Source organism: Lentzea sp. CC55 (genome assembly GCF_021056325.1).
In the GTDB taxonomy this organism is placed as follows: Bacteria; Actinomycetota; Actinomycetes; order Mycobacteriales; family Pseudonocardiaceae; genus Lentzea; species Lentzea jiangxiensis.
The window spans coordinates 55572-168620 of record NZ_JAJCXE010000002.1; the positions used below are offsets into that span (position 1 = coordinate 55572).

Here is a 113049-nt window from a genome sequence, read left to right on the forward strand (position 1 = left end):
CGTGCTGCTCGCCCAGCCGTTCAGCCACCTCACCGCGAAGATCCCCTGGGAGGGCGGCACCTGGTACCCCGGGGACTTCGTGCCGGATCCGTTCGTGATCACGGCGGTGGCCGTGCTCGCCCCGGTCCTCGTCGTCGGCGCGGCGGTCATGGGACTGCGCCGCGTGGTGCGGCAACCCCTTGCGGCGGAGGAGAAGCGCGGGGTGCGGTCGTGGCGGGTGCTGACGATCGCGGGCGCGATCGGCGTGTTCTTCCTCGGCATCGCGTACGCGCAGCAGGCCGGCGGCGACAACCGGTTCACCGTCGTGCTCACCGGGCTCGGGGCGGTGGCGCTCGCGCTGGTGCTGACCGGTCCGGTCGTCACGGCGTGGGTCGGCAGGTTCTTCGTCGGGCGGTGGAGCAGGCCGTCGACGCTGCTCGCGGGGCGCAGGCTCTCCGGCGACCCGGTGGCGGCGTTCCGCGGCTCGGCCGGCGTGGTGATCGCGGTGTTCACCGGCTCGATGGCGCTGACCATGCTGCCGGGCCTCGAAACCACGGTGCCGAGCCGCGACGGCACGTGGCGGGCGGACGCGATCGTCGCCGAGCAGGTGGGTCTCGACGTCACGCCGCTGCGGCTCGCGACCTCGGCGCCGATCGTCACGATGCTCGCCGGCAACGTCGGCAACGGCGACCGCGAGCACCACGGCTACTCCGTGCTGGTCGGCCGGTGCACCGAGGTCGCCAGGGTGCTCGAGGACCTGCGCTGCCAGGACGGCCCGGCCGTCTACGCGCCGGAGGAGCTGAGGTACGACCACTTCCGCGCCGGCTCGCAGGACGACGAGATCACCGCGCAGCTGCCCGCGGAGCACGTGACGCGGTCGTTCCCGGGAACCGGCAGGGTCCAGGCGGTGATCGACCCCGAGCTGCTGCCCGCCGTGCGCGGCAGGGTGTCCCTGGTCGGGGTGCCGACCACGCCCGAGAACCGCGAGGCCGTGCACACCGCGTTCGTCCGCGCACTGCCCGGGGCACCGCTGACCGACGGCGAGGTCACCGGCCTGTGGGGCGACACGCTCAGCGAAGACCTGCGGCGGGCCACGGTCATCGGCCTCTCCATCGCGGCGGTGCTCGGCGGCATCGGCGCGGCGGTCGCGGCGGCGGGATCGGTGATCGACCGGCGGCGCACTTTCGGCGCGTTGATCGCGGCCGGAACTCCCGTTCGCGTGCTGGCTCACGCAATGCGCCGCGAAGTGGTGCTGCCCGTGCTCGCCGTCACAATTGCGGCGTGCGGCGCGGGAATCGCCGTGGGCCTCGGATTGCTCACTTTGGCGCGCGGCATGGTGGGCGGTGAGGATCTGCCGCTCACGCCGTGGGTGGTCGCCCCGGTGGCCGTCGGAGTGCTGGTCGCGCTGGTGGCGGCCCTGGCCTGCGGCCCGGTATTACGAGGCATCAGCCCACGGGATTACGCGGCGGAGTAGTGCTCGGCCGGAAGTACGAGGCAGGAATTGGCCCTCGGCGCGATGTGCGCGGAGGGCCGTTTTCCTACCTTGGATTCATGACGAATACACAGCTCGCGAGCATCCAATGGGGCGTTTTCCTCTCCGTCGTCTTCCTGCTCCCGCAGCTGTTGTTCCGCCGGCTGACGTTGCGCGGCACCGCGATCACCGTTTACGCGAGCATGCTCTTCTCGGCGACGTTCCTGCCGGTGCAGACCGTTCCGCCGCGCCAGTCCGTGCAGCCGGTCCCGTTCCAGTGGATCGCCGACACCTTCCGCGACGGGCAGATCGCGTTCGACCAGATGACGCTGAACCTGCTGCTGTTCGTGCCCCTCGGCGCGATGCTGGCGTTCTGGGGCAAGCGCGCCATCGGGCAGGCCGCGCTGATCGGCTGCGGCGTCTCGCTGCTCGTCGAGGGCTCGCAGCTGCTGTGGGCGAACCGGATCTTCGACGTCGACGACCTGATCACCAACACCACCGGCACCGCGCTCGGCTGGCTCGGCGCGCTGGCCGCCGTGAAGGTCCACGCCCGCGTGAAGGCCGCCTCGGTGCCGCGGCGCGAGCTCGCCGGCGTGCGCTGAGGCGAGCGAGGTTCCTAGTTCGTGCGCCAGCCCAGCTCGCCCGCGGTGTTGACCTCCGGGAAGCAGTGCCCGACCGTGCTGCGGGTCTCCAGGGCCGTCGCCACCTGGTCGAACATCTCCACGATCGACATCCACTCCGGCTTGAGCATCTCGTTGCGCTCCTGGTCCCACTCGACCACGCAGCCGCGCAGCACGCCGGGCCTCAGGTCGACCGCGAGCACGTCACCCGTGCCGTCGAACGCGATGGGCAACCAGCCCGGGTGGAAGCCCGAGGTCGGCGCGCCCGCCTCGGTCGAGTCCACCGGCTTGCTCGCGTGGGTGTCCCTCAGCACGAACGCGCGGTCGGCGCACAGCGGCGTGTAGAAGGGCGGCAGGATCTCGGCGTACAGGCCGTCCTCGGTGCCGCCGAAGACGCTCCACCACAGCTGCAGGTCGATCGGAACCCGAAGATCCGGCAGTGCGTCATACCTCGGACGCAGCACGGCGCGGGTGGCGGGAGCGTGCTCCGCCAGCCATGCCAGGATCCGGTTCCAGTGCTCGATCACACCCACCGCCCCATGATCTTGGCGGAACGACGGGCGAGGTACCGCTCATCGGGGCAGGATCGGGTCGAACAGGTCACGACTGGGGGAAGAGCTTCAGATGGCGGAACAAGGTCTCGAGGTCGACCTCGACGCCCTGACGGGATACGCCTCGGCGGTGAGCGGTCTGGCGAGCGAGGTCGGCGCGGTCGGCACCGGCACGTTGAGCGGCACCACCGCACTGCCGGGCGACTGCTTCGGCAAGATCGGCAACGAGGTGGGCCTCAACGCCGCGTTCCAGGCGGCGGCCCAGGTCCAGCTCGACGCGCTCAAGGCGGCGTCGACGGGCCTCGCCGGTCTCGGCACGGCGGTCGCGAAGGCCCGCGAGGCCTACATCGCTCAAGAGGACGCGAACAGGGCCGCGCTCGGCAAGGCGGCGCGGGCATGAGCGTCGAGGGACTCCTGAGCCAGTTCATCGCCCCCATGAAGGAGGACCTGGCCAAGCTCGACGGCGACACCGGCGGCGCCACGCGGGCCGGTGACGCGTTCGGCCGCGCCCAGACCGCGCTGACGGACCTGGGCTCGCGGCACGGCTCGGCCTCGACGGCGGTGCTGAACACGTGGTCGGGCGCCAAGGCGAACGCCTTCACCTCCCGCGTCTCCACCTTCGCCTCGGCCGCGACCCTGCTGGCCTCGAACGCCTCCACCGTGAAGACCGTCGCCTCGACCGGCGTCGCCGCGGTGACCGGCGGCCGCACCGCCATCCAGGGCCTGATCGACGAGTTCACGGCCAAGGCGACGCCGAAGCTCGCGGCCGCGCTGGCCCTCTCGGTCGTGGCGGGTCCGGGCGTCGTGCTGGCGGCCGTGGCGGACCTGGCCGGGATGGCCTCGGCCTACCAGGGCAGGACCTCCGCCGAGCTGCAGAAGGTGCGCGACCAGCTCACGCAGCTCGTCGGGCAGCTGGGCGGCCTGCGCAAGCCGGACGCCGGCGCGCTGGAGAGGCTCGGCGAACCGCTCGGCGGTGACGAGGGCTCCACGGTCGCGGCAGGCGTCACCGACACACCCCGGCAGGAGTCCGGTCCCGGCTCGAACTCGGGCAACGGCGGCGGCTCCGGTGGTGGCGGCGGTGGCGGTTCGGGCGGTGGCGGTGGCGGAGGAGGCGGCGGCGGTGGAGGCGGGGGCGGTGGCTCCGGCCCGCGCCTGCCCGTCGCGATCCCGCCGCAGCCCGGTGACGGCGTCGGCGTGAACCTGCCCGACGGCAGCAGCGCCGAGGCGCCGAACGAGATCGCCGCCATGGCCGTGCGCAACGCGCTGTCCGCCCTCGGCACCCCGTACGTGTGGGGCGGCGCGAACCCGCCCCAGGGCACCGACTGCTCCGGCCTCACGCAGTGGGCTTACGCCGGTGCGGGCTTCGACGTCCCGCGCCCGGCCTCGTCGCAGGCGATGGGCGCCTCGGTGCCGCCGGACCAGCTGCTGCCCGGCGACCTCGTGGTGTGGGACGGGCACGTGGCGATGGTGATCGGCAACGGCCAGATGGTCGAGGCCGGTGACCCGGTGCAGGTGCAGCCGATCCGCACGACGAACAGCGGGATGTCGTTCTACGGCTTCTACCGGCCGACGGGCTGAGCCCGGTTCGGGCACACTGTCGGCAGCAGGGGGTGATCGAGGTGGACGACGACGTCGAGCGCGCCGCGCGGAAGGTGCGCGAGGTCGAGCAAGCCGTGTCGGAGCGCGTCACGCACACAGGACCCATCACGGGTCGTGCGTCCTCTCCGGACGGCGCGGTGACGGTGGTCGCCACACCGGGAGGCCCGCCGCAGCAGGTCGTGGTGAGCCCGGCGGCGTTGCGGATGGGCCCGCAGGGTCTCGCCGCCGAGATCATGCGCATCGCGGACAGGGCGCGGCGCACCGCGAACACCCGGCTGCACCAGGCGCTGGACCGGGTCGTCGACCCGCGCGAGCTGGCGGCGATGGGGATCGAACGCGGGCAGGACGAGGACGACTTCGGGTGGCACCGGTGAACGAGGAGCGCATGCGGGCCACCGAGCAGCTCCGGCGCGATCTCGCCGTCCTGACCGCCACGGTCGAGCACCCGAACGGGCTGTGCACGGTCACGGCGTCGCCGGCGGGCGAGATCAGGGCCCTGCACCTGCACCCGGCGCTGCTGCGGCAGGGCGCGCAGGCCGTCGGCCAGGTCGTCACCGAGACCGTCCGGCTCGCGACGAACGCGGCCGTGCAGACGAGCTTCAACAAGACGGCGCTGGCCCTCGGCGACGGGATGGCGATCGACGTCGAATCGATCGCGGGCGACTCACCCTTCCGGTCGACGTGGAACCCCGTCGCAACACCGAAAGCCCCTGCTGAGCAGGCACCACCGGAGCGCAGGCCGCGGTCCCCGCGCGTCGAGGACACCGACGACGACGCTTTCTTCGACAACCCCTCGTGGCTTCGGTGATCAGCACCGTTAGGCTCGTCGACGGCATCAGGCAGGCGTGACCGGGAGGTCAGGATGGCGCAGGACATCGTCCCCATCGAGCTGGGGCTGACGCAGGGTGACGTGGTCACGCTGTGGGCACCCCGCTGGCGCGAGAAGGGCGAAGAGTGGGAGGCGTTCCTCGGCGACGAGGAAGACCTGTTCGTCTTCCCCGACGCCGCGCACCTCGCCGCCTTCGTGCGCACCGCCGAGGAGCACGACCTGACCGATCACCCCGCGTGGCCGGTCGTGCCGTCGCTGGGTGTCGCGGACCTGTCCCCGGACGACAACCACCAGTTCGACCTCGTCGGCGTGCCCGAGCTCGTCGCGGAGGACCCGGACACCTGGACCATCGGCGAGCTCGCCGACGTGATCGCGATCGTGCGCTCGCTCGCGGAGGTCTGCGACCTGGAGAAGGTCCACGAGGTGCTCGACAGCGCCGAGGGCTTCTCGCTGCTGCCGCAGGGCACGCTGCCGTTCAGCGGCCGTGACGGCGCGAAGCTGTGGGCCGAGCTCTCCGAGGTCGTCTCCGAGAAGTGGGACGAGGTCCTCGACGCGATCGACGGCGTGGTGAACACGCCGGACGTCCCGGACAAGGAGCTCGCCGTCGCGCAGGAGGAGCTGGCCGCGCTCGAGGCCGAGACGGCCGCAGCCGCCGCCGTCGACTCCCCCGCGGAGGACTCCGACGACGAGACCGAGGAGCCCACCGGCTTCTGGGCCGAGGTCGGCGTCGACCCCATCAAGATCATCACGTCCGCCGGCGAGTTCTACACGCTGCGCTGCTACCTCGGCGACGACCCGGTGTTCCTGGGCCGCCGGGGCAAGATCGAGGTCTTCGGCTCGCCGCGCGCGCTGAGCCGCTTCGTCGCCGAGAACGACGAGCACGACCTGGCCGAGGTCGAGACCTGGAACGACATCAAGGTCAAGGCCACCGCGGGCGAGCTCGACGTCGAGGTGGACGACGACAACGTCTACGTGCTGACCGGCATCGCCGAGGACATGGAGGAGGGCCCCGACTCCCTCGACCCGCAGCAGCTCGACCTCGCCGTCGAACTGTTCGAGGACGCGGCGGAGTGGGCCGAGGACGAGTCCGTGAAGGACGCGCTCGCCTCGTCCGAGTCGCTGGGCTGGCTCGTGTCGTTCGTCGTGTCCCCGGACCCGACGCGCCTCGCGCCGTCCGCTCCCTACGACGCCGAGGTGGCCGCGTTCCGCGAGCTGCAGGCGAAGTTCGAGGACCGGCTCAACGTCAACTGATCCCCGTCCGACGCGAAGGGCCGCTCACGCACGTGAGCGGCCCTTCGCCGTTCAGGACCGCGCCGACAGCGCCGCGTACCCCGGCTTGACCAGCTCGTTGATGATCGCGAGCCGCTCGTCGAACCCGATGAACGCCGACTTCATGGCGTTGATCGTGAACCACTGCAGGTCCGCCCACCCGTAGCCGAACGTCTCGGCCAGCGCGGCGAACTCGCTCGACAGCGTGCAGTCGCTCATCAGGCGGTTGTCGGTGTTGACGGTGACGCGGAACCGCAGCTTGGCGAGCAGGCCGATCGGGTGGTCGGCGAGCGTCCGGGCGGCGCCGGTCTGCAGGTTCGAGGTCGGGCACATCTCCAGCGGGATGCGGCGGTCGCGGACGTACGCGGCCAGGCGGCCCAGTTGGACGGTGCCGTCGTCGTCGGAAACCTTGATGTCGTCGACGATCCGCACGCCGTGGCCGAGGCGTTCGGCGCCGCAGTGCTGGATCGCCTCCCAGATCGACGGCAGGCCGAACGCCTCGCCGGCGTGGATGGTGAAGTGCGCGTTCTGCTGACGCAGGTACTCGAACGTGTCGAGGCCCCTGGTGGGAGGGAAGCCCGCCTCGGGACCCGCGATGTCGAAGCCGACGACGCCGAGGTCGCGGTAGCGGACGGCCAGCTCGGCGATGCGCAGCCAGCCCTCGTTCTGGCGCATGGCGCAGAGCAGCGTGCCGACGCGGATCGTGCGGCCGGTCTCGGCGACGCGGGCGGTGCCGACGCGGAAGCCCTCCTGGACGGCTTCGACGACCTGCTCCGGGGAGAGGCCCTTCTCGGTGTTCAGCTCGGGGGCGTAGCGGATCTCGGCGTAGACGATTCCGTCGGCCGCCAGGTCCTCGACCGCCTCGGCGGCGACGCGGACCAGGGACGCCTCGTCCTGCATGACGCCACACGTGTGGGCGAAGCCTTCGAGGTAGCGCACGAGCGAACCCGAGTTCGCGTTGTCGCGGAACCAGCCGCCGAGGACGCCCGCGTCGGTGGTGGGCAGGCCCCGGTAGCCGGAGGCATCGGCGAGTTCGATCACCGTCTGCGGGCGGAGGCCACCGTCGAGGTGGTCGTGCAGCAGGACCTTCGGCGCGCTGCGGATGGTCTCCAAGGTAAGCGGCGTGGACATCACTACACGTTACTCCAGGCGACACGCCGCTTCAGCGTCGACCGAAACGATCTTCGTGGCGGTATGGTCATGTGCTCGTTCACCGTTGTTGCAGATCCGTGATCAGCAACTTTCTGCAACGAAGGCGGCGCTCAAGTCACCCCAAGGTAGGAACATCATCCGTGGCTACTGTGCGCTTTCGACCGGTGACTTGGCGTTCAGCGTAGTCAGGTAGCCTGATCGGGTTAGCTCGCCGTCCGCGCCCAGCCTTTTTCGGTCGGGGGTGGTACAGAGTCGCGCCGCGACGCGGATAGGCTCCCGTGGTCTCCCCTCCCCTTGGACGAAGGCACTCAGCCGTGACAGAGAACAACAACTCCACGATGAGCTTCGATCGGATGCGCAACATGCTCACGCGCGCCGCGGAGATCCGTGAGAGCGAGCAGCAGCAGATCTTCGACGCGCTGGACGAGATCCACGCCCGGATGTCGCCTCTGGAGTCGCTGGGTTCGGTCCGCAAGCGCCTGTCGGAGCTCCCGGACCGCACTGAGGTCAGCGTTCTCGCGGAGCGCCTGGACGAGGCCCTCGCCAAGCTGGAGGCCCAGGACAACGCCGTCGCCGGCATCGGTCGCGCGGTCGACGCCCTGGTGGACAAGCTCGCCAAGCCGTTCGCGCAGCTGGACGGGCGCCTCGACGGCGTCGCCGGCCGCTTCGAGGGCGTCGCGGGCCGCATGGACGGGCTGGAGGACAAGCTCGCCAGCATCCACAAGCGCATCGACGACCTCGACGGCCACCTGGACAAGCAGGACGGCAAGGTCGACGCGATCCCCGGTGCGGTCACCACCCCGCTGCGCGAGCGCGTCGAGGCCCTCGAAGCCGCGCTGCGCGGCCGTCTCGACGAGGTCGACGAGGGCGTGCACGAGCACCTCGACGGCACCCGCGAGGCGCTGCAGAAGATCCTCGCCGAGTCGTTCTCGGGCATCCACGGCCGCGCCGACGAGCAGCGCGACGCCCTCGCCGCCGCGCGCGCCGAGCTGGCCGCCGCCGTCGCCGAGAGCCGCGCCGAGCTGGTGACCGCGGTGACCGACCGCCACGACCAGCTGGCGGGCGCGCTCGCCGAGACCCGCACCGAGCTGTCCGGCGCCGTGGCGGAGACCCGCGGCGAGCTGGCCGGCACGGTCGCCGAGACCCGCGACGCCCTGGCGTCGTCGCTGGCCGAGACCCGCACCGAGCTCGCCTCCGCCGTCGCCGACACGCGCGACGTCGTCAACGGCAAGCTGGACGAGGCCCGCACCGCCCTGTACGCGGCGATCGAGCAGTCCCGCGACCAGGTCGACGCCGCCGACCGCCTCGAGTCCCTGGCCCGCCGCCTGGAGCTCGTCACCTCGCAGCTCGACACCATGACCAACCGCCTGGACAAGGTCGAGGACGGCTTCGCGGCCCGGATCTCCGAGCTCGGCGGCAGCGTCGACGCGGGCCTCTCGAAGGTCGCCGAGACCGTCGGCGCCCGCCCGGACACCGACGCGCTGCAGTCCCTGGTCCGCAAGTCGAACCAGGAGTCGGAACTGCGCATCGGCGGCCAGCTGGACGAGGCCATGGCCACGTTCGCCGAGCTCATCCTCGGCGGCGGCTCGCCCACGCCTCCCCCGCCGCCCACCGCCCTGCCCCGCCCGCAGCGCCGCACCCGCAAGAACGGCGGCCCGAAGCCGGCGGGTGGCAAGGACATGGACGACGACGACCTGGCGGCCGAGGGCGCCTGATCGCCTGAGCCCTCCACCAGGAACGGCCCCGGAGCAACGTCGCTCCGGGGCCGTTCCGTTTTCCGGCGCCCCACAAGCCAAATGAGACGTGCGCTCCGATCGAACCAACGGCGCGCGGCACGTGACTGCTGGGGGAGCGCTCACCCGACCGGAGCTATGCTCGCCGGAGCTGGGGGGCGTCCAGAAGGGGTGGTCCGTGCAGCAGCAACACCGAGTCGTCGCCAACCGCTACACCCTGCTCGCCGAGCTCGGCAGAGGTGCGATGGGTGTCGTGTGGCGCGCCCAGGACCAGCTGCTGGACCGCGCGGTCGCGCTCAAGGAGCTGCACCCGCCGCAGGGCATCGCCGCCGAGGAGCGCACCGTGCTGGAGGAGCGCATGCTCCGCGAGGCGCGCACCGCGGGCAGGCTGAACCACCCGGCGGTCGTCACCGTCTACGACGTCGTCCGCGAGGACGGGCGCACCTACCTCGCGATGGAACTGGTCGACGCGCTCGATCTGGCGAGCCTCGTGCAGCGGCACGGGCCGCGCGACTCCACCTGGATGGCCGGGGTCGCGTTGCAGGTGCTGGGGGCGCTGGAGGCGGCGCACCAGGCCGGGATCGTGCACCGGGACGTCAAGCCCAGCAACGTCATGGTGCGGCCGGACGGGGCCGTGAAGCTCACCGACTTCGGCATCGCGCAGGCGATGGACGACCCGCGGCTCACCCACAACGGCGGGATCGTCGGGTCACCCGCGTACATGTCGCCGGACCGGCTGAGCGGCTGGGAGGCCTCGCCCGCGTCCGACCTGTGGGCGCTCGGCGTCACGATCGCCAACGCCGTCGAGGGCATCAGCCCGTTCGAGCGGACGTCCACGGCGTCGACGCTGCACGCCGTCATGAACGAGCCGCCGGTGCTGCGGCTGGCCTCGCCCGCGCTGGCGCAGGTCATCCGCGGGCTGCTCGCGGTCGACCCCGCGCAACGCCTGACCGCGCCCCAGGCACGTCAGATGCTGGTCGCGATCGCGCAGGGCACGGCGCCGGTTCCGCCGCCGCAGCAGCAGAAGAACGGCGGTCGCAAGAAGAACAAGCTCGTCGTGGCCGGTGCGATCGCGATCGGCGCCGTGGTGCTGGCGGGCGCGGCGTTCGCCGGGTACCAGGCCTTCAAACCGGAGGACACCACCAACGCGGGTCCGAGCACCACGAACCCCGCCTCCGGCGAGCAGAACTCCACCGAGTGGACCGAGGCCTCGCAGCTCCCGGTCGGCGCGCCGCTGCCGTCCCGCCGCATCGCCACGTTCGGCCGCGGCGGGGACGTGCCCGAGTGGAACCTCTCCGGCACGCAGTGCGCCAAGGACTTCCTCATCCAGGGTTCGCCGGTGAGGTCGGACGTGCCGTGCGACGGCCCGCACGGCATCCAGCTCTTCTCGGCCGCGACTCCGATGTGGGACAAGCCGATGGACTCGCCGTACCCCGGGGTGGAGTGGCTGGCGGACTTCACGAAGAACTACTGCACCGAGCAGTTCAAGGTGATCGAGCCGAAGAGCAAGGAGCCGCTGGGCTTCACCGGCCTCATCCCCACGCAGAAGGAGTGGGATGCCTACCAGGACGTCGCCGCGCCGGGCCGCCAGGAGGTCCTGTGCGTGGTGTGGAAGCAGGACAGGACGCCCCTGGCGGGCTCGCTCGTGGATTAGCCCCGGATGGTGTCGATCACCAGCGGCGACCGCTCCGCCGCGGAGTCCGTGACGGACCAGGCACCCTCCAGCGCCTGCAGGGCGCCGGCGACGGAGTCCGGGGTGTCGGTGCGCAGCTCCAGCAACGGCTGCCCGGCCGCGACGACGTCGCCGGGCTTGGCGAGGCAGAGCACACCGGCACCGGCCTGCACCGGGTCCTCCTTGCGCGCCCGGCCGGCGCCGAGCCGCCACGCCGCCACGCCGACGCGGTAGGCGTCCAAAGTGGACAGCACACCGGCGGCCGGTGCCTCCACGACGTGGCGGTGCGCGGCGACCGGCAGCGGAGCTTCCGGATCGCCGCCCTGGGCCCGGATCATCCGCGCCCACACCTCGTAGGCCTCGCCGGAGGCCAGCACAGCGGCCGGGTCGGCGGAGATCCCGGCCAGCGACAGCATCTCCGACGCGAGCGCCACGGTCAGCTCGACGACGTCGGCGGGACCACCGCCGCGCAGCACGTCGACGGACTCGGCCACCTCGACCGCGTTGCCGACGGCACGGCCCAGCGGCACGGACATGTCCGTCAGCAGGGCCGAGATCCGCACGCCGTGCTCGACACCGATGGCCACCAGGGCCTCGGCGAGGGCACGGGCGGAGGGCAGGTCCTTCATGAACGCGCCGGAGCCGACCTTCACGTCCAGCACCAGCGACTCGGCACCTTCGGCGATCTTCTTCGACATGATCGAGGAGGCGATCAGCGGAATGGCCTCGACGGTCCCGGTGACGTCCCGCAACGCGTAGAGCTTGCGGTCCGCCGGAGCGAGTCCCTCGGTGGCGGCGCACACGACCGCACCGACCGAGGACAGCTGGTCGAGGATCTCGGCGGTGGACAGCGCGGCCCGCCACCCCGGGATCGACTCCAGCTTGTCCAGGGTGCCGCCGGTGTGGCCGAGGCCGCGGCCGGACAGCTGCGGCACGGCGGCGCCGCAGGCGGCGACGAGCGGTGCCAGCGGCAGCGTGATCTTGTCGCCGACGCCGCCCGTCGAGTGCTTGTCCACGGTCGGGCGGTCGACGTGCAACGACAGCCGCTCACCCGACGAGATCATCGCCTGCGTCCAGCGCGCGGTCTCGGCGGCGGTCATCCCGTTGAAGAAGATCGCCATCGCCAGCGCGGACATCTGCTCGTCCGCGACGGCACCGCGCGTGTAGGCGTCGACGACCCAGTCGATCTCCGCGTCCGACAGCGCACGGCCGTCGCGCTTGGCGCGGATGACGTCCACGGCGGAAAGGCTCACGGCAGGTCCTCCGGTCCGAACGCGTCCGGCAGCACCGACGACATCGGCAGGATCCCGGACGGGGTGTCCACCAGGCAGTCGCGACCGCCCAGCTCGTACAGCACCTGACGGCACCGCCCGCACGGCATCAGCAGCTCACCGGCACCGGACCGGCAGGCGACGGCGACGAACCGGCCGCCGCCCGTGAGCTGCAGCTGGCCCGCCATCGCGCACTCGGCGCAGAGCCCGACCCCGTAGGAGGCGTTCTCGACGTTGCAGCCGGTCACGATGCGGCCGTCGTCGCACAGGGCCGCGGAGCCGACCTGCAGTCCGGAGTACGGGCAGTGGGCGAACGACGCCGCCTCCACCGCCCGTGCCCGGAGCAGGTCCCAGTCGACCTCAGCCACGGCGGTACACCAGGCCGTCGGCCGCGGGCATCCGCAGCCGTTGCGACGCCACGGCCAGCACGGCCAGCGTCACCATGTGCGGCGCGTACGAGACGAACTCGCTCGGGATCTCGTCGAGGCTGATGTACAGCAGGTACAGCAGCACGGCGACGACGATCGCGGCCGCGGCGGAGAACCACTTCCGGCGGACCAGCTGCCACACCACGATCACGCCGAGCAGGATCACCACGCCGTAGACGAGGCCGAGCACGGTCTCGCCGCCCGAGCGCAGCTGCAGGCCGTCGGCGTAGCCGAACAGCGCCGCACCGCCGAGCAGGCCACCGGGCCGCCAGTTGCCGAAGATCATCGCGGCGAGGCCGATGTAGCCGCGGCCACCGGTCTGACCCTCCAGGTAGGACAGCTGGCCGGGGTTCAGCACCAGCGCGGCGCCGCCCAGACCGGCGAGACCACCGGAGACGATCACGGCCACGTACTTGTGGAAGTACACCTTGACGCCCAGCGAGTCCGCCGCGTGCGGGTTCTCGCCGACCGAGCGCAGGCGCAGGCCGAAGCGGGTGCGCCAGAGCAGGTAGTACGACAGCGGCAGCAGCAGGATCGCGAGCATCGTCAGCGGCGAGACACCCGTGACGAGGCCGCGCAGGATGCCGGCGACGTCCGAGATGAACACGCGCTGGCCCGCCTCGAGCTCGCCCAGCCAGTCGGCGAAGCCCGCCGCCGAGTACGTGTCGAACGGCGTGACCGGCGGCGACTGCCGCGGGTTGTTCGACAGCGGCAGGAAGATCAGCGTCGACAGGTACTTCGTCAGGCCGGCGCCGAGCAGGTTGATCGCCACACCGGAGACGATGTGGTTGACGCCGAACGTGACCGTCGCGATCGCGTGCAGCAGCCCGCCCAGCGCGCCGAACACGACGGCGGCGACGACCGCGGCCCACGGACCCCACTGGTAGCCGGCCCACGCCGCGCCCCAGGTGCCCATGATCATCATGCCCTCGAGGCCGATGTTGACCACGCCGGCGCGCTCCGCCCACAGACCGCCGAGACCGGCGAGCAGGATCGGCAGCGCGAGGCGGACCGCGGTCTGCGTCGTGCCGGACGACGTGAGCTGCGGGAAGTTCGTCAGGTACGACGTCGTCGACAGCAGCACGATCGCGCCCGCGACGCCGAGCATGCCGACCGCCCAGCCGGGGATCTTGCGCTTGCGAGGCGCCGCCGGGACGTGGGGCTTCTCCTCCATCGTCGTGATCACGCGGCACCTCCGACAGTTCCGAGCTCGCGGCCGACGCGGCGCTGTTCGGCAGCGAGCTCGAAGCGGCGCACCACCTCGTAGGCGACGACGACCGACAGGACGATCGAGCCCTGCATGATGGTGACGATCTCCCTGGGAACGCCGACGTTGTCGAGCGCGAGGCCCGACTTGTCGAGGAACGCCCAGAGCAGCGCGCCGAAAGCGATGCCACCGGGGTGGTTGCGGCCGAGCAGCGCGATCGCGATGCCCGAGAAGCCGATGCCCGCGGTGAAGTTCAGGCTGAACGTGTGGTCGCGGCCGAGCAGCTCCGGCAGCGAGATGAGGCCCGCGATGGCCCCGGAGAGCAGCATCGAGACGAGCACCATCTTCTTGGCGTTGACGCCACCGGCCGAGGCGGCGGTGGACGACTCGCCCGAGGCCCGCAGCTCGAAGCCGAACCGGGTCTTGTTCATCATCACCCAGTAGCCGACGCCTAGGGCGATGGCCACGAAGATGAAGCCGAACATCGTGCCGCCGCCACCGAAGCTGATGCCGGGCATCCAGCCGCTCTCCGGGATCTCGGCGGTGCGGATGTTGTTGCCCCGCAGCTCACCGAAGACGTCCCGGCGGATCAGGTAGGCGGACAGGCCGATCGCCAGCCCGTTCATCATGATCGTCGAGATGACCTCGTTGACGCCCCGCGTCACCTTGAGGATCGCGGGGATCGCGGCCCAGGCGGCACCGGCGAGCGCCGCCACGACGATGATCACCAGCGTGTGGATGCCGGGGGGCAGCGCGATCGAGCCGCCGACGACGGCCGCGATGACCGCCGCGACGCGGTACTGGCCCTCGACACCGATGTTGAACAGGTTCATCTGGAACCCGATCGCCACCGCGAGCGCCGCGATGTAGTAGATGCCCGTCGAGTTGACGATGTCGACGAGCGTCGAGCCCTTGCCGACCTGCGTCACCATCGCACCGAACGCGCTGAGCGGGTTCGCGCCGGAGATGACGAGCGCCACGCCGCACAGCAGCATCGAGAAGACGATCGCCAACGCGGGCGGCAGGAGTTTGCCGCGCAGGTGTCCCATCAGTTCGCGCCTTCCTCAACTACCGCGGTTCCGTGCGCAGTGCCGGTCTCCTGCACGGAAGCACTCGTCGCACCCGCACCCGTCATCGCGCTGCCGAGGTCCTCGGGCGTGACGGTGTTCGGGTCGGCGTCGGCCACCAGGCGGCCGCGCAGCATGACCTTGATCGTGTCCGAGAGGCCGATCAGCTCGTCCAGGTCGGCGGAGATCAGCAGCACCGCGAGACCGGCGGCGCGGGCGCGCTTGATCTCGTCCCAGATCAGCGCCTGCGCGCCGACGTCCACACCGCGGGTCGGGTGGGAGGCGATCAGGAGCTTCGGGTCGCCGGACAGCTCGCGGCCGACCACCAGCTTCTGCTGGTTGCCACCGGACAGGGCGGCGGCGGGCACGTCGATGCCGGGCGTGCGGACGTCGAAGTCCGCGACGATCCGCTCGGTGTCCCTCTTCGCGCCGTCGGTGTCGAGCCAGATGCCCTTGGACGTGGGCTTGCGGGTCTGGTAGCCGAGGATCCGGTTGTACCAGAGCGGCTGCGTGAGCAGCAGGCCGTGGCGGTGGCGGTCCTCCGGCACGTAGCCGATGCCCGCCTCGCGCCGGGCGAGCGTGCCCAGCTTCGTGAGGTCGGCGTCGAGCAGCGTGATCGTGCCGCTGCCGGCCTTGCGCATGCCCATGATCGTCTCGACGAGCTCGGTCTGGCCGTTGCCCTCGACACCGGCGATGCCGACGACCTCGCCGGAGCGGACCACCAGGTCGACGTCGTCGAGGATCGGCCGCGAGCCGTCGGGGGTCATCAGCTTGAGGCCCCGGACGTCCAGCACGACCCTGTCGGTCACGGTGGACTCGCGGGTCTCCGGGCTGGGCAGCTCGCTGCCGACCATCATCTCGGCCAGCTGCCGCGACGAGACGGTCTTCGGGTCCGCGCTGCCCACGGTCGTGCCGCGGCGGATCACCGTGACCGAGTCCGCGATCGCGCGGACCTCGTCGAGCTTGTGGGAGATGAACAGGAACGTGTAGCCCTGCTCCTGCATGCCGCGGACGGTGTCGAAGAGCTCGTTGACCTCCTGCGGCACGAGCACGGCGGTCGGCTCGTCCAGGATGATCACCTTGGCGCCGCGGTAGAGCACCTTGAGGATCTCGACGCGCTGGCGGTCGGCGACACCGAGCTGCTCGACGAGCACGCCGGGGTCGACGTTCAGCCCGGTCTTGCCGGAGAGCTCGATGATGCGCTTGCGGGCCTTCTGGCCGATGCCGTGCAACGCCTCCGCGCCCAGGACGACGTTCTCCTGGACGGTGAGGTTGTCGGCGAGCATGAAGTGCTGGTGCACCATGCCGATCCCGGCCTTGATGGCGTCCGACGGCGTGCGGAACCGCACCTGCTCGCCGTTCACCTCGATGGTGCCCTCGTCCGGCGGCTGCATGCCGTAGAGGATCTTCATCAAGGTGGACTTGCCGGCGCCGTTCTCACCGCAGAGCGCGTGCACCTCGCCACGGCGGACGGTCAGGTGGACGTCGCTGTTGGCGACCACACCGGGGAACCGCTTGGTGATGCCGGTGAGCACCACGGCGGGGGGATCGTCCGTCGGTGCGGACGTGGAACTGCTCATCGTCGAGTGCTCCTCCTACCACGCACCAGGCCCTGTGAGGGGCAAATCCTCACAGGGCCCGGTGGTGTGTGGCTTTCGGACTACGGCTTGTCCTTGACCTGAATCTTGCCCTCGATGATCTGGGCCTTGTAGCCCTCGAGGATTCCCTGCAGCTTCGCGTCGATCTTGCCACCCGACGTGGAGTAGCCGACACCGTTGACCTTCAGGTCGAAGACCTTCGGCAGCGACGCGAGGTCGTTCTTCGCGACGGCCTTGATGAAGTCGAAGACCGCGACGTCGACGCGCTTGAGCATCGACGAGACGATGACGTCCTTGGTGTCGGCGACGGTCGCCTGGTTGTACTGGTCGGAGTCGACGCCGATCGCCAGCGCGCCCGCCTGCTTGGCGGCCGAGAAGATGCCCTTGCCCGACGCACCGGCGGCCTGGTAGATCACGTCGGCGCCCTTGTCGATCTGGCCCTTCGCGGCCTCCTGGCCCTTCGGCGCGTCCTGGAAGCCCGTGAAGTCACCGGCCGGGGTGATGTACTTCTTCTCGACCTTGACCTTCGGGGCGGCGGTCGTCGCACCCTGGACGTAGCCGGCCTCGAACTTCTGGATCAGCGGGATCTCGACGCCGCCGACGAAGCCCACGTGGCACTTCTTGCTCTGGTACGCGGCGATGACACCGGCCAGGAAGGAGCCCTCCTGCTCGGCGAAGAGCAGCGGCGTGACGTTGGTCGCGCCCTCGACGGCCGAGTCGACCAGGCCGAACTTGACGTTCGGGAACTCCGGCGCGACGACCTTCAGCGACTCGGCGTAGGCGAAGCCGACACCGATGATCGGGTTGAAGCCCTCGGACGCCAGCTGGCGCAGACGGGTCTGCTTGGCGGACTCGTCCTCGTTCGGGGCGGCGGAGAGCTCGCGGGTGTTCTCCTTCTTCACGCCCAGGTCCGCGATGGCCTTGTCGAGACCGGCGGCGGCGGAGTCGTTGAACGACGCGTCGCCACGGCCACCGATGTCGTAGGCCAGACCGATCTTCAGCGCGCTCGCGTCCACCTTGTCACCGTTGGCGGCGCTGGTGTTCGAGGTGGCGGGCGCGGACGGAGCCTCGGCGAACTCGCAGGCGGCGCCGGTACCGGCACTCCCGTTGTTGCTGCCGCCACCCGAGTCCTTCGCGCAGGCGGCCATAGTCATCACGCTGGTCAACGCGATCGCGGCGACCGCGACACCACGCATACGACGACGCACGGCTCGTCTCCTCCCTGAGGTTCCTCCCCAACGACGTTGTTGGGTCCTAGACGCGGCACCGTACCTCTTAGTAACCAACCCCGTTGCCGCCAGCACCTACAAAGACCCCTATCGGTTACGCATTCGACGCTTTGGCCGCACGAGTGGTGATCACTCGTGTTCACCCCGTGGCGAAAAGTCCACTTCCACCGCTTCTCGGCTCCAATCGTCGTCCAAACGGCCCAACGGCGCCCGCCGATCTGCTTCGATGATCGACAAAACGCTGCGGCGCCGTTGAACCAATGCCCGGCTTCCCGTCGCGTGACAGGCGGCAAGTGCCCTTGCCGAGGACGACGTGCCTGGTCCGCGGCGGAGACCGGGCCGCCGTCCGCTGTGGCGTGCACCGCATTTCCGGATCGATAAAGACCGCTTGGTGGATCGACAGCGTGTCTCATCGATCACAGAGCGGGTGCGCCTGCTGGGAGTGTTCCAACGTGCGGGACTAGGATTTTCCGGTCATGGTCGGACGAGAACGGACTTGTTCGCCGACCACACCACCACTGACGTTGGAGGCCGCGGCGCATGACCAGCGCAGGCGCACCCGAGCGGTCGGGCACCACCCGAGGGGGTGGGACGCTCTACCGCGGTGATCTGGGCATGTGGTCCTGGGTCGCCCACCGGATCACCGGTGTCCTCACGTTCTTCTTCCTCTTCACCCACGTGCTCGACACCGCCCTGGTGCGGGTGTCCCCCAACGCGTACGACGCGGTGATCGAGACCTACAAGAACCCGGTCGTCAACCTCTTCGAGGTCGGCCTGGTCGGCGCGGTGCTCTACCACGCCCTCAACGGCATCCGCGTCATGCTGGTGGACTTCTGGGAGAAGGGCGCCAAGTACCAGCGGGCCATGCTCTGGACCGTGCTGGGCGTCTGGGTGCTCGTGATGATCCCCGGCTTCTACTTCATGATGGAGCGCACGATCTCCGACCTGCTTGGGGGTCACTGAGCCATGTCCCTCGCACTCGACAAGCCCCGCTCGCCCCGGCGCCCCTCGGCGCGCCGCAGCAACGGCGAGCTCTACAGCTGGCTGTTCATGCGCCTCTCCGGCCTGCTGCTCGTGGTCCTGGTCCTGGGCCACCTGTTCATCATGAACATCCTGGACGGCGGCGTCCACAAGATCAACTTCGGCTTCGTCGCCGGCCGCTGGGCGTCTCCGTTCTGGCAGTTCTGGGACCTCGCGATGCTCTGGCTCGCGCAGATCCACGGCGGCAACGGCGTGCGCACGGTCATCAACGACTACGCCCGCAAGGACTCCACCCGGTTCTGGTTGAAGATGCTGCTCTACGTGTCGATGGTCCTGATCATCTCGCTCGGCACGTTCGTGATCTTCACCTTCGACCCGAACATCTCGAACTGACCCGCGCGGGGAGCCCACCACAATGCAGTTCCACAAGTACGACGTAGTCATCATCGGCGCTGGTGGTGCCGGAATGCGCGCGGCGATCGAGTCCGGCCAGCGCGCCCGCACCGCGGTGCTCACCAAGCTCTACCCCACGCGTTCGCACACCGGCGCGGCCCAGGGCGGCATGTGCGCCGCCCTCGCCAACGTCGAGGAGGACAACTGGGAGTGGCACACCTTCGACACGATCAAGGGCGGCGACTACCTGGTCGACCAGGACGCCGCCGAGATCATGGCGAAGGAGGCCATCGACGCGGTCCTCGACCTCGAGAAGATGGGCCTGCCGTTCAACCGCACGCCCGAGGGCAAGATCGACCAGCGCCGGTTCGGCGGCCACACGCGCAACCACGGTGAAGCCGCCGTGCGCCGCGCCTGCTACGCCGCGGACCGCACCGGTCACATGATCCTGCAGACGCTCTACCAGAACTGCGTCAAGCACGGCATCGAGTTCTTCAACGAGTTCTACGTGCTCGACATCTGCCTGACCGAGACGGAGAACGGCCCGGTCTGCACCGGTGCCGTCGCCTACGAGCTCGCGACCGGCGAGATCCACGTCTTCCAGGCCAAGTCCGTCGTGTTCGCCACGGGTGGTTTCGGCAAGGTCTTCAAGACCACGTCGAACGCCCACACGCTGACCGGCGACGGCATGGGCATCGTCTTCCGCAAGGGCCTGCCCCTGGAGGACATGGAGTTCTACCAGTTCCACCCGACCGGCCTCGCCGGTCTGGGCATCCTGCTGACCGAGGGCGCGCGAGGCGAGGGCGCGATCCTGCGCAACGCCTCGGGTGAGCGGTTCATGGAGCGCTACGCCCCGACCATCAAGGACCTGGCGCCGCGCGACATCGTGGCCCGCTCGATGGCCCTCGAGGTGCTCGAGGGCCGTGGCGCCGGCCCGAACAAGGACTACGTGCTCCTGGACTGCACGCACCTCGGTGCCGAGGTCCTCGAGACGAAGCTGCCGGACATCACCGAGTTCGCGCGCACGTACCTGGCCGTCGACCCGGTGCACGAGCCCGTGCCGGTCTACCCGACCGCGCACTACGCGATGGGCGGCATCCCGACGAACATCCACGGCGAGGTGCTGCGGGACAACGACAACGTCGTTCCCGGCCTCTACGCCGCGGGCGAGTGCGCCTGCGTCTCCGTGCACGGCGCGAACCGCCTGGGCACGAACTCGCTGCTGGACATCAACGTCTTCGGCCGCCGCGCCGGCATCGCCGCCGCGGAGTACGCGCTGTCCCGCGAGTCCCACGTGGACCTGCCGGAGAACCCGGCCGCGGCCGTCGAGGCCCAGGTCGCGCTGGCGCTGTCGGAGCACGGCCAGGAGCGCGTGGCGGACATCCGCACCGAGCTGCAGGCCACCATGGACGCCAACGCGTCCGTGTACCGCACCGAGGACACGCTCAAGCAGGCCCTGCACGACGTGCAGGCGCTCAAGGAGCGCTACGCCCACATCTCCGTGCAGGACAAGGGCAAGCGCTTCAACACGGACCTGCTGGAGGCCGTCGAGCTCGGCTTCCTGCTGGAGCTCGCCGAGGTCCTGGTCGTCGGCGCCCTGGCGCGCAAGGAGTCCCGCGGCGGCCACGCCCGCGAGGACTACCCGAACCGCGACGACACGAACTTCATGCGCCACAGCATGTTCTACAAGCAGGGCGAGGGTCTCTCGGCGGACATCCGCCTCGACTACAAGCCCGTGACCTTTACCCGGTACAAGCCGATGGAGCGCAAGTACTGATGACCGCCACCGCTGAAACCACTGCTGGCTCGCGCGGCTCCCAGCCGCCGGTTCCGGACGGCGCTGTCACGGTCACCGTCAAGATCCGCCGGTTCAACCCGGAGGTCGACGACGAGCCGCGCTGGGACTCGTTCGACATCCCCGCGCTCCCCTCGGACCGCGTGCTGAACCTCCTCCACCACATCAAGTGGTACGTGGACGGCACGCTGACGTTCCGCCGCTCCTGCGCCCACGGCATCTGCGGTTCCGACGCCATGCGCATCAACGGCGTCAACCGCCTGGCCTGCAAGGTCCTGCTGAAGGACCTGCTGCTCAAGGGCGACAAGCAGACCACGATCACCATCGAGCCCATCAAGGGCCTGCCGGTGAACAAGGACCTGCTCGTCGACATGGAGCCGTTCTTCGAGGCCTTCCGCGCCGTCAAGCCGTACCTCGTGACCTACGGCAACGAGCCGACGCGCGAGCGCATCCAGTCCGTCGCCGACCGCGAGCGGTTCGACGACACGACGAAGTGCATCCTGTGCGCCTGCTGCACCACGTCGTGCCCGGTGTACTGGACCGAGGGCTCGTACTTCGGGCCCGCCGCGATCGTGAACGCGCACCGGTTCATCTTCGACTCGCGCGACGAGGGCGCTGAGGAGCGGCTCGACATCCTCAACGACATCGACGGCGTGTGGCGGTGCCGCACCACGTTCAACTGCACCGACGCCTGCCCTCGTGGCATCCAGGTGACGAAGGCGATCCAGGAAGTGAAGCGGGCGCTGCTGTTCAAGCGCGTCTGAGGTTCTTCTCGGGTGCTTCGAGGCGCCGCGCTCCCGGTGGGGGCGCGGCGCCTCGCCTTTGTGCGGGGTGGCGGGCTCGGCGCTGCGTGGCGCGGGGGTGAGTGGGCCTGGATCGCGCGTCTGCAGGGACGTGGATCGGCCGGCAGCGGTAGCCGGCAGCGGTAGCCGCCAACCCGCGCGCCTCGACTCACGCCCTGACACGAGGTGACCGCGCCAGCGGCCCGGCGTCCGGGAGCGGACGACGGCACCAGGGCTGCGGCATCCGCCACTCCGCACACCGAGGTGACCGCGCCAGCAGCCCGGCGTCCGGGAGCGGACGACGGCACCAGGGCTGCGGCATCCGCCACCTCCGCACACCGCGCCGCCCGGCGTCCACGCCCACCAGCCCGGCACCCGCCAGCGCCTCCAGCGCGCACCCCGGCGCACGGGCCCGCACCGACTCGACCCCGGTCAGCTCACCTCCACGATCCGCACCGGAGGCCGAGGCCGAGCGGCCGCCGCCCGATGCGCCTTCCTCAACTCCGCGGCCACCGCCTCCGGGTTGTCCCGCAACCGGGTGGGCAACGTCTGCACCACCAGGATCCCGGCAGCGGCGTACCGGCTGTTGCGCGCCAAGGTGCGTTCGTAGTCACGCGGCCCGTAGTGGAACGCCCGCGAGTCGATCTTCCAGGCGAGCCCCACGTCGTCGTACCAGGCGTCCGGCCGGCCGATGATGACGCCGTCGGCGCCGGCGAGCGTGACGTTCCAGTGCGCGGTGGTGAGCCGGATGCGGCGCGACAACCGGCGGGCGTCCCGCTCCGCCACCGATTCCGCGCGCCCCAGCTCCTCCAGGACGGCGCGGACCAGCGCGGTGCCGTAGCGGTTGACGCGGGCCTCGGCGGCCAGGTCCGAGGGCGAGCAGCGACCCTTCTGGATGGCGGCGGCCACGAGCGCGGTCGCCTCGTCCGCGGAACGCAGCCGGCGGCAGGCGTCGACCACGGCTCGGGCGCAGGACACGACGGGGAAGCCGCCCACGTCCACGGCCGGGGGCACCGGGTACACGCGTTCGGCGATCAGGCGGCCGCTGCCGCGCACGGAGCCCGGCACCAGGAGGTGGATCTCCTGGCCGCGGGCGGGGAGACCGTGGCGGCGGCAGGCTTCGGCGCCGGTCACCACGGCTCCCGGGCCCGCGCGCAGCAGGGCCGCGGTCAGGTGCTGGTCCGGGGTGGGCGGGCCGTTGTGCAGCAGCACGACACCGGGGTACATGCGCTGCCACGGCCCGCCCGCGGCGCATCGCCGCCAGGGGTTCGAGACGCCCAGGGACTTCAGGGCGCCGGCACTGATGACGCCGAGATCGCTGCGTTCACGCAGGTGTTCGATTCGCACGTCACCAGTGTGACGAGGAACACCGACAGTCAGCGGCGGGTGAGCCGCCTGGCGCGCTCGATCGTCAGCAGTGCCGCGCCGCCCACGAGGAGCAGCACGCCGAGCAGGAGCATCCACGTGGTCGAGGCGCCGGTGTCGGCCAGGCGGTTGTCCTGGTGGTGCACCGGAGGCGACGCGACGTTCTTGGTCGTCGACGTGTGCGGGGTGGTGTGCGACGTGGTGGTCGTCGTCACCGGTGACGTCTTCGTGCCGGACGTGGTGGTGGTCACCGGCGTGGTCGTGGACGAGGTCGTCGACCCGGACGTCGTCGTGGACGTCGAGGTCGGCGGACTGGTCGTCGAAGAGGTCTTGGTCGACGACGTGGTCGTGGTAGTGGTGGACGTGGTCGTGGACGGCTTCGTGTGCTTGGTCTTCGAAGTCGTCGTCGTGGGCGTGGTCGTCGACGACGTCGGAGGCTCCTCACCTCGCGGCGACGGCGCGCGCCATCCCGGGCGTTCCTGCGGGCACCACGCAGCGGCGCACACCCGGCCGTCCCCGGAGGCCGAGGCTTCCGGGGTGGCACCGTGCAGTGCGACGACCGTCAACACCGCGCCGGCGGCGAGCACACCGATATAGGCGATACGTGACATGCCACGGATGGTTGCGCGCCGGTACAGCAGGTCGCTCGGGAAGAACGCCCACGTCACCCGCCAGTGCGGGCGACACCGCCCGATCAGGTCCAGAAGACGGCGACACCGATGTTGAGGACGACCAGCGAGGCGGCGGTCGGCAGGAGCCAGGACGGCGCCTTCGGCTTGTTCACGTTGATCGCGACGACGGCGGCGATGGCGACGACGACGAGCAGCTTCACGCCGATCTTGACGTGGTCGTACTCGACCGAGTCGACCAGGGGGTCGATGCCGACCAGCGCGATGCCGGTGAGCAGCTGCAGCGCGGCGCCGTGCAGCCAGCCCTTGTTGACCGGCGCGTCCTTGCCGGCCCTGGCCTGCAACATGATCATCGCGACGAGCATGCCCATGCCCAGCAGGTGCAGGAACACCAGCAGCAGGCGTACGAACTCCACAGCGTTGTCCTTATCGACGTCGGGTGGCGAGGTAACCGCGCACGCCCAGGACGCCGATGACGGTGCCGAAGACGAGCGAGGCGATCACGAGCACCAGGTGCACGGTGAAGAACGCGGTAGGTCCGTCGCCGAACGAACGGGGGTCCTTCCAGATGTTCTTCAGGAACGTGGGCCAGATCACCCACGACCACACTCCGAAAGCCACCAGGAAGAGTGACATCGGGCGCGAGAGCTTCACGGCGACCAGTATCGGACGTGGTGCGTGCAAGCCTCTAAACGGGGGTGGATAGCCTGGAGGCGTGCCCTTCACCCAACGGCTCATCGTCGCCCTGGTCCTAGCAACGGCCACCGCCGCGTTCGCCGCACCGACCGGCACCGCACAGCAGGCCGCCGGCACGGCGCAGTGCGCTAACCGCGAGACCCCGCCGCCCCCGGTCGACACGTCCGAGCAACCGGCTCCCGGCCAGAAGGCCCCGACGCCGCTCGAGGTGCCGGAGAAGCCCGTCGGTGGCGACCGCCTCGGCGAGTGCGGACTGATCCTGCCGCCGAACTCGGCGCAGCCGCCCAGCGGCATCACCGCGGCGACGTGGCTGCTCGCGGACATGGACAGCGGTGCCGTCCTCGCCGCGTACGACCCGCACGGCCGTCAGCGCCCGGCGAGCATCATGAAGGTGCTCCTCGCGATGGTCGTCGCCAAGGAGCTGCGGGGCGACCTGGTCGTCACCGCGAGCGCCGAGGACACCCAGCAGGAGTGCACCTGCATCGGCCTGCGCGACGGCGGCCAGTACACGGTCCGCCAGCTGCTGCACGGCCTGTTGCTCACCTCGGGCAACGACGTGGCGCACACGCTGGCCCGCCAGCTCGGCGGCGTGCCGAACGCCCTGCGCAAGATGAACGCGATGGCCAAGGAGCTCGGCGCCCTCGACACGCGCGCCGTGACGCCGTCCGGCCTCGACGGCCCCGGCACCAGCACGTCGGCCTACGACGTCGCCCTGATCTTCCGCGGCGCGATGAAGTACGAGGAGTTCGCTCAGGCGATCAAGCTGCAGCAGTCGCAGTTCCCCGGCCGCAACGGCGGAACGATCATGTTGCAGAACGACAACCGCCTGCTCACGAGCTACCAGGGCGCTCTCGGCGGCAAGACCGGCTTCACCGACGACTCGCAGCACACCTACGTGGGTGCCGCGGAGCGCAACGGCCGCCGTCTCGTCGTGGTCCTGCTGCGCGGGCAGCAGACGCCCACGCGCATCGACGCCCAGGCCGCGAAGCTGCTCGACTACGGCTTCGCGATGGGCCCCGGCGGTGTCGGCAAGCTCGTCGACGGCGCCCCGCAGCCGAAGCCGAACGTCGTCCCGACCCAGCAGAACACCGACGCGGGCGACGAGGCCGCCGTCGACGCGAAGACGGGCCGCCCGACGCCGACCGCGTTCGGCACCGTCGGCCTCCCGATCACGGCGGCCGCGGGCCTCGGCCTCCTGGCCGGCCTGGTCCTCTTCGTCCGCAACAAGCGGGCCAAGGCGGCGCGGGCACGCCGCCAGGCCCAGCAGCAGGCGGCACAGGGCTTCTGAGGCACGCGAGACGACGGCCCCGGCGCACCCGCGCCGGGGCCGTTCTCGTCCGAGGAAGCGTTCAGGACTACTTGCGGCGCCACCGGAACCCGAGCAGCGCACCCGCGAGCGCGCCCGCCCCGAGCATCAGCGACGGGGAGGGCCCCTGCCGCACCGACACCACGGGCTGGATCACCGCGGGCGGAGGCGCCTTCACGACCTCCGGCTCCTGGTTCTCCCGCGCGGTGGCCGTCCAGGCCGTGATGAACAGGATGAACTGCGCCACCAGGTTCGCGAACACCAGCACACCGATGACCGAGCCGAACGCGGCCGAGGTCGGCGACTTGGTCGTGAACGACAGGAAGACCGTCGCCGTCTGCTTCAGGATCTCGAACCCGACCGCGCCGGCGAACGCCCCGCGGATCGCGCTGCGCCACCCCACGGGCTTGCGCGGCAGCCGGGAGAGCACCCACAGGAACACGAGCCAGTTCGCGAGCAGCGACAGCACGATCGTGCCGATCCTCAGCAGGACGTGCGCCCAGCCGGCGTCCTGCAGCCCCATCCAGCGCAGGACCAGCTCGGCGAACCCGGTGCCGAGGGCCGTGATGCCGAACGACAGCACGATCGCGAGGCCCAGGCCGACCAGCGACAGCACGTCGCGCCAGAGCGTGCCGAGGAACGGCAGCTCCCCCTTGGCCTGGCCCCACTGCGCCGTCAGGGCGTCGCGGAGGTTGCTCATCCAGCCGAGACCGGAGTAGGCGGCACCGAGCAGACCGATGACGCCGACGGTGCCTTTGGAGTCCAGGGCGGTGTCCACGGCTTCGTTGATCTGCTCGCGCAGCGAGGCGTCCGGCACCGCCTCGGCGATGCTCTGCCGCAGCGACGCCAGCAGGTCCGGCTGCGACTGCAGCACGAAACCGGCGACGGCGAACCCGATCATCAGGATGGGCACGAGCGAGAGCACGCTGAAGTACGTCACCGCAGCGGCGTGCTGTGCGCCGTACCTCTGGTCGTAGCGCTCGTACGCACGAATGATGTGGTCGAACCACGCGTACTTCCGCCGCCACTTGTCCACGGCGAAGACGCTAGTGCAAGCGCACTACTCGGGCAGAACAAAGCCGATCTTGTCGTACGTGCGGCGCAACGTGCCGGCGGCGACCTCGCGGGCGCGTTCGGCGCCGCGGGCCAGGATCTTGTCCAGCGACGCCACGTCGTCGAGGTACGTCTTCACGCGCTGCTGAACCGGCGTGACCCACTCGGTGAAGACCTCGCCCAGGTCCTTCTTCAGGTCGCCGTAGCCCTTGCCGTCGTAGTCGGCGACCAGCGACTCGACCGTGCGGCCGGTCAGCGCCGAGTAGATCGTCAGCAGGTTCGACACACCCGGCTTGTTCTCGGCGTCGAAGAGGATCTCGCGGCCCGTGTCGGTGACGGCGGAGCGGATCTTCTTGGCCGAGCGCTTCGGGTCCTCGAGCAGCTCCACGACGCCGCCGGGCACCGACTTGCTCATCTTGGAGGTCGGGTCCTGCAGGTCGAAGATCTTGGCCGTGTCCTTGACGATGTACGGCTCCGGCAGGCGGAACGTCTTGCCGTAGCGGGAGTTGAAGCGCGTCGCGAGGTCGCGCGTCAGCTCCAGGTGCTGGCGCTGGTCCTCGCCGACCGGCACGTAGTGCGCCTGGTACAGCAGGATGTCCGCGGCCTGCAGGATCGGGTACGTGAACAGGCCCACGCCGACGGACTGCTCCTGGCGCGCGGACTTGTCCTTGAACTGCGTCATCCGCGACGCCTCGCCGAACCCGGTCAGGCACTGCATGACCCAGCCGAGCTGGGCGTGCTCCGGGACGTGGGACTGGACGAACAGCGTCGCGCGGTCCGGGTCGATGCCCAGGGCGAGCAGCTGCGCGGCCGAGACGCGCGTGTTCTGGCGCAGCACCTTCGGGTCCTGCTCCACGGTGATCGCGTGCAGGTCGACGACGCAGTAGAACGCGTCGTGCGCCTCCTGCAGGGCCACCCACTGCCGCACCGCACCCAGGTAGTTGCCGAGGTGGAACGACCCGGCCGTCGGCTGGATGCCGGACAGGACGCGGGGGCGCTTGGCGGGCGCGGTGACACCTTCTGCGGGCGCGTTCTCCGTGGACACGGGCGAAATCTTCTCAGACCGGGTGGATCAGTTCTGCGCGGTGTCCTGCTGCACCAGGTCGATGCGCTGGTTCGCCGCGATGACCGGGGCCGGCTTGCGGCGCTTCACCAGGCCGTACACCAGACCGCCGACGCCGGCGGTGACCGCGATCAGACCCACGGGACCCGCAGCGGTACCGGTCATGCTGCTCTCAACCGCAGCGCTCAGTACCAGACTCATGCCGTGCACTCGCCGAGCCTCCCCAAGGCACAGACCCACCCCGGAAGGGTGAACCTTGCTGACTGATTGGCCGCCAAGCTACCGAAGGCCGGTAGCGTCGATGCGCCGAATCAGACTATCGGTCACGGATGATCGGTTCGCACTCGCCCATATGTCGTAGTCCGCTGACGGGCGTTACGCCCTGCGAGCGAAGCCAGGGTCTCCAGCTCACGCACAGTGCGCGCGGACCCGTGCTCGGACCCTGCCATGCGGCTGATGGTCTCCTCCATCAACGTGCCGCCGATGTCGTTCGCACCCCCGTTGAGGATCTCCGCGGTGCCCTCGTCGCCGAGCTTGACCCAGGAGCACTGGATGTTGTCGATCCGCCCGTGCAACGCCAGCCGCGCGAACGCGTGCACGGCGCGGTTGTCGCGGCGACTCGGGCCGGGACGGGCGACTCCCGCCAGGTAGATCGGGGCGTTGCGGTGCACGAACGGCAGCGCGACGAACTCGGTGAGCCCGCCGGTGCGGTCCTGGAGCTTCGCGAGGACGCGGAAGTGCGTGAGCCAGTGGCCGGGGTGGTCGACGTGGCCGTACATCATCGTGCTCGACGAGCGGATGCCCAGCTCGTGGGCGGTGCCGACGACGTCGAGCCAGGTCGCGGTGGGCAGCTTGCCCTTGGTGAGCACCCAGCGCACGTCGTCGTCGAGGATCTCGGCCGCCGTGCCGGGGATGGTGCCCAGGCCGGCTTCCTTGAGCTCGGTCAGCCACTCGCGGACGCTCACGCCGGCCTTCGCGGCGGCGGAGACGATCTCCATCGGGCTGAAGGCGTGGACGTGCATGTCCGGCAGGCGCTTCTTGATGGCGCGCACCACGTCGGCGTAGTACGTCACCGGCAGCTTCGGGTCGATGCCGCCCTGCATGCAGACCTCGGTGGCGCCTTCGTCCCACGCCTCCTGCGCGCGGTCGGCGACCTCCTCGGCGCTCAGCCGGAACGCGTCCGCGTCGCGCTCGCGCTGGGCGAAGGCGCAGAAGCGGCAGCCGACGTAGCAGACGTTGGAGAAGTTGATGTTCCGGTTGACGACGTAGGTGACGTCGTCGCCCACCACCTCGCGCCTCAGGTCGTCGGCGAGACGGGTCATCTCTTCGAGTGCGTCGCCGTCGGCGGTGAGGAGCGCCATCGCGGCGTCGGTGTCGTCGAGCAACGCCGCCGGGTCGTTCGCGGCGATCTTCAGTCCACGTTGGACGTCCTCGGAAAGCCGTTGCGGCGCAACGGGGATTTTCAGCTCGTCCCAGTCGCCGTAGACCTCGTCGAAGTCGCCGCGGCGATCGCCCGTGCGGCCCTCGGTGTCGATCGCGGTGTTGAGGTCCGCGCGGCCGAACGTGTCGAGCCCGCCGTCCGGCTCCTGCCACTCGCGGCCGACGACCTCCGCGTCCGGGTTCGCGAGCCCGCTTTCCAGCGCCAGCGCGGAAACGTGCGCGGTGAGCCTCGTGTCGATCCACTGCCCCGCCGCCGCGCGGACGAACCGCGGGTAGACGTTCAGCCGCTCCCGCAAGGAGAACCCGGCTTCGCGCGTGATGCCGGCGAGCTCGTCGACCTGCGGCCACGGCTTCTCGGGGTTGACGTGGTCCGGCGTGATCGGCGAGACGCCGCCCCAGTCGTCGACGCCCGCCCGCAGCATCAGGCCGAACTCGCCGCCGACCAGGTTCGGCGGTGCCTGCACGCTCACGGTGGACGGCATCACCAGTCGTGCCACGGCGATGGTGGCCGCGAGCTCGGTCAGGTCGGCGTCGGGCATGCCGCGCATCGCCGTGTCCGGCTTGGCGCGGAAGTTCTGGATGATGACTTCCTGGACGTGCCCGTACTGCTTCGCCACCTGGCGCATCGCGAGCAGCGACTCGGCGCGCTCGGTGAGGTTCTCGCCGATGCCGATGAGGATCCCGGTGGTGAACGGGACGTTCACGCGGCCGGCGTCGGTGAGGACGCGCAGCCGGACGGCGGGGTCCTTGTCCGGGCTGCCGTAGTGCGGGCCGCCCTTCTCGCTCCACAGCCGCTCCGCCGTGGTCTCGAGCATCATCCCCATGCTCGACGCGACGGGACGCAGCCGCGTCAACTCCTCCCAGCTCAGCACGCCGGGGTTCAGGTGCGGCAGCAGCCCCGTCTCCTCGAGCACCGCGATGGCGCTCGCCCGCACGTAGTCCAATGTGGACTCGTAGCCGCGCGCGTCCAGCCACTCCTTCGCGGCGGGCCAGCGGTCCTCCGGCCGGTCCCCCAGCGTGAAGAGCGCTTCCTTGCAGCCCTGCTCGGCCCCCGCGCGCGCGATCGCCAGCACCTCGTCGCGTTCGAGGAACGCGGCGGGCAGCTTGTGCGGCACGGTCGCGAACGTGCAGTAGTGGCACCGGTCCCGGCACAACCGGGTCAGCGGGATGAACACCGACCGGCTGTACGTGACGACCCCGGGACGCCCCTCCGCGAGCAGGTGGGCGTCCCGCACCTTCCCGGCCGCGGTGAGCAGCGCGTCGAGGTCGTCCTCGCGCGCGTGCAGCAGCACGGCGGCCTCGGTCGCGTCGAGCACGGCACCGTCGGCGGCCCTGCGCAGCGCACGCCGCATGGCCGCCGCGCTCGGACGGGGCTGCGGTGGGGTTAGCGAGATGTCCACTGCCACGTAAACGACCTTAGGCCGCCAAAATTCCTGATCACCCCGCACCCGTTGTGGGACATCCCACTCAGCGGACGGCCACGAGCAGCTCGGTGTTGCGGTCGAGCGGCGTGCCGAGGGGGTTCGTCCGCGAGTGGATGTCGTTGTAGGTGAACTCCCGGCACAGGCTCGCGAGGGCCGCGTCGGAGCGGTCGTCGTAGTCCACCTGATACGGCGCATCCGCCTCCAGCAGCGTCGTGAACAGCGACAACGTGCCGTCCCCGTTGTCCGCGACCTCGATGACGCGGGCGTGCTGCGGGTAGTCGACGTGCGCGGCCGTGTTGATCTCCCAGAAGCTCCTGGACGGCGTGGCGTGCCGGTGCGGCGTGATCACGTTGCGGTGCGTGTGCCCGTTGACCCACGCCAGCACGTTCGGGAACCGGTGCAGCAGGTTCACCAGCGCGTTGCCGTCCACGCGCGGATCCAGCGGGCGGCGCTTGTCCGGCAGTACGTTGCCCATCGTCGTGCTCGTATGGTGGCTGAAGAGCACGAACAGCTCGTCGGTGACGTTCTGCCGTTGCGGCAGACCGAGCCAGTCGTAGTAGAGCGAACTGTTGCGCTTGAGCGTCCTCTCGATCCAGTTGAGCTGGTGCAGCCCGATGGACCCCGTGGAGAACCCTGCGAGGTTCGTGGTGTCCATGCTGATGCCGGTCACTCCGGGCGCCATGCGGAACGTGTAGAAGACGTCCACACCATCCGCGTTGGCGTCCGTGTACCCGTGCCCACCCGTCGGCAGATGCTTGCGCACGTACTCACCGGTGTCGAACAGCCTGCGACGGTCATCGGGCGTCACGGTGCGGACGACGCCGCTCGTGGCGAGGATGGCCATCGCCTCGGGGATCGCCGCGGGGTCGTGGAACGCCCGCGCGACCTTCGCGTCCTGCACGGGGTCGCCGAACCCGACGATCTTCTTGCGCCCGGTGTACCAGCCGTCGAGCAGCCCGTCCGGCAGCGCGCCGACCACGCTGTCGTCGTGGTTGCCGATCGTGGCGTACCAGGGGATGTCCAGCCCGGGGCTGGTGAACGTGCGCACGGCCGCGTCCAGCAACCCGTCGAGCCGCGGGAAGCCCTTCGCCTTGTAGTCGTCCACGCCGCTGAGGTCCGGCTGCCAGAACGTGCTGATGCCCGCGTTCTGCACCCCCTCGTACCTCGGGTCGCCGGTGTTGGGCGTGATGCTGCCGCCGTTGAGGACCGCCAGGAACCAGTCGAGCTCGATGCTCTCGTGGTTGTCGGTGTTGTCGCCGGTCGTCATGAGGAAGTCGAACGGCCTGCCGGTCAGCGGCCCGTTCCGGACGGAGTTGACCCGCTTGACCAGCGCCGTCGACCCCTGCGTCGTCAGCGCTTCCTGCGGCCGGTGCGCGCTGGAGCCCATGATCGGGTGCAGGTACTCGAACCGCAGCGGACTCTGGGCGTCGCAGATGTGCATGTCGCTGAACTGCACGAAGCTGGTGAGCGCCTGCCTGCGCGCCTCCCGGTTCGGCTTGGCCGCGACGAGGTCACCGCGCACGACCGTGGGCCACCCCGGCCCTGCCTGGAGCCGGCGGTAACCGCTGGCGCCGACGGGTGTGGCCGTGGTTTCGAGCGTGGTGCCCGCGGTCGACGCAAACGCTTGGCGGTCGAGGAGCGGAACGCCCGCGGCGCCCACGCCCATCGCCAGGAGGAACGAACGCCGGTTGAAGCCTGTCATGCCGCCCCCGATTCATGGATGGTGAATCGTGTTCATGTTCAGGGAGCGGGTGGGTGGAATCGAGGGGTCAGGCGGGTGACGGGAGCGATAAAGGCTGCTCGGACTGGATCAGTCGGAGCAGTCGGCGTTGCTCAGCCGAGTCCGGCGAGCAGCTGGCGCAGCCGTTCCTCCAGCTGCGGCCTCTTCTCGGTGAGCACTTGCCACACGAGCGCCTCGCCGATGATCTCGAACTGGCGCTCGACGGCGGACCGGAGCATCGCGTCAGCGAGGTAGTCCGTGAACGACTTGCCGGCGCCGAACTCGCTCAGCAGCTCGGCAGCGCGCAGGGCGTCCCACAACTACGCCCGGGGGTCACGCCGCATACAGGTTTTCCTTGGTTTCCATGACCTGCTCGCGGAAGTAGGGGTTGCGGATGCTGCCGTTGACCACGAGGTCGACAGGCCTGGCCAAAATCCGCTCCAATCCCTCTTTCAGGGCGAAGTAGCTGCCGAAGTGGTCGAAGTCGTCCGCCGTGTCGAAGTCGACGAGGATGTCCACGTCGCTGGTCACCACGTCGAACGAATCGCCGACCGCCGATCCGAACAGGTCGAGCCTGCGAATGCCCAGTGCCCGGCACAGCTCCTCGATCTCAGCCACCTTCGCCGACACGAACTCGTGCACCGCCGTCACCTCCTCAGGATCAGGATTGTGCCCGATTCCAGGTGCCGGCTCAGTCCGAGTACACGACCGTCACGGGCGCGTGGTCCGACCAGCGCTCCCCGTAGGTCGCCGCCCGCTCCACCACGGCCGACGTGGCCCGAGCCGCCAGCCCGTCCGTCGCGACGTGGTAGTCGATCCTCCACCCGGAGTCGTTGTCGAAGGCCTTCCCCCGGTACGACCACCACGAGTAGGGCCCGGCCACGTCGGGGTGCAGCGACCGCACCACGTCGTTGTACCCGGAGGCGAACACCGAGGTCATCCACTCCCGCTCGTAGGGCAGGAACCCGGCCTCCTTCTGGTTCGTCCTCCAGTTCTTCAGGTCGGCCTGCTGGTGCGCGATGTTCCAGTCACCGCACACGAGCACCTCGCGCCCGGACACGGCCGCCTTCTCCCGCAGCGACACCAGGTACGGCAGGAAGGCCGCCATGAACCGGTCCTTCTCGTCCTGCTTCTCGGTGCCGACGTCACCGGACGGCAGGTACAGCGAGGCGACGACGACGCCGGGTAGTTCGACCTCGACGTAGCGGCCGCTCGACTCGAACTCCGAGGCGCCGAAGCCCACGCGGACCGAGGTCGGTTCGGCGCGCGACACGATGCCGACGCCGGCGCGGCCCTTCAGCGACGAAGGCGCGTACACGCCGTGCCAGCCGGGAGGCGAGTGCAGTTCCGCGCTCAGTTCCGACGGTTCGGCGCGCACCTCCTGCAGGCAGACCACGTCGGCAGGAGAAGCGGCGAGCCACTCCAGGTAGCCCTTCTTCGCTGCGGCGCGCAGGCCGTTGACGTTGACCGTGGAGACCGTGAGCACGAACGCGCAGCCTACTGGGAGGCCAGGCCCCAGGGCTTCGGGTACTCGGCGTCGCAGCCGGCGCAGTGCGCGGTCAGGTCGAGGTAGCCGACGATCGTGGCCATCTCGTCGCGGGGCAGCGCGAGCCGGCGCTCACCGTCGATCTTGGTGTACAGGCCCTGCCACTCGGGGTCGCAGGAGCACTGCGTGACGCCCTTGGCCCTGCCCCACCGGAACATGTTGCGCAGCATGCGCGCGAGTTTACTTGCAGGTGGAGTCGCTGGTCAGGGCCACGAACTGCTGGCTGACCCACCGGCGGTCGCTCAGCATGCGGTAGCCGTTCTCGACGCGGGACCGGGCCTCGGTCACGGCGTCGCGCGGCATGGTGGAGACGATCGGCTGCATGTCGCCGGGGCCCGAGCGGACGTTGAGGATGTCCGCGGTCACCGTGATCTTGCAGATCTCGTCGGCCTTGGCGCTGTCCATCGGACTGCCGCCGTTCGCCGCGTACAGCACCCCGGCGACGCCCAGCACCCCAATCACGATCAATCCCCTGACCGGAACACCGAACATGACGCCTCCCGAACCCGCGAACCGCTTCCAGCAGCAGATATAGCGGCAAAAAGACGCCGGGGGACGCCGAGGCGCGGCAACCACCCGCAAGAGGAACCGACCGGGTGACGTGCCACGGAAAAGGCCACCCCGGTGTGACCGGGGTGGCCTTTTTCAGAGGACGGACGTCAGAACGACGCCATCTTCTTCTTGAGGTTCTCGTCGAGCGCGGCGAGGAAGTCCTCGGTGGTCAGCCACTCCTGGTCCTTGCTGATCAGCAGGGCCAGGTCCTTGGTCATCTGACCGGACTCGACCGTCTCGATGACGACCGACTCGAGCGCCTCGGCGAAGCGGATCACCTCGGGGGTGCCGTCCAGCTTGCCGCGGTGCATGAGGCCACGGGTCCACGCGAAGATCGAGGCGATCGGGTTCGTGGAGGTGGGCTTGCCGGCCTGGTGCTGGCGGTAGTGGCGCGTCACGGTGCCGTGCGCGGCCTCCGCCTCGACCGTCTTGCCGTCCGGCGTCATCAGGACCGACGTCATGAGGCCGAGCGAGCCGAAGCCCTGCGCGACCGTGTCGGACTGGACGTCACCGTCGTAGTTCTTGCACGCCCAGACGTAGCCGCCCTCCCACTTCATCGCGGCGGCGACCATGTCGTCGATCAGGCGGTGCTCGTAGGTGAGGCCCTTGGCGTCGAAGTCCGCCTTGAACTCCTCGTCGAACACGCGCTGGAAGATGTCCTTGAACTGGCCGTCGTAGGCCTTCAGGATCGTGTTCTTCGTGGACATGTAGACGGGGTAGCCCCGCTGCAGGCCGTAGGAGAACGAGGCGCGGGCGAAGTCCTCGATGGACTTGTTGTAGTTGTACATGCCCATCGCCACACCGCCCTCCGCCGGGAACTCGGTGACGACGTGCTCGATCGGGTCCGAGCCGTCCTCCGGCTGGAAGGTGATCGTGAGCTTGCCGGCGCCGGGCACCTTGAAGTTGGTGGCCTTGTACTGGTCACCGTGCGCGTGACGGCCGATGATGATCGGCTTCGTCCAGCCGGGGACCAGGCGCGGGACGTTCGAGATGATGATCGGCTCGCGGAAGACGACACCGCCGAGGATGTTGCGGATCGTGCCGTTCGGCGAGACCCACATCTTCTTGAGGCCGAACTCCTCGACGCGCGCCTCGTCCGGCGTGATCGTGGCGCACTTGACGCCGACGCCGTGCTTCTTGATGGCGTTCGCGGCGTCGATCGTGACCTGGTCGTCGGTGGCGTCCCGGTGCTCGATCCCCAGGTCGTAGTACTCCAGGGTGACGTCCAGGTACGGGTGGATCAGCTTGTCCTTGATGAACTGCCAGATGATCCGGGTCATCTCGTCGCCGTCGAGCTCGACGACGGTGCCCTGAACCTTGATCTTGCCCATAACTCCGGGCGCTCCTCTCGCGACGATGCAAGCAAGACAAGCGTACTGGTAGAACGCCCGCCTGTGCCTGCGACCCTGGTTACACCGATTCAGCGCACCATAGCCCCCGCGTCGCGGCCCAGCAGCGGACGCGGTGCCTGCCTCATGGCTACCACGCCGGGTGCAACAGAACCGTTCCGGCGGACGTGTGAGAAGCGGACCGGTTCGAACGTGCGAGCGACTACTGTTCACCGTTGAGTGATCATCAGGAGGGGCGCGAGTGTCAACTGGGCCAACACATGCGATGAGCGGGCTGCTCGCCTGGAGTGCCGTCACCGCACTAGCTTCCGCTCACCCGATCGGTCAGCTGACGCCGCAGAGCTGGGCCGTGGGGGCGGTTCTCGCCACCGGAGCGGCGCTCCTGCCCGACCTCGACCACCCCGGATCGACCATCTCGCGCACGTTCGGGGCGTTGAGCAGCGGGCTCTCCGCGGGCATCAACGCGTTGAGCGGCTTCGTGTACCGCACGACGCGGTTGAAGAGGGATTCCAAGCGGGACGGCGGACACCGCGGCCTCACCCACACGCTCGTCTTCGCGCTGTTCGCCGCCGTCTTCACCACCGCGGTCGTGCAGAACAGCCAGAAGTGGGCGCTGCCGGTGCTGATGTTCGTGTTCGCCGGCCTGGCAGTGCGCGGCATCATGAACGACTGGTGCCCCAAGCAGGACGCGTTGCTGATCACGGTGGTGTCCGCGGGCATCACGTGGGCGATGATCGCCTGGACCTCGCAGACGAACGCCTCCGCGGCGGCGTGCGGGATCGCGGTCGGCGTCGGGTGCTTCGCGCACTACGTCGGTGACGCGATCACCGAGCAGGGCTGCCCGATCCTGTGGCCCATCCCGATCATGGGCAAGACCTGGTACCCCGTGGCGCCGCCCAAGATCATGCGGATGAAGACCGGTGGCGTGGTGGAGATGGCGATCGTCGGGCCGATCGTGACGATCCTGTCGATCTGGCTCGGGCTCGCGGCGTTGCAGGGCACGGGCGCGCTGCCGTTCCTGGACTGGGTGGACCTTCTTCCGATCTAGTTCATCCGGCGTCCACCCGCGCCTCACCCGATCGGCCTAGCCTCCACGGACCCCGGCCCGTCGTGTGGAGGTCCCGCCATGTCCGAAGTAGCCCGCAGACGCTTCCTCCGGGGAGCGGGCGCGCTGGGGGTGGCGGGAGCGCTGGGCACCGGCTCCGCTTCGGCCTCGCCCCGCTACCAGTGGCTGTCCGGCGACCACCACGCGCACACGCAGTACTCCTACGACGGCATGTACACCGTCGAGCAGCAGATCAGCGGCGCCCTGCGGCACGGCACCGACTGGCTCGTGATCACCGACCACGGCCACGCCTCGCACGAGGCGCACTCGGTCGAGGCGACGGCGGCCGACCTGGAACGCGCGCGGCGGAAGTTCCCGCGCCTGCTGCTGTGGCACGGGATGGAGTGGAACGTCCCCGGCGCCGAGCACGCCACGGTGTTCTTCGAGGACTGCCGCGACGAGGCCGGCGTGCTGCGCGACTTCGAGCGGCAGTTCGACTGGCGGCTGAACGGCCAGGAGGCGTCGACCCCGGCCAACGAGCTCAAGGCGCTCGACGCGGTGCGATGGCTCCAGACGAAGATCCGCAACGGCACGATGAAGTCCGCGCTGGTGTTCGTGAACCACCCGATGCGCAACGGCAGGGTGGCGCCCCACGAGCTGCGGGCCCTGCGCGACCTGGCGCCGGACATCGTTGTCGGCATGGAGGGCGCGCCCGGCGCCCAGGGCGACGGCGACCCGGTGCGCGGACCCGGCGGCCACCGCGGCGGGTACGCGAACGGCCCTGGCTCGAACTCCTACGCGCCCTACCCGCCCGAGGCTTACCGCACCCACGGCGGCTTCGACTGGATGACGGCGAAGGTCGGCGGCGTGTGGGACTCGCTGCTCGCCGAAGGCCTCGGCTGGTGGATCACGGCGAACTCCGACTCGCACTTCAACTCGCGCGACACGATCGTCCGCGTGCCCGAGCCGGGCAACCAGTTCGACCTGACCGGCAGGCACCTCGACCCGGTCGAGGGCTCCTCGCCGCAGGTGCTGCCGCCCTACGTCGACTTCTTCCCCTGCGAGTTCTCCCGGACCGTCGTCGGCGCCACCCGCCGGACGCGGGGCGCCGTGATGGAGGGTCTGAGGGCGGGCCGCGCGTGGGTGTCGCACGGCGGCCTCGTCGACGATCTCCGGTTCGAGGTCCGCGCATCCGGGCGAGCGGAGACGATGGGCGGGCGCTTGCGCGTGCGGCGTGGTTCCGACGTGACGGTGCTGATCAAGGCACGTCTCGCGACCCGGCCCAACAGCGCGGGGTTCGTGCCCAGGTTGCGCCGTTTGGACCTCATCAAGGGCGCCGTCACGGGACGATCATCATCTGAAACGTTGGCCACGCCACATGCGAAGGTCGAGCGATCCTACGAGCCGCACTGGCACCATGCGGTCTTCACGCACACGTTCCGCAACGTCCGGGAGCCCTTCTACCTCCGGTTGCGCGGAACCGACGGCAACCGCGGCGCGTTCGACCCGCAGGCGGACGCACCGGGAGCCGCGAACCCGTGGGAGGACCTGTGGTGCTACACCAACCCGATCTTCGTGGAGGTCAGGTGACCAGCACCTTCGTCGGCGTCGACGCCGGCCACGAGAACCGCTGGGAAGCGGAGAAGATCGCATTGGAGCTGCACGACACCGTGCTGACGACGGCCAGGACGGTCGTCGCGCATGAGGTCGACGGCCACCACGCGATGTCTTTCCTCGTACCCGTTGCCCCGTCCGACGCGGTGGTGAGCGCACTGGTGGCCCAGGGGTTCGGTGTCGCGGTGCGCAGCGCGTCCTCGGGACGCCTGGTGGGCCCGGAGGCGCTTCGAGCAGGCGCCTCCGCTGCCGCTGAGGCCCACCAGTACCGCCGCGAGGGGCGCGCTCTGCGATTCCAGGGCCAACGGTCGTTGCGCGGCCGTCACGGCGTCTCGGACATCCTCGCGTTCACGGCCATCGAGGCCGTTCTGCCGCGTGGCACGCACACGGTCGACACGCGCGGGAACCTGACGCCCTTCTTCCGCGACGGCAAGCTGGTGCTGGTCGTCGACTAGGTTTCGGGGTGTGCGTGACATCGCTGTCTTCAGTGGTTCTGCCCATCCCGAACTCGCCGCCGAGATCTGCGGCCATCTCGGCGTCGACCTGTCGCCCAGCCGTCTGACCCGGTTCGCCAACGACTGCCTCGAGGTGCAGCTGCAGGCGAACTGCCGTGAGCGGGACGTGTTCCTGATCCAGCCGCTGGTGCCGCCGGTGCAGGAACACCTCGTCGAGCTCCTGCTGATGCTGGACGCCGCCCGCGGCGCCTCCGCCGCGCGCACGACCGTCGTCCTGCCGCACTACGCCTACGCGCGTTCCGACAAAAAGGACGCGCCGCGGATTTCGATCGGCGGCCGCCTGGTCGCCGACCTGATGGTGGCCGCCGGGGCGTCGCGCGTGCTGGCGATGACGCTGCACTCACCGCAGGTCCACGGCTTCTTCTCGGTGCCCGTCGACCACCTGCACGCGTTGCGCGAGCTCGCCGCGCACTTCTCGCAGCACGACCTGTCCAACACCGTCGTCGTGTCGCCGGACCTGGGCAACGCCAAGGAGGCGGCGCACTTCGCGCGCATCCTCGGCCTGCCCGTAGCCGCGGGCGCCAAGCAGCGGTTCGCCGACGACAGGGTGCAGATCTCGACCGTGATCGGCGACGTGGCCGGACGCGACGTGATCGTGCTGGACGACGAGATCGCCAAGGGCTCGACCGTGATCGAGCTGCTGGACAAGCTGCGCGAGCGCGGCGCCGGGTCGATCCGGGTCGCCTGCACGCACGGGCTGTTCTCGTCGGGCGCGCTGGAACGGCTGCAGGCGTTCGACGACGTGCTGGAGATCGTCGCCACGAACACCGTGCCGATCCCGGCGGAGAAGTCCGTGCCGAAGCTGCGGGTGCTGTCGATCGCGCCGGCGATGGCCGAGGCCATGCGCCGGATCAACGTCGGCGAGTCGGTGTCGACGCTGTTCGAGGCCCCGTAGTCACCTGAGGTGCGCGGTCACAGATGGCGTTCGTACTCGGTGTGCTGGTCATGTCGGCGAGGATCGATGCGAACGCCACCCGCCAACGTGCTGAGGTGTTCCGTCAGGAACGACCCGACCCTGCGGTGCCGGCCGTCGCGAATCGACTCATCCAGCGTGACCCCGTAGGCGAACCCGTCCGGGGACACCATCAGGTAAGCATCGACCTTCTCCGAGTTCGCCAACATCTCGAGCGAGCCCGAGTAGGTCTCCCGTGCTCTCGTGAACGCGTGCGCGAATTCCGGGAAAGGAAGTTCGTGCACGCCCCGGTTGGTCCATCCCAGCTCAATCGCACTGAACTGCAACAGCTTCCAACTGTGCACACACGGATGGTTTTCCAGCAGCGGCCCGATGCGGTGCACCTCATGCACGTTCACCGCACTCACCATTGTGCGCACCGAAACTCTGACACCTTCTCGGTCGCACCGGGCCAGCGCGCCGACCACCCGGTCGAAGTTCCCGCGTCGGCCGCGCATCTTGTCGTGCCCGTCGGCGATCGGCGAGTCGAGTGAGAGGCCGATGTGGTCACACCTCCGGTACGCGGACCACAGCGACTCGGACGTGTGATGAGCGTTCGTGTGAACGATCGGTGTCAGACCAATGTTCTCGGCACAGGAGACCAGGAGAGGCAGGTCCATGCGCAGACTGGGGTCTCCGCCTGCGAACACGACGGAGTTCGCGCCACCGGTCCGCAGAGCTCGCAGCAGCCGGACCGCTTCATCGGTCAGCAGCGGCTCCCCGGTGGTGCGGTAGCAGAAACTGCAGCGCAGGTTGCAGTGTGACCAGCACTCCCAATGGACCTTCTTCACCCCGGCCGTCGCCAGACTACCGGCGCAATGCTCTCGAACCTGGTCCCCGCACCCTCCGCAGAACAACGTCTCCATCACACGTCCCCTCGGTGGAGGATCACGTCTTCGGCAGCGACTCGGGATCTCCGAACACGACTTCGGGTCCGACCGACCAGTCCGCGGCGGAACCGCGCAGGTACGTCCAGCACCCGCCCAGATGAGGCACCGGGATGTTGGGCAGCTTCTGCGCCTTCCGCAGCGAACGGATGATGCCGCCGTGGGTGACCACCAGGACCAGGCCCTTCCCGAGATCGGTGAACTTCGCCAGCACGTCAAGAGCCCGCACCGTCACCGCGCTGTCGGTCTCTCCATTGGGCGGACCTTCGACGAGTCCCGCCTCCCAAGCTGCCAGTCGGCCGGGCCACCTGTCCTCCACCTCGCTGGGCGCCAGACCCTTCCAGTCCCCCATGTCGCGTTCTCCGAGGGCGCTGTCGCTCACCACTTCGACGGGCCCGACCGCCTGCGCGAAGATCTCCGCCGTCTGCCTCGCCCTGAGCAGTCCAGAACACACGATCAGCCGCGGGACCTGACCCATCGCGCGCAGCCTGAGCGCTGCGGCTGCTGCCTCCTTCCGCCCGTGCGGCGAGATGGGCTCGTCGGAATCACCGTGCCATCGAGCCCTGCTGTTGGACAGCGTCTCCGCATGCCGGATCAGAATGAAGGACTGCACCGTAGTCCTGCTTCCCATTTTGGTCTTCACTGCGCCCGCCATCTCTGCACCCTCCTGTACGCTTTAGGCGCCTCCTCCAGGATGAAGGGAGCACCAATACCGCCGCCAATACCGATAAGAATTTCCGCCCAGTTCTCAACACCAACCGGGATGAATGCGGCCGCGATCACGGCTATCGTCAACCAGAGTTTCCACCACCTCTTCAGGAATCGACCCGCCATAGCGAACCGCCGTGGGCTCACCGAGCGATCCCACGCGTCGTCGAACACGCGCTGGAACAGCCGCACAAGATTGGGTACCAGACCCTGCGGCGACCCCACCTCGACCATCACCCCTTCGAGGCTTCGCTGGCTGTACGGATCGTAAATGTCATAACGAACCACACCGCCGTCCACCGAAACACAGGTGGCGAGCTCCATGTCCTCCTGCGAACTGCTGAGCCGGACTTCGACCGTATCGCGATCGGAAAAGCACTCGACCCACTGCCGAATCCGGCCGGCCGAGATGGACCGCATCGTCTCACCGCGCCACTTGGCAACCAACGACGGCACAGCAAGGAGAATTCGCACCCGCACACCGGCATCGGCGCGCTCGCGCAGTATTCGCACCGTCTCGTCATATGGAGTCGTCGCCAGCATGGGGAGGCAGATCTCCTGCTGCGCGGAACGCAGAAGATCCATGAAGGTGTGGTAGACGACTTCGTCCTTCATAGCCCCCAGGACTCGGACGTGCGGTTCGAGGTTCGCACGCATCGCGAGCAACTGCGCCGGGATCGCCTCGTCACCCAGTTCGGTCGCTATCAGCTCCCGAAGATTGGGCACCTGATGCGTCAACGTCGTCCCGTATGAACTGGTCTGCTGAATCCAACCTCGAATCAGCAGCTCTCGTATCGCCCGGCGCGCATCCGCGATCGACTCCAAACCGGAATACTGCCGGACGATTTCCACCAACTCGGCTTCCGGCCGCGCGTGAGCGCGCGTGGCCATGACCACAGCGAGGACGGACGCTGATCGGGACATGCCTTTACGTTCAAGGTCCTGAGCCAGTTTGACTTCGCTTCTGTCCAACGCAGCCGCCACACTGGACCTCCGGTGCCAACCTCATGCCGAGCTTACCGATCCTCTAGCGATTTGTATGTGATCCAGCTGGCGGAACGTTACTTCGACAGTCGTTCAGAGCATTGATGGAGCATCGCGACGGCCGTAACGTACAGGAGTGGCGCCCACCAGGTTTGCCCAGCTCAACGGGCTCAAGCAAGCCGAAAGCCCACGTCGGCGCGCCTCCCACCGGGAGATACTTCACCCGATCGAGTTCACCTGTGAGCATCAGCAACAAACCCGAACAGATGATCGTTCATTGACAAAAAGTGGAAACTGGCCACCGCGTCGGACACAGCCGATTCGCTGCGGGTTGGAAGCTTCGAACGACGCAAACGCTTCAGTGCAACACCTCCTCCGAAGGCAAGCACGGCTCCTCCCAAGAGAGATCGACATCGATTGAGCTCAAGATTCTTTGTGGAGAACCCATGATTGGATCCACTCACTCAATTTCCGCACTGCAGCCCCTGGCGATCGCCCGCGCAGGCGGGAACACAGCCGCCGCGTGGCGCGAACTGTCCAGACTCTCCGTGACGAAGCTCGTGCAGGAGCTGTTGTCAGACCCGGCAGGAGCCGTCCTCCGCGAAATGGCCGCGCACTCGTACCACCACGACAACGGGTTCGCGAAGCTGAGAATCCCACTCCCCGCCGGCTGTCCCGGTCAGTTCCGCATCCACATCTGGGACCCCGCTGCCACCGCGTCCACCCTCCCCCAGGACGCCCACAACCACCGCTGGCCGTTCATCTCGAGGATCGTGGCCGGCTCCGTCACGCAGACGACGTACGTCGCCGAGGGCGATCCCTCAGGAGACCACTTCCGCTACCTCCAACTACCGATCGCGGCTGCCCCGGGCTACCGGTTCAGCCCAAGGGGCACCTGCACCCTGCACGAGGACGCGGTAGAGCGGGCCGACTCCGGAGCGGGCTACTACCTCTCGCCGCACACCGTTCACCGCGTCGACTCCACCGACCGGCAGTTCACCGCGACCGTGATGCTGACCCTGACCCGGATCAGGGAGTCGACGGACCTGTACAGCCTGAACCCGAGCAAAGGGAAGGCGTTGCCACCTGATCCACCGCGGTTTTCGGTGGACGTCCTGCGCGGACTGCTTGTCCGACTGCACGAAAGTCTCGACGAGACGCGCTGCTGAACACTCACCTGAGGTGCGCGAGTGCCGTGATCAGGCGGTCCCCGACGTCGGCCGGTCCCGGCATCTTGCGCACCACGGCCCGCTGGTGGGCGAGGCCGTGCAGTCCGAGCCACAGCGCCACCGCGTCGCCGTGGAGGTCCTCGCTGGGGTGCGCGACGCCCTCGTCGACGCACACGCCGAGGACCTCGGCGAGCAGCCCGAACGCCTCCAGGCCGAGCGATTCGAGGTCGTCGTCGGTGATCGAGGTGTCCTCCACCGACGGCGTCCACAGGCCGCCGAACATGATCCGGTAGCGCTGCGGGTGCTCCTGCGCGAAGCCCAGGTAGGCGTTGCACACCGCGAAGAGCCGTGAGCGACCGTCGCGGTCCGCCCTGTCGTCCGCCTCGCGCAGGACGGTGGTGAGCTTGTCCATCTCCCCCTGCACGACCGCCAGCATGATCGACGGCTGGTCCGCGAAGTGCGGGTAGATCGACGGTGCCGCGATTCCCACCTTGCGCGCGACCGAGCGCAGCGTGACCGCGCGTTCGTCGCCGCCCTCGTCGAGGAGCGCGAGAGCCGCCTCGATGATCTCGTCGCGCAGTTTCCCGCCCTCGCCGCGGCGGTTGCGCCTGCGCGGTTCCGTGTCCGTCACGGCCGTAACCATACACCTGAAAGTTTATCGGTGTTAGGTCTTGCGCTCGTGAACTTACGGTCGTTAGCTTATGTCCGTAAGCACAACCGGAACCCCACCGAGGAGCCACGATGAACGCCACGACTGCCACCACCCGCGCCACCGAGGTCGTCCTGCCGGGCGTGGTCGAGCCCGACGGCCTGCACGTCCGGGTCCGCGACCTCCCCGCGCCGGCCAGGGGCCAGGTCGTCCTGCGCATGGACGCCACCGGCGTCAGCTTCGCCGAGCAGCAGATGCGCCTGGGCAAGTACTACGACCAGCCGCCGTTCCCGTTCGTCCCCGGCTACGACCTCGTCGGCACGGTCGTCGCCACCGGTCCGGGAGTCGACCGCGACCTGCGGGGACACCGGTTCGCCGCGGTCACGAAGGTCGGCGCGTGGGCGAGCCACCTGGTCGTCGAGGCCGCCGACCTGGTGCCCGTGCCGGACGGCGTCGAGTCGGCCGCCGCCGAGGCCGTGGCGGTCAACGGCGTCACGGCGTGGCAGATGCTGCACCGGACCGCGAAGGTCGAGCGCGGCGGCACGATCGTCGTGCTGGGCGCGAACGGCGGCGTCGGCTCGACGCTGGTGCAGCTGGCGAGGCATGCCGGTATCAAGGTCATCGGCACGGCCTCACCGCGCCACCACGACGCCGTGCGCGAACTCGGCGCCGTGCCCGTCGACTACCGCGACCCGGACATGTACGCCCGCATCCGCGAGCTGGCCCCCGAAGGCGTGGACGCCGTGTTCGACCACGTCGGCGGCCCCGGCCTGCACGAGTCGTGGCGGCTGGTGCGCCGCGGCGGCGCGCTGGTCAACTACGGGACGGCCGCGACGAAGGACGAGCCGGGCAGCGGCGTGCTGCCGGTGCTCGAGCTCTTCGGCCGGCTGGCGGTGTGGAACCTGCTGCCCAACGGCAAGCGCGCGGGCTTCTACAACTTCTGGGCCGGCAAGCGCTTCCGCACCGCGACGTTCCGCGCCCGCCTGGCCGAGGACCTCACGCAGGTGCTGCGCCTGGTCGAAGCCGGTGTGCTCACGCCGCAGATCGCCGCGCGCATCCCGTTGTCGGAAGCCGCCTCGGCGCTCGCACTGGCCGAGTCGCGCACCGTCCTCGGCAAGGTCGTCATCGTCCCCGAGCCGTGAACCGGCCCGGCTGCCGCCGGGTGGTCCTGGCGGCGGCGACCGCCCTCGTCGACGCGGAGCACGCCGTGACGCTGCGAGCCGTGTCCCGCGAGGCCAACATCCCCACCTCGTCGATCTACCCGCAGTTCCCCGACGCCGCGGCGATCTTGCTGGCCGTGTGCCACGAGGCCTTCCACGAACTCGAAGCCGCCGTCCTCGCCGCGACCGACGCCTACTCGGCAGGCGTCGCCTACCTCGACTTCGCCGTCGCGCACCCCCGCCGCTACCGCGTGATGTTCGGTGCCGCCGACCTCTCCGAGCAGGCGATGCGGCTGTTCACGCAGGTCCTCACCGACCCCGGCCGCGCCATGGCGTTCTGGCTGGGCCTGCACGGCCTCGCCGACCAGCGCGCCTCGATCAGCCGCTCGCCCGCCTTCGCCGCTCTCGCACCACGACTGATCGCCTCACTCCTCTGACCTCCGAAAGGTCCCGCCATGAACGCCACCGCCCTGCCCGCCACCGCCGCCGTCCCGTCCACCGAGGTCGACAACCGCGCCGCCTACCTGGGCTTCGCGTTCGCCTACGTCTTCGGCCACGGCTCCGCCCTGCTCTCCAGGGCAGAACTGGTCACGATGCCGGGCTGGCTGCCGATCGCGTTGCTGGCCACCGGCCTCGTCGCCGGCACGGTCTTCGCCATGACCGCCTCGCTGCGGGCCCAGCGGTTCGCCCCGGCGTCGCGGCGCCGCGCCGAGAAGCTGGTCGGCACGGCCTGGGTCACCGGGTTCGCCGCGCTCGCCCTGGCCGTCACCGGCCTGAGCACGGTGTTCGAGAAACCAGAGCTGCAGACCGTGCTCTGGCCCGCCGGCTCGACCATCGTGGTCGGCCTGATCTACATCGCCGAGGGCGCCGTCCGCGGCAACGCCCTGCACCACAACCTCGGCACGTGGCTCGCCCTGGTCGCCGCCGCGGCGCTGTTCGTGCCGGGAGCCGGTTTCTTCGGCGTGCTGGCCGTGCTGGGCGGCGCCGCCTACCTGCTGGCCGCGTTCCTGGAGTCGCGCCGCCTCAACGCCTTGGCCTTCTGAGGCCTCAGAGCTGCACTCGCACCGTGACGCGACCTTTGTCGTCACGGTGCGATGTCGCATGCCCGGTCCGTTGCGCGCCATCGATTTCCAGCGTCAACGGGCCGCCCTCGCCGTTGAAGTTGCGCCACCACGTCTTGTCGTCCGGCATCATCACCCTGATGTCGACGACGTCGCCTTTGCGTTGGTAGCCAACGGGCGTGCTGAACGTGCGACCCGACTTGCGGCCCGTGTAGGTCACGACGGTGATGCCCCTGCGCACGAGCTTCCCGACGACCGGCACGTCGCGGAGCCCCACGACCAGCCGGTTGACGCGGCCCACGACCGAACTCTTGAAGTTCATGCCCGCCAACGTATCCGAGCGGGCGCCGAGGTGCCGCCGCTCGTGCCGGCCAGCCAGGTCCCGGATCAGCCGGGGTGGGCGCCGACGGTGTCGCGGATCTGGGCGCCCAGGTCGGCCGAGCCCGACCGCGCGCAGTGGGCGCAGCAGAAGAACCTGCCCTCCACCTCCACGCCGTGCCCGATCACCCGGCAGTCGCAGTGCTCGCAGCGGGGCGCGAGGCGCTGGATCGCGCACTCGAAGCTGTCGAACGTGTGCACGCCGCCGCCGACGGTGCGCACCTCGAAGGTCATCCAGTACTCGTTGCCACAGACGTCACAGGTCGCCATGCGCGGAAGACTGCGGCAGGTCCGCCGGGTCGGCAACTCGAGCGCCGAGTCGCGCGACCAGGGCCTTCGCGGCCATCACCCGATAGGCGTCCTCTCCACAAAGGACGGACAGGATGAACGCGGGACATCCCGGAGAGCGGGACCGGCCGGATTCGAACCGGCGTTCTCCCTCCGTCCCGGAGGGCGCGTCGACCACTGCGCTACAGGCCCCATCGCCACCGCGACACCCACACTAGACGCCGAAGTGCGGGCCGTATGCCCTGCGAAAGTGTTGGACCCAATAAGGTTCACGGACCAACCTCGAACTGGACGGTGTCGTGCCAGGGATCGACTACTACGAGTTGCTCGGTGTGAACCGGGGCGCCAGCGCCTCGGAGATCAAGTCGGCTTACCGCTCGCTCGCCAAGGTCATGCACCCCGACGCGGGTGGGACGTCCGGCGGCTTCCGCCTGCTCCAGGAGGCCTACGAGACGCTGAAGGACCCGGTCCGGCGTGCCGACTACGACCGCCCCGCCGCGCCACCGCCCTCGGTCGTCCGCCCACCCGCACGCCCGCGACCTCGCCGAACCGGCCACACGGGCCGGCTGCGCGACTTCGGCGACGACCCGAGCTTCATGGCCCCGCGCCCCCGCGTCGACCTCGGTTCGATGGACTGGTGGCACCGCATCGACCTCGGCCAGCGGGTCCGCTACGTGCCCGCCACGGGCCTCGGGCACGCCCCCGCGGCCGCCGCGATCGGCGGGTGGCTCGTCCTGCTGATCCCGTTGACGATGACCCTGTCACCGCTCCTGCTGGCCATCTGGCTACCCCTGGTGGCGGCCGCCGGTTACGGGGCGTTCCGGCTGGTACGCCGCTACCTGGCCCTTGCAAGGGCCGAGCGGGCGTTCGCCGGGGAGTACGACGGGAACACCATTTTCGGCCGTCCGGGTGAAAACAGACGCGAACGGCTGACCGCCGGTCTGCTCACGGAGTACCTGACGCAACTACCGGGTGTGCGCATCTTCCACGGCCTCGCCTGGCCCGGCTCGGTGTTCGCCGACGTCGACCACGCCCTGCTGTGCGGACGCCGCCTGGTCCTGATCGAGTCGAAGTCGTGGCTGCCCGGCCACTACTACTGCGACGAGGACGGCGAGCTCTGGCGCAACGGCCACCCGTTCCGCGGCGGTGCCTCCCAGCTCCTCGACAGCGTCGACCGCTTCGCCGAACTCCTGCCGTGGCTCGAGATCCGCGGCGCCGTGATCGTCTACCCGAGCCGCGCCGGCGAGGTCACGTGCGACGACGACCTCGACTTCGACGTGCCGCCGATGACACCGGAGCAGTTCGTGCGCGAGATCGGCGACTGGCTGGCCGACGACCCGGCCACCGTCGACCGCGAGGCGTTGCGCGTCCTGGTGCGCCAAGTCGTCTCCGAAGTGCGCGTGGCCGGCGCATGACTCGTTTGTTCCCCCACGAATTGCGGTCGAATCGAGTCGAAAAGGCTCTTGACGGGCGACTTGCGGCCTGAAAGATTGTCGTTGTTCCTGGGGGAGCAAGAGTTGAGCGTCGGGGGACGCCCTCCCATGGACTTTTTCAGTCACGCAATCGTGGGGGACTTCACGTGAAGAACGTCATTCGCAGAGTTTCTGTTGCCGTCGCGGCCGCCGCCGCCCTGATGTCGATCACGGTCGCGCCCTCCTCGGCCGCACCGAAGTTCGAGCCGTACGACCTTCCGAACGTGGGCACGCAGGCGCAGGCCAAGGCCGCCGCCGTCGGCGAGGCCATCTGGACCGCCATCATCCCGAAGACGACGGACATCAACTACGGCGCGAGCGTCGACCGCTGCGCCGACATCGCGTGGAACTCCGTGGACAACGGCGCCCGCGCCATCCTGTTCGACTGCTACGGCACGAACAACCAGAAGTGGGCGCCCATCTGGGTCGCCGGCACGGGCACCCAGTACGGCACGGCGATGTTCATCAACGCCAACTCCGGCAAGTGCCTCGACCTGGCCAGCGGCTCGGCGGCCAACGGCGCCCACGTGATCCAGTGGAACTGCCACAACGGACCGAACCAGCAGTGGGAGGTCGTCCTGCCCACCGGCGCGGACCCGGCCACCTACGACGGCCCGATCCTGTTCAAGAACCGCGCCACCGGCAAGTGCCTCGACACGGACAACGGCGGCATCGCCAACGGCACCGGTTTCCTGCAGTGGGACTGCCACGGCAACCCGAACCAGCTGTTCTCGCTCTACAAGTGGATCTAATCATCTGAAGTACACCTGAAATGGCCGCCCGCGCATTTCCGCGGGCGGCCACAACCATTTCCACCCGAGCCCGTCCGGCGATCGGAAGTTCTCCCCGGACGGGCTTTCGGCCGTCCGCTCCCGGTTCGGCGGAGCACCGCGCCGGGCCGCGTGCGAGGATTTCGCCCATGACCCGCACGGTGTGCCTCGCGCAGAACCCTGAGGCCGACGCCCTGCTGGCCGAGGACCGGTTCGCGCTGTCGCGCGACCAGCACACTGCCTGACGTGTGGCTAGCTGTTCTCTTCGAGCAGCTGAGCGGCGGCTTGCGGGTCCATCATGTTCGAGTAGATCTGCTCGCCAGGACGGAGCGCCCGATCCGGCATCGCGAACTCCGGGTACCAGCCGTCCCTGTCGCAGCCGGGAACCATGTCCAGAGCGATGGCCACGAAGTTGTCGGGCACCGAACCAGTGATCCAGACGGCTACGTAGGTGCCCCTGTCCTCCACACCTCGAACGAGCACGCCGAGCTCCGCGCCGGCGACCTCGCCAACGTGCTCATGCCCGTCGAGCAACGATGCGCACACCAGACGCCGCACCGTTTCGTTCATGGCTCGCAGCATCCGGACCGCTGACTCAGCTTGGTACCGATCGAGGTCGTCCTTGTCCGCGAGCCATTGGCCACAGAACGTGGACGACCTCAGGGGTGGACTGTGCTCAGCGTTGTACCTGGCGCGTGCGGCAACGGCCGCAGTCGCGAGTGCTTCGTAGAAGTCGTCACGACTTCCCGCTTCCCGGAGTCCAGCCGTGACCATCCAACCGGGGTCTCCCGCCTCGACGACGGCTCCGCGCCAACGCTGGACTTTGACCTTGAACATGACCACGTCATCGATCGAACGGATCCGCTCACGCGGACCCGTCGGCTGAGCGAACTGCTCGTTGGCCTTCCTGATCAGCGGGTGATCGATCTCGTCGAGCGGCTCGTCGATGGGCGGCAGAGCCAAGCCCGGATCTTCACGCAGACACCGAATGGTGGGACGAACGGTCATCAGGACTCGCGGACCCCACCAAGCTCATCGAGACGTTCCTTGGACATGCCCGTCAGAGCCGCGACTTGACTGCTTCGAGTGCCGTCGAGCGTCTCCATCGTGCGGCGCAGCGCGGCGTTGATCTCTTCCCGCCTCGCACCCAGGTACTCACGAACAGCCGCAGCCAGCAAGTCCTTCTGGGACATGTGCAGAGCAGTCGCACCATGCGCGATCAAAGCGTGCGTCTCTTGATCGACTTTGACAGGAGAGGACTGAGCAGCCATCACACACCTCCGGTACCCAAGGGTACCCTGGTACCAATCACGGTCAAACTGTCGTCTTCGCTCGCGACACAGAACCTGCCCGACGGCCTCTTCCACGCCGCTATGCGATGCTCTCGCCCATGACCCGCACGGTGTGCCTCGCGCAGAACGCTGAGGCCGACGCACTCCTCGCGTCGGACATGTTCGCCCTGCTCTTGGGCATGATGCTGGACCAGCAGATTCCGATGGAGAAGGCGTTCTCCGGCCCCAAGGTCCTCGCCGACCGCATGGGCGGCCTGGACGTGCACCGCATCGCCGAGGCCGACCCCGAGGAGTTCGCCGCCGTCATGGCCACGCCGCCCGCCGTGCACCGGTTCCCCGGTTCCATGGCCAAGCGGGTGCAGGCGCTGTCGCGGTTCGTCGTCGAGACCTACGACGGGGACGTCACGCGGATCTGGGACGGCGGGGACGGGGCCGCGGTGTTCCGGCGGCTCAAGGCCCTGCCCGGGTTCGGGGACCAGAAGGCCAAGATCTTCCTCGCTCTTCTGGGCAAGCAGTTCGGCGTCACGCCTGCCGGATGGCGGGAGGCGGCCGGCCACTACGGCGAGGAGGGAAGCCGTCGTAGCGTGGCTGACGTGACGGACCAGACGTCGCTGCTCGAGGTGCGCGACTTCAAGAAGGCCGCGAAGGCCGCCGCCAAGAAGTAGCCCTGCCGGTCGCACTCTGGTGCACTGGATGCACGCCGCCTGCTCGTACGGGGTACCACCCCCGTGGGAGAAGGGGCGTCTGCGTTGCGCATCAAGGCGATTGGCGTGTGCACGGTCGTCGTGCTCGCTGCGGCGAGCAGTCCGGTGGAGGCCGCCACGACGTGGCCCGGTGACTCGGCGACCAGGACCGCTGACGGCAGGGACGTGGTCGGCGAGAACCTCAGCGGGGTGTCGTTCGAGAGTCCCGGGGTGGTGTGGGCGGTGAAGAACGGGCCGTCCACGCTCTACCGCCTCGTGCCGGGCAGTGGTGGTACGTGGGAGGTGGACCGGGAGCGGTCGTTGCGCTTCGCGGACGGGCGGGGCGATCCCGACGCCGAGGGTGTCGTCAGCACGCCGGACGGGTTGTTCGTCGTCGCGGAGCGGGACAACGACAACGGTGACGTGAGCTCGCCGGTGGTGCTGGAGGTCGGCGGCGGCACGGTGGCCGAGTGGGAGCTGCCGGGCATGCCGCCGGTGGGTCCCAACGACGGGCCCGAGGCGATCTCGTGGATCCCGGACTCCTACCTGACGGCGCAGAGGTTCAGGGACGACACCGGGAAGCTCTACGACCCGGCCGACCACCCCTCGCACGGGACGGGGTTGTTCGCGGTCGGGCTGGAGGCGACCGGCTCGATCTTCCTCTACGCGCTGCGGGACGGCGGCGCCGAGCTCGTCTCGGAGTTCGCCGGCGGGCAGGCGCGGGTGATGGGCCTGGAGTGGGAGGGAACGCGGCTCTGGGCCACGTGCGACAGCGGCTGCGGCGGCCGGGCCACGACTCTCGCGGTCGTCGACGGCAGGTTCGAGGTGACGGCGACGTACGACCGGCCTTCCAAGCTGCCGAACGTGAACCTCGAAGGCTTCGCCGTCTCGCCGAGGTGCGTCAACGGCAAGAAGGTCGTGCTCTGGGCGGACGACGACAACACGGGCGGCCACGCGCTGCGCAGTGGTGCGTTGAGCTGCACGGTCTAACCGCCGGGGTTGTCGGGGTGCGGAGTTAGGCTGCCGCGCGTGACCGCACCTCACATCCCCGGCTTGACGGAGCTGAGACCTCTGGGCGCGGGCGGCTTCGCCACCGTCTACACGGCCCACCAGGCGCAGCTCGGTCGCGACGTCGCCGTCAAGATCGACAACCGGGTGCTCGTCGACGAGCGCGACCGGAGGCGGTTCCTGCGCGAGGCGCAGGCGGCGGCCAAGCTGTCGGGCCACCCGCACGTCGTCGGGGTGCACGACGCGAACATCACCGGTCACGGCACGCCGTACATCGTCATGGAGCTGTGCACCGGCGGGTCGCTCGCCGACCAGCTCGACGCGCGCGGGCCGTTGCCGCCCGAGCAGGTCCGCGACCTCGGCATCAAGCTCGCGGACGCGCTGGCGGCGGCGCACGCGGAAGGCGTGCTGCACCGGGACATCAAGCCCGCCAACATCCTCGTCGACCGCTACGGCACGCCGAAGCTGGCCGACTTCGGGCTCGCGGCGCTGCTGGACGCGCAGGGCGGCAGCACGGTCACGCGGGACGCCCTGAGCCCCAGCTACGCGCCGCCCGAGGCGTTCGCGATGGCCGAGCCGACACCGCAGGCCGACGTGTACTCGCTCGCCGCCACGCTCTACACGCTGCTCGCGGGCAAGCCGCCGCGGCCGGTGCCGTGGCCGATCACGAGCTTCGACCAGCTCGGCGAGGTCCTGCGCCGGCCGGTGCCCGCGGTGCCGGGGGTGCCGGCCGCGCTGCACGAGGCCCTGGCGCGGGCGTTGCACCCGGACGCGAACCTGCGCACGCCGAGCGCGGCGCAGCTCCGCGACGAACTGGTCGACCCGATGCGGATGCCCACCGTTCCGGTTCCTCCCCCGCCGGGGCGCAAGCCGTGGCCCCTGGTCGCGGCGGCCGCGGGGCTCGTCGCCGTGGTCGTGGCGGGCGTGCTCGTCTGGAACCCCTTCGAGGGCCGTGACCAGAGGACCGCCCAGGGCGCCGGACCGTCGACGACGCAGCCGGGCGGTGCGGAGGACATCCCGCCGTTCCTCAAGAAGTGCGATGCCGGGTTCTGCGTGGACCAGTCGACCTGCTTCCGCGGCATCACCACGATCGGTGGAATGCCCGCCGTCGCGCGCAAGGTCGGCAGCTGCGCGAACGAGCACTACTGGGAGGCGTTCGGCGGCGGCTGGCTGTCCGGGGACATCCCGGCGGTCGACTCCGACGAGCTGCTGGCCTCGGCCGAGGTCAAGGACGTCTGCACGCCCGCGTTGATGAAGGCGAGCACGAGGCCGACCGTCGACACCACCGGCTGGGAGATGGCCGCGGTCGGGTTCAAGGACGGCACCCGCAACTACTTCCTGTGCCTCGGTGCGGATCCGGGTGCGGGCGAGGTCGTCACCAGCGCGTTCGGCAGCTGAGAAATCCACTTGCGACGGTCGCTAACGTAGACCGACGTGCGTGTGCACGCCGATTTGATCATTGCCGGATTCCGAAGGTACTCGACCTACCGACAAGCGATGCTGGCCGGGATGACCGCGAACGTGGTCTTCGGCCTGCTGCGGGTCGCCGTCCTCGCCGCCGCGCTCGCGGCGGCGAACGGCGAGATCGCCGACTACGACATCGCTGCCACCAACACGTACGTCTGGATCGGGCAGGGGCTGCTCGGGTTCGTCCTGCTGTGGGGGACCAACGAGCTCGCCGAGCGCGTGCGATCCGGTGACGTCGTCGTCGACCTGTACCGGCCCTGGCACCTGCAGAGCGCCATGCTCGCGCAGGACCTCGGCCGCGGCGGTTTCGCGTTCCTGACCAGGCTCGCGCCGCCGGTGGTGTTCGGCATGCTGCTGTTCCCATTCCAGTTCCCGGCGAGCCCCGCGCAGTGGCCGCTGTTCCTGGTCAGCGCGGTGCTCGCGCTGGTGGTCTGCTTCGCGTGCCGGTTCCTGGTCGACGCCAGCGCGTTCTGGCTGCTGGACAACCGGGGGCTGTACGGGTTCTGGAACGTCACGTCCGGCCTGCTGTGCGGGCTCACCGTGCCGGTCTCGTTCTTCCCCGGGTGGGCTCGGGACGTGCTGTGGCTGACCCCGTTCCCCGCGTTGATGCAGGCGCCGATCGACGTGTTCCTCGGGCACGGCGACGCGGCGGGAACCCTTCTGCACCAGCTGTTCTGGGCCGTGGCGCTGCTCGGGGCCGGTCACCTGGTCCTGCAGCGCGCGGTGCGCAAGGTGGTGGTCCAGGGTGGCTGACACCATCTACCCGAGGCTCATCGGCGCACGGCTGAAGAGCCAGATGTCCTATCGCGCGTCGTTCGCGCTCGACCTCGCCACGCAGGCGCTGGCGCAGTGGGTCGAACTGGTCGTCATCCTCGTGCTGTTCAGCCACGTCAACGCGCTCGGCGGGTTCACCAAAGAAGAAGTGCTGCTGATGTACGCGTTCGCGGGTATCGCGTTCGGCATCGCCGACCTCTTCGCCGGGCAGCTCGACAACCTGCCGACGTACATCCGCGCCGGCACCTTCGACGTGCTGCTGCTGAGGCCGCTCGGGACGTTGCCGCAGATCATGGTGTCGGACGTCCGCCTGCGCAGGATCGGGCGCATCGCCGGCGCGCTCGCCGTGGTGGTCTACGCGCTGGCGCACGTCAGCGTCGCCTGGACACCGGCGAAGGTCGCGCTGGCCATCGCCACGCCGGTGGCCGGTGCGGTGATCTTCAGCGCGGTCTGGGTCGTGACGTGCTCGGTGTGCTTCTGGATCGTGGAGGGCCGCGAGTTCGCCAACGCCTTCACCTACGGCAGCAGCGCCTTCACCTCGTACCCGGTCAACGTCTACTCCGCCCCGCTGCGGTGGGTGATGGCGTTCATCGTGCCGGGGGCGTTCGTCGCGTACTACCCGAGCCTCGCGCTGCTCGGGAAGCAGGACCCGCTCGGCCTTCCCGGCTGGGTCGGCTGGACATCACCGCTCGTCGCGGCGCTGGCGGCGGCGGTCGCCGCGCTGGTGTGGCGGTTCGCGGTCAGGCACTACCGGGGAACGGGATCATGATCGAGGTCAGGGAGCTCCGCAGGGAGTTCAAGATCGCCACGTCGAAGGGCTTGCGGCGCAACCACAAGACCGTCACCGCGGTCGACGGCGTCACGTTCGACGTGCGGGCCGGTGAGGCGGTCGGGTACGTCGGGCCGAACGGCGCGGGCAAGTCCACGACGATCAAGATGCTGACCGGGATCCTCGTGCCGACCAGCGGTCACCTCAGGGTCGGCGGTGTCGACCCGTCGAAGCAGCGGCGCGATCTCGCGCGCCGCATCGGCGTCGTGTTCGGCCAGCGCAGCCAGTTGTGGTGGGACCTGCCGCTGCTGGACAGCTTCGACCTGCTCAGGTCCATCTACCGGGTGCCGGCGCGGGACTACCGGACGCGGCTCGACGAGTGCGTCGAGCTGCTCGGTCTGCGGGAGACGCTGCTCACCCCGGTGCGACAGCTCTCGCTGGGCCAGCGGATGCGGGGCGAGATCACCGCGGCTCTCCTGCACGCACCCGAGCTGCTGGTGCTCGACGAGCCGACGATCGGCCTCGACCTCGAGTCCAAGGAACGCCTCCGGGAGTTCCTGGCGGACATCAACACCCGCCGCGGCACCACCCTCCTGCTCACCACGCACGACCTGGACGACATCGAACGCCTCTGCCCGCGGCTGATGGTGATCGACCACGGCCGGGTGCTCGCCGACGGCCCGCTCGACGAGCTGCGCGCCGAGGTGACGCCGGAGCGCGAGCTCGTCATCGAGCTCCGGGAACCGGGACCGGCGCCGGACGTCCCAGGAGTGACGGCGGTGCGCAGCGAGGCGGGCGGATTGCGACACCACCTCACGTTCAGGAGAGCGGAGACGACGGCGGCGCAGTTGATCACGCAGGTGGTGCGGCAGGTGGAGGTCCACGACCTCGCCGTCGTGGAGCCGGAGATCGACGACGTCATCCGGAAGCTCTACCAACGGCAACTGGACCAAGACGCACATCGGTAGAGTCGTCGGTGACACAAACGGACACTTCGGGCAGAAGGAGAGCGAATGCGCCTAGTTGGAACGCTGGCGGCAGCCGTCATCGCGTTGGGCGGCCTGACGGCCTGCGACACGCTCCAGGGCGTCAGCGAGACCGCGGACAAGGTGAAGCTGTGCGCCGACGCGGTCCAGCTGGTGGGGTTCTCACCGGACCTGAGCGACCCGCAGAAGGCGCTGGAGGACACCCAGGCCAAGGCGAAGGAGCTCGAGACCCTCGCGAACTCCGCACCGGACGAGCAGGTGAAGAAGGCTCTCCAGGAAGCGGCCAACGGCATGCAGAACGTCAACTCCGCGGCGGACTGGGTGCAGCAGAAGGCCGACCTCGTCGCGAAGGTCTCCGCGGCCTGCGGCGGATGAGCACTTGAGCCCTGTTGCGCGCCTCCGGTGTCGGCCTAGGCTTTAACGCATCCAGCGCCATGCCTCACGCCGCACACCGGAGGTGTTGCAGCACCATGCAAGCAACAGTGGGTGACAGGCTCCACGTCCACAGCCGTTCCATCGGCCTCGAGGAGCGCCTCGGCGAGATCCTCGAAGTGCGCGGGAACGACGGACATCCGCCGTACCTCGTCCGCTTCAACGACGGGCACGAGGGCCTGGTCTTCCCCGGCCCCGACTGCATCGTCGAGCCGAGAGGGTCGGTCTAACCCCCGAGCACGGTCGCGATCAGCTCCTCGGCCAGCTGAGGAGTCGCTGCCGCCACGCCTGACCACCGGTGGGTCAGGTCGGGTTCGAACGTGAACGGCCGCCCGCGCAGGTCGACCAGCACCCCGCCCGCCGCGGGCACGGTGACCAGCGCCGTCGCGAGGTCCATGATCCGGTGCGTGTCGCTGCCCGGATCGATGAAGGCGTCCACGGTGCCTTCCGCGACGAGCATGGTCTCCAGGCAGGTCGTGCACAGCACCCGGATGCGGTCGGCGCGGTTCGCGACGCGCAGCCACGCGTCCTGGGTGCCCGTCTTGGGGCGCATCAAGCACACCGACGCGCCGTCGAGGGACGTGCGCCCGGTGGTGCGGAACGACGTCGGCACTCCTGCGCGCGCATGCCACGCACGGCCCGTGTCGAACCACGTCGTGAGGGCTTCTTTTGCCGTGCCGTCTTCCACGAGCGCACCGGCGAAGCATGAGAGAGGGACGCCGAACGCGGCGTTCGCGGACCCGTCGACCGGATCGATCACGAGGGTGATCGAGGAGCCATTGTCGACGAAGCCGGCTTCCTCGGACAGGAGGTTCACGCGACTGCGGTGGATGGACTCCAGGACCGCGTCCTCGACGATGCGGTCCACGCGCATCGTCGGTGTTCCGTCGGCGCCGTCCGCGACTTCCTCGCGGAGTTCGAGGCGCGTGTGCAGGGATCGGGCACGCCCGTACGCCGCCGACGCCGCACGGGCGGCGTCAGCGAGCGCGGGGTGCACGTCGTCGGAGAGCTGTGGCTGGGGAACGTCCCAAGGAATCAGCACGTTCCCACCCTGCCACGGGAACTCAGATCAGGCCGAGAGCCTTCACCGCGTCGCGCTCCTCGACCAGCTCGGCGACCGAGGCATCGATGCGGGCGCGGGAGAACTCGTCGATCTCCAGGCCCTGGATGATCTCGTAGGAACCACCCGAGGTGCGCACGGGGAACGACGAGATGATGCCCTCGGGCACGCCGTACGAGCCGTCCGACGGAACGGCCATCGAGGTCCACTCGGTGCCGTTGACCCAGTCGTAGACGTGGTCGATGGCGGCGTTCGCGGCCGACGCGGCCGACGAGGCGCCACGGGCCTCAATGATCGCCGCACCGCGCTTGGCGACGGTCGGGATGAAGTCGTTCTCGAGCCACGCCTGGTCGTTCACGGCCTCGGCGGCGGTCTTGCCACCCACCTCGGCGTGGAACAGGTCCGGGTACTGGGTGGCCGAGTGGTTGCCCCAGATCGTCATCTTCTGGATGTCCGTGACCGCGACGCCCAGCTTCTTGGCGAGCTGCGACAGGGCGCGGTTGTGGTCCAGGCGGGTCATCGCGGTGAAGCGCTCGCGCGGGACGTCCGGCGCGTGCTGCTGGGCGATGAGGGCGTTGGTGTTGGCCGGGTTGCCGACCACGAGCACCTTCACGTCGTCCGCGGCACCGGCGTTGATCGCCTCGCCCTGCGGCTTGAAGATGCCGCCGTTGGCCTCGAGCAGGTCGCCGCGCTCCATGCCCTTGGTGCGGGGGCGGGCGCCGACGAGCAGGGCCACGTTCACGCCGTCGAACGCGGTCTTCGCGTCGTCGGTGATCGTGATGCCCTTGAGCAGCGGGAAGGCGCAGTCGTCGAGCTCCATCGCGGTGCCCTCGGCGGCCTTCAGCGCCGGGGTGATCTCCAGCAGCCGCAGGTTGACCGGGGTGTCCGGGCCGAGCAGGTGACCGGAGGCGATGCGGAAGAGCAGTGCGTAGCCGATCTGGCCGGCCGCACCGGTGACAGTGACGTTCACGGGCGTGCGGGTCATGAGCCTTCCCGAATGACGGTCCTCGTTGACGTCGGGCAGGTCGCCCGGCGTCCCGCACGTTACCAACACGTGGACTCTGCCAGAGTGTGAGAGTGGACAACCTGCTCGAAGAGGTCGGGGAGGACTACTCCGACGCCAACCTGCACGGACAGCACTGGGAGAAGCGCTCTTTCACCGACTGCGACTTCACCGAGGCCGATCTCCGCGAACTCGTCACGACGGGGTGCACGTTCACCCGGTGCGACTTCACCCGGACGGACGTCGGCGAGTCGGAGCACCAGGCGACGGCGTTCCGGCAATGCACCTTCGACCGCACGGTGCTCACCCGTTCGACGTTCAGCTCGTGCAGCCTCATGGGCTCGACCTTCGCCGACTGCGTGCTGCGCCCCATCACCTTCACCGAGGTCGACTTCACGCTGGCGTCGTTCGTGAGGGCACCGCTGTACGACATGAAGCTGGGCGGCCAGCGGTTCCGCGAGACGAACCTCAGCGAGGCGGACCTGCGCAACACCGACCTGGGCAGGGCGGACCTGATGGGCGCCCGGCTGCTCGACGCGAAGCTCGAGGGCGCCGACCTGCGCGGGGCGCTGGTGGACGCGAACGGGCTGCGGCAGGCCAAGCTCGCCGGAGCCCTGATCGACGTCGACCAGGCGATCGCCTTCGCGGCCGCCTACGGACTGGTCGTGTCGTGACTCGCCGGTAGCAACAGGAACTCCCTTCACACGTGTGGCCGGTGATCACGGGGATCACCGGCCACAGCACTGCTCGGCGGAACCTCAGTTCTCGGGAGGTCCGGAGATCTCCACCAGCACGCCGTCCGCGATCATCTCCTCGATCGCCTTCGGCAGCAGGTAGGCCGTGCCGCCACCGGGCTGCTCGAACCACGGCACCGCGACACCCGTCAGCACCTCGAGCGGGCGGCGCAGCCGGTACACGCGGTACGGGCGGTTGATCCACGACGGCACGAGGCTGCGTTCCGGGAACGGCGTGCCCGCCACGTAGACCAGGTTGCCGCTCAGGTCGCCGTAGCGGTCGACCTCGGTGCCCGCCGGCAGCTCGAACATCTGCTTGTGGCGGAACAACGTCAGCGGCGGCTCGCCCGCGAGCGGCGAGATCGGGAACTTCCGCTTCGACGGTTCCTCCTGCGCCATGGCGGCGACCGGCGAGGGGGCCGGGGGCTGCTGGGGCGCCTGCGGCGGCGGGACCGGCTGCTGGGGCGGAGCGGGCAGCGGCGGGACCGGTTGCACCTGCGTCGGGGCCTGCTGCACCGGTGGCGGAGCGTGCTGCACCTGCACCTGCGTCGGAGCCGCCTGGGGCTGCGGGGGCAGCGGCGGGCGCTGCGGCGGGACGGGACGGCGCGGCTCCTCGCGGAAGCCGTTCGTCATCGGGCGCGGCGGCTGGGGTGCCCGCGGGACCGTGCGGAAGTTGCCCAGCACGAGCTTGCCGACCAGGTACGCCGAGGCGTCCTCGACCTTGTCGAACCGCACCGGGTTCTTCGGGCCGTGGTCGAACCAGCACACCTCCCAGCTGTCGCCGTCGAGGCGCAGCGTCCAGGTGCGGTCGGCCGGCTCGCCGATGCGGAACACGCCGTGCGGCACGTTGAGGTCGTCCAGCGCGCGGCGGGTGCCCGCCAGCTCGCGGTCCTCCTCCGGCGTGACCTGCCTCGGCGGCTTCACCGGCTCGGGCTCCGGCTCCGGCTCCGGTTCGGGCTCGGGTTCCGGCTCGGACTCGTTGAACAGCGCCGCGTCGAACTGGGTCGTCTCCTCCGCACGGGTGGGCGGGGGCACGGGGACCGGGAGCGGCGCGGCCGGCAACGGTTCGGGTTCCGGGTCGTCGGCCGGCTCGTCGTCGAAGTGGGCGTCGAGCTGGGACTCGAAGGGCTGCTGCTCGAACGTCTCCGGCTCGAAGGTCGCGGGCTCGAACGTGCCCGGCTCGAACGCCGTGGTCGACTCCACCTCGTTCTCGGCGAGGTCCGGCTCCTCCTCGGAGACCGGTTCGACCGGGACGACCGGGTGCTGCTCGGTCACCTCGGCGGGGCTCTCCAGCGGTTCGTCGAGGACCGGGCTCCACGCCATCGTGTCCTGCATGGCGTCGCGCGGGCGTTCCTCGGTCTGCGCGTCGAGGTGGTCCGTGAGCTCCTCGTCGCGCTGGTGCGTGAGGAGCTCCGGCTCGCGGTGGTGCGTCAGGAGCTCGGGCTCGTCCTCGTCGCGGTGGTGCGTGAGCAGCTCGGGCTCGTCCGGCCCGGCCGTGGGGATCTCGCGTTCCTCGGGGACGTCCACGTCTTCGTGTTCGTCCTCGGGCGCGATTTCGTCCGGCTCCTCCACGACGATCTCCGGCGCCTCGGCCTCCTCCGCCTCGCGCGCGTGCGGGGCGAAGAGGTCCATGCCCGCGCCGTACGTGTCGCGCAGGGTCCGGTCGTCGATCGTGTCCGGGATGCCGTCGGAGTCGAAGACCACCCGGTAGGGCGGGCCGTCCCCGGTCATCGGCGGCACCGCGACCGGGATCGGGGTGCCGAGGTCGTCGTGCGCCGGCTCGGGCTCCGGCTGCTCCGGGGTGTCCGCGGCGGACGGCGGTTCGGGGTACATCGGCTCGAAGTCGTACTCCTCCTGCGCGTCCCCGCCCGCGAACTCCGGAGCCGTGACGAACTGCGTCTCGTCCGCCGAGGGGGCGGGCTCGGGCTCGGGCTCCGGTTCCGGCTCGGGCGGCGACGGCACGACGGTGCCGGGAGGGGCGGCCGGCGCGCCGAGGTTCGCCGCGGCGGCGAGCCTCGACTCCTCGGAGACCTCGGGCAGGGCGAAGCCCGCGGCCCGCGCGCGGTCGACCAGCTCGGGCTCGGGCGGCACGCCGTAGCGGCGCAGGTAGAACGCGACGCCGGCGGGCCAGATCCACACGCCGTCGGTCTGGAAGCCGGACGGCACGACCGGCGGCGAGTCCGGGTGCAGCACGTCGTTGTCGAAGCCGCGCCCGGCCACGGCGACCGGCGCGTTCGACAGGTACGCGAGCAGCGGCGCGACCTCGGGCTCGGCCACCGGCGGCCGGTTGACCGACGGACGGCCGTTCGGTCCGGCGCCGTCGAACACGCGCGCCGTGCGGAACACCGGCGCCGGCGGGTTCAGCCTGCGGCGCAGCCAGTCGGGGACGTTCTCCTCGGCGCGCGGGAAGAACCGCATCTCGTCGACGTACGCCTGCTGCGGAGGAGGCGTCTGCCAGCTCGGCTCCGCGCGGTCGAAGTCGAGGTTGTAGCTCGACGGGTGGTCGAGCTGGTAGCGGGCGTTGGTCCAGCTGCCCCTGCCCTCGCGGTGCATGCCGGCGCGCAGCCGCGCGAACAGCGAGGCGGCCTCCTGCGGCACCTGCCACGCGCGCTTGCTGCCGTCCTGGAGCTTGAGCTCGGCCTCCAGCTCGAAGTACCGGCCGGTGGCGCGGTACTGCGCGATCACGCTGCGCCAGTCCTCCGGCGCGGCCCGCATGAGAGTCAGGCCGATCTGCTTGACCAGAGCATCCTGCTCTGTAGGGTTCAACGGCTTCGGCTCGGACACGCCAACATCTTCCCCTGCACATCGCCGGATCGCACACGTCCCCCGCCGCTGCGCCGAACGGCGGAGGCCAGACCATAACGCGGTCGACGTGCAAGGTTAAAGCTGATCAAGAACACGCCCGCGGGGCATGGAGGGCTAGTGGCGCGGTCCGCGCAGGTGACCGGTGGTCTGCTGGCGGCGGTGGGTGGCGTGGCCATCGCGGTCCAGGCACGGGTCAACGGCTCGCTCGCCCAGTCGCTCGGCAACGGGCTGCTGGCGGCGTTGATCTCCTTCGCCGGAGGGTGGTTCGTGCTGCTCGCGGTGGTCCTGTCGCGACAGTCCGGCCGGGACGGCCTCCTGCGGCTGCGCGACGCGCTGCGGCACCGGCGCATCCGGTGGTGGGAGTGCGTCGGTGGCGTCAGCGGTGCCGTGCTCGTGGGCTCCCAGGGGCTCGCGGTCGCGACCGTCGGTGTGGCGGTGTTCACGGTCGCGGTCGTCATCGGGCAGGTCGTGAGCAGCATGGTCGTGGACAACCTCGGGATCGGTCCCGGTGTGCCGAAACCGATCACGAGGACACGTGTCATCGGAGCCGCCGTCGGTGTTGTCGCCGTCACGGTGGCGGTGTCGCACCGGTTCACGTCGCCCGGCGGGTTGTGGCTCGCGGTGCTGCCGCTGGTCGCGGGGCTGCTGATGGGCTGGCAGCAGGCGGTGAACGGGCTGGTCCGCGAGGCGGCGGCGAACTCGGTGGCCACGATCCTGGTCAACTTCACCGTGGGCACGGCGGCGTTGGCGCTGGTGAACGCCGTCGCCTGGAACGGCGTGCCCGGCTCGCCCACCTCGCAGTGGTGGCTCTACCTCGGCGGGTTGCTGGGCATCGTCGGCGTGGGTGGCGCGATCACGTCCGTGCGGTTCATCGGCGTGCTGATGGTCGGGCTGTGCGGCGTGTGCGGACAGCTCATCGGGGCCGTGCTGCTGGACGCGGTGAGCGGGCACCTCGCGCCGCCGACGGTGATCGGCGTGGTGCTGACGCTGGTGTCGGTGGGCGTCGCGGCGCTGCCCAATGGGAAGATGAGGCCGTGACTGCGACGCTGCTCAACGGCAACGAAACCCGGAACGCGCTGTTCGAGGACCTCAAGGCGCGGGTCGCCGCGCTGCCCGGCTCGGTCGGTCTGGCCACCGTTCTGGTCGGCGACGACCCCGGCTCGCACTCGTACGTCAAGGGCAAGCACCGCGCGTGCGAGAAGGTCGGCATCTCCTCGATCCGCCGCGACCTGCCCGAGTCGACGACGCAGGAGGAGCTCGAGGCCGTCATCGACGAGCTGAACGCGAACCCCGAGGTCACCGCGTACATCGTGCAGCTCCCGCTGCCCAAGCACCTCAACGCGAACGCGATCCTCGAGCGCATCGACCCGGCCAAGGACGGCGACGGCCTGCACCCGGTGAACCTCGGCAAGCTCGTGCTCGGCGAGGAGGCGGCGCTGCCCGCCACCCCGCGCGGCATCGTGGAGCTGCTGCGCCGCTACGACGTGCCGCTCGCGGGCGCGAACGTCACCGTCGTCGGCCGCGGCGTCACCGTCGGCCGCCCGATCGGCCTGCTGCTGACCCGCCGCAGCGAGAACGCCACCGTGACGCTGTGCCACACCGGCACCAAGGACCTCGCCGCCGAGGTGCGCCGCGCGGACATCGTGATCGCGGGCGCGGGCAGCCCCGGCCTGATCACCGCGGACATGGTGAAGCCGGGCGCGGCCGTGGTCGACGTCGGCATCACCCGCACCGAGGCCGGTCTGGTCGGCGACGTGGCCCCCGAGGTCCGCGAGGTCGCCGGCTGGCTCGCCCCGATCCCCGGCGGCGCCGGCCCGATGACCGTCGCGATGCTGCTGACCAACACCGTCGAAGCCGCCGAGCGCGCCCATGCGGCGGTCTGACGCCGAGGCGCTCATGCCGGAACAGCGCTGGCGCTCGGGCCCCGCGAAGCACCTGCCGTTCGCGCTGGTGCTCGGGGTCGGCGTGCTCGGGCTGGTGCGGATCTTCCAGTACCACTGGCGGCAGGGCGCGGTGCTGCTCGGCGTGTCGCTGCTGGTCGCGGCCGTGCTGCGAATCCTCGTGACCGACGAGCAGGCGGGCCTGATCAAGATCCGCGGCCGCGGCATGGACGCGTTCCTGTACTCGACGCTGGGCGTCGTGGTGATCGCCGTCGCCCTGACGATCACCGGCGGCCCGCTCAGCCGATAGCGCGGTCGACCAGGACCTCGACGAGCTCGTCGAGGTCCATGCGCGCGACCACGTCCGGCAGGGTCAGCCGTTCGTAGATCAACCCCGTCATCGCGAAGTACAGCGAGACGACGGTCATGCGGTCGCCCGGCAGCTCCGAGTCCTCGTTGAACGCGACGTTGGCCTCGATGTTGCCGGCGATCGTCCTGGTGAGCGCCTCCCGGATCACCGGCCTCCTCGTGGCCTCCAGCCGCAGCTCCATCATGGCGAGGTAGCAGGCCTTGTCGGCGTCCGCGCGTTTGAGGATGTCGTGCATGAACTTCACCGTCAGCGACCTGTCGCGCGGCAGCGACAGCGACTCCGCGACGGACTCGTCGGACGGCATCAGCCGTTCGTGCACCCGCGTCATCACCGCCGCCATCAACTCGTCGCGGTTCGCGAAGTAGTTCGACGCCGTGCCCGTCGGCACCCCCGCCTTCGCGTCGATCGCGCGGTAGGTCAGCCCCCGTGCCCCCTCCTCGGCCAGGACGTCGATCGCCGCGTCCAGCAGAGCAGTTCGCCGTGCCTCGTTCCGGACCACGTTTCCTCCTTGACAACCACTACATCCATAGTACTACGGTTGTCGTGGTTGAACGAGATCCCAGGGGGTTCAGTTATGCGAAAGCTCGTCTACTACGTGGCAGTGACGCTCGACGGGTTCATCGCGGCCGAGGACGGCACCTACGACGGGTTCCTCTTCGAAGGCGACCACATGGCCGGCATCAACGCCCACTACCCGGAGACGGTGCCGACCCAGGCCCGCGAACTGGTCGGCCTGCAGGACGCGGCGAACCAGCACTTCGACACGGTGCTGATGGGCCGCAACACCTACCAGGTCCCCGGCGGCCTGGCCTCGCCGTACGCGCACCTGCGCCAGTTCGTCGTCACGACCCAGGACCTCGACGTCCCGTCCGGCGTCGAACTGATCTCCTCGGACGTCACCGGTCGCGTGCGGGCGCTGAAGGAGGAGGACGGCCTCGACATCTGGCTGTGCGGCGGCGGCAAACTGGCGGCCGCGCTGCTGCCGGAGATCGACGTGTTGCTGCTCAAGTTCCACCCGGTGGCCTTCGGGCGCGGCATCCCGCTGTTCGACGGGAAGGCCGACATCACGAAGTTCCAGCGCACCGATGCGCGCTTGTTCGAGAGCGGAGTTTCGTTCATGACCTACGAACGCATTTAAAGAAAAGGATTGACGGACGCCGAGCGCGCCCGCAATACTTGTGCCACACACCGAGCCGAAGGGGAACGCCATGAGCAGCCAGGAGATGCGAGGCGAGCGCTTCACCAGCGTCGTCGCGTGCCCGAGCTCCTCGCGGCGACCCAGCTTTTCACGCCTGTTTTCGCAGGTGAGCTCCTTGTAGTGGCATGAGCCGATGTCACACGGGGAGCCGCCCGTCGGGAAACCGACCAGGGCGGCTCTCTTTGTTTGCCGTGCATTCAATTCGCCCTTGTAGCTCAATGGAGAGAGTGCGGCGCTACGAACGCCGAGATTCAGGTTCGACTCCTGGCAGGGGTACTTCCGGGTGCGAGGGAGACGGGAACCCGCCTCATTCGGGTTGAGGAAATACCGCGTTCGACTCGCGGGCATCCGACTGGAAAAAGCGTCCCTCGGGACGCCAAGGCTCTTTAGCTCAACAGGCAGAGCACCGGGGTGAAGATCCGGTGGTCAGGGTTCGACCCCCTGGGGAGCCACGCAGACGAAGGAGGGCTGGCCGAGTGGCAAGGCACTGGATTGCTGATCCGAGGTCCGGGCACCGCGCCCGGCGCGCGTTCGATCCGCGCGCCCTCCGCGTCCTGAGGAGGATTGGCCGAGCCCGGTAAGGCAGCTGTCTCGAAAACAGTGGTCAGCGCGCGAGCGCTGCGCAGGTTCGAATCCTGCATCCTCCGCTCCACCCGTTCTGCCGTGTCCTCTGAGGTGCTGGTGGCAGCACGCCCGACTGTTACGCGGGAGGACCAGGTTCGAGTCCTGGCAGGGGAACCGCGCTCACGCCTCGTGACTTCGGGCGAAGAGCGTCTCGTCGAGGTGCTGGCCGCACCACCGAGCTCGATCGTCGACGCCGGCGCCGACACCTTCTCCAGCGCCAGGCCGTCTTCCCGGGTTCCCGCGGCCCGAGGCCACCAGCCTGATCCCCGGCGTCAGCGGAAGTCCCGCGACTTCGACGGGATCCGCAGGTCCAGGTGCTGCAACCGGTCCGCCAGCACGCTGACCACCCCCTCGGCCGACTCCACGACGCCCCGCACGAGCATCGCTCCGCTGCTGCGCGCCACCCGCCGGTACCGCGCCCACAGCCCCGGTGAGCACACGACGTTCACCATGCCCGTCTCGTCCTCGATGTTGAGGAACGTGACGCCGCCCGCGGTCGCCGGGCGCTGCCGGTGGGTCACGGCTCCCCCGATCAGCACCCGTGTTCCCGGCTGCACGGACGCCAGCTCGGTCACCGGGAGCGCGCCCATCGAGTCCAGGGTGGAGCGGACGAACTGGGTCGGGAAGCTGTCCGGGGACAGGCCCGTGGCCCAGACGTCCGCGACGGCCAGTTCGACGTCGTCCATGCCGGGCAGTGCGGGGGCCTCGACGCCGACCGTCGTGCCGGGCAGGCGGTCCGGGCGGATGGCGGCCACGGCGCCGGCCGCCCAGAGGGCTTCGCGGCGTTCCAGGCCGAAGCACGCGAAGGCGCCCGCGGTGGCGAGTGCTTCTACCTGGGCCGCGGTGAGCTGCACGCGGGTGCCGAAGTCCTCCATGTCGCGGAACGGCCGGGCGGCGACGATCCTCTCGGCGTCCGCGTCGCCGATGCCGCGCACGGCGGACAGGCCGATGCGGACGGCGTTGGCTCCCTCGAACGGTTCCAGGCCCGCCCACGGGAGCGACCGGTTGACGCACGGGCCGTGCACCGTCACGCCGTGGCGGCGGGCGTCGATCACCAGGGACTGCGGGGAGTAGAAGCCCATCGGCTGGGCGCGGAGCAGGGCCGCGCAGAACGCCGCCGGGTAGTAGAGCTTGAACCACGCGCTCACGAAGACGAGGTGGGCGAACGACAGCGCGTGCGACTCCGGGAAGCCGAAGTTGGCGAACGCCAGGAGCTTCGCGTAGATGCGGCCGGCGAGGTCCTCGTCGACTCCCCTGGCGGCGCAGCCCTCGTAGAAGCGGTCGCGCAGGCGTTCCATGCGGGCGGTCGACCGCTTGGCGCCCATCGCCCGGCGCAGTTCGTCGGCCTCGGCGGCGGTGAAGCCGCCGACGTCGACCGCGATCTGCATGAGCTGTTCCTGGAACAACGGCACGCCGTAGGTCTTCTTCAGCGCGTTCTCCAGCAACGGGTGGTCGTAGTCCCACTCCTCCTGCCTGTTGCGGCGCCGGATGTACGGGTGCACCGAACCGCCCTGGATCGGGCCCGGCCTGATCAGGGCGACCTCGACGACCAGGTCGTAGAACTCCCGCGGCTTCAGGCGCGGCAGCGTCGCCATCTGCGCCCGGCTCTCCACCTGGAAGACGCCGACCGAGTCCGCTTTCTGCAGCATCTCGTAGACGCGCCGGTCGCCGAGGTCGATGCGACCCATGTCCACCTCGACGCCCTCGTGGTCGCGGACCAGGTCGATGGCGTAGTGCAGCGCGGAAAGCATGCCGAGGCCGAGCAGGTCGAACTTCACCAGGCCGATGGACGCGCAGTCGTCCTTGTCCCACTGCAGGACCGTCCGCCGGTCCATGCGCGCCTTCTCGACCGGGCACACCTCGCTGACGGCGCGGTCGCAGATCACCATGCCGCCGGAGTGGATGCCGAGGTGGCGCGGGAAGTTCTCCAGCTGCGCGGACAGCTCCAGCACGTCGCGCGGGATGTCGCAGTCGTCCGTCGTGGCACCCAGCGGGCCCCACCGGTCGATCTGCTTGCTCCACGCGTCCTGCTGCCCCGGCGAGTGGCCGAGCGCGCGGGCCATGTCGCGCACGGCGGAGCGGGCGCGGTAGGTGATGACGTTCGCGACCTGCGCCGCGTGCCGGCGGCCGTACTTGCGGTAAACGTGCTGGATGACCTCTTCTCGGCGGTCGGACTCGATGTCGACGTCGATGTCGGGAGGCCCGTCGCGGGCGGGCGCGAGGAAGCGTTCGAAGAGCAGGTCGAAGCGGACGGCGTCGACGTTGGTGATGCCGAGCGCGAAGCACACCGCGGAGTTCGCGGCGCTGCCCCTGCCCTGGCAGAGGATGTCGTTGCGCTTGCAGAACTCCACGATGTCGTGCACGACGAGGAAGTAGCCGGGGAAGCCGAGCTGCTCGATGGTCCTCAGCTCGTGCTCGATCTGCCGGTACGCCTTCTCGTCCCCGTCGGGGTACCTGCGCCGTGCGCCCTCGTAGGTGAGCTGACGCAGCCAGCTGATCTCGGTGTGCCCGTCCGGCACGTCGAACGGCGGCAGCTTCGGCGCGACCAGCCGCAGGTCGAACGCCAGCTGCATGCCGAGCAACGCCGCGTTGTGCACCGCGCCGGGAAAACGGCGGAACCGGTGCCACATCTCCTCACCGCTGCGCAGGAACGCGGCGGGCGACGGCGGCAGCCAACCGGCCATCTCGTCGAGGCTGCTCCGTGCGCGCACGGCAGCCATCGCGGCAGCGAGCCTGCCACGGCTCGGAGTCGCGTAGTGCGCCGCATTCGTTGCCACGACAGGAAGTGACAGCTTCTGCGCCATCGCGTTGAGGATGTCGTTGCGCCTGCTGTCCTCGGGCAGGCCGTGGTCGGTCAGCTCGACGTAGACGCGGCCCTTGCCGAACATGTCGGTGAGCTTGACGATCTCCTCGAACGCCGCCTCCGGGCCCTCCCCGGCCAACGCCCTGCGCACGGTTCCCTTGCGGCACCCCGTCAGCACGACGACCTCGTCCCTGGTGTCGGCGACGATCTGGTCGAGGTCGTAGACGGGCTTGCCCTTCTCCGCGCCGTCGTCGAGGTGGCCGGTCGTGAGCGTGCGGCACAACGCGTGGTAGCCGTCCTGCTTGCGCGCCAGGAGGAGCAGGTGGTCGCCCCCGGGGTCCGGTTCGCCGTTGGCAGGCCTGCTCAGGCCGATGCTCAGCTCGGCGCCGAACACCGTGTGCATGCCGAGTTCCTTGGCTGCCTCGGCGAACCGCACCACGCCGTACATGCCGTCGTGGTCGGTGATCGCGATCGCGTCGAGCTTGAGCCGTTGCGCCTCCTCGACGAGCTCCTCGGGGTGGCTCGCGCCGTCGAGCCAGCTGAAGTTGCTGTGGCAGTGCAGCTCCGCGTACGGCACGCGCTTGCGGGTGACCGCGAGCTCGTCGACGCGCAGCTCGAACCCCGGCGGGGCGGTGTAGCGGTCGCGGCGGCGCGACCACGCGGGACCGTCGCCGCCGTCGGGTCTCTGGTCGGCCGGTGTGCCGGAGAGGGCTCGTTCGAGGTCCTTCCAGCGGACCGGCGGGTTGTTCCAGCCCATCAGCGCTCTCGGTCAGCTGCCTTGCGCGGCAACGGGACCAAGCTCTCCACCAGGTCCCAGTACTCGTCCTGCATCAGTCGTACACCCCTTCCAGGAACCACCTCTGGTCCCTGCGGACCAGCAGGAACGCCTGCTCGTTCGTCTGCACCTGCACGCGCGCGGCCCGGTGCGGGTCCGGCGCCCACCACCGTTCGTCGACCGGCCACGGCCCCGCCCACGCCGTGACCTCCCGCGCCCTCCCCCTGACGACCAGCTTCTTCGGCCGCGCGGTGAGCTCGAGCCGGCCGGTCACACCGACGTCGCCGCCGTTCTCGTCCTCCAGCTCGGCCGGGTCGTCGGCGAGCGTCGCGGGCGCCCTGGCGAGCCGGCCCGGCCACGGGTGGTCCGGGTTCCTGACCGGGGTGCGCTCGTCGCCCCACGGCACCAGCCTCACCCGCTCCTTCGGCCCGCGACCGCCGTCGAGCACTCCGGTGAGCACGCCGTCCGGCCCGAGCAGACCTTGCACGTGCAGCAACGCCCGCACCGCGCGTTCGTCGTCGTGGCCCCACAGCCCGAGCTGCAACGCGGTGCCGTCGACGACCTCGGCCGGTTCGAGGGTGAGCGTCCTGATGCCCGAGGTGAGGCGTTCGCGGGTGAGCCAGCCGTCGAGCTGCCAGCGCACCCGGTCCGCGATCCCCCGGGGCGTCAACGGTTCCGCGGCCCGCCACACCCGGTGCAGCTCCTCGCCGTTCTCGGTGCGGACGTGGATGCCGAGCCGCGCGCAGGCGAGGCCGCGGGCGGAGAGGTTCGCGTGCAGCCGTTCCGACAGCGCCTTCGCGGCGAACGCGGCCGAGTCGATGCGCTCGACCGGCTCGTCGAAGGTCTCCGCGACGGCGAGCTCGGGTGCGGGCCCGCGCTTGTCGAGCGGTCGTTCCGGCAATCCCCTGGCGAGGCGGTGCTGTCTCGCCGCCGGACCGCCGAACCGCGTCGCCACGGACTTCTCCGGGATCTCCGCGAACGCGCCGAGCGTCTTCAGGCCGAGCCTCCTGAGCAGGTCGACCAGTTCGGGCGCGTCGAGCTCGTGCACTCCCAGCGGTCCCAGGAACTCCGCGGTCCGGCCCCGCGGCACGAGCACGCCCCGGTGCGCGGCTTTCGTCGCCGCGAACAGGCTGTCGGCCAGCCCCACCTGGACCTCGGTGCCGGTCCGCGCCGCGACGTGGTCGACGATGCGTTCGGCCACCCGCTCCGCGGACCCGAAGTAGGTGACCGGGCCCTGCGCCGGCACCGCGACCAGCCCCGGCTGCACCACCTCGATGCCGGGGGCGAGCTCCTCGACGGCCTCCGCGACCGGCTCGAAGTACCGCGCGTCGCGCTGCGGGTCGTGCGCGAACGTGACGAGCTCCGGGCACATCGCCTCGGCCGCGCGTTTGCGCATGGCCCGGCGGATGCCCTCCCTGCGCGCCACGGCCGAGGCGCACACGACCTCGTTGCCGTCGACGACCGCCACCGGCACGTGCGGAGCGGTGCCGGTGGCGGTGCAGGCGGCGACGACGGGCCAGTCGGGACTCCAGACCGCGATCAGACGGGTGTCCCTCACGCGGGACGACCCCGGGTTGTAGCCCGCCTGGAGGCCAGTTCGTCGGCTCGGTCCGGACCGGCATCAGCCGGCTCGTCGGATCCGGCCGGTCCACCGGCCACCAGCGGGAGCTCGATTTCCCCTTCACCGAACGACAGCAGCACGCGCCGGGGCCTGCCCGCCGAGCCGCGGCCACCGCTGCGCACGCTGATCTCCTGGCGCCGCAACGTCTCCGCGCCGTCGTCGAGGGAGTTCCAGCGCACGGACTCCGCGGTCAGCTCCACGTCCGCGGAGGGCCAGGGCCCGAAGGCGATGAGCACGGCACGGCGTTGTCTCGCGCGGGCCGTGAGCCGCCGGGCGAGGGAGGGAGGCAGTGGGCAGGCGACGGCCACCAGGTCGATGCCGTCCAGCAGGGCCGCGATCACCGGACCGGGGTCGGAGCCGGGCTGCGGGACCAGTGCCAGTCGTTGCACCGAGACACCCAGTTCGGCCGCGGCCAGCACCCCCACCCCGGGCAGACCGACCACGGCGGCCCAGCAGCCGTCCGCGGTCGCGTCCGCGAGCAGGGCGAGCAGCAACGATGTCGATCCGCCCACCGACACCGTGCTGCCCCGCCGCAAGCCGCCCCACGGCAGCAGGCCCGCCAGTTCCCCGCGAACCGGCAGCACCCGCCCCGTGGCCTGGTCGGTGGTGGTGCTGGTCAGCTCGCTGGCCGGGTTCACCCCGAGCGCGGCCAACGACGCCGTTGCCGACCTGGACACTCCCACCCACCTCCCGTCTCGGACCGTGCGCACCCCTGTGCACGGCCGCCGCGGGAAGTTCGGCGACTTGCTTATTCGAACTCTTGTTCGAACGAACATGATGATCGTAGCGCGTGGACGCACCCTCGTGTCAATGCCGGAGCGTCACCCTTTTGGTGGACACGGCCACATGGGTCCGGACTGTCCTCTACCGTGGCGCGAACAGGACCTGGAACTGGGGAAACCGTGAACCAACCACCTCCGCACGGCTGGCACCAGCAGCCACCGCCGCCTCCACCGCAGGGCTGGCAGCCACAGCAGCAGCAGGGCTGGCAGCCGCAGCCGGGCCACCCGCACCAGCCCGGCTGGGGGCCACCGCGACCACCCGTGAAGAGCAAGGCACCGCTGGTCGTCGGGATCCTCTTCGGCGTGCTGGCACTCGGCGGCGCCATCACCGCGCTGGTGATCCACCTCAACGTCAACGGAAGCAGCGGCAGCCCCAAACGCACCGACAAGCTGCCCGCGGCGTGCGGCAACGTCTCCGAGGCCGCGCTGGCCAAGGCGCGCACGACGAACCCGAACGGCCTCGCCTCGCGCGAGTCGAAGCTGGCGAGGGGCACGCACACGACCTGCGGGTGGAACCAGACCAAGGGCGTCGACGGCTCGGGCCAGCGCAGCACCACGGTCTTCGTCTCCCGGGGGCAGCAGGACGCGGAGAGCGAGTTCGACCGGATCGTCGGGCAGAACATGGCCGACACCCAGAGCACCCCGCGGCAGAAGCCGCTGGAAGGGCTCGGGGACGAGGCCACGGCGGTGCTGGCGGAGACGAACTCGGCGTTCACCGAGCTCTCGGTCGTCGTGCGCAAGGGCGACACCGTCGCGGAGGTCGACATCTCCGGCTGGGACGCGGGCCTGTTCACCAACAGCAAACCCGACCCGGCGGAGCTCGAGGCCGCCGCGAAGGGCATCGCCGAAGAGCTGGTCGCGAAGCTGTAGCGACGCGAAGGGGCCGCCTCCACCAGGAGGCGGCCCCGCTCGTCGGAGAAGATCAGTGGGCGAAGTGGCGCGTACCCGTCAGGTACAGCGTGACGCCCGCCTCCTCGGCCTTCGCGATCACCTCGGGGTCGCGCACCGACCCGCCGGGCTGCACGACCGCGCGCACGCCGGCCTCCAGCAGCACCTCGAGCCCGTCCGGGAACGGGAAGAACGCGTCGGACGCGCCGACCGCGCCCTGCGCCCGCTCACCGGCGCGCTTCACCGCGAGGTGCGACGAGTCGACCCGGTTGACCTGGCCCATGCCGACGCCGACGGTGGCACCGTCGTTCGCCAGCAGGATCGCGTTCGACTTCACCGCGCGGATGGCGCGCCACGCGAACTCGAGGTCCGCCAGCGTCTTCTCGTCCGCGGGCTTGCCGGCCGCCAGCGTCCAGTTCTCCGGCGAGTCACCGGAGGCGTCGACGGCGTCGCGCTGCTGCAGCAGCAGGCCACCGGACACCGGGCGCATCTCGGCGCCACCGCGCGCCGGGGGCTCGGCCACGAGGAGGCGCACGTTCTTCTTGCGCTGCAACACCTCGACGGCACCGTCCTCGTAGGACGGAGCGATGACGACCTCGGTGAAGATCTCCGAGACGAACTCGGCCATCTCGACGGTGACCTCGCGGTTCGCCGCGATGACACCGCCGAACGCGCTGAGCGGGTCGCACTCGTGCGCCTTGCGGTGCGCGTCCGCGATGCTCAGCTCGGACACCGCGATGCCGCACGGGTTGGCGTGCTTGATGATCGCGACGCACGGCAGCTCGTGGTCCCACGCGGCACGCCACGCGGCGTCGCCGTCGAGGTAGTTGTTGTACGACATCTCCTTGCCGTGCAACTGCTTCGCCGACGCCAGGCCCACACTGCCGTCGCCCTGCGTGTAGATCGCGGCGCTCTGGTGCGGGTTCTCGCCGTAGCGCAGCACGTTCGAGCGGTTCCAGGTCGCGCCGACCCAGCCGGGGAAGCCGCTGCCCTCGTCGTCCGGCGCCAGGGCGTTGCCCATCCACGACGCCACGGCGACGTCGTAGGTCGCGGTGTGCCGGAACGCGTCCGCGGCCAGCCTCTGCCGGTCGGCCAGGGTGAAGCCGCCCTCGCGGACGTTCTCCAGCACCCACCCGTAGCGGGAGGGGTCGACGACGACGGCGACGTTGGCGTGGTTCTTCGCCGACGCGCGGACCATCGCGGGACCGCCGATGTCGATCTGCTCGACGCACTCGTCGGGGCTCGCGCCGGACGCGACGGTCTGCGTGAACGGGTACAGGTTCACGACCAGCAGGTCGAACGGCGCGATGTCCATCTCGCGCAGCTGCTCGACGTGCGAGTCCTTGCGCAGGTCCGCGAGCAGACCGGCGTGCACGCGCGGGTGCAGCGTCTTGACGCGGCCGTCGAGGCACTCGGGGAACCCGGTGACCTGCTCGACCGGCGTCACCGGGACGCCCGCGTCGGCCAGCACCTTCGCGGTGCCGCCGGTGGAGACGATCTCGACCCCGGCCGCGTGCAGGCCGGTGGCCAGTTCCAGCAGGCCGGCCTTGTCGGAGACCCCGATCAGGGCCCGGCGGACCGGCCGCCTCTCGGCAGGAGTGCTCACGGAATGCTCACCTTTCGTCCGTTCACGGTGCAGCCCTCGCGGGCGAGTCGGCCGACTGTCTCGACGAGCAGCCGGCGTTCGACGACCTTGATGCGTTCGTGCAGGGTCTCCTCGGTGTCGCCGGGTTCGACGGCGACGGCCTCCTGCGCGAGGATCGGCCCGGTGTCGACGCCCGCGTCGACCAGGTGCACCGTCGAGCCGGTGACGTGCACGCCGTAGGCCAGGGCGTCCCGCACGCCGTGCGCGCCGGGGAAGGCCGGCAGCAGCGCGGGGTGGGTGTTGATCATCCGGCCGCCGAAGCGGGCGAGGAACTGCTCGCCGATGATCTTCATGAAGCCGGCGGACACGACCAGGTCGGGCTCGTGCGACGCGACGGCCTCGGTGAGGGCGGCGTCCCAGGCCGTGCGGTCGGCGTGGTCGCGCAGCTTCACGACGAAATGTGGCACCCCGGCGCGTTCGGCGCGCTTGAGGCCCTCGATGTTCTCGCGGTCGGCGCCGACGGCCACCACCTCGATCGGGAGGTCGGCGTCCAGCAGGGCCTGCATGAGGGTTCCGGAACCGGAGACGAGTACGACGACGCGCGCCGGTGTGGGAAGCCGAAGTTCGGTGCTCAGCGTCTACTCCTGGTCGTTGCAGCAGCTCAGGAGCAGCCTAGGACGTCACCGTCCGGCCTTGCCGTCCAGGTCCTCCTCGGGCTCCATGCCCAGCACCTCGTCGAACTCCGCGTCGAACTCCGCGTCGAGGTCCTCCTCGTCCGCGGCGGGTTCGCCGTCCTCGTCGTCGAGGGGTTCTTCCTCTTCGCCGGCAACGTCTTCGGGCTCCTCGCCGGCGAGGTCCCCGGCCGCGTCCTCCTCGTCGGCGTAGTCGTCGTACTCGTCCTCGTCGTAGTAGTCGTCGGCGTCGAGGTCCTCCTCGACCTCGAACTCGTCGGCGTCCACGACCTCGAGCTGCTCGAACTGGTCGGTGAGCTCGTCGTCCTCGAACACGACGTCCTGGCCGGCGGTTTCGGCGTCCTCGTCGTAGTCCGGCTCGACGAACTCGGCGCCGCCCACCGCCACCGCGGCCTTCGCGCGGGTGCCGGCGAGCCACGCGACCAGCGCACCCGGCACGAGCACCCACAGCGCCACCAGCAGTCCGAGCAGTCCGGCCGGCACCGTCACGGGGTCGAACGCGCCGCCCGCGAGCCGTCCGCCGGCCGTCGCGGCGAGCACGAGGCTGCCGACTCCGGCCGTGACCGCAGCGACCAGCACCGCGCGCAGCCGCGAGGTCGGCCGGTCGGACACCTTGCGGCAGGTCCAGCCGACGAGCACGCCGATCAGGGCGACGCCCACGAGCACGGCGGGAGTCCACACGTGCGCGTTCTCCGGCAACGCCGCCAGCAGCGGCACCGGCGGGACCGGGCCGCCGACGAACCGCGTCGGCGACACCTCGACCCCGCCCAGCGAGAACCCGGCGCCCGCGACGTAGGAGAACCCGGCGATGATCGCGTTCGGCAGGTAGCCCAGGCACAGCAGCCACACGCCGAGACCGACGCCGACCGACTGACCGGCCTCGGCGAAGAGCCCGCTGGTCGTCGGCCAGGAGACGGCGAGCCCGGCCGCCACCGCCAGCGAACCGACGCTGACCAGTGCGAACAACGCCATGAACCCGGCGCGCAACCCGTGCAGCGCCACCGGGTCGAGCTTGTCGAACACCATCTCGACCAGGCCGCAGCGGCGGGCCACGCCGATCGTGGCGGCGAGCCCCGAGACGGCGGCGCAGCCGAAGAACGCGACGGCCGGGGTGGCGCGCACGACGCCGTCACCCATGACCAGCGCGATCGCGCCGCCCACCACGGCGTGCGAGCCGGCGATGCTGAGCACGACACCGCGTGCCTGCAGCGGCTCGTAGAGCCCGAGGCGGTCGGCCGTGCCCGCGGCGGTGCGGCCGACCAGCAGCATCAGCAGCGCGGTGGGCAGCAGCGGCAGGACCCCGAACTGGCCCGAGTCGAAGCGCAGCGGCACGTGGTGCGCCGCCAGCCACGCGGGCGCGGCGGCGCTGAGCACGCCGGAGGTCGAGAACTCGGCGTACGTGGCCGTCGCGGAGACCAGCGCGAGGACCGCGGCCACGGCGGCGTACCCGACGACCACCGACCCGACCGCGGCGGCGGCGAGCACGCGCACGCGTTCGGACCGCGAGAACTCCGGTGGGCGCACGGTGTCGACCTCGCGGGTCACGTCGCGTTGCAGCACGGGCATTTCCCCACTGTGTCAGGCGGGCTGGGCCGTTCGGGGCAGGCACGCCGGGGTATGCGACAGGGGTGGCACCGGAGATCCGGCACCACCCCTGAAGGACATCACCACAGCGGACGAACGGTGTGCGGACCGTTACTGCTGAGGTCCGCCGAAGCCACCGGGCGGCGTGCCCGGCGAGCCGAACTGGCCCGGCTGCGGCATGAAGCTGGTCTGCTGCGGCGGCTGGCCCGGCTGCTGCGCGGGCTGCTGCGGCTGCTGGCCGAACTGCTGCTGGCCGAACTGCTGCGGTGCCTGCTGGGGCGCGGCGTGCTGCTGCTGGTGCTGCTGCGGGAACGCGCCGGACTGCGGGTTCCAGCCACCGGGCTGGCCCTGGTGCTGCTGCGGGTGACCGGCGTACGGGTTCGCGGGCTTCGGCTCGAACTTCACGATGCCCTCGGCGAGCAGGAAGGCGAGCACGATGGCCGCCGTCTCCAGCAACGCCACGATGAGCAGCACGATGTCGAGGCCCTGCACGGACGGCGACTTGATGATGCCCTGCAACTGCAGCATCGTCTGGACGGCCGCGAGGACCGCGGCGACCGGGACGAAGCCCTTCGGGACGTTCGGCAGGACCGAGAGCCCCGCGAGCAGACCGGCGGCGATCAGGTAGGTCACGTTGCCGCTGACGTCATCCGCGAACGCGACGAGGTACGCGACCAGGCCGAGGCCGGCCGCGACCAGCGGGAGGATCAGACCCAGGTTGATGTTGTTGGCGCCGGGGGCGCCAGGGGCCTGATGAGGTGCCTGGTGCTGTGCCGGACCCGGCGGCTGCTGCTGGGGTGCGCCGTAAGGCACGGACATGTCGAGGTCTCCTCCTCCAACCGAGTGATTCTCAAGACGCTAGCAGTGATCGTCACCGCTCCTGCGGAGGCGGCTGCGGATTCGTGCCAGCTGCTCAGACGGTGGACCGATCGGCTCGGTTCCGCCACATGAGCGAGGGCCGGACTCCGAAAGTACTCGGAATCCGGCCCAGGGGTGCTCGAAGTGTGCGGATCAGAGGGCGTTCATGATCTCGCGCATCAGAGCGGCGGTCTCGGACGGCGTCTTGCCGACCTTGACGCCGGCGGCCTCGAGGGCCTCCTTCTTCGCCTGCGCGGTGCCCGCCGAGCCGGAGACGATGGCGCCGGCGTGGCCCATGGTCTTGCCCTCGGGGGCGGTGAAGCCCGCGACGTAGCCGACGACCGGCTTGGTCACGTTCTCCTTGATGTACGCGGCCGCGCGTTCCTCGGCGTCGCCACCGATCTCACCGATCATCACGATCGCGACGGTCTCTTCGTCGGCCTCGAAGGCCTCCAGGGCGTCGATGTGCGTGGTGCCGATGATCGGGTCGCCACCGATGCCGATCGCGGTGGAGAAGCCGAAGTCCCGCAGCTCGTGCATCATCTGGTAGGTCAGCGTGCCGGACTTCGACACCAGACCGATCTTGCCGGAGCCCGCGATGTTCGCGGGGATGATGCCGGCGTTCGACTTGCCGGGGCTGATGATGCCGGGGCAGTTCGGGCCGATGATGCGGGTCTTGTTGCCCGTCGCGACGGCGTGCGCCCAGAAGTAGGCGGTGTCGTGCACCGGGATGCCCTCGGTGATGACGACGGCCAGCTCGATCTCGGCGTCGATGGCCTCGACCACGGCGGCCTTGGAGAAGGCCGGCGGGACGAAGATCACGGTCACGTTCGCGCCGGTGGCCTCCATGGCCTCCTTGACGGTGCCGAAGACCGGGAGGACGGTGCCGTCGAAGTCGACCTTCTCGCCCGCCTTGCGCGGGTTCACGCCACCGACGATGTTCGTGCCGGACGCGAGCATGCGCTTGGTGTGCTTGGTGCCCTCGGCACCGGTCATGCCCTGGACGATGACCTTGCTGTTCTCGTTGAGGAAGATAGCCATCTGACTCAGACCCCCGCAGCCGCGAGCTCGGCGGCCTTGGCGGCCGCGTTGTCCATCGTGTCGACAACGGTCACCAGCGGGTGGTTGGCCTCGGCGAGAATCGCGCGGCCCTCCTCCACGTTGTTGCCGTCGAGGCGGACGACGAGCGGCTTGGTGGCCGAGTCGCCGAGGATCTCCAGCGCCTTCACGATGCCGTTGGCCACGGCGTCGCAGGCGGTGATGCCGCCGAAGACGTTCACGAAGACCGAGCGGACGGCCTCGTCACCGAGGATGACGTCCAGGCCGTTGGCCATGACCTCGGCGGACGCGCCGCCACCGATGTCGAGGAAGTTCGCGGGCTTCACGCCGTACTGCTCACCGGCGTACGCCACGACGTCCAGGGTGGACATCACGAGACCCGCGCCGTTGCCGATGATGCCGACCTCGCCGTCGAGCTTGACGTAGTTGAGGCCCTTCTCCTTGGCCTTCGCCTCGAGGGGGTTCTCGGCCTGCTTGTCGACCAGCTCGGCGTGGGCCGGGTGGCGGAAGTCGGCGTTCTCGTCCAGCGTGACCTTGCCGTCGAGGGCGATGACCTTGCCCTCGGGGTCGCGGACCAGCGGGTTGACCTCGACGAGCGTGGCGTCCTCCGCGACGAAGGTCTCCCACAGCTTGACGATGACGTCGACGACCTGTTCCTTGACCTCGGCCGGGAAGTTCGCGGCGTCCGCGATCTCCCTGGCCTTGGCCGCGTCGACGCCCTGGATGGCGTCGATGGCGATCTTCGCGAGGGCCTCGGGCTTGGTCGCGGCGACCTCCTCGATGTCCATACCGCCCTCGACGCTCGCCATGGCGAGGAAGGTGCGGTTGGCGCGGTCGAGCAGGAAGGAGAAGTAGTACTCCTCCGCGATGTCGGAGGCGGGCGTCACCAGAACGCGGTGAACGATGTGCCCCTTGATGTCGAGGCCGAGGATGGCCTTGGCCTTCTCCTCGGTCTCCTCGGCGGTGGAAGCGAGCTTCACACCACCGGCCTTGCCGCGGCCGCCGGTCTTGACCTGGGCCTTGACGACGACGGCCTGGCCGAACTTCGCGGCGATGGCCTTGGCGTCTTCGGGGTTGGTAGCCACATCGCCCGGCAGTACCGGGACGCCGTGGGCGGCGAAGAGATCCTTCGCCTGGTACTCGTACAGGTCCACTCGGGTCTCCTGCGACGTCGGTGTCGGAACACCGCGCCTGGGTGGTCCTCAAGGGGCCAAGCGAACCCACTTGACGCGGCTGGGCCCAGACACTATCGACCTGCGGCTACCGCTCGCACGTCACCATCGGTGAGGTCGGTCTCAACTGCGGTGAGGTCGATCACGCGTGCGCGCGCGTTAGAAGGAAACCCACGCCTGGAGGCCGTTTCAGCGGCTCCCGCGAGCGGCCATCAAGCCCGCCGCGAGCACCAGAGCGACGACCGAAGCCAGCGCGAGCCACGTCCCGGGCGCCGCGACGGCGTTCTCGACCCGGTCCCCCGTCAGCGGCAGTTCGAGCGCCCGCACGCCGGCCAGGACCGCGAACCCCGCGAGGACCGCGGCACCGCGAGCGGGCCTCGACCTGTTCACCAGCACGAGGTTGATGATCAGTGCGGTGAGGGAGATCAGCAGCGTCCAGGAGACCGCGGGGTCGGTGCCCGGCAGCAGGCCCGGCGACTCGAACCCGTCGCCGCGCGTGGTCGGCAGCGCGAAGGCGCCCACCGCGAAGATCCCGGCGAGCAGCACGGCGCCCAGCTCGGCCACCGGCAGCTGCTCCCGCCTGACCTCCCCGGCGCTCTCCCGCTCGATCGCGGCCGCGATCCCCGCGCAGATCAGGGCCAGCAGGCCGAGAGGCAGTTCGACGACCATCAGCCAGAAGCCCGCGCCGGGCTGCGCGACGCCCGCCTGACTCGCCGCCAGCACGGACTCCGTGGTGCCCGCCGCCGCGAGCTGCACGGCGAAGAACACACCGACGAGTGCCGGGCGCACCGCGGCAGCGGTGGAGGGCACGAACAAGAGGAGTCCGACCACGCCGAGAGCCAGTCCGGCCACCCACAGCAGGCTCACGGCCGCCAGCTCGGGTGCCGGGCCGCCCGTGGTGAGCGTGAGCTGCGGGAGCAGGGCGCCCACCAGCACCGCCACCGCGGCGGCGACGGCGAAGGCCCCCGCGATGACGTGCATGCGCCGCAGGGACGGCAGGGCGGGGTCGCGCACCTCGTCGCGCTCGCCGCGGACCAGCCGCAGGGCGCGGCCGTGCAGAGGGGCGCCGAGCAGGACGATCGCGGCGACCAGCGCGGTCACCGGTCCCGGGCTGACGCCGAGCCCCGGGGCCAGCGTGCCGGCCGCGAGTCCCGGCACCGCGACGGCGAGCACGGCCAGCGCCACGCCGATGCCGCCGCCCTGGCGGGTGTCCGGATCGGGCGAGGTGGCCGACAAGGCGGTGGCCAGCGGGACGGCGATCGCGACCAGCAGGCCGCCGACCAGTCCCAGGACGGGCAGCTCCCACGGGCCGCGGTCGAGCTGGAAGGCGTCGGTCGAGGTGAAGGGCTTGCCCAGCAGCCCGATGGCCGCCACCGCGGCGATCAGCACCGGCAGGCCCACCAGGGTCGGGGGCTCCGTCTCGTCCGCGGGCAGACCGGCGCGCCCGGCCGCGAGCGCTCCACCGGCGATCACCAGCAGGTGCCCGGCCACCAGCACCCAGACGCCGGCGGTGGGCGTGACCGCGAGCAGCGTCGCCGGCCGGAAGAGCTCGGGGCGCGCCACGTCCATCGGCTCGAACGCGATCAGCAGGTCGCCGAGCAGCCGGCCGGCCGCGAAGACGCCGACCGCGGCGATCAGCCCCGCCGCCACGAACGGGCGGCCGCGCATCAGCAGCACCCCCGCGACGGCCGGGGGCGCCAGCGCCAGCAGGGCGAGCAGCGGCCACGACGTGAAGGCGGGTTCCGCGCCGTCGACCACGCCGAGCAGCGGGCCGAGGGCCAGCAGCAGGGAGCCTGCCGAGGCGAGGGCCCACGAGGTGCGCAGCCTGCCGGCCGCCGGGGTCTGGTTCTCGAGCTCGGTGCGAGTCATCGCGGGCGAACCTAGCAATAGGAGGGGTGGGGGTCCCTCCGCCGTGCTGTCCCGTTGAGATGAATTTCGTTCGCATGTGGAAAAGACGCGGCGGGTACCCCTGGGTCGTGACTTCATCACCTACCGTCGCTCACATGGGCGACACCGGCCGGTCGTGGATCACACGTCTGGCTGACGCCGCCCTCGACCGCGCCGGCTGGGGCGTCCACGCCGCGCGGGACGTCGCCGAAGAGGTGAAGGTCGCGCTCCGGGCGGTGGCCTCGCCCGGCGGCGTGCGCGGGGTCGCGGTCGAAGCGGCCTGGCTGACGGCCCGCGCGGTGCTCTACCCGTGGGGCGCCGTCGCCGAACAACTGCGCCCGGACGGCCCGTACCGGCACTACCGCACCGACGGCCTGCCACCCCGCCAGCGCGGGCTGGTGGTTTCGGCGATGGACGCGGCGGGCACCCCGATCGTGCTGGTGCACGGCATCGGGGACAACCGCTCCGCCTTCGCGGTGCTGTCGGGGGCGCTGCGAAGGCGGGGCTTCGGGGTGGTGCACGCCGTCAACTACAGCGTGCTGACGGCGTTGACCGGTGACGTCCGCCGTTCGGCCGCGCTGCTCGGCGAGCACATCGAGCGGATCTGCGAAGAAACCGGTTCGGACCAGGTCCACGTCGTCGGCCATTCACTCGGCGGGCTCATCGCCAGGTACTACGTGCAACGGCTGAATGGCGACTCACGCGTTCGCACACTCGTAACACTGGGAACGCCGCACAACGGCACCCTCTCCGCCTACCTGGTGCCGACTCCGCTGACCCGGCAGCTCCGGCCGGGTTCGGAACTGCTGGCGGAACTCGCCGAGCCGTGCCGGCCGTGCCGCACGCGGTTCGTCGTCGTCTGGTCCGAGATGGACCAGATCATCGTGCCTCAGCGCAACGCCCGCCTGGAGCACTCCTCGTTGGTCGTCGAGGAGCACCAGATACGTGATTCAGGTCACCTTTCTTTGCCGGTTGACACGAGGACGCTTCACGTAGTTGTGACGGCGATCACCCGATCGGATGACTTGTCACCTCACCCCATCGCCGCTGGCGGTGAGGCGTTTCGCGCTCCCGCCACGACCGATCGTCACAGTTGACAGTTGAAACTTGCTGGTTGCCGCCCATTGGGAGGACATAACGAACTGGGGTTTGCCCTCCGAGGCTCCCCGCCGTTACTGTCCCCCGGTCCGTTGTCACGGTCTGATCACAGAAGGACACCGAGTCAGAACCCCGAATCCTGACTCACCGGGAATCCCCCGCCCGGCGTCCACCCCGATCAGGCTCCCCGAAGGCGGAAGGGCAAGCTTTGAGTCACCACCGCTCCCCCGGCGGCCATGAACGCAGTGCTGCGCTTGAAGAGGCAGTCGACCGCGCCTCGACGCGCACCGTCGGCTCCCACCGGCTCCCCCCGCCACCGTCGGCGCTTCGCGGACGCATCGTCGTCGCCGCCGTCGCAGTAGGTGCCTTCGCCGCGGCAGGCGCCGGCCAGATCGGCCAGGCAGCCGCCGGCGACAGCACGGACGTGCAGCTCGCGAACCACTCCGACGGCGCCGCCACGTTCGACGGCGTGGGTGGCGACACCGCCGCCGCCCCGCAGATCCTCGCGGTCTCCAAGACCACGGCCGAGGGCTCCGCCGAGGCCGCCAAGCTGCTGCGCAGCCAGCAGCTCACCACCGAGCGCGAGGCCGTCGAGGCCGAGAAGAAGCGCCCGAAGTTCTTCCGCCCCGCCGCCGGCGAGTTCACCTCCGGCTACGGCGGCCGCTGGGGCACCATGCACCTCGGCATCGACATCGCCGGCCCGATCGGCACCCCGATCGTCTCCGCCGCCGACGGCGTCGTGATCGAGGCGGGTCCCGCCTCCGGCTTCGGCCTCTGGGTCCGCGTGCAGCACTCCGACGGCACCATCACCGTCTACGGCCACATGGACACCATCGGCGTCCGCGAAGGCCAGCAGGTCAAGGCCGGCCAGCAGATCGCCCGCATGGGCAACCGCGGCTTCTCCACCGGCCCCCACCTGCACTTCGAGGTGTGGAACCCGGACGGCCAGAAGATCAACCCGCTGACCTGGCTGAACGCTCGCGGCGTGACCGTCTGATCCAGTTTTCCCGGTTCCGGCTCTCTGAAACACGGCTTCAGCCGCCTTGTGAGGTGTCTTCGGCCGCCCCGCCACCTCGCGGGGCGGGGCGGGGCGGTTCGACAGCCTCAAGCGGCTCTCGTGGCTCAGGAGCCACTCCAGCACCGCTGTGGTGCCGCTCCGGTTCGGCTCCAGTGGCGTTCTGGTCGGGCTCGGGTGGTGCTGTGGTTCTGCCGCGGCGGTGTCGGCTCGGGTTGCGCTAGTGGTGCGGTCGGGGGCTCACTTCCGGGTCAACTTCACGCCGTCGCGCTGTATTTCGCCGATGCCCCGATTTCGTCGCGGTGATGCCGGTTCGTTACAGCGCTGAGCGGATGAAGTAGGCCGCGGCCACCCGCCACACCGAGCACATGTGCCTGCGCCAGCGCGGCCCGCAGGCCTCGCAGGACCCGCTCTCGGTCTGCCTGTGGTGGGTGAGGACGGCTCGCCACGCTTCGGCCAGGGTCCTGGTCGCCGGGGAGTCCTGACGGCATTCCAACTCGCCGAGAATTGCGAACACACGTTCGTGCAGGGCGCCGGCCAGTACGTGGTCCATCGTGAGCTCTCCCGCCGGGGTCGTGGCCTCATGCGGTTGATGATGCTCCGGGGGTCTGACAATTTTCGGGCCCTCTGGGGCCGGCGGCTCGATTCGCCGGGTACGCGGTGCCTTCCGCGTCGCCCTCTTGCCTGGTCCCAGCTGCGCTTATGCGGTGATGCGGCTTGCCTCGGCGCTCGACGCGGAAGTACCTCGAAAGCCTGAACGGACAGCGTGGCCGGACCGCTCTCCCGTTCGGTCCGGCCACACCTCGCCGCGAAGTTGGGCCCCCGCCTTCCCTTCGCTCCCCTTGGTCGCATGCTGCACTTCTGCGCCCCGGACCGCCCCGAACGTTCCGTCGGCTGTGTTGCTTGCGACACCCACATAGACGTACGGGGTCGGCGATCGTTGCGCTGGTTTTCCCGGATTTTTCTCGGTTCATCCGATTGGGGGTCTTGGCTGGTCGGGATGGGGGTGGGGGTTTGTTCGTCCGGGGATTTTGGGAGCGCGGCGGTTTCGTAAGTCGTTTTCCGTGGTTGGTTGACGGGTGCTTGTTGGGATTTCGTGGCTGGTCCGGTTGCGGGCGTTGGCTTGGCGGCTGCGTTCCGCTTGTCGGGTGGTCTGCTTGGGCTGGGAGCCGCCGGTTTCACGCTCGGGGCTCCGCCCCGGACCCCGCCAATCTGATCGAAGACCGGCCGGCGCCGTCTGCGGGTTGATGGCACGCCCGTTGCTCTGGGCGGCTTGCTGTTGCGTTGCGGTGTGTTGGGTGTGGTGGTCCCGTCACGAGCCGCGCCCGTGACGGGACCACCACACCTTCTCTTGGCTCAAAGCCACTGCGGCTCGGCTTCGCCGTCGCTCCCGCTCGCCTTCAGCCTCGCAGCCGGCTGGGAGCTCGCCTGTCGGCACGCGGTGGCGGCGGCTCGCCTCTGGCATGTCGCCTTCGGCCCTGCGGCTCGGAGTGCGTCAGGCGCAGCTCATCCTCGGACTCGCGTCGGTATCGAGGTCCCGGCGGCGTGTCGGGCACGGCCCGCCTCCAGGGCTCCCGACACGGCGAACAGCCCGCCTGCGGCGTCGCGGTGGCGTTCGGGCCGGGTGCGACGGCGGGCGGGCTGCCGTGTGGTGCGGGGTGGGCGTTAGAGCTTGGTCATGGGGACGCTGCCGATCAGCATCAGGCGGACCGTGCCCGAGCCGCCGAAGTCGATCGTGGCCGTGGCCCTCAGGCCCGCGCCGTCCACCGCCACCACCCGGCCGAGGCCGTACTTGTCGTGGGTCACCCGATCGCCCACCTCCAGCTTCATCGCCGGGGCGTCCTTCCAGCCCGCCTTGCCGGGGGCCGGGCGGGAGAGGCCTCGGGAGGCGATGCCGCCGGAGGCCGAACGGCCCCAGGTGGTGGCGGCCGCGGGGGCCGAGCGGGAGGGTTCCACCCGGCGCCAGTCGATGAGGTCCTGGGGGATCTCGCCGAGGAAGCGGGAGGCCGGGTTGGCCGAGGGCTGGCCCCACGCCGAGCGGACCAGGGCCCTGGAGAGGTAGAGGCGGCGTTGGGCGCGGGTGATGCCGACGTAGGCGAGGCGGCGTTCCTCCGCCAGTTCCGCCGGGTCGCCGAGGGCTCGCATGTGCGGGAAGACGCCGTCTTCCCAGCCCGTGCTGAAGACCACCGGGTACTCGAGGCCCTTGGCCGTGTGGATGGTCATCAGGGTGACGACGCCGTCGGACTCGGCGTCCGGGATCGAGTCGGCGTCGGCCACCAGGGAGACGCGTTCCAGGAACGCCGGGAGCGAGGGAACCGGTTCCGCGCCTTCCGGGAGCTCCAGCTCGGTGAACTCGCGGGCGACGGTGACCAGTTCGTTGAGGTTCTCGACCCTCGTGTGGTCCTGGGGGTCCTCGCTGGCTTCCAGCTCGGTGCGGTAGCCGCTCTTCTCCAGGACGGCTTCGAGGATGTCGGCGACGTCGTCCTCGCGGGCGACCATCTCGCCGAGCTCGTCCATCATCTCCACGAAGCCCGCGATGGCGTTGCGGGAGCGCGGGTTCAGCATCGGGACGCGGTCGAGGTCGCGCAGGGCCGCGGCGAAGCTGATGCGCTCGCGTTCGGCGTAGGCGGAGACGCAGGCTTCCGCCCGTTCGCCGATGCCCCGCTTCGGGACGTTCAGGATCCGCCGGAGGGAGACCGTGTCCTCCGGGTTCGCCAGGGTGCGCAGGTAGGCGAGGGCGTCGCGGACCTCGCGGCGCTCGTAGAAGCGGACGCCGCCGACGACCCGGTACGGGAGGCCGAGGCGGATGAAGATCTCCTCGAAGACCCGCGACTGGTTGTTCGTGCGGTAGAAGACGGCGATCTCGGAGTTGTTGACCTCGCCGCTGTCGACCAGGCGGTCGATCTCGTTCGCGACGAACGCCGCCTCGTCGTGCTCGTTGTCGGCGACGTAGCCGACGATCTTCTCGCCCTCGCCGAGGTCGGACCACAGCGACTTGTCGCGGCGGTTCGGGTTGCGGGAGATGACCGCGTTCGCCGCCGTCAGGATGTTCTGCGTGGAGCGGTAGTTCTGCTCCAGCAGGATCGTGGTGGCGTCCGGGTAGTCGCGCTCGAACTCGACGATGTTGCGGATCGTGGCGCCGCGGAAGGCGTAGATGGACTGGTCCGCGTCGCCGACCACGCAGAGCTCGGCCGGGGGGATCTCGCCGCCCGCCTTGCCGACCAGTTCGCGCACCAGCGTGTACTGCGCGTGGTTGGTGTCCTGGTACTCGTCGACCAGGACGTGGCGGAAGCGGCGGCGGTAGTGCTCGGCCACGTCCGGGAACGTCTGCAGGAGCTCGACGGTCCTCATGATGAGGTCGTCGAAGTCGAGCGAGTTCGACTCGTTCAGGCGGCGCTGGTAGACCGCGTAGACCTCGGCCACGCGGCGCTCCAGGTCGTTCGTGGCCTGGGCGGTGGCGGTCTCGGGGTCGACGAGCTCGTTCTTGAGGTTCGAGATGTGCACGGCGAGGGTGCGGGCCGCGTACTTCTTCGGGTCCAGGTCGAGATCGCGCGCCACGAGCGTGATGAGGCGCCGCGTGTCGTCGCTGTCGTAGATCGAGAAGTTCGACGACATGCCCAGGGTCTTCGCCTCGCGGCGCATGACGCGGACGCACATCGAGTGGAACGTCGACACCCACATCGAGCGGGCGCGGGCGCCCACCATGTCGGCGACGCGCTCCTTCATCTCGGCGGCGGCCTTGTTCGTGAACGTGATGGCCATGATCTCGCCGGGGTGCACGTCCCGTGCCGCGAGCAGGTACGCGATCCGCCTGGTGAGGACGCGCGTCTTGCCGGAGCCGGCGCCCGCCACCACGAGCAGGGGCGAGCCGGCGTGCTCGACGGCACGGCGCTGCGCGGGGTTCAGGTCGTCGAGCAGGTGGCCCGCGCGGGAAACGGGGGGACTTGAGGGCAAGTCGAACAAGGCGCTCATCGTCCATCCACGGTACCGGGCGGCACCGACGAATCCGGTACCACCCGACCACGTGTTCGATCAGGAGCCGGTGTCGATCACGAACCGACGACCGGCGCGGACGGTCCCGTGACCGTCCACCTCGGCGGGGACTTCCGGGCTGTCCTGCGCGTACTCCCCGGTGGACCGCGAGCACCGGCCACGCCTCGCCGTCCACGACGAGGTGATCCTGCGCGCCTCGGCACCGGCGGCGACGGCCGGCAGCGCTTCCCACCTGGTGAGCGCACTCACCGCGCGGACTTGGCAGGCGCCCGAGGTTCTGTGCAACACTGGATCCGTGCGCGTGACGTTCTTCGAGTTTTTCTACGGGATCCGGACTCCGGCTCCCGTGGTCGTCTAGCGCCGACAAAGCCACCACGAAGCCCCGGAGTCCTCGGACACCGGGGCTTCGCTGCTTCCGGGCCAGGGCTCGCAGAGTCGAGAGGTCGACCGATGACGGACACCACCACCGAGCCGGACATCAACGAACTGCGCGAGGAGATCGACCACCTGGACGCGGAAATACTGCGTCTCGTGCAGCGGCGCGTCGAGATCTCCAAGATCATCGGCGCCGCGCGGATGGCCGCCGGCGGCACGAAGATCGTGCACAACCGCGAGATCGACGTGCTCAACCGCTACAAGCCGCTCGGCCCCGAGGGCAAGGACCTCGCGCTGACCCTGCTCAAGATGGGCCGCGGCCCGCTCGGCAGGTAGGAAGAGCCCGGCCCGGCGTCACAGGACGCCGGGCCAAAAAGGCTCCAGAGCCTTCCTGACGTGCGCGAGGTCCGCGTCCACGAGCCGGGTGTCGTCCGGCACGTAGGCGAGCGGGTCCTCGAGCAACGGCTCCGGCAGGCGCAGCAGGCCCTCCACCAGGGCGTGCAGGCACAGCGCCGAGTACCCGCGCAGGTAGCCGCCTTCCTGGGTGAGCACCGCGCGCGGACCGGACGACGCCACCCTGCGGCCGATCTCGCGGTACCCGTCCGCCGTGAGGTTGTGGCGGCCGTTGGGGTCGAACGCCGACCCGTCGAACCCGGACGCGCACACCAGCAGGTCCGGCTCGAAGTCGCGCAGCAGCGGGAAGGCGATTTCGTCGAGCGCGCGCAGGTAGGCCGTGTCCCCCGCACCGAGTGACAGCTCGATGTTCACGTTCCTGCCGTTGGCGCCCACCTCCGACGGCGCGCCCGTCTGCGGGTGGTTCGTGCCCCACGCACCGTGCCGCATGTGCACGGAGATGGTCAGCACGTCCGCGCGGTCGTAGAAGATCTCCTGCGTGCCGTTGCCGTGGTGGACGTCCCAGTCCAGCACGGCGACCCGCATCCCCTGGCGTCGCGCGGTTTCCGCGACCAGCGCCGCGTTGTTCACGAAGCAGTAGCCGTCCGCCATGTCCGGCTGCGCGTGGTGCCCCGGCGGCCGCACGAGCGCGTACGCCAGCGGTGCGCCTGATTCCAGTGCGGCCAACACCGTGCCCGCCGCCGCTGACGCCGCACGCCACGTCTCCGGCCCCACGACCGTGTTCACCTCCAGCGCTACACGCTCGGACACCCGCAACGAGTCCAAGTAGCCCGCCGTGTGCACGCGCAGAAGCTCGTCCACGGACGCATGCCTGCCCTCGTGCCACTTCAGGTGCGGCGCCACAGGGCCGTGCGTCAGCGCGTGCCGGAACGTCCGCAGCCGCGCCGCGTTCTCCGGGTGCGGCTCGGCCACGTCGAGCCACGGCCAGGAGCCCGGCAGCTCCCACAGGCCCTCGCCGGCGTCGTGCTCGAGGCAGTCGTCGTGCCAGAACATGTCCACGCGAATCGGATATCAGGGCGATCACGGATGGTCCACCGGAAAAATCAGGGGGCACACTGGAGTCATGGGCCTCATCGCCGCACTGATCGCCATCGCCGGCCTGCTCGCCGCCTTGGCGCACGACGCTTACCTGGGCTTGCTCGGTTCGGCCGCCACCAAGAAGGGCCTCGCCGGAGCACCTGTCTCGCAGTTCGTCCGCAGCCGCTGGAAGACCGCGATCGCCACGACCGCGGGCGCGGCGATCGGCCTGCTCATCACCAACGGCGACGCGCTCGCCGCCGACGTGATCGGCGCGGCCATCGCGGGCGGCAGCGGCCTGGTCGCGCTCAACGGCGTGCAGAAGACGCACAAGCAGCTGAACAGCGGACAAGCGCAGCTCCCGCCCCGCTAGCGGCTTCACACAAAAGGGTGTCGCTCGTCCTGAACGCCCCCTTCCGGTTGGTTCGACACCTCCGAACGGCCCTACCCTGGTCGCGTCGCAGAGGGGTGTCGGGATGGACGAACTGCCGGGCAAACATCGCCTCGTCGACGGGCTCGCACCACCGCGGCCCGTCGTCGGAGGTGACCGCATCCCGCTGCCGCGCCGCCACCGGCCCGACCCGCTGCAGGACACCGACGGGCTGAGGAAGTTCAACATCGGCCTGGTGCCCGCCTCGGTCACGCCGCCGCGGACGTGGAAGCGCGCGGCCTGGTTCGCCGTCGTCTCCTCGGTGCTCGTCCTGGTCGGGCTGAGCGTCGCGGCGGCCAAGCTCGTCGGCAGTGGCGGCGAGGTCGAGACGGTGGGCCTGCCCGGCTACCCGTCGGACGTGCCGCTGATCTCGCAGCTGACCACGGGCGGCACCACGACCCCCTCGGCCACCGGCACCAGTCCGTCGGCCGCGCACACCGGCAGGGTGGCGCCCGCGCCGGGGACGGGACGCGGGTCCATCGCACCGGGCACCAGCGGCCGCGCGTCCGCCACGGTCGCCCCGCCGTCCGGGCCGCTCCCGCCCGTGATCACGACGGTGCCGGTCACCGAGGCCCCCGTCGTCGACGGCGGCAAGATCGCCGAGCAGACTGAGAGCTTCTACAGCGCGATGGTGACGAACGCCGACACGGCGCTCGCCCTGACGACGGACCCGGTGAGGTCGAACGCGGACGTGTTGCTGGAGGGCAGGCTCGCCGACATCTCGCTGATCGAGGTGAAGGAGATCGTGGTCGACCCGGGCAGGGGCCTCACCGTCAGCCTGCTGCGGGTGACCAAGAAGGACGGCACGGTCAGCACCGAGAAGCGCGAGCTCAGCTTCACCGCCGGCGACCTGCCGCTGATCAACGGTGAACGGTTGAAGACCGGCGGCTGAAGCCGCTCAAGGTCATACCCGGTGCGACCGAATGTAGTAAGTAGCACCTTCGAGCGGATCCCGAGGCCGCTGACCGCCACGAACGGATGAAGTTCAGCCGCACGCTGGCACGGTCATGCGAAGCCACGGTACGTCTTCAGGTGACCACGGACAGTACGGAGGACCTGAGCAGTGCAGCGTCTCGCGACGACCGGGCGGAGACACACCCGCGCCGGCTCGATCAGCGTGGCTGAGCTGATGAAGCAGCAGCCTGGCCCGATGCGCATCCTCTCCACCGAGGAGGCCGCCACCGATGCTCTCGTCACATCACTGCTCGGTCCGACCGAGGACATGACGGCGACCACGGCGGTGATCCCGGCCGTGCCCGGTCGCCGCCGCCGCCGCGCGAAGTCCAGCCGCGCCGCGAGGGCCGCGGGCCTGCTCGCCGGCGCGGTCGTCCTGGTGTCGTCCATCGCCGGCGCCGCGGTCCTCGCGAGCAGGAGTCCGGGGAACAACGGCATCCCGTTCTCCCAGCGTCCCGTCGCGCTGTCCGGTGCGAGCGCGCTGCGCCCCGACGTCCTGTCCGCGCAGCTGCCGGACGAGCGCGCGCCGAGGCAGCCCAGCGCGGCCGTCGCGGCCCCGATGCCGGATCCGTCCGCACTGCTGCTGGAGACGTCCGAACCGGCCACGCCGGAGGTCACGGTCGGTCCCCAGCCGCAGGTCGACGTGGTGAAGCGGTTTTACGAGCTGCTCACGACGAAGCCCAAATCGGCGGCCAAGCTGCTGTCCCCGGACCTGGTCGGCGCGAACCCGGAGGAGTTCGTCGACTCCTGGGGGATGATCAAGCTGGTGAACGTCGACCAGACGTCGGTGCGGCCGGACGGGTCGGTGCTCGCGGTCGTGTCCATGCAGGAGCTCGACGGCGGCTGGCTGCGCCTCGAACAGCTCTTCTGGCTCACCGACACGACGCAGCCCCGGATCATCGGCACCGAGGTCCTTTCGGCGCAACGGAGTTAGGTCGCGCCCAAGCGGGAGCGCCGTTCGCAGTCGAACGGTGACCGCTCGTCGCGGAAACTGGGTTCCGGCCGTGAAAATTCCCCCATAGGGGTTACATCTCGGGTCACGATTCGGTATCCATGTTCCCGCCAGTGCGCAAACGCGAACTTGGAAGGGTGAACGAGCGGTGTCGATTGAGGACCATCGTCGGCGGCTGAACGGGTCGGCGGAGTCGACCGGCCAGCTGTCCGTCGCCGAGCTGATCGCCCGCCGCGAGGCGGAAACCGTGGAGATCCCGGTGATCACCGACGACATCACCCCCGAGGCCTTCGAGCCGACGGTCAAGTTCAAGCCCGTCAAGGCGTCCGGCGGCAAGCCGAAGAAGCAGCCCATGAAGGAGCTGCACATCACCGAGCTGCTGCGTCGTGAGGGCCGTGCCGACGACACGCAGCGCGGCGGGTTCACCGTCGGCAAGCTGGCCGCCGCGGCCAGCGGTGGCGTGGTCCTCTGCGGTTCCGTCGCGTTCGCCGCGTCCTCGTGGCTGTCCTCCCCCGACGAGCGCCCGCTCGCCGAGGTGCGGTTCGACGAGCGGGCCCAGGCCCGTGGCGCGAGCTCCGGCACCGAAGGCGTCGTGAAGCTGCCGTCGAACAAGACCCAGCAGGCCGACACCACCGAGACCGAGCAGGCCGCCCCGGCCTCGGCCGAACCGACGACGCGCGTCGCGCCGTACGTCCAGGCCCAGCCGCAGCGCCCGGCGCAGCAGCAGGCACCGACGCAGGCCCAGCAGCCGACGCAGCAGCCGACGCAGCCCACCTCGCAGACGCCGCCCGCCACGACGACGCCGTCGACGTCCACGGAGACCAGCCAGCCGAGCACGCCGCCGTCGAGCGAGACGCCCGCGCCGCCGCCCAGCTCGTCCTCCACCACCCCGCCGAGCAGCAGCACGCCCGCGCCGCCGCCCAGCTCCGACGCGCTGCCCACCCCGTCCAACCCGGTCGACGTGAGCGTCGACCTCGGCCTGCTCGACCCGGTCCTCAACACCGTGGGCGACACCGTTGGCGGATTCGACTTCTTCGCTCCGGCGAACTGACGTACGAACAGGTAGCTCGGCGTCGGCCCACGGCAGGTACCCTGTGCGGGCATTCGCGACGACCCGCTGACTACCGCACGAGGAGCACGAGCGTGGGATCTGCTGCCGCAGCCGCCTTCACGCTGTCGAGCACCGGCTTGGCGGTCTCGTGACCACGTCCGACACCTCGGACGGCCGCCTGATCGCCGACCGCTACCGCTTCCTCGACCGCATCGGCTCCGGTGCGATGGGCATCGTCTGGCGCGCCCACGACGAACGCCTCGGCCGCGAGGTGGCGATCAAGCAGCTGCTGCTGGCGCCCGGTCTCGACGAGACCGAGCAGGACGAGGCCATCCAGCGCGCCATGCGCGAGGGCCGCATCGCCGCGAAGCTGCACCACCCGAACGCCATCGCCGTGTACGACGTCGTCGAGGAAGACGGCGTCCCGTGCCTGGTCATGGAGTACCTGCCGTCCTACAGCCTCGCCGACGCGCTGGCCGAGGGCGGGCCGATGGACCCGGTCGAGGTCGCGAGCATCGGCACCCAGTGCGCGGCGGCGCTGGCCGCGGCGCACGCGGCCGGGATCGTCCACCGCGACGTGAAGCCCGGCAACGTGCTGATCGCCGAGAACGGCGTCGTCAAGATCACCGACTTCGGCATCTCCCGCGCGTCCGACGACATCACGGTCACCAAGACCGGCCTGATCGCCGGCACGCCCGCGTACCTCGCGCCGGAGATCGCACGGGGCCAGGACCCGACGCCGGCCTCGGACGTCTACTCGCTCGGTTCGACGCTGTTCGCCGCGATGGAGGGCGAACCGCCCTACGGAGTGAGCGAGAACACCCTCGGTGTTCTGCACGCCGTCGCGGCCGGGCGGATCAACCCGCCGACGGTGGACCACCCGCTGGCCGACACGCTGCTGTACCTGTTGAACTTCGAGCCGGACGACCGGCCGACGATGTCGCAGGCGCGCGAGCTGCTCAACGCCGTCGCCCACGGGATGGCGCCGTCGTTCAGCGGTCTGCCGGTCCCGGTCGACGGTCCTGATCCGACGACGGTCGTGGAGCCGGACCGGACCCGGGTCGTCCGCCCGGTGGCCGCGCCGGTGCGCACCTCGCCGCCCCGCACGGCCCCTCCGATGGTTCCCGTCGGCCGGCCGGGCCCGGACAACAGGCCGCTGATGATCGCCGCGGTGGTGCTGGCACTGCTGCTGGTGATCGGTGGCCTGATGGTCGTGCTGGGCGTGTTCAGCAAGGAGCAGGGCAGGGCGCCGTCCGCGCCGCCGGTGAGCTCTTCCTCGGTGGTGCCCACGACCACGGAGGGCCTGCAGCCCGTGGTGACCACCACCACGGCCCAGGCAACCACGACGCAGGAAACGACGTCTGCTCAGAGGACGACTACTACTACGACCACCACTACGACGACGACCACGACGACTACGACAACAACGACGACGACCACGACGACGACCACGACAAGGCCGCCGGTGAGTTCGAGCGTCCCGCCGCCTCCGGCGGGCTGAGCGTCGTTGCGCCGTAGAAATCTCGTAAGGTGGGTACCCGCACCGATGGGTGATCTGAACCCGAAGGTGTGACCAGCCGTTGAACAGAGAGCAAGTGACCGCACAGCGGGGAGCAACTGTGACCGACGATGGCCGATTGGTCGCTGGTCGCTACCGATTGAGCCAGCGGATCGGCAGCGGCGCCATGGGCGTCGTCTGGACGGCACACGACGAACGCCTGCACCGCACCGTCGCGGTCAAGCAACTCCTCCTGCAGCCCGGACTCGCCGAATCCGACACGGACGAGGCGAAGCGACGGGCCATGCGCGAGGGGCGGATCGCCGCGCGTCTTCAGCACCCGCACGCGGTCGCCGTGTACGACGTGGCCGAGGACGACAGCCAGCCGTGGCTCGTGATGGAGTACCTGCCGTCCAAGAGCCTCTCGGCGGTGCTGTCCGAACGCGGCACGCTCCCGCCCCGCGACGTGGCCTCGATCGGCATGCAGGTGGCCTCCGCGCTCGCCGCCGCGCACAACGCGGGCATCGTGCACCGGGACATCAAGCCCGGCAACGTGCTCCTCGGCGACGACGGCACCGTCAAGATCACCGACTTCGGCATCTCCCGCGCGACCGGTGACGTGACCGTCACCGCGACGGGCATGCTCGCGGGCACCCCGGCCTACCTCGCCCCCGAGGTGGCCAAGGGCTACGACCCCGGCTCGCCGTCCGACGTGTTCTCCCTCGGCTCCACGTTGTACGCGGCGATCGAGGGCGAGCCGCCGTTCGGCCTGAGCGAGAACACCATCGCGCTGCTGCACAAGGTCGCGTCCGGCAAGGTCAACCCGCCGCGCAACGCCGGCCCGCTGACGGCGTTGCTGATGCGCCTGCTCAGAGCGGAGCCGGAGGACCGGCCGACCATGGCCGAGGCCCGCGACGCGCTCGCCGCCGTCGCGAACGGCCAGGCCACCCCCGCCTTCACGCCCGCCGTGGTCGCACCGACCCACCCGCCGTCGTGGCGCGGTGCCCCGGTGCAGCAGCCGCAGCAGCAGGCCGCCACGCGGGCCCTCCCGCCGCAGCACGCCCAGCCGACCCCACCGCCGCCCAACGCGACGCGGGTGGACCTGCACACGCCGGCGCGGGCCGTTCCCACGCAGCAGCAGCCGTCGAACCACCGCCCGGCCGCCGCGCCCCAGTACTCGCAGCGTCCGAAGCCCGCACGGCCCTCGTCGCCGTCGTCGGCGACGAAGAGCAGGAAGTCGACCGTCTACACCGCACTCGCCATCGTGGCGGCGGCGGTCATCGGCATCATGTTCGCGAGCATGATCTCGAACGGCAGCGGCGGCGGCGGCCAGAACAACAACGCGGGCGCGAGCACCTCGACCCAGCAGACCCAGGGCAACGACCCGACGGAGCAGTCGACGCCGCCCAAGTCGTCGGGCAAGGCCGGCCAGTGGACGGAGACCCCGACCGACGGGGACAAGAAGACCCTGCTCGAGGACTACTTCGAGCTCGCCCCGAAGAAGCCGGACGAGGCCTGGGCGATGGGCAACGGCAACTTCCAGGGCCAGTACCCCGGCGGCATGGACGGTTTCCGGACGTTCTGGGGCGGCATCAAGAAGAGCAAGGTCACCAGCGTCGAGGAGCGCCAGCCCTACTACTTCGTGGTGACCCTGGAAGTCGAGAAGAAGGACGGCTCGAAGTCGTCCATGCAGCGCCAGGTCTCGCTGGAGTGGCGCTCGCCGAACTTCCTGCTGAGCTACGACAAGCCGTTCGGCAGCGCCTAGGGGTCGCGCGGGTCAGCTGGCCCGCGCCGCCTTCTCGAGCGCTTCCGCCAGGCTGATCACGGCGGGGTTCCACGCGGCGTCCTCGCGGTAGACGACGTGGATGTGCCGCACCGGCTCGGGATTGCGCACCTTGCGCAGCACGACGCCCGGATGCGCGTAGCCGAGGCCGAGCCGCGGGATGATCGTGACGCCGAGCCCGGCCGCCACGAAGCCCTGGGCGGTGGCGTAGTCGTTGCTCTCCACGGCGATCTTGGGCGCGAACCCGGCTCCCGCGCACGCGTTCGTGACGAGGGTCGCGCACGGTCCGGTGGCGCCGCAGTCCGCGTTGATCCACGGCTCGTCGGCCAGTTCGCCGAGGTCGAGCACGCGCTTGCGGGCCAGGGCGTGGCCTCGTGGCAGCACGGCGTAGAACGGGTCCGCGAGCAGGTGGCGGGCGACCACGCCCTCCGGCGCCGGGTCGCCGGGTTCGAGGACGGTGATCGCCACGTCGGCGCGGCCCGCGGCGAGCTCCTCGAACGGGTCGTAGGGCTCGGTGAGCTTCAGGTCGAGCTCGACGCCCGACCGCTCCGCCCGGAACGTCGCCACCGCGGGCGGCACGAGCGCCGCTCCCGCCGTCGCGAAGTAGCGGACGCGCAGCGTGCCGGCGCAGCCGTTGCGCAACGCCGTGAGGGCGCTCTCGGCCTCGGCCAGCTGCTCGGCGAGCCGCCCGGCGTGATCGGTGAGCAGGCGACCGGCGGCGGTCGGCCGCACACCCCTGCCGACGCGTTCGAGCAGCGGCAGGCCCGCCTGCTTCTCCAGGCCCGCGACCTGCTGCGAGATGGCGGAGGGCGTGTAGCCGAGGTTGGTCGCGGCCGCGGTGATGGAACCCGTGGTCACGACCGCTCGGAGCACCTGCATGCGTCGCACGTCCAGCATGCCTCGACCGTACAGCGCCGCTTAAAGGTTTCCCACAACAATTAAATTGTTTTCACGCGTGCCCAGGCGCAAGGTGGACCCGTGAACCAACGCGGAACGTTGATCAGGATGGGCGTGCTCGCCCTGCTGTGGGGATCCAGCTTCCTGTGGATGAAGCTCGCGCTCGGCAGCCTGGCCCCCTTGCAGATCTCGCTCGTGCGGACGTTCTTCGGAGCGGTGGTGCTGTTCGTCGTGCTCGCCACGGCGAGGATGACGCTGCCCCGTGAGCGCGGGATCTGGGCGCACATGCTGTTCGTGGCCTTCTTCGGCAGCGCCGTGCCGTTCACGCTCTTCGCGTTCGGCGGCCAGACCGTCGACTCGGGCGTCTCCGGGGTGCTCAACTCCACGACGCCTCTCTTCGCGCTGGCCATCGGTCTCGTGCTCGGCAGCGAGAAGATCAGCAACGTGGTTCGCCTGCTCGGTCTCGTGCTCGGTTTCGGCGGCGTGCTGCTGATCTTCGCGCCGTGGCAGTCGGCCAACAGCATCGCGAGCTGGGGCGCGGTGCTCTGCCTCATCGGCGCCGCGAGCTACGCCGTCGGCTACTCCTACGCCGGCCGCTTCCTGGTCGGCACCGGCGCCACCTCGACCCAGCTCGCCGCCATGCAGCTGACGACCGCGATGGGGATGCTGCTGCTCGCCCTGCCGTTCGGCGGCCTGCAGCCCCTGCACCTGCACTGGGTGGGCATCGTCGCCGTCACGGTCCTGGGCGTTCTGGGCACCGGCGTCGCGTTCATCCTCAACTACCGCGTCATCGCCGACGAGGGCGCCACGACGGCGACCACCGTCGGCTACCTCTTGCCCGTCGTCTCCGTGCTCCTCGGAGCGGTCTTCCTCGGCGAGGAGCTCAACGCGAGGGTCGTCATCGGCATGCTGGTCGTGCTCGTGGGCGTCGCGCTGACCCGCCGCAAGCCCGTCTCGACCGGCCAGGCCATCTCACCAAACGAGACACACGACCTGGTCAAACGCTGACCGGTGAGACGCACGTCTCCCCCAATAGGATGGATCCGAGACGAATCGCGTCCTTATCGGGCTGCTCAGCCGTCTCCTCTTTGTAAGCGGAGTTGGAGAACAGCCCGAGAAGGACATCGACATGAACAACGGAAACCTGAAGGTCACCACGCGGACGACTTTTCATCTCCTCGCCCCCGGAGCGGCTCCCGCGCCGGTCGAGGCCGAGCTCGTCTACGACCCGGAGGACCCCTACGCGGTCGCCGTCCTCTTCTTCACCGGCTCCGGCCGCGTGGAGTGGATGTTCGCCCGCGACCTGCTGGCCGACGGCCTGCTGACGCCGTCCGGTGAGGGCGACATCCTCGTCCGGCCCGCCTCCGACGACCCGGAGCGCGTCCTGGTCGAGCTGAACGCGCCGACGGGGTTCGCCATCCTCAGCGCCGTCGCCGAGGACGTGGCGGAGTTCCTGGACGCCTCCTACGACGTCGTGCAGCCGGGCGAGGAGGACCTCTGGATCGACTTCGACCGGGAGCTGCAGAAGCTGGTCTCGACGATCGACTAGGACCGGCAGGGGTTCGCGGTGGTCACAAGGGCGCGGGACGAGGTGCCGGCACGCGGGGCAGCGTGGCCGACCAGCTCGTCGCGGGAGACCACCGGTGAACGGCGAGATCACCGAGGAAGTCCCGGAACAGGGTCCCCACCGGTGGACCGGCTCGGTGCGGTCCGCACCACCCCGTGAACGGGGAACCGCGGATGCTCGTCTGTGCGATTGATTAGTCTCACGGTGTGACAACCATCGGGGGCCGCTACACGCTGCTCGAGCGCATCGGCAGCGGGGCGATGGGGGTGGTCTGGCGAGCACGCGACGAGGTGCTGGCCCGCGAGGTAGCGGTCAAACAGCTCGTCACGGGCGACCAGCAGCGCGCGATGCGGGAGGCCCGCAACGCCGCCCGGCTGCACCACCAGCACGCGATCGCGGTGTTCGACGTCGTGGCGAGCGACGGCGAGGAGCCGTGGATCGTCATGGAGTACCTGGCCTCGCAGAGCCTGTCGGCGCTGATCGCCGAGCGGGGACCGCTCAAGCCGGCCCAGGCAGCGAGCATCGGCGCGAAGGTCGCCTCCGCGCTGGCGGCGGCGCACGCCGCCGGTCTGGTCCACCGCGACATCAAGCCCGGCAACGTCCTGATCGGCCACGACGGCACGGTCAAGATCACCGACTTCGGCATCTCCAAGGCGACCGGCGACGGCACGATGACCGACACCGGCGTGATCTCGGGTACGCCCGCGTACCTCGCGCCCGAGGTGGCCCGCGGTGAGCAGCCCGGCGAGGCCTCCGACGTGTTCTCGCTCGGCGCCACGATCTACACGGCCATCGAGGGCGAGTCCGTCTTCGGGCCCAGCGACAACAGCTTCGGCCTCCTCTACCGCGCCGCCAGCGGCCAGCTCCGCGATCCCGAGAACGCGGGTGAGCTGACGCCGTTGCTGTTGCGGCTGCTCTCCCAGGACCCGAAGGACCGGCCCACCGCGCAGGAGGCGGCCGACCTGCTGGCCGCCGAGCCGCAGCCGTCGCAGCCGCTGGTGATCCCGAAGCCCGAACGCGCGCTCAAGCCGCCGAACCGGCGCATCCTGGTCATCCTCGCGATCATCGGGGTCCTCGCGGTCGGCGGTGGCGCGGCCGCCGCGTACTGGAGCGGCACGGACGGAGGCGTGAGCCCGGTCAACGCGGACTTCCCGGACGGCGCGCAGGCCAGGTACGTCGTCTTCTCCGCCGACCAGGCGAACGACTTCGTGCAGGCCCACTACCGGTTGCTGCCCGCGAACGCCGAGAAGGCGTGGGAGAACCTGAGGGGCAACGCGGCCGAGCCGAGGGGCGACTACCTGAAGCGGTGGAGCGCCTACTCGAAGGTGGACATCGCGGGTCCCGGCACCGTCCGGTCGGAGGGCGTGAACTGGATGGTCAGCATCGGCCTGATCACCACGAAGAACAACGTCACCGAGACCGGCACGTACGACATCGAGGTCGGCAACGTGAACAACGAGATGAAGATCGTCAGCTCGCGACGGGTCAGCTGAGCAGCCAGAAGCTGCCGCCACCCACGACCACGCCCATCACCGACCCCGCCAGCACCTGCGCCGTCGTGTGGTCACCCAGCTCGACCCGCGACCACGCCACCAGCGCGGCGGGCAGCGCGAGCAGCAGCCACCACGGTCCGTGGACGATCGTCAGCGTCACCACGGCCGCCCACGCCACGGCGGCGTGCAGCGAGATCTTCCACCGCAGCCCGAACGTGATCGCGATGGTGACGACCAGCGACGCGACCATGCTGCCCGCGAGCGCCAGCACCGACCGGGGCGCACCGCCCAGGACCATGACCACCGTGCCGGCCGTCAGCGACGCACCGGCCGTGATCAGCGGGACCACCCTGCCCTCGCGGTTCGTGACGTGGTGGCCGTCCCACCTCCCCTTGCGGGCGCCACGCACGATGACGGCCATCGGGATGATGGACGCCGTCACGGCGACCACGCACCCCCACAGCAGCGTCTTCCAGAAGCTCTCGGTCGCGGCCGCCACCACGAACGGCAGCAGGACCACCCAGACCCACGGCGCGAGCACCTCGGTGGCGCCGCGGGCGACCTTCCCGATCAAGTCCCTCAGACCAGTCTGCGGTCGGTGGCCCAGCGGGAGAGCTCGTAGCGGTTGGAGAGCTGCGTCTTGCGCAGGACGCTCGACACGTGCGTCTCGACCGTCTTCACGCTGATGAACAGCTCGGACGCGATCTCCTTGTAGGCGTAGCCGCGGGCGAGCAGCCGCAGGACGTCCCGCTCGCGCGGCGTCAGCAGGTCGAGCTCGGGATCGCTGATCGGCGCGGCTCCCGGCCGGTCGGCGAACGCGTCCAGCACGAACCCGGCCAGTCGCGGCGAGAACACCGCGTCGCCCTCCGAGACCCGCACGACGGCCCTGACCAGCTCCTGGCTGGAGATCGTCTTCGTCACGTAGCCCCTGGCACCGGCGCGGATGACGTTGATGACGTCCTCGGCGGCGTCGGAGACCGACAGCGCGAGGAACGTGACCTCGGGGATCTTCGTGCGGATCTGGCGCAGCACCTCGGCGCCGCCGCCGTCGGGCATGTGCACGTCGAGCAGGACGACGTCCGGCCTGTGGTGCGCGATGCCGGCCACGGCCTCGCCGACGCTGCCCGCCTCGCCGACGACCTCGACCTCCGCGGTGATCGAGTCGAGCTCCGCCCGCACCCCCGCGCGGAACAACGCGTGGTCGTCCACCAGGAACACCCTCACGCTCACGTCCTGGCCTCCTGCTTCCTCGGCATCTCGAGCTGCACCTCGGTCCCCTCTCCCGGAGCCGTGCGCAGTCGCACCTCCCCGCCGTGCCTCGTCATTCTCCCCCGGATGCTGCCCGCGAGGCCATGCCGGTCCTCCGGGACGGTGTCGGGGTCGAACCCCTTGCCCCGATCGCGCACGAACACCGTGACCTTCTCCGGCTCGACCTCGGCGTACAGGCTCACCTCGCCCACCCCCGCGTGCTTGGCGGCGTTGACCATCGCCTCCTTCGACGCCTGGACGAGCGCGAACATGCCGTCCTCCAGCTCGCAGTCCCCGACCACGACCTGCGAGACGGCGATGGCGAAGCCGTCCTCCACCTCCGCGCACACCTGGGCGATCGCGACGCTGATGGAGTGCGGCTGCTCGCCGACCTCGCGGCCGTAGAGCCAGCTGCGCAGCTCCCGTTCCTGGCTGCGGGCCAGGCGCTTGACCTCGCGCGACGATTCGGACTGCTTCTGGATCAGGGCCAGGGTCTGCAGCACGGAGTCGTGCAGGTGGGCGGCGATCTCGGCGCGTTCCTCGGTGCGGATGCGCGCCCGGCGCTCCGAGTCGAGGTCGCGCACCAGGCGCATCCACAGCGGCACGGTCAGCACCGCCACGCCGGCCAGCGTGGCGACCACGGAGAGCACGACGGTCGAGAGGTTCGCGACGGAGTCGTTCACCACGAGGAACGCGGCGACCCCCGCCACGACCAGCGCGCCTCCCGCCACCGTCCGCACGATCCCCGTCTTCCCCTGCGAGAACGCACCGTCCCGCCAGCGGCGCCGCTGCGCCTCGTCGGCCTCGCGCCACACGACCGCGGCGCCGATGAGCGCCACGGCGATCGGCCCGGTGATCCACCCGCTCCACGCTCCCCCGAGCAGGCCGGTGAACACCGCGACGCCGACGCCGAGAGCCGCGAGGCCGACGGCCTGCTGCCACTCCTTGCGGTCGGTGTCGGTCTCCGGCTCCGCCACCGCCGACTGCGGGACGAACATCCAGAGCAACCCGTAGGCGATGATGCCGACCCCGCTGAACGCGGCGAAGACGGCGAACACCGCGCGCACCCAGAAGACGGGGGCACCGAGGTGGTCCGCCAGTCCACCGGCCACGCCCGCGACCACCCGGCCGGTGCGTCGACGCCGCATCGGCTCGATCAGTGCACTCACCACCTGATCGTCACACGTCCCGGTCCGCGGTTCATCAGGGATGACCCCGGTTCCCTGGTTCAGGGCTGGTCCCTGATGTGGTGGCGGGGCGGAAAGCGCAACCTTGACGTCGTGAGCGGGACTGAGAAGGCAATGCAGGGCGTGGCGGACACGCTCAGGGAGTTCTGGGCCCACCGTCCGGTGCGGCCCCGCGCAGGACGCAAGCTCGGCGGCGTGGCCACCGGCATCGCCCTGCGCTACCGGATCGACCCGGTGATCGTGCGGATCGCGTTCGTCGCGCTCGCGTTGTCCGGTGGTGTCGGTCTGCCGATGTACCTCGCCGGCTGGCTGCTGCTGCCGGAGGAGGGCGACCAGGTGTCGCCGCTCGAGGCGTTGGTCAACAAGGGCCACAGCTCGGTGTCGCAGGGCCAGACCGTGCTGCTGGGCGTCCTCATGTTCCCCGCGCTCGCGTTCACGTTCGGCAGCGGCGGGTTCCAGGTCTTCGCGACGATCGCGGCCTCGGTGGCCTGCATCTACCTGCTGCAGAAGAACCGCGGGCACCTGCAGCCGGCCGCGACGATCGCCGAACCGCCGCTGACACCCCCGGTGCCGGGCGCACCGGCCTGGGACCCGCTGGGCGCCGCGCCGTTCGCGTGGGACCTGCCGGAACCGGCACCGAAGCCGCAGCCGCCGGCACCCCGTCCGCGCAAGCCGCGCGTGGCCGGTGTGACGCTCGGCGTGGCGACGCTGGTGGTGGCCGCGTCCGCGATCGCCGGGGCGTGGGTGCCGTGGTTCACCGTGGCGCACGTGATCGGCCTGGCCATCGCGGTGCTGGCCGCGGGCCTGCTGGTCGGCGCGTTCGCCGGCGGCGGCCGCAGCCTGATCTGGCTGCTCGTCCCGCTGTCCGTCGTCGGCTTCGGCCTGACGGCGGTCGACTTCGACGGCCGGCCCGGTGTCGGCGACCTCAAGGTGACCCCGCAGAACATCAGCGAGGTCAAGGAGCGGTACGAGCTCGGCGTCGGCAGCGTGATGATCGACCTGCGGCAGCTCCCGGACTCCGGTTCGGTGAGGACCGCCGTCGAGTCGGACCTCGGCGACATGACCGTGCACGTGGCGAAGAACGCCGACGTGACGTTCCACTGCGAGGCGTCCTCCATCGGCGACCTCGACTGCCTCGGCAGGACGGCCGACGGCGGCAACGTGCAGGTCGAAGGCGTCGACCTGGGCGGCGACGGCGAGGGTGGACTGAAGATCGACCTGGACGTTCGGGCGAACGTCGGAGAGGTGCGGGTGCTCCGTGACTGACCAGCAACCGGTGATGCGCAGGCGGATCGACCCGCTGGGCCTCGTGTTCGGGATCGGCGGTGGGCTGATGGCGGCCTACGTGCTGACCAACGGCACTTTCTGGTTCGACCTCAGGTGGGCGTTGGGGGGAACGGCCATCGTGGTCGGCGTGGTCCTGCTGACGAACTCGTTGAGGCGCAAGAACTGAAAGGCGAAGGCCCCCGGTGTCCCGGGGGCCTTCTCACTTTCGGGTGACTGTCGAGCGGATCCCCCTTTCGCCCTTCGCGGCGGCACCTACTGTCCTGTCGGTCCGCCGTTTGCGAAGAGGGAGCCCATGGTCGGTGGAGACGGCGATCCGGAACCGGTGACTCCGCTCGACGGAGGGCACTGCTGACTGCGAAAGACGCACTTCTCGCGGAACGTGAAACGCGCCCCATTTCCGAAGCCCGGCAACGCCAAGCGCTACAACGAGGCGTTTCTCGGTGCGCTCCCGGTTCCTCGCGATGACGAGCGTTGGCGCACCTCGGCGAGGAACAGTTGCTGACCACAAGCCGAGAACTGGCCTCTTCGAGGTAGCCGGCTTGCAGAGGGTCGGCGAAGGAGGTGTCTGGTGAGCAGCCCATCAGTCGACGACTACCGCGAACTCGCCGACAGCCTCCACCCGCTGGCCGTCCAGCAGTACCTCGCCGCCAACGACTGGCAGCTCGAAACGCAGGTTCCCCAGGTCCGCCAGGTCTGGCGCCTGAACGACGAGGCGAGGGTCATGCTCCCGCTGGCCACCGACTTCGTCGACTTCGCCCAGCGCTTCCGCGACACCCTCAGGACCCTGGCCACCGTTTACGACTGGGACCCCGGACGCCTGGCCGAGAAGATCACCGCCACCCGCGCCGACCTCTTCTTCGTCCGGTTCGACCAGGTCATGGTCGACGGCACCCTTCCGTTCAAGCAGGCCGAGAAGGCTCTGGACGGTCTCTTCAAGATGATGAAGGCCGCCGCGACCTCGGCTGACGATCCGACGCACTCCCACCGCGGGCGCCGCTCCAGCACGGTGACCGACTTCCTCGACGAGGACATCCGCCTGGGGCACACGAAGCGCGGCAGCTTCGTCTTCACGGTCGTGACGCGGCTCGGAGATCCTCCGCCTGATCGCGACGACGGCACCCGTGCGACCCCGTTCCCACGGCAGGTGATGGAAACGCTGGCCACAGGTTTGCACGCGGCCAGGGACCTGTCGTTGAACTGGAATGCTCTCGCCGTCGAACGCGCCGCTGAACGCGGCCTCAGCGCGAACCTCGTCGAGTCGCTCCAAGACCTGACGGAGTCGGACTCGCTGCGTGAGCTCGACCTGTCCTTCGACTGGGCGGCCGGTGAACCTCGGCCGGACGTTCCCGCCTCGCGCATAGTGGTCGACCGCGACGCGATGGCCGGCCTGCCACGTGTTCGAGAACGCCTGGTCCGGCGTGAAGAGCCGCCGCGCACGGAAACCGTCGTCGGCCAGGTCCGGTCGCTCACCCGTGAGGAGTCCGGCGGGGACGACGAGGACGAAACCACGATCGTTCTGAGCGCCGAGGTCCGCGGACGAACCCGGAAGATCCACGTCGTCCTGGGCGGATCGGACTACGACTGGGCGATCTTCGCCCACCGGAGCAAGCTGCCGTTCACGGTCACGGGCAACCTGGTCTTCGAACGCGGCGCCTGGCGCCTGACCGGTCCGGTGATGGTCGACTCCAGCTTCCTGCAGCACCAGCAGCGCTGAAAGGCGAAGGCCCCCGGTGTCCCGGGGGCCTTCTCACGTCCCTACTCCCACTCGATGGTGCCCGGCGGCTTGGACGTCACGTCCAGCACCACGCGGTTGACCTCGGCCACCTCGTTGGTGATCCGGGTCGAGATCCGCTCCAGCACCTCGTACGGCAGGCGGGTCCAGTCCGCGGTCATCGCGTCCTCGGACGAGACGGGGCGCAGCACGATCGGGTGACCGTAGGTGCGGCCGTCGCCCTGGACGCCGACGCTGCGGACGTCCGCGAGCAGCACGACCGGGCACTGCCAGATGGAGCGGTCCAGCCCTGCGGCCGTCAGCTCCTCGCGCGCGATGGCGTCGGCCTGGCGCAGGGTGTCGAGGCGGTCCTGGGTGACCTCGCCGATGATGCGGATGCCGAGGCCCGGACCGGGGAACGGCTGGCGCTGCACGATCGTCTCGGGCAGGCCGAGCTCGGTGCCTACGCGGCGGACCTCGTCCTTGAACAGCGCGCGCAGCGGCTCGACCAGTTCGAACTGCAGGTCGTCCGGCAGGCCGCCGACGTTGTGGTGCGACTTGATGTTCGCGGTGCCCGCGCCGCCGCCGGACTCGACGACGTCCGGGTAGAGCGTGCCCTGGACGAGGAAGCGGTAGTCGCCCTCGGCCTTGAGGTCGCGCTCGGCCTGCTCGAAGACGCGGATGAACTCGCGGCCGATGATCTTGCGCTTCTCCTCCGGGTCCGTGACGCCGGCCAGGGCGTTGAGGAAGCGCTCGCGGGCGTCGACGGTCACGAGGTTGATGCCCGTGGCGGCGACGTAGTCGCGCTCGACCTGGGCGCGCTCGCCGGCGCGCAGCAGGCCGTGGTCGACGAAGACGCAGGTCAGGCGGTCGCCGATGGCACGCTGGACCAGGGCCGCGGCCACGGCGGAGTCGACGCCGCCGGACAGGCCGCAGATCGCCTTGCCGTCGCCGATCTGCTCGCGGATCCGCGCGACCTGCTCGTCCACGATGGACGACGTGGTCCACTGCGGACGGATGCCCGCGACGTCGTGCAGGAACCGGCGCAGCACCTCCTGGCCGTGCGGCGAGTGGTGCACCTCCGGGTGGTACTGCACACCGGCGAAGCGGCGCTCGGTGTCCTCGAACGCGGCGACCGGCGCGCCCTCGCTGGTCGCGGTGACGGTGAAGCCCTCGGGCGCCTTGGTGACGGCGTCGCCGTGGCTCATCCACACCGGGTGGCTCGCCGGGAGCTCCTGGTGCAGCGCGCCGCCCTCGGTGGGCACGCTCAGGTCGGTGCGGCCGTACTCGCGGGTGCCGGTGTGGGAGACCTCGCCACCGAGTGCGCGCGCCATCGCCTGGAAGCCGTAGCAGATGCCGAAGACCGGGACGCCGGTCTCGAACAGCTTCGGGTCGACCTGCGGCGCGCCCTCCTCGTAGACGCTCGACGGGCCACCGGACAGCACGATGGCGACGGGGTTCTTGTCGAGGATCTCGCTGACGCCCGCGGTGTGCGGGACCACCTCGGAGTAGACCTGGGCCTCGCGCACGCGGCGGGCGATCAGCTGCGCGTACTGGGCGCCGAAGTCGACGACGAGAACAGGGCGGTTGCTGGTGTCGGACACGCCGCCAAGGATGTCATGCGTGGACGAGGAGCTGCTGACCGGTGGCGGGCTGAACCAGGTGTTCAGGGTGGGTGACGCGGTGCGCAGACCGGCGGGTCCGTGGGCTCCTCGGGTGCACGAGCTGTTGCGGCGCTTGGCACCCCTGGGGATCTCGCCGGTCCCGCTCTCACTCGACGGCGAGCACGAGCTGCTCAGCTACCTGCCCGGTGACGTTGGCCACGTGTTCCCGTCCGACGACGCCTCGCTGGTCGAGTCGGCGCGGATGCTGCGGCGGCTGCACGACGCGACGGCAGGGCTGGTGGACGTGCGCGACGGGTGGCAGCACCCCGCGCGGGAGCCGGTCGAGGTGGTGCTGCACGGTGATTTCGCGCCGTACAACACCGTCTACCGGGACGGCCTGCCGGTCGGCGTCTTCGACTTCGACTCGGCTCATCCGGGGCCGCGCTGGTGGGACGTCAGCTGGGCGGTGGTCCAGTTCGTGCTGGGGCTGCCCCACGACCGCGAACGGCGTACGAGGCTGTTCTGCGAGACCTACGGCATCGAGTACGAGCCGGAGCACGTCCTGGTCCGGCTCGACGACATGGTCCGGACGATCCGGGAGCACCCCGCGTTCGTGCTCCAACGCCGGGAAGGGCATGTCGGCCACTACTTGGATCTCATCAGGTACGTGCAGGCCAATAGGGCCTAACGTGGCCCCATGGACGCGTTCACACCACAACCCCGGCCGTGCTGGGTCGCCGGCCGCCCCGAGCAGGGCGAGCAGGCCCTGGAGGTTCTCCACCCGTTCGACGGCACCGAGGTCGCCTCGGTCGCCGTACCGGGCAGAGACCAGGTGGAACGTGCGGTGGCGGCGGCCGCGGCCGTCGCCGGGGAGTTCCGCCGGACCCCCGCCCACGTGCGGGCCGAGGCGCTGCTGCAGGTCTCGCGGACGCTGGCCGAACGCGCCGAGGAGATCGCCGAGACGATCACCGCCGAGAACGGCAAACCGCTCAAGTGGGCCGAGGTCGAGGTGCAGCGCGCGGTCAACACGTTCCGCTTCGCCGCCGAGGAGGCGCGCCGGTTCACCGGCGGGCTGCAGCGGCTCGACACCGACGCGGGCGGCGTGGGGCGGATGGCGATCGTCCGGCACGTGCCGCGCGGGCCGGTGCTCGCGGTGGCGCCGTTCAACTTCCCGCTGAACCTGGTGGCGCACAAGGTCGCGCCGGCGCTCGCGGTGGGCGCTCCGGTGATCGTGAAACCCGCCTCCGCCACGCCGCTGTCGGCGTTGCTGCTCGGCGAGGTGCTGGCCGAGACCGGCCTGCCCGAGGGCGCGTTCTCGGTCCTGCCCGTGCGCGGCAAGGACATGGACGCGCTGGTGAAGGACGAACGGCTGCCGGTCATCTCCTTCACCGGGTCGACGAAGGTCGGCTGGTCGTTGATGGACGCCGCACCGCGCAAGCACGTCGTGATGGAGCTGGGCTCCAACGCGGCCGCGATCATCTGTCCCGACTGGACGGACCTGGACCACGCGGCGCGGCGCATCGCGACGTTCGGCAACTACCAGGCCGGGCAGTCGTGCATCGCCGTGCAGCGGGTGATCGTGGACCGCTCCCGGGCCGACGAGTTCGTGCCGAAGCTCGTGGAGGCCGTGGGAGCGTTGAAGACCGGCGACCCGCACGACCCCGAGGTCGAGGTCGGGCCACTGATCGACGAGGACAACGCCCGCCGCGTCGAGGAGTGGGTCAACATGGCCACCGACGTCGGCGCGAAGGTGCTCCTCGGCGGCAAGCGGACCGGGGCCACGGTCGAGCCGACGGTGCTCACCGACGTGCCGAAGACCGCCAAGGTGTGGACCGAGGAGATCTTCGGGCCGGTGCTCGTGGTGTCGGTCGCGGACGGCGTCGAGGACGCGTTCGCGCAGGCCAACGACTCGAAGTACGGGCTGCAGGCCGGGGTGTTCACCCGTGACGTGCAGGTGGCGTTCGAGGCCGCGGCCGAGCTGGAGGTCGGTGGCGTCATCATCGGTGACGTGCCGTCCTACCGCGCCGACCAGATGCCCTACGGCGGTGTGAAGGGTTCGGGCACCGGGCGTGAGGGCGTCCGGTCGGCGATGGAGGACTTCACCGAGGAGCGCGTCACCGTGCTGACGGGCATCCAGCTCTAGAGCCCTTGCGGGAACGCCAGCACGCGGTCCGGGTCGTAGCGTCGCGCGACCTTCCTGAGCCGCGCGAGGTTGCGGCCGTAGTAGGCGGTCGGCCAGTCGGGCATCTCCGGGTCGATGTAGTTCACGTACCCGGTGGTGCCCGCGCCGAGCCCGTCCCGCACCTCCGCGACCGCCCGCCGGGCCGCCGCCTCCGTCCTGCCCTCGGCGCCGAAGAAGATCTGGGCGCTGGCCTTCGCGTCGCGGTGCGGGAACGCCGTGGCGTCCGGTGCGACGCGGCCCAGCGCGCCGCCGAAGGAGTCGAAGAGGACCGCGCCGTCGGTCTGCTCCTGCACGAGTTCCGCGACGTGCTGTCCGGACAGGTGGTGGCGCAGCATGCGCGAGGACGCCGCGAACCGGAAGCCGGGACCGGGACCGCCCGCGTAGTAGCGCATCGCCTCCAGGTAGCTCATCTCCTCGACGGTGCGCGTCGCGGGCGGCATCTTGTCCAGCAGCGGCACCAGGTTCTTCTTCGGGCCCACGTACACACCGCCGACACCCGTGACGGCGTCCGGGTTCGCCTCGACCGTGCAGCCCGACCAGAGCTCGTCCGGCGCCCCGTCCATCCACTCCTGCCAGGCGTCGAACGCGTCCGCCGCCGCCCCCGCCGGGTAGGCGAGCCGGAACACCGTCAGATCGGGCGCGGGGTCGGTGCGGAAGGTGAACTCCGTGACGATGCCGAAGTTGCCACCGCCTCCGCCGCGCAACGCCCAGTGGAGGTCGGGTTCGGAGTGCTCCGACGCGGTGCGCAGGCAGCCGTCCGGCGTGACGACCCGCGCACTGACCAGGTGGTCGCTCGTGAGGCCGTACTTGCGGCCGAGCACGCTGATGCCGCCGCCGAGCGTGAGCCCGCCGATGCCGACCGACCGGCACGTGCCCGCGGGCAGCGCCCGGCCCGCGGCGCCGATCGCCTCGTAGACGGGCAGCAGCTGAGCTCCGGCGCCGACCCGCGCGCGGCTGCCGGCGACCGTCACCCCCGACAGCGCGGCCAGGTCGACGACCAGGCCGTTCTCGGGCAGCGAGTAGGCCGCGTAGCTGTGCTTGCCGCTGCGCGCGGCCACCGGGATGCGTTCGTGCGCGGCGAACTCCAGGCACGCCTGCACGTCTTCGACCCGGACGCACCGGGCGATCGCGGCCGGCCTGCGGCCGGCGTAGAGCGTGTTCCACGGCACGCGCAGCTCGTCGTAGCGCGCGTCCTGCGGCAGCACGAGCCGGTCACCCAGCCTCCTGCGCAGCTTCGCCCAGTTCGTGCCGGCCGCCGTGGCCGTCGCGGTGCCCGTTCCCCAGCACGCGGCGGCAAGTGCGGTCCCCTGCAACAGAGTTCTCCTGGTTACCCCCATGGCGTGACCACGTCCGGCCGCGCTCCCGGGTTGCCCCCTCACCAGCCGAGGGCACGTCTTTTCACCTGTTCGTCGCAACGGTGGGCGGCGACGTGGCCGTCCGGCCTGATCAGCCGGCCGTCCCTCGTCGTGAAGCCGGGGCCCGCGGTGCGGGAACCCGGGACGAGCTCGCCGCCGTCCGTGGTGAGCGGGGAGTTCTCGTAGGAGAACGGGGTGAAGAGCTTGCCGGAGTCGATGCCCTCGCCCGTTTCGAGGGCGTGCTCGCGGTGCGCCCGTTCCTCCGGCGTGCCGGGGACCAGGAAGCGCATGGTCTCGCCCGTGATGCGCAGGTTCTCGTCGGCGGCGGCGCCCCGTTCGACGTCGTAGGACTCGAGGAGGTGCGGACCCGCCTCGCCGGCGCGGTCGGCGGCGATCTTCCACGCCGCGTTGTCGGCGTCGCAGATGCCGGAGTTCAGGCCTCGCGCACCGAACGGGCTCATCACGTGCGCGGCGTCGCCCGCCAGCAGGACCCTGCCGCGGCGCAACGTCCTCGCGCGCCGCTGGTGGAAGCGGTAGGTGGACTGCCAGACGACCTCGTAGGGCTTGTCGCCCACGATCGCGCGGACGCGGTCGTCGGTGAGCTGGACGTCCCCGGCGACCTGCCAGTCGATGCGCCACACGCCACCCGGTTGCGGGTGCAGCAGGACCTGGCGGCCCGGGTTCCAGGGCGGGTCGAAGTAGAAGCGGCGTTCGGGCGTCTCGAAGCCGAGGTCGACGCGGACGTCGGCGATGATGAACCTGTCGTCGAACGAGAAGCCCTCGAACGGGATGTCCAGCAGCTGCCGGACCTTCGAGTGCGCGCCGTCGGCGGCGATGCAGTGGGTCGCCCTTATTCCGTCCGATGTGGACACTCCCTCGTCGTCCTGGCTGAGGCCCTCCAGGGCGTGGCCGTGGCGGAGCTCGATCAGCGGCTCGGCGCGGACCCGTTGTTCCAGCAGCTGTTCCACGACGGTCTGCGGGGTGTTCACGAACGGCGGGAAGCCCTCGGCCTCCGGGAAGGTCAGGGTCAGCACCTCGCGGTCGCGGTGGAAGGTGCGGCCGGTGTACCAGGTGACGCCCGCGTCGGCGACGGCCTGCCCGACGCCGATCCGTTCGAGGACCTCCAGGACGTCGCGCTGCACGCAGATCGAGCGGCTGCCGGTCCTCGCGCGTTCCCCGGCGGCCTCCAGCACGGTGCTCGGCACGCCCGCCCGCGCGAGGAACAGCGCGGACGCGAGCCCCACCGGCCCGGCACCGACCACCAGGACCGTCATTGCAGGGCGTCCCACACCGCGCGGTCGCGCTCGGCGGTCCAGATCTCCGGCCAGTCCCTGCCGTCGCACTCGTCCCAGTAGCGCTTCACGTCGAACGGCAGGCAGTGCTCGAAGATCGGCCAGCGCCCGTAGCGGCCCACCAGGGTGCTGTGCGCGAGCTCGAAGGCCTGCTTGAGCGTGCCGCCCTCGGCGTGCACCCCGCCGACCGTGCGGCGCAGCTCGTTCAGGAAGTGCCTGCTCTGGTTGATCGCGGCCTCGACCTCGATGCGGTCGCGGGCGACCTTGCCCCGCCCGCCGACCAGGACCTCGGCGCCCAGGTCCTCGATCTCGTCCAAAGTGGACGTGGCCCACTCGTCGTGGAACGCGTCACCGGTGTAGAGCGCGGCCTGCGACTCGACCAGGTCGCCCGCGAACAGGATCCGCTGTTGCGGCAGCCACGCCACGATGTCGCC

The 113049-nt window shown here is 70.3% G+C and carries 113 protein-coding genes and 6 tRNA genes (2 of these 119 running past the window's edge); 61 read left to right on the forward strand and 58 right to left on the reverse strand.

The genetic code is table 11. The features are described 5' to 3' along the window. Both L6E10_RS00930 and L6E10_RS00935 read left to right on the forward strand, forming a co-directional pair. Positions 1 to 1453: the 3' portion of an FtsX-like permease family protein gene (locus L6E10_RS00930; protein ID WP_236215872.1), read on the forward strand. Its footprint begins 737 nt before the window's first position; only the last 1453 of its 2190 coding nucleotides appear in the window; its start codon lies off the left edge, out of view; its stop codon occupies positions 1451 to 1453. A 77-nt stretch (positions 1454 to 1530) separates the two neighbouring features. After that, positions 1531 to 2052, forward strand: a complete 522-nt coding sequence (locus L6E10_RS00935; RefSeq protein WP_236215873.1) for a VanZ family protein — start codon at positions 1531 to 1533, stop codon at positions 2050 to 2052. A gap of 14 nt (positions 2053 to 2066) precedes the next feature. On the opposite strand, the gene L6E10_RS40635 is transcribed toward L6E10_RS00935, so the two are convergent. Then, complete coding sequence (locus tag L6E10_RS40635; RefSeq protein ID WP_236215874.1) at positions 2067 to 2603, reverse strand: SMI1/KNR4 family protein; 537 nt, start codon at positions 2601 to 2603, stop codon at positions 2067 to 2069. Between the two features lie 91 nt (positions 2604 to 2694). Here L6E10_RS40635 and L6E10_RS00945 point away from each other — a divergent pair, with 91 nt between their 5' ends. The 5 genes from L6E10_RS00945 to L6E10_RS00965 are packed head-to-tail and all read left to right on the forward strand — an operon-like array spanning position 2695 to position 6300. After that, on the forward strand, positions 2695 to 3021 hold the full coding sequence (locus L6E10_RS00945; protein ID WP_236215875.1) for a hypothetical protein: 327 nt from the start codon (positions 2695 to 2697) through the stop codon (positions 3019 to 3021). Further along, positions 3018 to 4199 carry a C40 family peptidase gene (locus L6E10_RS00950; RefSeq protein WP_236215876.1) on the forward strand — a complete coding sequence of 394 codons (1182 nt, stop codon included), beginning with the start codon at positions 3018 to 3020 and terminating at the stop codon, positions 4197 to 4199. Before L6E10_RS00945 ends, L6E10_RS00950 begins: the two co-directional genes overlap by 4 nt. A gap of 41 nt (positions 4200 to 4240) precedes the next feature. Then, a complete protein-coding gene (locus tag L6E10_RS00955) occupies positions 4241 to 4594 on the forward strand; it encodes a hypothetical protein (RefSeq protein WP_236215877.1) in 354 nt (117 codons plus the stop codon). After that, positions 4582 to 5028, forward strand: coding sequence for a YbaB/EbfC family nucleoid-associated protein (locus tag L6E10_RS00960; RefSeq protein WP_236215878.1), 447 nt, complete (start codon positions 4582 to 4584; stop codon positions 5026 to 5028). The genes L6E10_RS00955 and L6E10_RS00960 overlap by 13 nt, the downstream gene beginning before the upstream one ends. A 54-nt stretch (positions 5029 to 5082) precedes the next feature. Further along, the gene (locus L6E10_RS00965; protein WP_236215879.1) at positions 5083 to 6300 is read left to right on the forward strand and encodes a primosomal protein; all 1218 of its coding nucleotides are present in this window, start codon (positions 5083 to 5085) and stop codon (positions 6298 to 6300) included. 51 nt (positions 6301 to 6351) lie between these two features. On the opposite strand, the gene L6E10_RS00970 is transcribed toward L6E10_RS00965, so the two are convergent. After that, the gene (locus L6E10_RS00970; RefSeq protein WP_236215880.1) at positions 6352 to 7449 is read right to left on the reverse strand and encodes an adenosine deaminase; all 1098 of its coding nucleotides are present in this window, start codon (positions 7447 to 7449) and stop codon (positions 6352 to 6354) included. A 359-nt stretch (positions 7450 to 7808) separates the two neighbouring features. Between L6E10_RS00970 and L6E10_RS00975 the strand changes: the two genes are divergently transcribed. Together L6E10_RS00975 and L6E10_RS00980 are read left to right on the forward strand one after the other, a co-directional pair. Next, positions 7809 to 9185, forward strand: coding sequence for a hypothetical protein (locus L6E10_RS00975; protein ID WP_240009855.1), 1377 nt, complete (start codon positions 7809 to 7811; stop codon positions 9183 to 9185). A gap of 196 nt (positions 9186 to 9381) precedes the next feature. Next, entirely contained in the window at positions 9382 to 10857 is a 1476-nt protein-coding gene (locus L6E10_RS00980; protein WP_236215882.1) for a serine/threonine-protein kinase, read from the forward strand. Here the strand turns inward: L6E10_RS00980 and L6E10_RS00985 are convergent. From L6E10_RS00985 to L6E10_RS01010, 6 genes are all read right to left on the reverse strand, one after another. After that, positions 10854 to 12128 (reverse strand): thymidine phosphorylase, encoded by a 1275-nt coding sequence (locus L6E10_RS00985; protein ID WP_236215883.1) that lies wholly within the window; start codon positions 12126 to 12128, stop codon positions 10854 to 10856. The genes L6E10_RS00980 and L6E10_RS00985 overlap by 4 nt on opposite strands. Then, a complete protein-coding gene (locus L6E10_RS00990) occupies positions 12125 to 12514 on the reverse strand; it encodes a cytidine deaminase (RefSeq protein WP_090067213.1) in 390 nt (129 codons plus the stop codon). Before L6E10_RS00990 ends, L6E10_RS00985 begins: the two co-directional genes overlap by 4 nt. Further along, entirely contained in the window at positions 12507 to 13748 is a 1242-nt protein-coding gene (locus L6E10_RS00995) for an ABC transporter permease (RefSeq protein WP_236216163.1), read from the reverse strand. The genes L6E10_RS00990 and L6E10_RS00995 overlap by 8 nt, the downstream gene beginning before the upstream one ends. An 8-nt stretch (positions 13749 to 13756) precedes the next feature. Continuing rightward, positions 13757 to 14830: an ABC transporter permease gene (locus L6E10_RS01000; RefSeq protein ID WP_090094839.1), complete on the reverse strand. Its 1074-nt coding sequence runs from the start codon at positions 14828 to 14830 to the stop codon at positions 13757 to 13759. After that, on the reverse strand, positions 14830 to 16428 hold the full coding sequence (locus L6E10_RS01005; protein WP_236215884.1) for an ABC transporter ATP-binding protein: 1599 nt from the start codon (positions 16426 to 16428) through the stop codon (positions 14830 to 14832). Before L6E10_RS01005 ends, L6E10_RS01000 begins: the two co-directional genes overlap by 1 nt. Before the next feature lie 80 nt (positions 16429 to 16508). Continuing rightward, on the reverse strand, positions 16509 to 17642 hold the full coding sequence (locus tag L6E10_RS01010; RefSeq protein ID WP_236216165.1) for a BMP family protein: 1134 nt from the start codon (positions 17640 to 17642) through the stop codon (positions 16509 to 16511). Between the two features lie 573 nt (positions 17643 to 18215). On the opposite strand from L6E10_RS01010, the gene sdhC reads away from it, so the two are divergent. The 4 genes from sdhC to L6E10_RS01030 are packed head-to-tail and all read left to right on the forward strand — an operon-like array spanning position 18216 to position 21608. Then, positions 18216 to 18638, forward strand: coding sequence for a succinate dehydrogenase, cytochrome b556 subunit (gene sdhC / locus L6E10_RS01015; protein WP_090094836.1), 423 nt, complete (start codon positions 18216 to 18218; stop codon positions 18636 to 18638). Between the two features lie 3 nt (positions 18639 to 18641). Continuing rightward, the gene (locus tag L6E10_RS01020; RefSeq protein WP_090094835.1) at positions 18642 to 19049 is read left to right on the forward strand and encodes a succinate dehydrogenase hydrophobic membrane anchor subunit; all 408 of its coding nucleotides are present in this window, start codon (positions 18642 to 18644) and stop codon (positions 19047 to 19049) included. A 22-nt stretch (positions 19050 to 19071) separates the two neighbouring features. After that, on the forward strand, positions 19072 to 20826 hold the full coding sequence (gene sdhA, locus L6E10_RS01025; protein WP_236215885.1) for a succinate dehydrogenase flavoprotein subunit: 1755 nt from the start codon (positions 19072 to 19074) through the stop codon (positions 20824 to 20826). Further along, positions 20826 to 21608 (forward strand): succinate dehydrogenase iron-sulfur subunit, encoded by a 783-nt coding sequence (locus L6E10_RS01030; protein ID WP_090094833.1) that lies wholly within the window; start codon positions 20826 to 20828, stop codon positions 21606 to 21608. Before sdhA ends, L6E10_RS01030 begins: the two co-directional genes overlap by 1 nt. A 450-nt stretch (positions 21609 to 22058) precedes the next feature. Here L6E10_RS01030 and L6E10_RS01035 read toward each other — a convergent pair whose 3' ends face one another. Beyond that, a complete protein-coding gene (locus L6E10_RS01035) occupies positions 22059 to 22973 on the reverse strand; it encodes a hypothetical protein (protein WP_236215886.1) in 915 nt (304 codons plus the stop codon). Positions 22974 to 23002: 29 nt separating this feature from the next. Continuing rightward, a complete protein-coding gene (locus L6E10_RS01040; RefSeq protein ID WP_236215887.1) occupies positions 23003 to 23206 on the reverse strand; it encodes an LPXTG cell wall anchor domain-containing protein in 204 nt (67 codons plus the stop codon). Between L6E10_RS01040 and L6E10_RS01045 the strand changes: the two genes are divergently transcribed. Next, entirely contained in the window at positions 23190 to 23588 is a 399-nt protein-coding gene (locus tag L6E10_RS01045; protein ID WP_236215888.1) for a hypothetical protein, read from the forward strand. The two genes, L6E10_RS01040 and L6E10_RS01045, sit on opposite strands and share 17 nt — an antisense overlap. A gap of 97 nt (positions 23589 to 23685) precedes the next feature. Here L6E10_RS01045 and L6E10_RS01050 read toward each other — a convergent pair whose 3' ends face one another. Together L6E10_RS01050 and L6E10_RS01055 are read right to left on the reverse strand one after the other, a co-directional pair. Next, on the reverse strand, positions 23686 to 24036 hold the full coding sequence (locus L6E10_RS01050; protein WP_236215889.1) for a hypothetical protein: 351 nt from the start codon (positions 24034 to 24036) through the stop codon (positions 23686 to 23688). Between the two features lie 10 nt (positions 24037 to 24046). Continuing rightward, positions 24047 to 24274, reverse strand: a complete 228-nt coding sequence (locus L6E10_RS01055) for an SCO4848 family membrane protein (RefSeq protein ID WP_090094830.1) — start codon at positions 24272 to 24274, stop codon at positions 24047 to 24049. A gap of 61 nt (positions 24275 to 24335) precedes the next feature. Here L6E10_RS01055 and L6E10_RS01060 point away from each other — a divergent pair, with 61 nt between their 5' ends. Then, positions 24336 to 25604, forward strand: a complete 1269-nt coding sequence (locus tag L6E10_RS01060; protein ID WP_236215891.1) for a D-alanyl-D-alanine carboxypeptidase family protein — start codon at positions 24336 to 24338, stop codon at positions 25602 to 25604. Positions 25605 to 25671: 67 nt separating this feature from the next. Here the strand turns inward: L6E10_RS01060 and yhjD are convergent, their stop codons facing one another. From yhjD to L6E10_RS01115, 11 genes are all read right to left on the reverse strand, one after another. Next, a complete protein-coding gene (gene yhjD / locus L6E10_RS01065; RefSeq protein WP_236215893.1) occupies positions 25672 to 26658 on the reverse strand; it encodes an inner membrane protein YhjD in 987 nt (328 codons plus the stop codon). A 24-nt stretch (positions 26659 to 26682) separates the two neighbouring features. Then, positions 26683 to 27720 carry a tryptophan--tRNA ligase gene (gene trpS / locus L6E10_RS01070; RefSeq protein WP_090094827.1) on the reverse strand — a complete coding sequence of 346 codons (1038 nt, stop codon included), beginning with the start codon at positions 27718 to 27720 and terminating at the stop codon, positions 26683 to 26685. Positions 27721 to 27747: 27 nt separating this feature from the next. Further along, positions 27748 to 27903 (reverse strand): hypothetical protein, encoded by a 156-nt coding sequence (locus tag L6E10_RS01075; RefSeq protein ID WP_236215895.1) that lies wholly within the window; start codon positions 27901 to 27903, stop codon positions 27748 to 27750. Positions 27904 to 28061: 158 nt separating this feature from the next. Then, the gene (locus tag L6E10_RS01080; RefSeq protein ID WP_236215897.1) at positions 28062 to 30584 is read right to left on the reverse strand and encodes a bifunctional FO biosynthesis protein CofGH; all 2523 of its coding nucleotides are present in this window, start codon (positions 30582 to 30584) and stop codon (positions 28062 to 28064) included. Positions 30585 to 30645: 61 nt separating this feature from the next. After that, positions 30646 to 32304, reverse strand: coding sequence for a TIGR03767 family metallophosphoesterase (locus tag L6E10_RS01085; protein WP_236215899.1), 1659 nt, complete (start codon positions 32302 to 32304; stop codon positions 30646 to 30648). A gap of 131 nt (positions 32305 to 32435) precedes the next feature. Continuing rightward, the gene (locus L6E10_RS01090; protein ID WP_236215901.1) at positions 32436 to 32642 is read right to left on the reverse strand and encodes a DUF86 domain-containing protein; all 207 of its coding nucleotides are present in this window, start codon (positions 32640 to 32642) and stop codon (positions 32436 to 32438) included. Positions 32643 to 32655: 13 nt separating this feature from the next. After that, entirely contained in the window at positions 32656 to 32964 is a 309-nt protein-coding gene (locus L6E10_RS01095) for a nucleotidyltransferase family protein (protein WP_236215903.1), read from the reverse strand. 49 nt (positions 32965 to 33013) lie between these two features. Further along, positions 33014 to 33808 carry an exodeoxyribonuclease III gene (locus tag L6E10_RS01100; protein ID WP_236215905.1) on the reverse strand — a complete coding sequence of 265 codons (795 nt, stop codon included), beginning with the start codon at positions 33806 to 33808 and terminating at the stop codon, positions 33014 to 33016. Positions 33809 to 33819: 11 nt separating this feature from the next. Then, positions 33820 to 34038, reverse strand: coding sequence for a hypothetical protein (locus tag L6E10_RS01105; protein ID WP_236215907.1), 219 nt, complete (start codon positions 34036 to 34038; stop codon positions 33820 to 33822). A gap of 10 nt (positions 34039 to 34048) precedes the next feature. After that, positions 34049 to 34330 carry an SH3 domain-containing protein gene (locus L6E10_RS01110; RefSeq protein ID WP_236215909.1) on the reverse strand — a complete coding sequence of 94 codons (282 nt, stop codon included), beginning with the start codon at positions 34328 to 34330 and terminating at the stop codon, positions 34049 to 34051. 197 nt (positions 34331 to 34527) lie between these two features. Further along, positions 34528 to 35751 carry an NADP-dependent isocitrate dehydrogenase gene (locus L6E10_RS01115; protein ID WP_090094821.1) on the reverse strand — a complete coding sequence of 408 codons (1224 nt, stop codon included), beginning with the start codon at positions 35749 to 35751 and terminating at the stop codon, positions 34528 to 34530. Positions 35752 to 36010: 259 nt separating this feature from the next. On the opposite strand from L6E10_RS01115, the gene L6E10_RS01120 reads away from it, so the two are divergent. The 4 genes from L6E10_RS01120 (at position 36011) to L6E10_RS01135 (ending at position 39838) form a co-directional block, all read left to right on the forward strand. Next, on the forward strand, positions 36011 to 36817 hold the full coding sequence (locus tag L6E10_RS01120; RefSeq protein ID WP_308102643.1) for a metal-dependent hydrolase: 807 nt from the start codon (positions 36011 to 36013) through the stop codon (positions 36815 to 36817). 78 nt (positions 36818 to 36895) lie between these two features. Continuing rightward, positions 36896 to 38404, forward strand: a complete 1509-nt coding sequence (locus tag L6E10_RS01125) for a PHP domain-containing protein (RefSeq protein WP_236215913.1) — start codon at positions 36896 to 36898, stop codon at positions 38402 to 38404. Then, positions 38401 to 38883, forward strand: coding sequence for a hypothetical protein (locus tag L6E10_RS01130; RefSeq protein ID WP_236215915.1), 483 nt, complete (start codon positions 38401 to 38403; stop codon positions 38881 to 38883). Before L6E10_RS01125 ends, L6E10_RS01130 begins: the two co-directional genes overlap by 4 nt. A 10-nt stretch (positions 38884 to 38893) precedes the next feature. Beyond that, positions 38894 to 39838, forward strand: coding sequence for a ribose-phosphate pyrophosphokinase (locus tag L6E10_RS01135; protein WP_090094818.1), 945 nt, complete (start codon positions 38894 to 38896; stop codon positions 39836 to 39838). Between the two features lie 17 nt (positions 39839 to 39855). Here the strand turns inward: L6E10_RS01135 and L6E10_RS01140 are convergent, their stop codons facing one another. Genes L6E10_RS01140 through L6E10_RS01150 form a run of 3 tightly spaced genes read right to left on the reverse strand, consistent with a single transcriptional unit; the run spans position 39856 to position 42381 of the window. Beyond that, positions 39856 to 40761 carry a radical SAM protein gene (locus tag L6E10_RS01140; protein ID WP_236215917.1) on the reverse strand — a complete coding sequence of 302 codons (906 nt, stop codon included), beginning with the start codon at positions 40759 to 40761 and terminating at the stop codon, positions 39856 to 39858. 22 nt (positions 40762 to 40783) lie between these two features. Then, entirely contained in the window at positions 40784 to 41395 is a 612-nt protein-coding gene (locus L6E10_RS01145; RefSeq protein WP_236215919.1) for a histidine phosphatase family protein, read from the reverse strand. A 26-nt stretch (positions 41396 to 41421) separates the two neighbouring features. Next, on the reverse strand, positions 41422 to 42381 hold the full coding sequence (locus L6E10_RS01150; protein WP_236215921.1) for a hypothetical protein: 960 nt from the start codon (positions 42379 to 42381) through the stop codon (positions 41422 to 41424). Positions 42382 to 43022: 641 nt separating this feature from the next. Between L6E10_RS01150 and L6E10_RS01155 the strand changes: the two genes are divergently transcribed. Then, positions 43023 to 43643 (forward strand): hypothetical protein, encoded by a 621-nt coding sequence (locus L6E10_RS01155; protein WP_236215924.1) that lies wholly within the window; start codon positions 43023 to 43025, stop codon positions 43641 to 43643. Positions 43644 to 43647: 4 nt separating this feature from the next. Here the strand turns inward: L6E10_RS01155 and L6E10_RS01160 are convergent, their stop codons facing one another. Continuing rightward, on the reverse strand, positions 43648 to 44274 hold the full coding sequence (locus tag L6E10_RS01160; protein WP_236215926.1) for a TetR/AcrR family transcriptional regulator: 627 nt from the start codon (positions 44272 to 44274) through the stop codon (positions 43648 to 43650). 110 nt (positions 44275 to 44384) lie between these two features. Here L6E10_RS01160 and L6E10_RS01165 point away from each other — a divergent pair, with 110 nt between their 5' ends. The 3 genes from L6E10_RS01165 to L6E10_RS01175 are packed head-to-tail and all read left to right on the forward strand — an operon-like array spanning position 44385 to position 46495. After that, positions 44385 to 45434 (forward strand): medium chain dehydrogenase/reductase family protein, encoded by a 1050-nt coding sequence (locus tag L6E10_RS01165; protein ID WP_236215928.1) that lies wholly within the window; start codon positions 44385 to 44387, stop codon positions 45432 to 45434. Beyond that, a complete protein-coding gene (locus L6E10_RS40135) occupies positions 45431 to 45889 on the forward strand; it encodes a TetR/AcrR family transcriptional regulator (protein ID WP_236215930.1) in 459 nt (152 codons plus the stop codon). Before L6E10_RS01165 ends, L6E10_RS40135 begins: the two co-directional genes overlap by 4 nt. An 18-nt stretch (positions 45890 to 45907) precedes the next feature. Next, positions 45908 to 46495, forward strand: coding sequence for an ABC transporter permease (locus L6E10_RS01175; protein WP_236215931.1), 588 nt, complete (start codon positions 45908 to 45910; stop codon positions 46493 to 46495). A 4-nt stretch (positions 46496 to 46499) separates the two neighbouring features. On the opposite strand, the gene L6E10_RS01180 is transcribed toward L6E10_RS01175, so the two are convergent. The 3 genes from L6E10_RS01180 to L6E10_RS01190 all read right to left on the reverse strand — a co-directional run bounded on the left by L6E10_RS01180 (position 46500) and on the right by L6E10_RS01190 (position 47372). Continuing rightward, a complete protein-coding gene (locus tag L6E10_RS01180; RefSeq protein WP_236215933.1) occupies positions 46500 to 46835 on the reverse strand; it encodes a nitroreductase/quinone reductase family protein in 336 nt (111 codons plus the stop codon). Between the two features lie 65 nt (positions 46836 to 46900). Then, positions 46901 to 47161 (reverse strand): Prokaryotic metallothionein, encoded by a 261-nt coding sequence (locus L6E10_RS01185; protein ID WP_236215935.1) that lies wholly within the window; start codon positions 47159 to 47161, stop codon positions 46901 to 46903. Between the two features lie 137 nt (positions 47162 to 47298). Next, positions 47299 to 47372 (reverse strand) — tRNA-Pro (locus tag L6E10_RS01190). A 106-nt stretch (positions 47373 to 47478) separates the two neighbouring features. On the opposite strand from L6E10_RS01190, the gene L6E10_RS01195 reads away from it, so the two are divergent. Together L6E10_RS01195 and L6E10_RS01200 are read left to right on the forward strand one after the other, a co-directional pair. Further along, positions 47479 to 48594: a DnaJ domain-containing protein gene (locus tag L6E10_RS01195; protein WP_236215937.1), complete on the forward strand. Its 1116-nt coding sequence runs from the start codon at positions 47479 to 47481 to the stop codon at positions 48592 to 48594. Positions 48595 to 48758: 164 nt separating this feature from the next. Next, complete coding sequence (locus L6E10_RS01200; RefSeq protein WP_236215939.1) at positions 48759 to 49403, forward strand: RICIN domain-containing protein; 645 nt, start codon at positions 48759 to 48761, stop codon at positions 49401 to 49403. A gap of 270 nt (positions 49404 to 49673) precedes the next feature. Here L6E10_RS01200 and L6E10_RS01205 read toward each other — a convergent pair whose 3' ends face one another. Both L6E10_RS01205 and L6E10_RS01210 read right to left on the reverse strand, forming a co-directional pair. Further along, on the reverse strand, positions 49674 to 50384 hold the full coding sequence (locus tag L6E10_RS01205; RefSeq protein ID WP_236215941.1) for a hypothetical protein: 711 nt from the start codon (positions 50382 to 50384) through the stop codon (positions 49674 to 49676). 44 nt (positions 50385 to 50428) lie between these two features. Further along, positions 50429 to 50692: a hypothetical protein gene (locus tag L6E10_RS01210; RefSeq protein WP_236215943.1), complete on the reverse strand. Its 264-nt coding sequence runs from the start codon at positions 50690 to 50692 to the stop codon at positions 50429 to 50431. 119 nt (positions 50693 to 50811) lie between these two features. Here L6E10_RS01210 and L6E10_RS01215 point away from each other — a divergent pair, with 119 nt between their 5' ends. The 8 genes from L6E10_RS01215 (at position 50812) to L6E10_RS01250 (ending at position 57062) form a co-directional block, all read left to right on the forward strand. Further along, positions 50812 to 51378 carry an HhH-GPD-type base excision DNA repair protein gene (locus tag L6E10_RS01215; protein ID WP_236215945.1) on the forward strand — a complete coding sequence of 189 codons (567 nt, stop codon included), beginning with the start codon at positions 50812 to 50814 and terminating at the stop codon, positions 51376 to 51378. A gap of 105 nt (positions 51379 to 51483) precedes the next feature. Next, positions 51484 to 52386, forward strand: coding sequence for an esterase-like activity of phytase family protein (locus L6E10_RS01220; protein ID WP_236215947.1), 903 nt, complete (start codon positions 51484 to 51486; stop codon positions 52384 to 52386). 39 nt (positions 52387 to 52425) lie between these two features. Continuing rightward, entirely contained in the window at positions 52426 to 53802 is a 1377-nt protein-coding gene (locus L6E10_RS01225) for a serine/threonine-protein kinase (protein ID WP_236215949.1), read from the forward strand. 111 nt (positions 53803 to 53913) lie between these two features. Then, the gene (locus tag L6E10_RS01230) at positions 53914 to 54624 is read left to right on the forward strand and encodes an ABC-2 family transporter protein (protein ID WP_236215951.1); all 711 of its coding nucleotides are present in this window, start codon (positions 53914 to 53916) and stop codon (positions 54622 to 54624) included. Further along, a complete protein-coding gene (locus L6E10_RS01235) occupies positions 54617 to 55414 on the forward strand; it encodes an ABC transporter permease (protein WP_236215953.1) in 798 nt (265 codons plus the stop codon). Before L6E10_RS01230 ends, L6E10_RS01235 begins: the two co-directional genes overlap by 8 nt. Further along, complete coding sequence (locus tag L6E10_RS01240; protein WP_236215955.1) at positions 55411 to 56382, forward strand: ATP-binding cassette domain-containing protein; 972 nt, start codon at positions 55411 to 55413, stop codon at positions 56380 to 56382. Before L6E10_RS01235 ends, L6E10_RS01240 begins: the two co-directional genes overlap by 4 nt. 45 nt (positions 56383 to 56427) lie before the next feature. Continuing rightward, positions 56428 to 56775 (forward strand): hypothetical protein, encoded by a 348-nt coding sequence (locus L6E10_RS01245; RefSeq protein ID WP_236215957.1) that lies wholly within the window; start codon positions 56428 to 56430, stop codon positions 56773 to 56775. A 95-nt stretch (positions 56776 to 56870) separates the two neighbouring features. Further along, entirely contained in the window at positions 56871 to 57062 is a 192-nt protein-coding gene (locus L6E10_RS01250) for a DUF1918 domain-containing protein (RefSeq protein ID WP_090094805.1), read from the forward strand. On the opposite strand, the gene L6E10_RS01255 is transcribed toward L6E10_RS01250, so the two are convergent. Both L6E10_RS01255 and L6E10_RS01260 read right to left on the reverse strand, forming a co-directional pair. Then, positions 57059 to 57874 carry an inositol monophosphatase family protein gene (locus tag L6E10_RS01255; protein ID WP_236215959.1) on the reverse strand — a complete coding sequence of 272 codons (816 nt, stop codon included), beginning with the start codon at positions 57872 to 57874 and terminating at the stop codon, positions 57059 to 57061. The genes L6E10_RS01250 and L6E10_RS01255 overlap by 4 nt on opposite strands. 22 nt (positions 57875 to 57896) lie before the next feature. After that, positions 57897 to 58877 carry a malate dehydrogenase gene (locus tag L6E10_RS01260; RefSeq protein ID WP_236215961.1) on the reverse strand — a complete coding sequence of 327 codons (981 nt, stop codon included), beginning with the start codon at positions 58875 to 58877 and terminating at the stop codon, positions 57897 to 57899. 92 nt (positions 58878 to 58969) lie between these two features. Between L6E10_RS01260 and L6E10_RS01265 the strand changes: the two genes are divergently transcribed. Next, positions 58970 to 59569 (forward strand): pentapeptide repeat-containing protein, encoded by a 600-nt coding sequence (locus tag L6E10_RS01265; protein WP_374235478.1) that lies wholly within the window; start codon positions 58970 to 58972, stop codon positions 59567 to 59569. An 84-nt stretch (positions 59570 to 59653) separates the two neighbouring features. Here L6E10_RS01265 and L6E10_RS40640 read toward each other — a convergent pair whose 3' ends face one another. Beyond that, positions 59654 to 62413 (reverse strand): TNT domain-containing protein, encoded by a 2760-nt coding sequence (locus L6E10_RS40640; RefSeq protein WP_236215963.1) that lies wholly within the window; start codon positions 62411 to 62413, stop codon positions 59654 to 59656. Positions 62414 to 62551: 138 nt separating this feature from the next. Here L6E10_RS40640 and L6E10_RS01275 point away from each other — a divergent pair, with 138 nt between their 5' ends. From L6E10_RS01275 to L6E10_RS01285, 3 genes are read left to right on the forward strand one after another with little or no spacing between them, the layout of a single operon-like run. Beyond that, positions 62552 to 63472, forward strand: a complete 921-nt coding sequence (locus L6E10_RS01275) for a DMT family transporter (protein ID WP_236215964.1) — start codon at positions 62552 to 62554, stop codon at positions 63470 to 63472. Next, the gene (locus L6E10_RS01280) at positions 63469 to 64317 is read left to right on the forward strand and encodes a bifunctional methylenetetrahydrofolate dehydrogenase/methenyltetrahydrofolate cyclohydrolase (RefSeq protein ID WP_236215966.1); all 849 of its coding nucleotides are present in this window, start codon (positions 63469 to 63471) and stop codon (positions 64315 to 64317) included. The genes L6E10_RS01275 and L6E10_RS01280 overlap by 4 nt, the downstream gene beginning before the upstream one ends. 13 nt (positions 64318 to 64330) lie before the next feature. Beyond that, positions 64331 to 64624, forward strand: coding sequence for a DUF3017 domain-containing protein (locus tag L6E10_RS01285; RefSeq protein WP_090095915.1), 294 nt, complete (start codon positions 64331 to 64333; stop codon positions 64622 to 64624). Here the strand turns inward: L6E10_RS01285 and L6E10_RS01290 are convergent. Continuing rightward, on the reverse strand, positions 64614 to 65183 hold the full coding sequence (locus L6E10_RS01290) for a TetR/AcrR family transcriptional regulator (protein WP_236215968.1): 570 nt from the start codon (positions 65181 to 65183) through the stop codon (positions 64614 to 64616). The two genes, L6E10_RS01285 and L6E10_RS01290, sit on opposite strands and share 11 nt — an antisense overlap. A gap of 75 nt (positions 65184 to 65258) precedes the next feature. Here L6E10_RS01290 and L6E10_RS01295 point away from each other — a divergent pair, with 75 nt between their 5' ends. The 6 genes from L6E10_RS01295 to L6E10_RS01320 all read left to right on the forward strand — a co-directional run bounded on the left by L6E10_RS01295 (position 65259) and on the right by L6E10_RS01320 (position 66620). Continuing rightward, complete coding sequence (locus L6E10_RS01295; protein ID WP_236215970.1) at positions 65259 to 65822, forward strand: dihydrofolate reductase family protein; 564 nt, start codon at positions 65259 to 65261, stop codon at positions 65820 to 65822. Between the two features lie 264 nt (positions 65823 to 66086). Further along, positions 66087 to 66158 (forward strand) — tRNA-Arg (locus L6E10_RS01300). A 104-nt stretch (positions 66159 to 66262) separates the two neighbouring features. Then, positions 66263 to 66334: transfer RNA gene (locus L6E10_RS01305), tRNA-Phe, on the forward strand. Between the two features lie 10 nt (positions 66335 to 66344). Further along, a tRNA-Ser gene (locus L6E10_RS01310) sits at positions 66345 to 66432 on the forward strand. An 8-nt stretch (positions 66433 to 66440) separates the two neighbouring features. Then, positions 66441 to 66529: transfer RNA gene (locus tag L6E10_RS01315), tRNA-Ser, on the forward strand. Positions 66530 to 66548: 19 nt separating this feature from the next. After that, a tRNA-Asn gene (locus tag L6E10_RS01320) sits at positions 66549 to 66620 on the forward strand. Between the two features lie 158 nt (positions 66621 to 66778). Here the strand turns inward: L6E10_RS01320 and L6E10_RS01325 are convergent. The 3 genes from L6E10_RS01325 to L6E10_RS01335 all read right to left on the reverse strand — a co-directional run bounded on the left by L6E10_RS01325 (position 66779) and on the right by L6E10_RS01335 (position 72382). Then, the gene (locus L6E10_RS01325; protein WP_236215972.1) at positions 66779 to 70066 is read right to left on the reverse strand and encodes an error-prone DNA polymerase; all 3288 of its coding nucleotides are present in this window, start codon (positions 70064 to 70066) and stop codon (positions 66779 to 66781) included. 73 nt (positions 70067 to 70139) lie between these two features. Further along, positions 70140 to 71642 carry a DNA polymerase Y family protein gene (locus tag L6E10_RS01330; protein ID WP_236215974.1) on the reverse strand — a complete coding sequence of 501 codons (1503 nt, stop codon included), beginning with the start codon at positions 71640 to 71642 and terminating at the stop codon, positions 70140 to 70142. Then, positions 71639 to 72382, reverse strand: a complete 744-nt coding sequence (locus L6E10_RS01335) for a hypothetical protein (protein ID WP_236215976.1) — start codon at positions 72380 to 72382, stop codon at positions 71639 to 71641. Before L6E10_RS01335 ends, L6E10_RS01330 begins: the two co-directional genes overlap by 4 nt. A gap of 225 nt (positions 72383 to 72607) precedes the next feature. Here L6E10_RS01335 and L6E10_RS01340 point away from each other — a divergent pair, with 225 nt between their 5' ends. Next, on the forward strand, positions 72608 to 73357 hold the full coding sequence (locus L6E10_RS01340) for a hypothetical protein (protein ID WP_236215978.1): 750 nt from the start codon (positions 72608 to 72610) through the stop codon (positions 73355 to 73357). 52 nt (positions 73358 to 73409) lie between these two features. Here the strand turns inward: L6E10_RS01340 and purH are convergent, their stop codons facing one another. The 7 genes from purH to L6E10_RS01375 all read right to left on the reverse strand — a co-directional run bounded on the left by purH (position 73410) and on the right by L6E10_RS01375 (position 82194). Then, a complete protein-coding gene (gene purH, locus L6E10_RS01345) occupies positions 73410 to 74981 on the reverse strand; it encodes a bifunctional phosphoribosylaminoimidazolecarboxamide formyltransferase/IMP cyclohydrolase (RefSeq protein ID WP_236215979.1) in 1572 nt (523 codons plus the stop codon). Next, a complete protein-coding gene (gene purN / locus L6E10_RS01350; protein ID WP_275675953.1) occupies positions 74978 to 75595 on the reverse strand; it encodes a phosphoribosylglycinamide formyltransferase in 618 nt (205 codons plus the stop codon). Before purN ends, purH begins: the two co-directional genes overlap by 4 nt. Positions 75596 to 75640: 45 nt before the next feature. Further along, on the reverse strand, positions 75641 to 77218 hold the full coding sequence (locus tag L6E10_RS01355; protein WP_236215983.1) for a DUF6350 family protein: 1578 nt from the start codon (positions 77216 to 77218) through the stop codon (positions 75641 to 75643). Positions 77219 to 77347: 129 nt separating this feature from the next. After that, positions 77348 to 78055 carry a DUF5336 domain-containing protein gene (locus L6E10_RS01360; protein ID WP_236215985.1) on the reverse strand — a complete coding sequence of 236 codons (708 nt, stop codon included), beginning with the start codon at positions 78053 to 78055 and terminating at the stop codon, positions 77348 to 77350. Between the two features lie 192 nt (positions 78056 to 78247). Continuing rightward, complete coding sequence (sucD, locus tag L6E10_RS01365) at positions 78248 to 79135, reverse strand: succinate--CoA ligase subunit alpha (RefSeq protein ID WP_236215987.1); 888 nt, start codon at positions 79133 to 79135, stop codon at positions 78248 to 78250. Between the two features lie 5 nt (positions 79136 to 79140). After that, positions 79141 to 80307 carry an ADP-forming succinate--CoA ligase subunit beta gene (gene sucC / locus L6E10_RS01370; RefSeq protein WP_236215989.1) on the reverse strand — a complete coding sequence of 389 codons (1167 nt, stop codon included), beginning with the start codon at positions 80305 to 80307 and terminating at the stop codon, positions 79141 to 79143. A 207-nt stretch (positions 80308 to 80514) separates the two neighbouring features. Then, a complete protein-coding gene (locus L6E10_RS01375) occupies positions 80515 to 82194 on the reverse strand; it encodes a hypothetical protein (RefSeq protein ID WP_236215991.1) in 1680 nt (559 codons plus the stop codon). Positions 82195 to 82328: 134 nt separating this feature from the next. Between L6E10_RS01375 and L6E10_RS01380 the strand changes: the two genes are divergently transcribed. Next, entirely contained in the window at positions 82329 to 83309 is a 981-nt protein-coding gene (locus L6E10_RS01380; protein WP_236215993.1) for a triacylglycerol lipase, read from the forward strand. A gap of 209 nt (positions 83310 to 83518) precedes the next feature. Further along, on the forward strand, positions 83519 to 84307 hold the full coding sequence (locus tag L6E10_RS01385; RefSeq protein WP_236215995.1) for a M23 family metallopeptidase: 789 nt from the start codon (positions 83519 to 83521) through the stop codon (positions 84305 to 84307). 334 nt (positions 84308 to 84641) lie between these two features. Here L6E10_RS01385 and L6E10_RS01390 read toward each other — a convergent pair whose 3' ends face one another. From L6E10_RS01390 to L6E10_RS01400, 3 genes are all read right to left on the reverse strand, one after another. Continuing rightward, complete coding sequence (locus L6E10_RS01390) at positions 84642 to 84878, reverse strand: hypothetical protein (protein WP_236215997.1); 237 nt, start codon at positions 84876 to 84878, stop codon at positions 84642 to 84644. A gap of 1112 nt (positions 84879 to 85990) precedes the next feature. Further along, the gene (gene pcrA, locus L6E10_RS01395; protein WP_236215999.1) at positions 85991 to 88297 is read right to left on the reverse strand and encodes a DNA helicase PcrA; all 2307 of its coding nucleotides are present in this window, start codon (positions 88295 to 88297) and stop codon (positions 85991 to 85993) included. Positions 88298 to 88357: 60 nt separating this feature from the next. Continuing rightward, complete coding sequence (locus L6E10_RS01400) at positions 88358 to 88567, reverse strand: hypothetical protein (RefSeq protein ID WP_236216001.1); 210 nt, start codon at positions 88565 to 88567, stop codon at positions 88358 to 88360. A gap of 201 nt (positions 88568 to 88768) precedes the next feature. On the opposite strand from L6E10_RS01400, the gene L6E10_RS01405 reads away from it, so the two are divergent. Then, the gene (locus L6E10_RS01405) at positions 88769 to 89029 is read left to right on the forward strand and encodes a chorismate mutase (protein ID WP_090094777.1); all 261 of its coding nucleotides are present in this window, start codon (positions 88769 to 88771) and stop codon (positions 89027 to 89029) included. 18 nt (positions 89030 to 89047) lie between these two features. Here L6E10_RS01405 and L6E10_RS01410 read toward each other — a convergent pair whose 3' ends face one another. Further along, positions 89048 to 90100, reverse strand: coding sequence for a histone deacetylase (locus tag L6E10_RS01410; RefSeq protein ID WP_236216168.1), 1053 nt, complete (start codon positions 90098 to 90100; stop codon positions 89048 to 89050). A 70-nt stretch (positions 90101 to 90170) separates the two neighbouring features. On the opposite strand from L6E10_RS01410, the gene L6E10_RS01415 reads away from it, so the two are divergent. The 6 genes from L6E10_RS01415 to L6E10_RS01440 all read left to right on the forward strand — a co-directional run bounded on the left by L6E10_RS01415 (position 90171) and on the right by L6E10_RS01440 (position 96774). Then, a complete protein-coding gene (locus L6E10_RS01415; RefSeq protein WP_236216003.1) occupies positions 90171 to 90497 on the forward strand; it encodes a hypothetical protein in 327 nt (108 codons plus the stop codon). A gap of 103 nt (positions 90498 to 90600) precedes the next feature. Next, a complete protein-coding gene (locus L6E10_RS01420; protein ID WP_236216005.1) occupies positions 90601 to 91446 on the forward strand; it encodes a hypothetical protein in 846 nt (281 codons plus the stop codon). A gap of 237 nt (positions 91447 to 91683) precedes the next feature. Continuing rightward, positions 91684 to 92442: a hypothetical protein gene (locus L6E10_RS01425; protein WP_236216007.1), complete on the forward strand. Its 759-nt coding sequence runs from the start codon at positions 91684 to 91686 to the stop codon at positions 92440 to 92442. 166 nt (positions 92443 to 92608) lie between these two features. Beyond that, positions 92609 to 93511: a hypothetical protein gene (locus tag L6E10_RS01430; RefSeq protein ID WP_236216009.1), complete on the forward strand. Its 903-nt coding sequence runs from the start codon at positions 92609 to 92611 to the stop codon at positions 93509 to 93511. Between the two features lie 148 nt (positions 93512 to 93659). Continuing rightward, positions 93660 to 95012: a serine/threonine-protein kinase gene (locus L6E10_RS01435; protein WP_236216011.1), complete on the forward strand. Its 1353-nt coding sequence runs from the start codon at positions 93660 to 93662 to the stop codon at positions 95010 to 95012. A gap of 157 nt (positions 95013 to 95169) precedes the next feature. Then, entirely contained in the window at positions 95170 to 96774 is a 1605-nt protein-coding gene (locus L6E10_RS01440) for a serine/threonine-protein kinase (RefSeq protein ID WP_236216013.1), read from the forward strand. A gap of 12 nt (positions 96775 to 96786) precedes the next feature. Here L6E10_RS01440 and L6E10_RS01445 read toward each other — a convergent pair whose 3' ends face one another. After that, the gene (locus L6E10_RS01445; protein ID WP_236216015.1) at positions 96787 to 97689 is read right to left on the reverse strand and encodes a LysR family transcriptional regulator; all 903 of its coding nucleotides are present in this window, start codon (positions 97687 to 97689) and stop codon (positions 96787 to 96789) included. Between the two features lie 81 nt (positions 97690 to 97770). On the opposite strand from L6E10_RS01445, the gene L6E10_RS01450 reads away from it, so the two are divergent. The 3 genes from L6E10_RS01450 to L6E10_RS01460 all read left to right on the forward strand — a co-directional run bounded on the left by L6E10_RS01450 (position 97771) and on the right by L6E10_RS01460 (position 100749). Beyond that, on the forward strand, positions 97771 to 98697 hold the full coding sequence (locus tag L6E10_RS01450) for a DMT family transporter (RefSeq protein ID WP_236216017.1): 927 nt from the start codon (positions 97771 to 97773) through the stop codon (positions 98695 to 98697). A 121-nt stretch (positions 98698 to 98818) separates the two neighbouring features. Beyond that, positions 98819 to 99238, forward strand: a complete 420-nt coding sequence (locus L6E10_RS01455; protein ID WP_236216019.1) for an SsgA family sporulation/cell division regulator — start codon at positions 98819 to 98821, stop codon at positions 99236 to 99238. 224 nt (positions 99239 to 99462) lie between these two features. Further along, positions 99463 to 100749: a serine/threonine-protein kinase gene (locus L6E10_RS01460; RefSeq protein WP_308102646.1), complete on the forward strand. Its 1287-nt coding sequence runs from the start codon at positions 99463 to 99465 to the stop codon at positions 100747 to 100749. Here L6E10_RS01460 and L6E10_RS01465 read toward each other — a convergent pair. Genes L6E10_RS01465 through L6E10_RS01475 form a run of 3 tightly spaced genes read right to left on the reverse strand, consistent with a single transcriptional unit; the run spans position 100742 to position 103145 of the window. Next, positions 100742 to 101323, reverse strand: a complete 582-nt coding sequence (locus tag L6E10_RS01465) for a phosphatase PAP2 family protein (RefSeq protein WP_240009858.1) — start codon at positions 101321 to 101323, stop codon at positions 100742 to 100744. The two genes, L6E10_RS01460 and L6E10_RS01465, sit on opposite strands and share 8 nt — an antisense overlap. Before the next feature lie 5 nt (positions 101324 to 101328). Next, positions 101329 to 101979: a response regulator transcription factor gene (locus L6E10_RS01470; RefSeq protein ID WP_236216021.1), complete on the reverse strand. Its 651-nt coding sequence runs from the start codon at positions 101977 to 101979 to the stop codon at positions 101329 to 101331. Then, entirely contained in the window at positions 101976 to 103145 is a 1170-nt protein-coding gene (locus tag L6E10_RS01475) for a PspC domain-containing protein (protein WP_236216173.1), read from the reverse strand. The genes L6E10_RS01470 and L6E10_RS01475 overlap by 4 nt, the downstream gene beginning before the upstream one ends. 132 nt (positions 103146 to 103277) lie before the next feature. On the opposite strand from L6E10_RS01475, the gene L6E10_RS01480 reads away from it, so the two are divergent. From L6E10_RS01480 to L6E10_RS01490, 3 genes are all read left to right on the forward strand, one after another. Then, positions 103278 to 104450: a PspC domain-containing protein gene (locus L6E10_RS01480; protein WP_236216023.1), complete on the forward strand. Its 1173-nt coding sequence runs from the start codon at positions 103278 to 103280 to the stop codon at positions 104448 to 104450. Then, the gene (locus L6E10_RS01485; protein WP_236216025.1) at positions 104443 to 104637 is read left to right on the forward strand and encodes a hypothetical protein; all 195 of its coding nucleotides are present in this window, start codon (positions 104443 to 104445) and stop codon (positions 104635 to 104637) included. The genes L6E10_RS01480 and L6E10_RS01485 overlap by 8 nt, the downstream gene beginning before the upstream one ends. Positions 104638 to 105039: 402 nt before the next feature. Then, positions 105040 to 106185, forward strand: a complete 1146-nt coding sequence (locus L6E10_RS01490) for a hypothetical protein (RefSeq protein ID WP_236216027.1) — start codon at positions 105040 to 105042, stop codon at positions 106183 to 106185. A 41-nt stretch (positions 106186 to 106226) separates the two neighbouring features. Here L6E10_RS01490 and guaA read toward each other — a convergent pair whose 3' ends face one another. Continuing rightward, positions 106227 to 107786, reverse strand: a complete 1560-nt coding sequence (gene guaA / locus L6E10_RS01495; protein ID WP_236216029.1) for a glutamine-hydrolyzing GMP synthase — start codon at positions 107784 to 107786, stop codon at positions 106227 to 106229. Positions 107787 to 107805: 19 nt separating this feature from the next. Between guaA and L6E10_RS40645 the strand changes: the two genes are divergently transcribed. Next, complete coding sequence (locus L6E10_RS40645) at positions 107806 to 108474, forward strand: aminoglycoside phosphotransferase family protein (protein WP_236216031.1); 669 nt, start codon at positions 107806 to 107808, stop codon at positions 108472 to 108474. A 9-nt stretch (positions 108475 to 108483) separates the two neighbouring features. Further along, complete coding sequence (locus tag L6E10_RS01505) at positions 108484 to 109929, forward strand: aldehyde dehydrogenase family protein (protein ID WP_236216033.1); 1446 nt, start codon at positions 108484 to 108486, stop codon at positions 109927 to 109929. On the opposite strand, the gene L6E10_RS01510 is transcribed toward L6E10_RS01505, so the two are convergent. From L6E10_RS01510 to L6E10_RS01520, 3 genes are all read right to left on the reverse strand, one after another. Beyond that, the gene (locus L6E10_RS01510; protein ID WP_236216035.1) at positions 109926 to 111281 is read right to left on the reverse strand and encodes an FAD-binding oxidoreductase; all 1356 of its coding nucleotides are present in this window, start codon (positions 111279 to 111281) and stop codon (positions 109926 to 109928) included. The genes L6E10_RS01505 and L6E10_RS01510 overlap by 4 nt on opposite strands. 62 nt (positions 111282 to 111343) lie before the next feature. Beyond that, complete coding sequence (locus tag L6E10_RS01515; protein WP_236216037.1) at positions 111344 to 112597, reverse strand: FAD-dependent monooxygenase; 1254 nt, start codon at positions 112595 to 112597, stop codon at positions 111344 to 111346. Then, on the reverse strand, positions 112594 to 113049 hold the end of the coding sequence (locus L6E10_RS01520; RefSeq protein WP_236216039.1) for an MBL fold metallo-hydrolase. The gene runs 504 nt beyond the window's last position; the window shows 456 of its 960 coding nt (coding positions 505-960); its start codon lies off the right edge, out of view; it ends in the stop codon at positions 112594 to 112596. Before L6E10_RS01520 ends, L6E10_RS01515 begins: the two co-directional genes overlap by 4 nt.

What these genes read in the sequence shown, in the direction of transcription:
- L6E10_RS00935 (WP_236215873.1), top strand. Translation starts at nt 1,531, where the DNA reads ATGACGAATACACAGCTCGCGAGCATCCAATGGGGCGTTTTCCTCTCC.
- L6E10_RS00945 (WP_236215875.1), top strand. Translation starts at nt 2,695, where the DNA reads ATGGCGGAACAAGGTCTCGAGGTCGACCTCGACGCCCTGACGGGATAC.
- L6E10_RS00950 (WP_236215876.1), top strand. Translation starts at nt 3,018, where the DNA reads ATGAGCGTCGAGGGACTCCTGAGCCAGTTCATCGCCCCCATGAAGGAG.
- L6E10_RS00965 (WP_236215879.1), top strand. Translation starts at nt 5,083, where the DNA reads ATGGCGCAGGACATCGTCCCCATCGAGCTGGGGCTGACGCAGGGTGAC.
- L6E10_RS00970 (WP_236215880.1), bottom strand. Translation starts at nt 7,449, where the DNA reads ATGTCCACGCCGCTTACCTTGGAGACCATCCGCAGCGCGCCGAAGGTC.
- L6E10_RS00975 (WP_240009855.1), top strand. Translation starts at nt 7,809, where the DNA reads ATGAGCTTCGATCGGATGCGCAACATGCTCACGCGCGCCGCGGAGATC.
- L6E10_RS00995 (WP_236216163.1), bottom strand. Translation starts at nt 13,748, where the DNA reads ATGGAGGAGAAGCCCCACGTCCCGGCGGCGCCTCGCAAGCGCAAGATC.
- L6E10_RS01000 (WP_090094839.1), bottom strand. Translation starts at nt 14,830, where the DNA reads ATGGGACACCTGCGCGGCAAACTCCTGCCGCCCGCGTTGGCGATCGTC.
- L6E10_RS01005 (WP_236215884.1), bottom strand. Translation starts at nt 16,428, where the DNA reads ATGAGCAGTTCCACGTCCGCACCGACGGACGATCCCCCCGCCGTGGTG.
- L6E10_RS01010 (WP_236216165.1), bottom strand. Translation starts at nt 17,642, where the DNA reads ATGCGTGGTGTCGCGGTCGCCGCGATCGCGTTGACCAGCGTGATGACT.
- sdhC (WP_090094836.1), top strand. Translation starts at nt 18,216, where the DNA reads ATGACCAGCGCAGGCGCACCCGAGCGGTCGGGCACCACCCGAGGGGGT.
- L6E10_RS01020 (WP_090094835.1), top strand. Translation starts at nt 18,642, where the DNA reads ATGTCCCTCGCACTCGACAAGCCCCGCTCGCCCCGGCGCCCCTCGGCG.
- sdhA (WP_236215885.1), top strand. Translation starts at nt 19,072, where the DNA reads ATGCAGTTCCACAAGTACGACGTAGTCATCATCGGCGCTGGTGGTGCC.
- L6E10_RS01030 (WP_090094833.1), top strand. Translation starts at nt 20,826, where the DNA reads ATGACCGCCACCGCTGAAACCACTGCTGGCTCGCGCGGCTCCCAGCCG.
- L6E10_RS01075 (WP_236215895.1), bottom strand. Translation starts at nt 27,903, where the DNA reads ATGACCGGTACCGCTGCGGGTCCCGTGGGTCTGATCGCGGTCACCGCC.
- L6E10_RS01085 (WP_236215899.1), bottom strand. Translation starts at nt 32,304, where the DNA reads ATGACAGGCTTCAACCGGCGTTCGTTCCTCCTGGCGATGGGCGTGGGC.
- L6E10_RS01105 (WP_236215907.1), bottom strand. Translation starts at nt 34,038, where the DNA reads ATGCTGCGCAACATGTTCCGGTGGGGCAGGGCCAAGGGCGTCACGCAG.
- L6E10_RS01115 (WP_090094821.1), bottom strand. Translation starts at nt 35,751, where the DNA reads ATGGGCAAGATCAAGGTTCAGGGCACCGTCGTCGAGCTCGACGGCGAC.
- L6E10_RS01125 (WP_236215913.1), top strand. Translation starts at nt 36,896, where the DNA reads ATGTCCGAAGTAGCCCGCAGACGCTTCCTCCGGGGAGCGGGCGCGCTG.
- L6E10_RS01140 (WP_236215917.1), bottom strand. Translation starts at nt 40,761, where the DNA reads ATGGAGACGTTGTTCTGCGGAGGGTGCGGGGACCAGGTTCGAGAGCAT.
- L6E10_RS01150 (WP_236215921.1), bottom strand. Translation starts at nt 42,381, where the DNA reads ATGGCCACGCGCGCTCACGCGCGGCCGGAAGCCGAGTTGGTGGAAATC.
- L6E10_RS01165 (WP_236215928.1), top strand. Translation starts at nt 44,385, where the DNA reads ATGAACGCCACGACTGCCACCACCCGCGCCACCGAGGTCGTCCTGCCG.
- L6E10_RS01175 (WP_236215931.1), top strand. Translation starts at nt 45,908, where the DNA reads ATGAACGCCACCGCCCTGCCCGCCACCGCCGCCGTCCCGTCCACCGAG.
- L6E10_RS01180 (WP_236215933.1), bottom strand. Translation starts at nt 46,835, where the DNA reads ATGAACTTCAAGAGTTCGGTCGTGGGCCGCGTCAACCGGCTGGTCGTG.
- L6E10_RS01185 (WP_236215935.1), bottom strand. Translation starts at nt 47,161, where the DNA reads ATGGCGACCTGTGACGTCTGTGGCAACGAGTACTGGATGACCTTCGAG.
- L6E10_RS01210 (WP_236215943.1), bottom strand. Translation starts at nt 50,692, where the DNA reads ATGGCTGCTCAGTCCTCTCCTGTCAAAGTCGATCAAGAGACGCACGCT.
- L6E10_RS01215 (WP_236215945.1), top strand. Translation starts at nt 50,812, where the DNA reads ATGACCCGCACGGTGTGCCTCGCGCAGAACGCTGAGGCCGACGCACTC.
- L6E10_RS01230 (WP_236215951.1), top strand. Translation starts at nt 53,914, where the DNA reads ATGACCGCGAACGTGGTCTTCGGCCTGCTGCGGGTCGCCGTCCTCGCC.
- L6E10_RS01240 (WP_236215955.1), top strand. Translation starts at nt 55,411, where the DNA reads ATGATCGAGGTCAGGGAGCTCCGCAGGGAGTTCAAGATCGCCACGTCG.
- L6E10_RS01245 (WP_236215957.1), top strand. Translation starts at nt 56,428, where the DNA reads ATGCGCCTAGTTGGAACGCTGGCGGCAGCCGTCATCGCGTTGGGCGGC.
- L6E10_RS01250 (WP_090094805.1), top strand. Translation starts at nt 56,871, where the DNA reads ATGCAAGCAACAGTGGGTGACAGGCTCCACGTCCACAGCCGTTCCATC.
- L6E10_RS01260 (WP_236215961.1), bottom strand. Translation starts at nt 58,877, where the DNA reads ATGACCCGCACGCCCGTGAACGTCACTGTCACCGGTGCGGCCGGCCAG.
- L6E10_RS01285 (WP_090095915.1), top strand. Translation starts at nt 64,331, where the DNA reads ATGCCGGAACAGCGCTGGCGCTCGGGCCCCGCGAAGCACCTGCCGTTC.
- L6E10_RS01295 (WP_236215970.1), top strand. Translation starts at nt 65,259, where the DNA reads ATGCGAAAGCTCGTCTACTACGTGGCAGTGACGCTCGACGGGTTCATC.
- L6E10_RS01325 (WP_236215972.1), bottom strand. Translation starts at nt 70,066, where the DNA reads ATGGGCTGGAACAACCCGCCGGTCCGCTGGAAGGACCTCGAACGAGCC.
- L6E10_RS01355 (WP_236215983.1), bottom strand. Translation starts at nt 77,218, where the DNA reads ATGCCCGTGCTGCAACGCGACGTGACCCGCGAGGTCGACACCGTGCGC.
- L6E10_RS01360 (WP_236215985.1), bottom strand. Translation starts at nt 78,055, where the DNA reads ATGTCCGTGCCTTACGGCGCACCCCAGCAGCAGCCGCCGGGTCCGGCA.
- sucD (WP_236215987.1), bottom strand. Translation starts at nt 79,135, where the DNA reads ATGGCTATCTTCCTCAACGAGAACAGCAAGGTCATCGTCCAGGGCATG.
- L6E10_RS01375 (WP_236215991.1), bottom strand. Translation starts at nt 82,194, where the DNA reads ATGACTCGCACCGAGCTCGAGAACCAGACCCCGGCGGCCGGCAGGCTG.
- L6E10_RS01380 (WP_236215993.1), top strand. Translation starts at nt 82,329, where the DNA reads ATGGGCGACACCGGCCGGTCGTGGATCACACGTCTGGCTGACGCCGCC.
- L6E10_RS01390 (WP_236215997.1), bottom strand. Translation starts at nt 84,878, where the DNA reads ATGGACCACGTACTGGCCGGCGCCCTGCACGAACGTGTGTTCGCAATT.
- pcrA (WP_236215999.1), bottom strand. Translation starts at nt 88,297, where the DNA reads ATGAGCGCCTTGTTCGACTTGCCCTCAAGTCCCCCCGTTTCCCGCGCG.
- L6E10_RS01405 (WP_090094777.1), top strand. Translation starts at nt 88,769, where the DNA reads ATGACGGACACCACCACCGAGCCGGACATCAACGAACTGCGCGAGGAG.
- L6E10_RS01410 (WP_236216168.1), bottom strand. Translation starts at nt 90,100, where the DNA reads ATGTTCTGGCACGACGACTGCCTCGAGCACGACGCCGGCGAGGGCCTG.
- L6E10_RS01415 (WP_236216003.1), top strand. Translation starts at nt 90,171, where the DNA reads ATGGGCCTCATCGCCGCACTGATCGCCATCGCCGGCCTGCTCGCCGCC.
- L6E10_RS01420 (WP_236216005.1), top strand. Translation starts at nt 90,601, where the DNA reads ATGGACGAACTGCCGGGCAAACATCGCCTCGTCGACGGGCTCGCACCA.
- L6E10_RS01425 (WP_236216007.1), top strand. Translation starts at nt 91,684, where the DNA reads ATGAAGCAGCAGCCTGGCCCGATGCGCATCCTCTCCACCGAGGAGGCC.
- L6E10_RS01445 (WP_236216015.1), bottom strand. Translation starts at nt 97,689, where the DNA reads ATGCTGGACGTGCGACGCATGCAGGTGCTCCGAGCGGTCGTGACCACG.
- L6E10_RS01455 (WP_236216019.1), top strand. Translation starts at nt 98,819, where the DNA reads ATGAACAACGGAAACCTGAAGGTCACCACGCGGACGACTTTTCATCTC.
- L6E10_RS01475 (WP_236216173.1), bottom strand. Translation starts at nt 103,145, where the DNA reads ATGCGGCGTCGACGCACCGGCCGGGTGGTCGCGGGCGTGGCCGGTGGA.
- L6E10_RS01505 (WP_236216033.1), top strand. Translation starts at nt 108,484, where the DNA reads ATGGACGCGTTCACACCACAACCCCGGCCGTGCTGGGTCGCCGGCCGC.
- L6E10_RS01515 (WP_236216037.1), bottom strand. Translation starts at nt 112,597, where the DNA reads ATGACGGTCCTGGTGGTCGGTGCCGGGCCGGTGGGGCTCGCGTCCGCG.